This window comes from Paenibacillus sp. MMO-58, from assembly GCF_037146255.1.
Lineage (GTDB): Bacteria > Bacillota > Bacilli > Paenibacillales > Paenibacillaceae > Pristimantibacillus.
Window position 1 is genome coordinate 1 of sequence record NZ_JBBCVY010000016.1, and the last position, 114754, is coordinate 114754.

At 48.6% G+C, this 114754-nt stretch carries 119 protein-coding genes and 2 pseudogenes; 87 read left to right on the top strand and 34 right to left on the bottom strand.

All coding sequences use genetic code 11. The features are described 5' to 3' along the window. Positions 1–326 precede the first annotated feature (326 nt). From WFJ73_RS29530 to WFJ73_RS29545, 4 genes are all read left to right on the top strand, one after another. Positions 327–719 carry a hypothetical protein gene (locus tag WFJ73_RS29530; RefSeq protein WP_336776479.1) on the top strand — a complete coding sequence of 131 codons (393 nt, stop codon included), beginning with the start codon at positions 327–329 and terminating at the stop codon, positions 717–719. 72 nt (positions 720–791) lie between these two features. Beyond that, a complete protein-coding gene (locus tag WFJ73_RS29535) occupies positions 792–1445 on the top strand; it encodes a hypothetical protein (protein ID WP_336776480.1) in 654 nt (217 codons plus the stop codon). A gap of 157 nt (positions 1446–1602) precedes the next feature. After that, complete coding sequence (locus WFJ73_RS29540; protein WP_336776582.1) at positions 1603–2055, top strand: GNAT family N-acetyltransferase; 453 nt, start codon at positions 1603–1605, stop codon at positions 2053–2055. Between the two features lie 194 nt (positions 2056–2249). Then, the gene (locus WFJ73_RS29545; protein WP_336776481.1) at positions 2250–2783 is read left to right on the top strand and encodes a hypothetical protein; all 534 of its coding nucleotides are present in this window, start codon (positions 2250–2252) and stop codon (positions 2781–2783) included. Between the two features lie 388 nt (positions 2784–3171). Here WFJ73_RS29545 and WFJ73_RS29550 read toward each other — a convergent pair. After that, positions 3172–3907: pseudogene (locus tag WFJ73_RS29550) on the bottom strand (transposase); the annotation flags it as partial. A gap of 206 nt (positions 3908–4113) precedes the next feature. Here WFJ73_RS29550 and WFJ73_RS29555 point away from each other — a divergent pair. From WFJ73_RS29555 to WFJ73_RS29575, 5 genes are all read left to right on the top strand, one after another. Continuing rightward, positions 4114–4485 carry a hypothetical protein gene (locus tag WFJ73_RS29555; protein WP_336776482.1) on the top strand — a complete coding sequence of 124 codons (372 nt, stop codon included), beginning with the start codon at positions 4114–4116 and terminating at the stop codon, positions 4483–4485. A 312-nt stretch (positions 4486–4797) separates the two neighbouring features. After that, entirely contained in the window at positions 4798–5676 is an 879-nt protein-coding gene (locus WFJ73_RS29560; RefSeq protein ID WP_336776483.1) for a pentapeptide repeat-containing protein, read from the top strand. Positions 5677–6043: 367 nt separating this feature from the next. After that, positions 6044–6427, top strand: coding sequence for a VOC family protein (locus WFJ73_RS29565; RefSeq protein ID WP_336776484.1), 384 nt, complete (start codon positions 6044–6046; stop codon positions 6425–6427). 147 nt (positions 6428–6574) lie between these two features. After that, complete coding sequence (locus WFJ73_RS29570) at positions 6575–7225, top strand: hypothetical protein (protein WP_336776485.1); 651 nt, start codon at positions 6575–6577, stop codon at positions 7223–7225. A 571-nt stretch (positions 7226–7796) separates the two neighbouring features. After that, positions 7797–8807: a glycosyltransferase family 4 protein gene (locus WFJ73_RS29575; RefSeq protein WP_336776486.1), complete on the top strand. Its 1011-nt coding sequence runs from the start codon at positions 7797–7799 to the stop codon at positions 8805–8807. Positions 8808–9713: 906 nt separating this feature from the next. On the opposite strand, the gene WFJ73_RS29580 is transcribed toward WFJ73_RS29575, so the two are convergent. Beyond that, entirely contained in the window at positions 9714–10583 is an 870-nt protein-coding gene (locus tag WFJ73_RS29580) for an NAD(P)H-binding protein (protein WP_336776487.1), read from the bottom strand. A gap of 171 nt (positions 10584–10754) precedes the next feature. Here WFJ73_RS29580 and WFJ73_RS29585 point away from each other — a divergent pair, with 171 nt between their 5' ends. Then, positions 10755–11333, top strand: a complete 579-nt coding sequence (locus WFJ73_RS29585) for a TetR/AcrR family transcriptional regulator (protein ID WP_336776488.1) — start codon at positions 10755–10757, stop codon at positions 11331–11333. Here the strand turns inward: WFJ73_RS29585 and WFJ73_RS29590 are convergent. Then, the gene (locus WFJ73_RS29590; protein WP_336776489.1) at positions 11330–11527 is read right to left on the bottom strand and encodes a hypothetical protein; all 198 of its coding nucleotides are present in this window, start codon (positions 11525–11527) and stop codon (positions 11330–11332) included. The genes WFJ73_RS29585 and WFJ73_RS29590 overlap by 4 nt on opposite strands. A gap of 68 nt (positions 11528–11595) precedes the next feature. Here WFJ73_RS29590 and WFJ73_RS29595 point away from each other — a divergent pair, with 68 nt between their 5' ends. From WFJ73_RS29595 to WFJ73_RS29605, 3 genes are all read left to right on the top strand, one after another. Then, positions 11596–12372, top strand: coding sequence for a hypothetical protein (locus WFJ73_RS29595; protein WP_336776490.1), 777 nt, complete (start codon positions 11596–11598; stop codon positions 12370–12372). A 243-nt stretch (positions 12373–12615) separates the two neighbouring features. Further along, on the top strand, positions 12616–13179 hold the full coding sequence (locus WFJ73_RS29600) for a histidine phosphatase family protein (protein WP_336776491.1): 564 nt from the start codon (positions 12616–12618) through the stop codon (positions 13177–13179). 188 nt (positions 13180–13367) lie between these two features. Further along, positions 13368–14006, top strand: a complete 639-nt coding sequence (locus WFJ73_RS29605; RefSeq protein ID WP_336776492.1) for an immunity protein Imm33 domain-containing protein — start codon at positions 13368–13370, stop codon at positions 14004–14006. 195 nt (positions 14007–14201) lie between these two features. Here the strand turns inward: WFJ73_RS29605 and WFJ73_RS29610 are convergent, their stop codons facing one another. Both WFJ73_RS29610 and WFJ73_RS29615 read right to left on the bottom strand, forming a co-directional pair. Further along, the gene (locus WFJ73_RS29610) at positions 14202–14336 is read right to left on the bottom strand and encodes a hypothetical protein (protein WP_336776493.1); all 135 of its coding nucleotides are present in this window, start codon (positions 14334–14336) and stop codon (positions 14202–14204) included. A 59-nt stretch (positions 14337–14395) separates the two neighbouring features. Beyond that, positions 14396–14641 carry a hypothetical protein gene (locus WFJ73_RS29615; RefSeq protein WP_336776494.1) on the bottom strand — a complete coding sequence of 82 codons (246 nt, stop codon included), beginning with the start codon at positions 14639–14641 and terminating at the stop codon, positions 14396–14398. A gap of 418 nt (positions 14642–15059) precedes the next feature. Here WFJ73_RS29615 and WFJ73_RS29620 point away from each other — a divergent pair, with 418 nt between their 5' ends. From WFJ73_RS29620 to WFJ73_RS29635, 4 genes are all read left to right on the top strand, one after another. After that, positions 15060–15455 (top strand): VOC family protein, encoded by a 396-nt coding sequence (locus tag WFJ73_RS29620; RefSeq protein ID WP_336776495.1) that lies wholly within the window; start codon positions 15060–15062, stop codon positions 15453–15455. A gap of 150 nt (positions 15456–15605) precedes the next feature. After that, on the top strand, positions 15606–16400 hold the full coding sequence (locus tag WFJ73_RS29625; RefSeq protein ID WP_336776496.1) for a Cof-type HAD-IIB family hydrolase: 795 nt from the start codon (positions 15606–15608) through the stop codon (positions 16398–16400). A gap of 118 nt (positions 16401–16518) precedes the next feature. Next, the gene (locus tag WFJ73_RS29630) at positions 16519–16989 is read left to right on the top strand and encodes a GNAT family N-acetyltransferase (protein WP_336776497.1); all 471 of its coding nucleotides are present in this window, start codon (positions 16519–16521) and stop codon (positions 16987–16989) included. A gap of 308 nt (positions 16990–17297) precedes the next feature. After that, positions 17298–18254, top strand: a complete 957-nt coding sequence (locus tag WFJ73_RS29635; RefSeq protein ID WP_336776498.1) for an NAD-dependent epimerase/dehydratase family protein — start codon at positions 17298–17300, stop codon at positions 18252–18254. Between the two features lie 135 nt (positions 18255–18389). Here the strand turns inward: WFJ73_RS29635 and WFJ73_RS29640 are convergent, their stop codons facing one another. Next, on the bottom strand, positions 18390–19292 hold the full coding sequence (locus tag WFJ73_RS29640; protein WP_336776499.1) for a LysR family transcriptional regulator: 903 nt from the start codon (positions 19290–19292) through the stop codon (positions 18390–18392). 224 nt (positions 19293–19516) lie between these two features. Between WFJ73_RS29640 and WFJ73_RS29645 the strand changes: the two genes are divergently transcribed. Together WFJ73_RS29645 and WFJ73_RS29650 are read left to right on the top strand one after the other, a co-directional pair. Then, positions 19517–19984 carry a DinB family protein gene (locus tag WFJ73_RS29645; protein ID WP_336776500.1) on the top strand — a complete coding sequence of 156 codons (468 nt, stop codon included), beginning with the start codon at positions 19517–19519 and terminating at the stop codon, positions 19982–19984. Positions 19985–20018: 34 nt separating this feature from the next. Next, a complete protein-coding gene (locus tag WFJ73_RS29650; protein ID WP_336776501.1) occupies positions 20019–20423 on the top strand; it encodes a nuclear transport factor 2 family protein in 405 nt (134 codons plus the stop codon). A 464-nt stretch (positions 20424–20887) separates the two neighbouring features. Here the strand turns inward: WFJ73_RS29650 and WFJ73_RS29655 are convergent, their stop codons facing one another. Continuing rightward, the gene (locus tag WFJ73_RS29655; RefSeq protein ID WP_336776502.1) at positions 20888–21115 is read right to left on the bottom strand and encodes an SDR family NAD(P)-dependent oxidoreductase; all 228 of its coding nucleotides are present in this window, start codon (positions 21113–21115) and stop codon (positions 20888–20890) included. Between the two features lie 124 nt (positions 21116–21239). On the opposite strand from WFJ73_RS29655, the gene WFJ73_RS29660 reads away from it, so the two are divergent. The 13 genes from WFJ73_RS29660 to WFJ73_RS29720 all read left to right on the top strand — a co-directional run bounded on the left by WFJ73_RS29660 (position 21240) and on the right by WFJ73_RS29720 (position 34204). After that, positions 21240–21503, top strand: coding sequence for a hypothetical protein (locus tag WFJ73_RS29660; RefSeq protein WP_336776503.1), 264 nt, complete (start codon positions 21240–21242; stop codon positions 21501–21503). Positions 21504–22111: 608 nt separating this feature from the next. Continuing rightward, entirely contained in the window at positions 22112–22681 is a 570-nt protein-coding gene (locus tag WFJ73_RS29665; RefSeq protein ID WP_336776504.1) for a dihydrofolate reductase family protein, read from the top strand. A 359-nt stretch (positions 22682–23040) separates the two neighbouring features. Further along, entirely contained in the window at positions 23041–23922 is an 882-nt protein-coding gene (locus WFJ73_RS29670) for a GNAT family N-acetyltransferase (RefSeq protein ID WP_336776583.1), read from the top strand. 415 nt (positions 23923–24337) lie between these two features. Then, entirely contained in the window at positions 24338–25021 is a 684-nt protein-coding gene (gene biuH, locus WFJ73_RS29675; protein ID WP_336776505.1) for a biuret amidohydrolase, read from the top strand. 75 nt (positions 25022–25096) lie between these two features. Continuing rightward, a complete protein-coding gene (locus WFJ73_RS29680) occupies positions 25097–26122 on the top strand; it encodes an ABC transporter substrate-binding protein (protein WP_336776506.1) in 1026 nt (341 codons plus the stop codon). 45 nt (positions 26123–26167) lie between these two features. Continuing rightward, positions 26168–26950: an ABC transporter ATP-binding protein gene (locus tag WFJ73_RS29685; protein ID WP_336776507.1), complete on the top strand. Its 783-nt coding sequence runs from the start codon at positions 26168–26170 to the stop codon at positions 26948–26950. Then, complete coding sequence (locus WFJ73_RS29690; RefSeq protein WP_336776508.1) at positions 26947–27699, top strand: ABC transporter permease; 753 nt, start codon at positions 26947–26949, stop codon at positions 27697–27699. Before WFJ73_RS29685 ends, WFJ73_RS29690 begins: the two co-directional genes overlap by 4 nt. Continuing rightward, positions 27696–28772: a ring-opening amidohydrolase gene (locus WFJ73_RS29695; protein ID WP_336776509.1), complete on the top strand. Its 1077-nt coding sequence runs from the start codon at positions 27696–27698 to the stop codon at positions 28770–28772. Before WFJ73_RS29690 ends, WFJ73_RS29695 begins: the two co-directional genes overlap by 4 nt. A gap of 22 nt (positions 28773–28794) precedes the next feature. Beyond that, positions 28795–29226, top strand: coding sequence for a cupin domain-containing protein (locus WFJ73_RS29700; RefSeq protein WP_336776510.1), 432 nt, complete (start codon positions 28795–28797; stop codon positions 29224–29226). 18 nt (positions 29227–29244) lie between these two features. Next, positions 29245–30861 carry a PucR family transcriptional regulator gene (locus tag WFJ73_RS29705; protein ID WP_336776511.1) on the top strand — a complete coding sequence of 539 codons (1617 nt, stop codon included), beginning with the start codon at positions 29245–29247 and terminating at the stop codon, positions 30859–30861. Positions 30862–30877: 16 nt separating this feature from the next. Further along, positions 30878–32650 carry an allophanate hydrolase gene (atzF, locus tag WFJ73_RS29710; protein WP_336776512.1) on the top strand — a complete coding sequence of 591 codons (1773 nt, stop codon included), beginning with the start codon at positions 30878–30880 and terminating at the stop codon, positions 32648–32650. 232 nt (positions 32651–32882) lie between these two features. Beyond that, a complete protein-coding gene (locus WFJ73_RS29715; RefSeq protein ID WP_336776513.1) occupies positions 32883–33611 on the top strand; it encodes an MBL fold metallo-hydrolase in 729 nt (242 codons plus the stop codon). A gap of 17 nt (positions 33612–33628) precedes the next feature. Beyond that, a complete protein-coding gene (locus WFJ73_RS29720; protein WP_336776514.1) occupies positions 33629–34204 on the top strand; it encodes a TetR/AcrR family transcriptional regulator in 576 nt (191 codons plus the stop codon). Positions 34205–34218: 14 nt separating this feature from the next. Here the strand turns inward: WFJ73_RS29720 and WFJ73_RS29725 are convergent, their stop codons facing one another. Further along, positions 34219–35070 (bottom strand): AraC family transcriptional regulator, encoded by an 852-nt coding sequence (locus WFJ73_RS29725; RefSeq protein ID WP_336776515.1) that lies wholly within the window; start codon positions 35068–35070, stop codon positions 34219–34221. A gap of 167 nt (positions 35071–35237) precedes the next feature. Between WFJ73_RS29725 and WFJ73_RS29730 the strand changes: the two genes are divergently transcribed. From WFJ73_RS29730 to WFJ73_RS29745, 4 genes are all read left to right on the top strand, one after another. After that, positions 35238–36518, top strand: a complete 1281-nt coding sequence (locus WFJ73_RS29730; protein WP_336776584.1) for a glucuronate isomerase — start codon at positions 35238–35240, stop codon at positions 36516–36518. 155 nt (positions 36519–36673) lie between these two features. Then, positions 36674–37015 (top strand): hypothetical protein, encoded by a 342-nt coding sequence (locus WFJ73_RS29735; protein ID WP_336776516.1) that lies wholly within the window; start codon positions 36674–36676, stop codon positions 37013–37015. A 144-nt stretch (positions 37016–37159) separates the two neighbouring features. Beyond that, on the top strand, positions 37160–38392 hold the full coding sequence (locus tag WFJ73_RS29740; RefSeq protein WP_336776517.1) for an MFS transporter: 1233 nt from the start codon (positions 37160–37162) through the stop codon (positions 38390–38392). A 166-nt stretch (positions 38393–38558) separates the two neighbouring features. Then, complete coding sequence (locus tag WFJ73_RS29745; protein ID WP_336776518.1) at positions 38559–39242, top strand: hypothetical protein; 684 nt, start codon at positions 38559–38561, stop codon at positions 39240–39242. A gap of 129 nt (positions 39243–39371) precedes the next feature. On the opposite strand, the gene WFJ73_RS29750 is transcribed toward WFJ73_RS29745, so the two are convergent. After that, a complete protein-coding gene (locus tag WFJ73_RS29750; RefSeq protein WP_015846443.1) occupies positions 39372–39599 on the bottom strand; it encodes a hypothetical protein in 228 nt (75 codons plus the stop codon). Positions 39600–40019: 420 nt separating this feature from the next. On the opposite strand from WFJ73_RS29750, the gene WFJ73_RS29755 reads away from it, so the two are divergent. The 4 genes from WFJ73_RS29755 (at position 40020) to WFJ73_RS29770 (ending at position 43822) form a co-directional block, all read left to right on the top strand. Further along, positions 40020–40790, top strand: coding sequence for a sugar phosphate isomerase/epimerase family protein (locus WFJ73_RS29755; RefSeq protein ID WP_336776519.1), 771 nt, complete (start codon positions 40020–40022; stop codon positions 40788–40790). A 38-nt stretch (positions 40791–40828) separates the two neighbouring features. Then, positions 40829–41848, top strand: coding sequence for a Gfo/Idh/MocA family protein (locus WFJ73_RS29760; RefSeq protein WP_336776520.1), 1020 nt, complete (start codon positions 40829–40831; stop codon positions 41846–41848). Positions 41849–42236: 388 nt separating this feature from the next. Then, entirely contained in the window at positions 42237–43031 is a 795-nt protein-coding gene (locus WFJ73_RS29765; protein ID WP_336776521.1) for a CAP domain-containing protein, read from the top strand. Between the two features lie 134 nt (positions 43032–43165). After that, positions 43166–43822 (top strand): 3D domain-containing protein, encoded by a 657-nt coding sequence (locus WFJ73_RS29770; protein ID WP_336776522.1) that lies wholly within the window; start codon positions 43166–43168, stop codon positions 43820–43822. A 30-nt stretch (positions 43823–43852) separates the two neighbouring features. Here WFJ73_RS29770 and WFJ73_RS29775 read toward each other — a convergent pair whose 3' ends face one another. The 4 genes from WFJ73_RS29775 to WFJ73_RS29790 form a co-directional block, all read right to left on the bottom strand. Further along, entirely contained in the window at positions 43853–44656 is an 804-nt protein-coding gene (locus WFJ73_RS29775) for a polysaccharide deacetylase family protein (protein ID WP_336776523.1), read from the bottom strand. A gap of 124 nt (positions 44657–44780) precedes the next feature. Continuing rightward, the gene (locus tag WFJ73_RS29780; RefSeq protein WP_336776524.1) at positions 44781–46046 is read right to left on the bottom strand and encodes a methyl-accepting chemotaxis protein; all 1266 of its coding nucleotides are present in this window, start codon (positions 46044–46046) and stop codon (positions 44781–44783) included. A gap of 343 nt (positions 46047–46389) precedes the next feature. Beyond that, a complete protein-coding gene (locus WFJ73_RS29785; protein ID WP_336776525.1) occupies positions 46390–46803 on the bottom strand; it encodes a DUF1980 domain-containing protein in 414 nt (137 codons plus the stop codon). After that, positions 46800–47906 (bottom strand): permease, encoded by a 1107-nt coding sequence (locus tag WFJ73_RS29790; protein WP_336776526.1) that lies wholly within the window; start codon positions 47904–47906, stop codon positions 46800–46802. The genes WFJ73_RS29785 and WFJ73_RS29790 overlap by 4 nt, the downstream gene beginning before the upstream one ends. A 473-nt stretch (positions 47907–48379) precedes the next feature. On the opposite strand from WFJ73_RS29790, the gene trpS reads away from it, so the two are divergent. Continuing rightward, positions 48380–49369 carry a tryptophan--tRNA ligase gene (trpS, locus tag WFJ73_RS29795; protein WP_336776527.1) on the top strand — a complete coding sequence of 330 codons (990 nt, stop codon included), beginning with the start codon at positions 48380–48382 and terminating at the stop codon, positions 49367–49369. Positions 49370–49406: 37 nt separating this feature from the next. Here trpS and WFJ73_RS29800 read toward each other — a convergent pair whose 3' ends face one another. Next, complete coding sequence (locus WFJ73_RS29800) at positions 49407–49589, bottom strand: DUF5325 family protein (protein ID WP_336776528.1); 183 nt, start codon at positions 49587–49589, stop codon at positions 49407–49409. A gap of 130 nt (positions 49590–49719) precedes the next feature. Between WFJ73_RS29800 and WFJ73_RS29805 the strand changes: the two are divergent. Beyond that, positions 49720–49824, top strand: a pseudogene (locus tag WFJ73_RS29805) (small, acid-soluble spore protein, alpha/beta type); the annotation flags it as partial. 189 nt (positions 49825–50013) lie between these two features. Here the strand turns inward: WFJ73_RS29805 and WFJ73_RS29810 are convergent. Beyond that, positions 50014–51000, bottom strand: coding sequence for a metal-dependent hydrolase (locus tag WFJ73_RS29810; RefSeq protein ID WP_336776529.1), 987 nt, complete (start codon positions 50998–51000; stop codon positions 50014–50016). A gap of 78 nt (positions 51001–51078) precedes the next feature. Between WFJ73_RS29810 and WFJ73_RS29815 the strand changes: the two genes are divergently transcribed. After that, complete coding sequence (locus WFJ73_RS29815) at positions 51079–51411, top strand: hypothetical protein (RefSeq protein ID WP_336776530.1); 333 nt, start codon at positions 51079–51081, stop codon at positions 51409–51411. A gap of 3 nt (positions 51412–51414) precedes the next feature. Here the strand turns inward: WFJ73_RS29815 and gerQ are convergent, their stop codons facing one another. Beyond that, positions 51415–51975: a spore coat protein GerQ gene (gene gerQ, locus WFJ73_RS29820; protein WP_336776531.1), complete on the bottom strand. Its 561-nt coding sequence runs from the start codon at positions 51973–51975 to the stop codon at positions 51415–51417. A 389-nt stretch (positions 51976–52364) separates the two neighbouring features. Here gerQ and cyoE point away from each other — a divergent pair, with 389 nt between their 5' ends. The 3 genes from cyoE to WFJ73_RS29835 are packed head-to-tail and all read left to right on the top strand — an operon-like array spanning position 52365 to position 54856. After that, entirely contained in the window at positions 52365–53240 is an 876-nt protein-coding gene (gene cyoE, locus WFJ73_RS29825) for a heme o synthase (RefSeq protein ID WP_336776585.1), read from the top strand. Positions 53241–53284: 44 nt separating this feature from the next. Beyond that, on the top strand, positions 53285–53914 hold the full coding sequence (locus WFJ73_RS29830) for an SCO family protein (RefSeq protein WP_132307946.1): 630 nt from the start codon (positions 53285–53287) through the stop codon (positions 53912–53914). Between the two features lie 3 nt (positions 53915–53917). Beyond that, entirely contained in the window at positions 53918–54856 is a 939-nt protein-coding gene (locus tag WFJ73_RS29835) for an AEC family transporter (RefSeq protein WP_336776532.1), read from the top strand. Here WFJ73_RS29835 and WFJ73_RS29840 read toward each other — a convergent pair. From WFJ73_RS29840 to WFJ73_RS29850, 3 genes are all read right to left on the bottom strand, one after another. Further along, entirely contained in the window at positions 54834–55187 is a 354-nt protein-coding gene (locus WFJ73_RS29840) for a toprim domain-containing protein (RefSeq protein ID WP_201007970.1), read from the bottom strand. The genes WFJ73_RS29835 and WFJ73_RS29840 overlap by 23 nt on opposite strands. Positions 55188–55329: 142 nt before the next feature. Beyond that, positions 55330–55461 (bottom strand): YjcZ family sporulation protein, encoded by a 132-nt coding sequence (locus tag WFJ73_RS29845; protein ID WP_336776533.1) that lies wholly within the window; start codon positions 55459–55461, stop codon positions 55330–55332. A 129-nt stretch (positions 55462–55590) separates the two neighbouring features. After that, a complete protein-coding gene (locus tag WFJ73_RS29850; protein WP_336776534.1) occupies positions 55591–56751 on the bottom strand; it encodes an MFS transporter in 1161 nt (386 codons plus the stop codon). A 237-nt stretch (positions 56752–56988) separates the two neighbouring features. Here WFJ73_RS29850 and WFJ73_RS29855 point away from each other — a divergent pair, with 237 nt between their 5' ends. The 17 genes from WFJ73_RS29855 to WFJ73_RS29935 all read left to right on the top strand — a co-directional run bounded on the left by WFJ73_RS29855 (position 56989) and on the right by WFJ73_RS29935 (position 74871). Then, a complete protein-coding gene (locus tag WFJ73_RS29855; protein WP_336776535.1) occupies positions 56989–57447 on the top strand; it encodes a hypothetical protein in 459 nt (152 codons plus the stop codon). 49 nt (positions 57448–57496) lie between these two features. Beyond that, positions 57497–58657 (top strand): transglutaminase domain-containing protein, encoded by a 1161-nt coding sequence (locus WFJ73_RS29860; protein ID WP_336776536.1) that lies wholly within the window; start codon positions 57497–57499, stop codon positions 58655–58657. A 26-nt stretch (positions 58658–58683) separates the two neighbouring features. Further along, positions 58684–60747, top strand: coding sequence for a peptidoglycan D,D-transpeptidase FtsI family protein (locus tag WFJ73_RS29865; protein WP_336776537.1), 2064 nt, complete (start codon positions 58684–58686; stop codon positions 60745–60747). A gap of 200 nt (positions 60748–60947) precedes the next feature. Beyond that, positions 60948–61913, top strand: a complete 966-nt coding sequence (locus WFJ73_RS29870) for a metal ABC transporter solute-binding protein, Zn/Mn family (protein ID WP_336776538.1) — start codon at positions 60948–60950, stop codon at positions 61911–61913. A 24-nt stretch (positions 61914–61937) separates the two neighbouring features. Next, positions 61938–62750: a metal ABC transporter ATP-binding protein gene (locus tag WFJ73_RS29875; protein ID WP_336776539.1), complete on the top strand. Its 813-nt coding sequence runs from the start codon at positions 61938–61940 to the stop codon at positions 62748–62750. Positions 62751–62760: 10 nt separating this feature from the next. After that, positions 62761–63717, top strand: a complete 957-nt coding sequence (locus WFJ73_RS29880; protein ID WP_336776540.1) for a metal ABC transporter permease — start codon at positions 62761–62763, stop codon at positions 63715–63717. After that, entirely contained in the window at positions 63714–64586 is an 873-nt protein-coding gene (locus WFJ73_RS29885) for a metal ABC transporter permease (RefSeq protein WP_336776541.1), read from the top strand. The genes WFJ73_RS29880 and WFJ73_RS29885 overlap by 4 nt, the downstream gene beginning before the upstream one ends. Positions 64587–64724: 138 nt before the next feature. Next, entirely contained in the window at positions 64725–65477 is a 753-nt protein-coding gene (locus WFJ73_RS29890; RefSeq protein ID WP_336776542.1) for a Cof-type HAD-IIB family hydrolase, read from the top strand. Positions 65478–65484: 7 nt separating this feature from the next. Next, positions 65485–65970, top strand: coding sequence for a DUF456 domain-containing protein (locus WFJ73_RS29895; protein ID WP_336776543.1), 486 nt, complete (start codon positions 65485–65487; stop codon positions 65968–65970). Between the two features lie 13 nt (positions 65971–65983). Continuing rightward, a complete protein-coding gene (locus tag WFJ73_RS29900) occupies positions 65984–66709 on the top strand; it encodes a ThuA domain-containing protein (RefSeq protein ID WP_336776544.1) in 726 nt (241 codons plus the stop codon). Positions 66710–66749: 40 nt separating this feature from the next. Next, the gene (locus tag WFJ73_RS29905) at positions 66750–68396 is read left to right on the top strand and encodes a putative polysaccharide biosynthesis protein (RefSeq protein WP_336776545.1); all 1647 of its coding nucleotides are present in this window, start codon (positions 66750–66752) and stop codon (positions 68394–68396) included. Positions 68397–68503: 107 nt separating this feature from the next. Further along, positions 68504–70084 (top strand): copper amine oxidase N-terminal domain-containing protein, encoded by a 1581-nt coding sequence (locus WFJ73_RS29910; protein WP_336776546.1) that lies wholly within the window; start codon positions 68504–68506, stop codon positions 70082–70084. Between the two features lie 32 nt (positions 70085–70116). Next, positions 70117–70464, top strand: coding sequence for a thioredoxin family protein (locus WFJ73_RS29915; protein WP_336776547.1), 348 nt, complete (start codon positions 70117–70119; stop codon positions 70462–70464). A 174-nt stretch (positions 70465–70638) separates the two neighbouring features. After that, on the top strand, positions 70639–71571 hold the full coding sequence (locus WFJ73_RS29920) for a COX15/CtaA family protein (protein ID WP_248762063.1): 933 nt from the start codon (positions 70639–70641) through the stop codon (positions 71569–71571). Beyond that, positions 71568–73334: a UbiD family decarboxylase gene (locus WFJ73_RS29925; RefSeq protein ID WP_336776548.1), complete on the top strand. Its 1767-nt coding sequence runs from the start codon at positions 71568–71570 to the stop codon at positions 73332–73334. The genes WFJ73_RS29920 and WFJ73_RS29925 overlap by 4 nt, the downstream gene beginning before the upstream one ends. A 26-nt stretch (positions 73335–73360) precedes the next feature. After that, positions 73361–74068, top strand: coding sequence for a Cthe_2314 family HEPN domain-containing protein (locus WFJ73_RS29930; protein ID WP_336776549.1), 708 nt, complete (start codon positions 73361–73363; stop codon positions 74066–74068). Positions 74069–74088: 20 nt separating this feature from the next. Continuing rightward, positions 74089–74871 carry an SDR family oxidoreductase gene (locus WFJ73_RS29935; protein ID WP_442956003.1) on the top strand — a complete coding sequence of 261 codons (783 nt, stop codon included), beginning with the start codon at positions 74089–74091 and terminating at the stop codon, positions 74869–74871. Positions 74872–74925: 54 nt separating this feature from the next. Here WFJ73_RS29935 and WFJ73_RS29940 read toward each other — a convergent pair whose 3' ends face one another. Further along, a complete protein-coding gene (locus WFJ73_RS29940) occupies positions 74926–75168 on the bottom strand; it encodes a NifU family protein (RefSeq protein ID WP_015846404.1) in 243 nt (80 codons plus the stop codon). An 87-nt stretch (positions 75169–75255) separates the two neighbouring features. Here WFJ73_RS29940 and WFJ73_RS29945 point away from each other — a divergent pair, with 87 nt between their 5' ends. After that, positions 75256–75489, top strand: a complete 234-nt coding sequence (locus tag WFJ73_RS29945; RefSeq protein ID WP_336776551.1) for a YuzB family protein — start codon at positions 75256–75258, stop codon at positions 75487–75489. 29 nt (positions 75490–75518) lie between these two features. Here WFJ73_RS29945 and WFJ73_RS29950 read toward each other — a convergent pair whose 3' ends face one another. Both WFJ73_RS29950 and mqnE read right to left on the bottom strand, forming a co-directional pair. Beyond that, on the bottom strand, positions 75519–76586 hold the full coding sequence (locus WFJ73_RS29950) for an NAD(P)/FAD-dependent oxidoreductase (protein ID WP_336776552.1): 1068 nt from the start codon (positions 76584–76586) through the stop codon (positions 75519–75521). Positions 76587–76657: 71 nt separating this feature from the next. Beyond that, on the bottom strand, positions 76658–77761 hold the full coding sequence (mqnE, locus tag WFJ73_RS29955; protein WP_336776553.1) for an aminofutalosine synthase MqnE: 1104 nt from the start codon (positions 77759–77761) through the stop codon (positions 76658–76660). A 297-nt stretch (positions 77762–78058) separates the two neighbouring features. On the opposite strand from mqnE, the gene erpA reads away from it, so the two are divergent. Then, positions 78059–78415 carry an iron-sulfur cluster insertion protein ErpA gene (gene erpA / locus WFJ73_RS29960; protein ID WP_336776554.1) on the top strand — a complete coding sequence of 119 codons (357 nt, stop codon included), beginning with the start codon at positions 78059–78061 and terminating at the stop codon, positions 78413–78415. A gap of 403 nt (positions 78416–78818) precedes the next feature. On the opposite strand, the gene pstA is transcribed toward erpA, so the two are convergent. The 4 genes from pstA to WFJ73_RS29980 all read right to left on the bottom strand — a co-directional run bounded on the left by pstA (position 78819) and on the right by WFJ73_RS29980 (position 83000). Then, positions 78819–79724: a phosphate ABC transporter permease PstA gene (pstA, locus tag WFJ73_RS29965; protein WP_336776555.1), complete on the bottom strand. Its 906-nt coding sequence runs from the start codon at positions 79722–79724 to the stop codon at positions 78819–78821. Then, entirely contained in the window at positions 79724–80674 is a 951-nt protein-coding gene (pstC, locus tag WFJ73_RS29970) for a phosphate ABC transporter permease subunit PstC (RefSeq protein ID WP_015846398.1), read from the bottom strand. Before pstC ends, pstA begins: the two co-directional genes overlap by 1 nt. Before the next feature lie 87 nt (positions 80675–80761). Next, positions 80762–81628 (bottom strand): phosphate ABC transporter substrate-binding protein, encoded by an 867-nt coding sequence (locus tag WFJ73_RS29975; RefSeq protein WP_015846397.1) that lies wholly within the window; start codon positions 81626–81628, stop codon positions 80762–80764. 40 nt (positions 81629–81668) lie between these two features. Continuing rightward, positions 81669–83000, bottom strand: coding sequence for a TolB family protein (locus WFJ73_RS29980; RefSeq protein ID WP_336776556.1), 1332 nt, complete (start codon positions 82998–83000; stop codon positions 81669–81671). A 247-nt stretch (positions 83001–83247) separates the two neighbouring features. Here WFJ73_RS29980 and WFJ73_RS29985 point away from each other — a divergent pair, with 247 nt between their 5' ends. From WFJ73_RS29985 to WFJ73_RS30000, 4 genes are all read left to right on the top strand, one after another. After that, positions 83248–83970 (top strand): response regulator transcription factor, encoded by a 723-nt coding sequence (locus WFJ73_RS29985; protein WP_336776557.1) that lies wholly within the window; start codon positions 83248–83250, stop codon positions 83968–83970. Then, positions 83967–85025, top strand: coding sequence for a sensor histidine kinase (locus WFJ73_RS29990; RefSeq protein ID WP_336776558.1), 1059 nt, complete (start codon positions 83967–83969; stop codon positions 85023–85025). Before WFJ73_RS29985 ends, WFJ73_RS29990 begins: the two co-directional genes overlap by 4 nt. Positions 85026–85169: 144 nt before the next feature. Then, positions 85170–85946: an ABC transporter ATP-binding protein gene (locus WFJ73_RS29995; protein WP_336776559.1), complete on the top strand. Its 777-nt coding sequence runs from the start codon at positions 85170–85172 to the stop codon at positions 85944–85946. After that, positions 85921–87849, top strand: coding sequence for an ABC transporter permease (locus tag WFJ73_RS30000; protein WP_336776560.1), 1929 nt, complete (start codon positions 85921–85923; stop codon positions 87847–87849). The genes WFJ73_RS29995 and WFJ73_RS30000 overlap by 26 nt, the downstream gene beginning before the upstream one ends. Before the next feature lie 24 nt (positions 87850–87873). On the opposite strand, the gene WFJ73_RS30005 is transcribed toward WFJ73_RS30000, so the two are convergent. Beyond that, positions 87874–88821: a hypothetical protein gene (locus WFJ73_RS30005; protein WP_336776561.1), complete on the bottom strand. Its 948-nt coding sequence runs from the start codon at positions 88819–88821 to the stop codon at positions 87874–87876. Positions 88822–88913: 92 nt separating this feature from the next. After that, the gene (locus WFJ73_RS30010; protein ID WP_336776562.1) at positions 88914–90065 is read right to left on the bottom strand and encodes a metallophosphoesterase; all 1152 of its coding nucleotides are present in this window, start codon (positions 90063–90065) and stop codon (positions 88914–88916) included. Positions 90066–90236: 171 nt separating this feature from the next. Here WFJ73_RS30010 and WFJ73_RS30015 point away from each other — a divergent pair, with 171 nt between their 5' ends. From WFJ73_RS30015 to sda, 3 genes are all read left to right on the top strand, one after another. After that, complete coding sequence (locus WFJ73_RS30015; RefSeq protein WP_336776563.1) at positions 90237–92396, top strand: DNA topoisomerase III; 2160 nt, start codon at positions 90237–90239, stop codon at positions 92394–92396. 112 nt (positions 92397–92508) lie between these two features. After that, positions 92509–93180, top strand: coding sequence for a YheC/YheD family protein (locus tag WFJ73_RS30020; protein ID WP_336776564.1), 672 nt, complete (start codon positions 92509–92511; stop codon positions 93178–93180). Between the two features lie 329 nt (positions 93181–93509). Then, positions 93510–93653, top strand: coding sequence for a sporulation histidine kinase inhibitor Sda (gene sda / locus WFJ73_RS30025; RefSeq protein ID WP_336776565.1), 144 nt, complete (start codon positions 93510–93512; stop codon positions 93651–93653). Positions 93654–94054: 401 nt separating this feature from the next. Here sda and WFJ73_RS30030 read toward each other — a convergent pair whose 3' ends face one another. Beyond that, a complete protein-coding gene (locus tag WFJ73_RS30030) occupies positions 94055–95056 on the bottom strand; it encodes an NAD(P)/FAD-dependent oxidoreductase (protein WP_336776566.1) in 1002 nt (333 codons plus the stop codon). A gap of 354 nt (positions 95057–95410) precedes the next feature. On the opposite strand from WFJ73_RS30030, the gene WFJ73_RS30035 reads away from it, so the two are divergent. Next, the gene (locus WFJ73_RS30035) at positions 95411–96604 is read left to right on the top strand and encodes an NAD(P)/FAD-dependent oxidoreductase (RefSeq protein ID WP_336776567.1); all 1194 of its coding nucleotides are present in this window, start codon (positions 95411–95413) and stop codon (positions 96602–96604) included. Next, positions 96604–96864 (top strand): hypothetical protein, encoded by a 261-nt coding sequence (locus WFJ73_RS30040; protein WP_127493161.1) that lies wholly within the window; start codon positions 96604–96606, stop codon positions 96862–96864. The genes WFJ73_RS30035 and WFJ73_RS30040 overlap by 1 nt, the downstream gene beginning before the upstream one ends. A gap of 628 nt (positions 96865–97492) precedes the next feature. On the opposite strand, the gene hemQ is transcribed toward WFJ73_RS30040, so the two are convergent. Next, positions 97493–98239 (bottom strand): hydrogen peroxide-dependent heme synthase, encoded by a 747-nt coding sequence (gene hemQ / locus WFJ73_RS30045; RefSeq protein ID WP_336776568.1) that lies wholly within the window; start codon positions 98237–98239, stop codon positions 97493–97495. A gap of 158 nt (positions 98240–98397) precedes the next feature. Here hemQ and WFJ73_RS30050 point away from each other — a divergent pair, with 158 nt between their 5' ends. From WFJ73_RS30050 to WFJ73_RS30105, 12 genes are all read left to right on the top strand, one after another. After that, complete coding sequence (locus tag WFJ73_RS30050) at positions 98398–98685, top strand: YuiB family protein (protein WP_127493152.1); 288 nt, start codon at positions 98398–98400, stop codon at positions 98683–98685. Positions 98686–98894: 209 nt separating this feature from the next. Further along, a complete protein-coding gene (locus WFJ73_RS30055) occupies positions 98895–100415 on the top strand; it encodes a helicase DnaB (protein WP_336776569.1) in 1521 nt (506 codons plus the stop codon). 23 nt (positions 100416–100438) lie between these two features. Beyond that, a complete protein-coding gene (gene dnaI / locus WFJ73_RS30060) occupies positions 100439–101395 on the top strand; it encodes a primosomal protein DnaI (RefSeq protein ID WP_336776570.1) in 957 nt (318 codons plus the stop codon). A 359-nt stretch (positions 101396–101754) separates the two neighbouring features. Further along, positions 101755–103497 (top strand): ABC transporter substrate-binding protein, encoded by a 1743-nt coding sequence (locus tag WFJ73_RS30065; RefSeq protein ID WP_336776571.1) that lies wholly within the window; start codon positions 101755–101757, stop codon positions 103495–103497. 143 nt (positions 103498–103640) lie between these two features. Continuing rightward, on the top strand, positions 103641–104612 hold the full coding sequence (locus WFJ73_RS30070) for an ABC transporter permease (protein ID WP_336776572.1): 972 nt from the start codon (positions 103641–103643) through the stop codon (positions 104610–104612). After that, positions 104609–105580, top strand: a complete 972-nt coding sequence (locus WFJ73_RS30075) for an ABC transporter permease (RefSeq protein ID WP_442956004.1) — start codon at positions 104609–104611, stop codon at positions 105578–105580. Before WFJ73_RS30070 ends, WFJ73_RS30075 begins: the two co-directional genes overlap by 4 nt. Beyond that, positions 105547–106572 carry an ABC transporter ATP-binding protein gene (locus tag WFJ73_RS30080; protein WP_336776573.1) on the top strand — a complete coding sequence of 342 codons (1026 nt, stop codon included), beginning with the start codon at positions 105547–105549 and terminating at the stop codon, positions 106570–106572. Before WFJ73_RS30075 ends, WFJ73_RS30080 begins: the two co-directional genes overlap by 34 nt. Beyond that, a complete protein-coding gene (locus WFJ73_RS30085; protein WP_336776574.1) occupies positions 106569–107558 on the top strand; it encodes an ABC transporter ATP-binding protein in 990 nt (329 codons plus the stop codon). The genes WFJ73_RS30080 and WFJ73_RS30085 overlap by 4 nt, the downstream gene beginning before the upstream one ends. A gap of 223 nt (positions 107559–107781) precedes the next feature. After that, positions 107782–108894 carry a sulfate ABC transporter substrate-binding protein gene (locus WFJ73_RS30090; RefSeq protein ID WP_336776575.1) on the top strand — a complete coding sequence of 371 codons (1113 nt, stop codon included), beginning with the start codon at positions 107782–107784 and terminating at the stop codon, positions 108892–108894. 35 nt (positions 108895–108929) lie between these two features. Next, positions 108930–109769 carry a sulfate ABC transporter permease subunit CysT gene (gene cysT / locus WFJ73_RS30095; protein WP_248762263.1) on the top strand — a complete coding sequence of 280 codons (840 nt, stop codon included), beginning with the start codon at positions 108930–108932 and terminating at the stop codon, positions 109767–109769. Positions 109770–109785: 16 nt separating this feature from the next. Beyond that, positions 109786–110670, top strand: coding sequence for a sulfate ABC transporter permease subunit CysW (cysW, locus tag WFJ73_RS30100; protein ID WP_336776576.1), 885 nt, complete (start codon positions 109786–109788; stop codon positions 110668–110670). Between the two features lie 51 nt (positions 110671–110721). Continuing rightward, the gene (locus tag WFJ73_RS30105; protein ID WP_336776577.1) at positions 110722–110940 is read left to right on the top strand and encodes a YezD family protein; all 219 of its coding nucleotides are present in this window, start codon (positions 110722–110724) and stop codon (positions 110938–110940) included. A 59-nt stretch (positions 110941–110999) separates the two neighbouring features. On the opposite strand, the gene WFJ73_RS30110 is transcribed toward WFJ73_RS30105, so the two are convergent. After that, a complete protein-coding gene (locus tag WFJ73_RS30110; RefSeq protein ID WP_336776578.1) occupies positions 111000–111146 on the bottom strand; it encodes a YqzM family protein in 147 nt (48 codons plus the stop codon). A 357-nt stretch (positions 111147–111503) separates the two neighbouring features. Between WFJ73_RS30110 and uvrC the strand changes: the two genes are divergently transcribed. After that, on the top strand, positions 111504–113384 hold the full coding sequence (gene uvrC / locus WFJ73_RS30115) for an excinuclease ABC subunit UvrC (protein ID WP_336776579.1): 1881 nt from the start codon (positions 111504–111506) through the stop codon (positions 113382–113384). A 26-nt stretch (positions 113385–113410) separates the two neighbouring features. Here the strand turns inward: uvrC and WFJ73_RS30120 are convergent, their stop codons facing one another. From WFJ73_RS30120 to WFJ73_RS33495, 3 genes are all read right to left on the bottom strand, one after another. Beyond that, positions 113411–113917 carry a hypothetical protein gene (locus WFJ73_RS30120; protein WP_336776580.1) on the bottom strand — a complete coding sequence of 169 codons (507 nt, stop codon included), beginning with the start codon at positions 113915–113917 and terminating at the stop codon, positions 113411–113413. 103 nt (positions 113918–114020) lie between these two features. Continuing rightward, complete coding sequence (locus tag WFJ73_RS30125) at positions 114021–114509, bottom strand: hypothetical protein (protein ID WP_336776581.1); 489 nt, start codon at positions 114507–114509, stop codon at positions 114021–114023. A 174-nt stretch (positions 114510–114683) separates the two neighbouring features. Further along, a partial coding sequence (locus WFJ73_RS33495; RefSeq protein WP_442955964.1) for an IS3 family transposase occupies positions 114684–114754 on the bottom strand: 71 nt, incomplete at its 5' end.

Below are 114754 nucleotides of genomic sequence, written 5' to 3' on the forward strand. Positions count from 1 at the left end.
AGTCCCACGGGCAGAAACGTTCGATCCCCGGCTACCGCTATCTTACGACCCTACAAAAAAGAGGTCGACCAGAAAGATCTGGTGACCTCATAATACGAAAGGGCAGGATAGCAGAACTTTCCAGCTAGTGGAAGCGTAATAAAGAACACAGTTGAAAATTGTAAAAGTGGGTGAGGCTAATTAAGATTTTTGGTAGTATTGTCGTGTTGATCTCTTTAACTTTTCTAGTTTTTTCACCGAATATAAGCTATGCATGGTCGTGTGGTAACAGTATAGAACCGAAGGAATTGTATAAAACACATGATTCAGTTTTTATTGGTAGAGTAATGGAAACATCGTTTGAAAATGTAGGTCATTTAAACCCCAAAAGTAGGGTTACGTTTGAAGTTAAATCAACAATTAAAGGAAGTTCACACGACGTAGTCACTGTTGTTACTACTGTTGGGAGTGAGTTTCATGAAGGCAAAGAGTATCTTGTGTATGCTTACAAAACAACAAAGAAGAATTATTTATATAAGTATGAGGTAGGGGAATTAGCAACAGACACAGTTTGCGGCGGTACAAAAGAACTGTCGAATGCAAAAAATGATCTTCAACAAATAGATGAATTGAAAAAATCATATAAAATTATTAATTATTTCATTGTAGCCTTGACTTCTTTACTTGTAATTGTTTTATTTATCTTTATTTTAAAACGAAGCAGATGGAAAAAGGATTAAGCTAATGGGAGACGTTAGTTGAATTTTGATAACGAATAAATTAAACATTCACAAAAAGGGGAGGAAATAGAAATGTCCTCTTATATACCAGTTTATAATAAGTTATTCAAATGCTCTGACGTTTACTCAACAAGACCATTTAAGGCAGGAATTGAAGCTAAGGTAGGAATTGAAGCTGCTTTTGATTATTCATGTGCTTTGTTACGAGGGGATATTAAACCTTCTGAACCAATAGAGGCTAGACATTTGAGTGGGACTCATACACCCTCACTTGTCATCTATACTGGCTTTTCTTTATTGTTACATGATTCGATTATTGAAACGTTCATTCAACAACAAATAACTGGATGGGAATCTTTTTCGGTAACCCTTTATGGAAAAAAGGATGAACTTATTCCCAATTATTCTGGAATTTCCATTACAGGGAGATGCAATCCAGTAGATTATTACCGTAGCGAAATTGTTTTAAAGGAACACCTTGGAGTTATCCGATTTCACGAATGTTTTAAAGGCACATATTTTAAGGATGACGTTTGGGATGGGACGGATTTGTTCATGGATAATGCTGACAAAAGAGGATATACCTTGCATCAGTATGTTTCAGAACGAGTAAAGAACATTTTTGACAACAATAAAATTAAAAATTTGGAATTTACGAATCTGACAGAGACCGAGACTGATGTAATGCACATTCCAAAAGAAAGAAGACCAGAACACTTGAGATAATATCTATACAAGGGGCAAACTTACGCTAACGAGGAACAATAGTTCACAACACAATGGTTTAAATAGATCAGTAACTTTGTTCCAGACTACACCATCAAAGGAGAATACGATCAAAATGAGTGTTAACTCTGCAACAGACCTGAACGGGGGAGAAAAAATGAAAATTCAGAAGTTAAATGCCAATGAGGAACCGCCATTTGAATTACTATTACTAGCGGATCCATCCCGGAAACTCGTTGAAGAATATCTTCAAAGAGGACAGTGTTTTATCGGTTGTTTGAATGGTCAAATAATTGGAGTCTACGTTTTACTGCCAACAAGGCCCGATACAGTTGAATTAGTGAATGTAGCAGTCGATGAAAAACATCAAGGCAAGGGGATCGGAAAACTGCTTGTAAAGCATGCTGTACAAAATGCAACTGAATTAGGTTTTAAAACAATTGAAGTTGGTACCGGAAATTCTGGTATGGGGCAACTTGCTCTATATCAGAAATGCGGATATAGAATAATTGGGATAGACAGAGACTTTTTTGTTAGACATTACAATGAAGAAATATTTGAAAACGGCATACAAGTTATTGACATGATACGACTATCACAAGATTTATAACCAACCGGCCATTCACCTAATGTTGGACGATACCATAATTAAGCAGCACGGCCGCCGCCCCTTCACAATGTTCGGCTGCTGGTTGCTCAATTAGGAACCATAGATTAGTGAGAAATTCATTTTTACTAACGCCGATGATAGAAGATGTATTGGAGCTAATGGTACTAGCCATAAACTTTAATTGGAGGTCGTAGATGAAAAAGCGATATTGGCTGATTCTTGTTGTACCAGCGCTGCTGATTGTTCTGTACTTTGGCTTTCTAGATTCAGTTTATCCGGAACCGCCAAAACCGGCTGTGACGTACGCAGAGTTTCCTCTAAACGCCGTATATATAATGAACGGTCAGCGCCACGAAATTAAGGACACAATAATTGGCGAATACGACGGGATAGGCTGGAACGAAGGAATTGGAAAATTCCGCAAGTGGAAACTAAAGCTTAAAAGCAGCGGGGCAGATCGGTTGACCCTTGTCAAAACAAAAGAGGGAGACATGGAAATCGAGATATTTTTTAGCTTAGGCCACGCCGAATATCTTATGGGGGATCCTGAGAAGGATCGCAATTACAAACAGAATTATCCGAGCAGTCCCCTGATTTCAAAAAAAGAAGGCAACATGACTAGCACAAGTTTGTTCACATCTGGTGAACTGACAGAGAAGTATAATATACGTATCCTTGAGTGGGAGACGAGCCAACCAATTCAAAATCATTTTGAAGAAGAGAGCTGAGACTTGTATGAAAATCCACACAAACAAACCTTGTTTAAAACGGGTAATGTCAGGCCGAAAACCTGCCAGGGATGATTAGTTACGCTCCCTCGAAATGATTCAATTTCCTCACTCAGACTCATGAATTCGCAGGATTTCATCCTATAGTTAAATTGAAGAAAAGGATGAGGAAAGAGCCGGTGGCTAGGAGATGGGGGAATGGACATGAGGAAATAAAGGTAGATAGAAATTACCCATATTGTTCCATTATGCGTACGTCTCCACTTTGCCCTAGTGATTCTCGCTCCCATGTCTCAACGGGTCATAGCCCTTTTGCGTAACGTATCCCGATACTCCTTGCTTCTTGTTATCCTGCGAATGCTTGAGCCGGTGAGGTGCAACCAATCTCTTATGCTGCCTGTAGGAAAACTCTGGTTGAATCATAGGCTTCGTTGCTTTTTGCAAGACCGACAAGCATACGCGCCACTTTACCACATAATTTCATGATGGACTTCATTTTCTTAAGTTTCTTTTTCTTTACGTTGTAATGATGTAAAGCTTGAACCTCTGGATTCGTCATTACCATACACATCGTCATAAGATAGAGGAAATGCCTTAGTCGAGGACGACCGCGTTTGCTTAAGACCATCTTTCCTTTCCATTTCCCTGAGCTTGCTTCGGCTATATTTAATCCAGCATGTCGCAACAGGGCATTTCCGTGTGCATAACCACTGAGATCACCGGTTTCACCGAGAATACCAGCAAGACTTGTTGCACTGACACCTTGTATTTCAAGCAGTTTTTGCGCATACGGAGTACGACTGAGAATGAGCTATCATGTCTGCAATGACTAAAGCATCCTTACGATCGTTTTTAGACGGTGTATTATCTCGGTTTTCTTTGTTCTTCTTAACGAGATGTGGATTAACCAGAACAGCCTCAATGCCTTGATCGATAAGCCAGCGTGCTAGGCTGAACCAGTAATGGCCAGTAGGTTCCATCCCGACAATGACTTTATTAAGTTTGTAGGCTTTGAGTAGATCTTGGATCCAGCGGCCTAACTGCTTGAATCCTTCAAGATGGCTGCCAAACTCTAGTGGATGGCCTAAAGCTATTCCACGAAAGCTGACAGCGCGAGCGACATGACCTCCTGATGTGGATTTAAAGGGCTTTTGACCCGTTGCATAATCCCATCGTACCGAGGCGCTCGTTTTTGTTCAAACGCCAAATTATTCGTTTTACAGGAATTCTAACGGGGAACGTTAGTAAAATAGCTAAAATGATAAAGCAGCCGGTACTCGATTCGAAAGCTTTTGTATATATCTAGTTCTGGGTCATTAGGAGGTTAATGATGAAGAAGCTGCAGATTGACTTTAATGAACCTGATCCATTTCGGTTCAGAATTACTGAATATGAGATCCATTTTTTTAATAGCAACCTAGGTGAAGTAATTACGTTTTATACGGAGAATTTAGAAGTGAGAGCACTCGTAGAGTTAGACGCTGAAAAAAAGCAGTGGTTCGGAAAACATATTGAAGAAATCCGTGCCGTATCAACCGATATTGAAGAGGCTCGAGAAGATGGCTTTAATAATGGGCATCATTTTGGTATTTGGACAACGAAGGATAACATTGTTAGAAAGATGAATCAACTCAATCAATCGGAAGATCTAATCCATCTTGTTACTGGAGTGAGTGTAGAGAGAATTCGGTCTCTACGCTAAACGGGAAACTATAGTTCAATTACAAAAGCTGCAGCATATCGTAAGATCTACTGTAGCTTTTGTTGAAGTAAAGGGCAGGATAGTGCAACAAATTAAATGAGTGGTATCGTATTAAAACATTACCTGTTTAAATTTCCCTTTTCATCTCATATGGAAAAATATAGAATGTATGAGAACAATGATTTAAACGGCTTTCTCACTTTTATCCGATATTGCTGATTTAAAAAATTCGTTTTTTACACCACGTAATGATACTCGCACAAACACTGCTGTTAGCCTACGAGTCCACGTAATATTGAAGGAGGAGAAGAAATGGAGATTATCAATCAGCGGGAGAACACGCAAAAAGTTGTGGTGCGGAATTCCAGTCTAGCAGGAGCTGAGTTCGAAAATTGCCGTGCGGAAGAAGTATCGTTCCGAAATACTTCGCTTCCCAATTTCCGCGTCGAATGCGTAGATTTGAGTGAAGCGAAGTTTAAGGACGTCAATATGTCGAGGATGTTCATCACCGATGCCAACCTGTCGGACCTTGAAATTGATGGGGCTCAGCTGGGTGGAGCTTTTATTCACAATATTGGACTACCGACGAAAGGGCACCCGGCCTATCGGGAAGATCAAGGGCGCCAGCGCCCGCTGCGATTCGAGATGTGTGAGTTGGCGGGCAGCACGATAACCTCCTCTGATCTTAGTGGCATTCACATTGAAGGGTGTAACATCGAAGGACTTACAATTGACGGAGTCGACGTTTCAAAATTGCTCAAGCGCTACCAATCGGAGCGACAAACGGAAGGTAAGGCACTTCAGGAGGAGCCACCTCGGCTGACGCCGCTCTTGAAACGGTCGGGCGCGGTATTCATTCCGGTCCGCGATATCGAGAGGGCAAGAGATTGGTATTGCCGAATTATGGGAATATCTGCCGAGTCTGTTACTGTTATGAACGGTCATCTGTGTTCGCTTCCTGTTGAAGGTTCCGGAATCATTTTGGATACGATGCCGATGTGGGGCGGTGAAGAGCCGGGCGGTCCGCCGACATTCAAAACCCCAGCCTTTATGTTGCTGACGGACGATCTTGCCACCTCATACACATTTATGAAAGAGCAAGGCGCAGAGCTCGTCACCGCAATCGAGCAAGACCACTGGTTCGCCTTCCGCGATCCGGATGGCAACCTGCTGATGGTCTGCAGGGCTTAGCTCAGATATCAATATGAGCAGGGGACTCTCCGTTGTTCCGGGCGGGAATCCCCTACATGGTTTCTACAAGTAGGGGGCGATCAGTTTTAGCGGCGGGTTACATACCCAGGGGAACTAACGATCTGCCCCGGCTACTGAGAAATACACCACCGTACCAAAAGAGGTCAACCAGTAAAAATTGGCTGACCTCATAATACGACGGGGAACGATAGCTCAAAACAGCACGACGGCAGCTAATCGCATGATAAGCTGCTGTCTTCTCAGCTAACGGGCAGTTCAGTTGAAACTTCATTCAAAATTCAATCCTAAAATCAACAATAATTGGTATAATCAGGTGGTATTCCGAATTCAAGTAGGGGACGATGTAATGAGTATTGTAAAAGAGATTAACTGCATTTATATCCCTACAACCGATACAGAAGAATCAGCCAAATGGTACGTGAATAATTTGGGTTTGGAGTTAATCAGACCGGTTGATGAAAATCAGGCTCAACTTCGCATCCCTTCGGGTCAAGCCTTTTTTTTGATTAAGACTCCAACGAGAACGACCCTGAACTTTATACAAAACGAAGGAATAGAACAAAGTGTACTTACCTTGGAAGTCAATGATTTTCACGGACACTACAGTCGAATGAAAAACGGTGGAGTTAAAATTTCAGAGGTTTCAGAGAATGAGGGCTGTGGTCTTAATTTTAATGCCTATGACCCGGATGGTAATAAACTCGATATTTGGAGTGGTTGGCCCAAGTGATTAGTTCAATACAAAAGCAGCCGGCGTTGGCTGCTTTTGTATTGAAAGGGCAGAATACGTTAACAGAAATCTATTAATGGCAGGTAATTTATGAATTTATGTTGAATAAGGTTTACATGCTTTCTACCTTAAAGGAGTGTGTAGACTTTGGAAATGAGGAATGAAAAGGGAGAGGTATTAGCAATTTTGAATGTCGATTCACTTCAAGAGGAAAGCACTATTGATATCGTTATTCGCGAATTAATGCCTGGTATGGGTAAAGGGATATACCTTGCGGCTGATAAAAAAATCAGTCAGCAAACAAATTACGCACCAGTGAAGTGGTTGGATGGTCTCGACGTGTTAAAAGCAAAAGCGTCATCATGGGAACCCGTATTTCCTGCTAATGCAGAATTGATTGAGGTTCAGGTTTACTATGGTTTTGACAATTTGACACCGGAAGAAATCGATGAAATGGCTATTGAGAGTGCAAGCACCGGAAAAGACGTTGTGCGAGACCTTAAACCAAATAATACGTTCGTTGGAGTAAGTCTGTTATATCGTAAAGAAGAAATCACATTTCAATTCCGAATTTTTGGAACCACAAAGAGTCGAATTCATGTTCCTGATGAAGATAAACACACTATTGAGAACTTAACAATTCGCTCTAATGATGCAGTTTACGTTGGAGATAGTGAAGTACAGCAATTGATTTGGGCGGAAATGGGGCCGACTATGGGTAAGGCGTTGCAGTATGAGATATTGGCCGAGCGTAGCCACCGTGATTGGCTAATTTCTATTGCCGAGTCTTTAAGCTAACTGGGAACTATAGTTTAATTAATAAAGCTGCAGCCGGATCCAAGGATCTGCTGCAGCTTTTGTTGAAGTAAAGGGTAGAATAGTTCCAATATGTGGATATTTTTAGTGTACTCTAAAATAACACAAATGATAGGAGGCTAATAAAGTTGAGTAAATCACAAAGAATAATCTTATATAGTTTATTATCACTTGCAGCTATTTACATATTATTTTGCCCTACATTTTCTCTAGAACTAGCTGTGAGAAGGCATTTACTTTTTCTAATCCTCTTCATGTATTTTCAACTGTTCATAAGGGACCAATGTATGGTTATTATTCAGTTCCAGCAATTGAATCAAGTGGAACTGGCCCCTGATAATAAGCAATCTTTATGTATAAAACGGCTACATATTGCTAACGAGTAACTTTAGCATAATAAGACAGGGAAGAGTTGTTTACGTTAGTGATCCTTTTGTAAGGCCAGTTAACGTACCGCAAAATTGATGAATTTAGCCGTGCCCTGCTCTGGAGTCCATTCATATCCTGCAAAGAATGCCTATGGAAGACACTTACCTAAGGAGCTGGGGAATAATTGAGAATTGCTCTAATCTCGACGAATACGATTCCTGTCCCGCCTAAAGGTTACGGGGGCACGCAGCGCGAGGTTCATTATTTGACGGAAGAATTGGTCAAAAGGGGACACGAGGTGTTTCTGTTCGCCAAGAAAGGGTCGAGCTCGAACGCGACCCGAACGTTCGAATACGAATCAAACGATCCGAAAGAACAGCTCGACTTCATCATTAAAAACCTCCCGCCCGACGTAGACATCATACATGATCATTACGGCATCGTCGCCAAGGCGAATCCGCCGATTCCCACCATCGGCCAGTCGCATTCAAAAGGAATCAATAGTAGTGTTCAGATTCCGGTCTACGTCAGTAAATTCATCCTGCGCAAATACGGGAAACGAAGAGGCTACGCCGTGCACAACGGCATTCGCATGGACGATTACACGTTCAAGACCAAGAAGCAGAACTACATGCTCTTCCTGGGGAGACTGATAGAGAAAAAGGGCGTTCACCTGGCCATCAAGGTCGCCAAGAAAACGGGAAAGCGGCTCTTCATCGCAGGGACGCTGAACGACAAGAAATATTACAACTCCAAAATCAAGCCGCATCTGGGCAAAAATATCCGCTATGTCGGCATCGTCGGAGGTGACCGCAAACGCCGGTTGCTCGCAAACGCCAGCTTCGTCCTGTTTACCTCGACGTGGGATGAACCTTTCGGTCTAGTCCTCATCGAATCGATGGCGAGTGGCACGCCCGTGCTTGGCTTTCGGAAAGGCGGCGTCGCTGAGGTGCTTCGGGGCATGTCGCAGCTGCTATGTCGCACGACCTCAGACATGGCGGCAAAGGTCAATAACCGTAAGAAACTGCCCGCGGCCCGAAAACTACGGCGTTATGTTAGAGCACGCTACTCCGATATCATCTTAACGGACTCGGTTCTGAAGCTGTACCAAAAGGTTCTCGACAACAACTTGTACAAAATCAGGAGAAATACGTTGTGGAACCAGCGAAAGGCCAAGCTTCTAGGACTAAGATAGATTTCGTTGTTATTGATAACTCGGAAGGGCTAACTAAAAGGAGAACGATAATTGACCTATCTAGGAGCAGTTTGCCACAACGGCAGCTGTTCCTTTTTATTAAGTTAAAGGGCAGATTACGCTAATGGATTCCTTTTAGAATAAAAATGCTATACTTGTTGTTGCGTTGTATTTTTACTTGATTTATAAGGTGCTCCAAATTGGAAGGGCACCGCATTATTCAAAGAACCCATTGGAGGATTCATATATGACAGTAAACGGATGATTCCTTTATAAATCAAGGACTTCCTAATGCGTTAACAACTTTATACTTTGCTACATCAAAGAATAAATTAGATAAAGAAATCCAAAAAAGGTTATTACAAATGGGACATCATAGTTAATTAAAGGTCGAGCTACGGGGGACAGATATATATCTAAATGAAAAAACGCGGCATTCCGCCAGACGTTTCAAGTTTTTAAAGGTGTATAGAAGTGAATATTAAGATGTTGATAATATGCGTAAATCATTAAACTAACAGGTAACGTTCAATATAGTTGAATAAAGCAGCAGCAGTCTAGGACTTTATTTTCTCGGTCCGTGGCTGCTGCTGTTTCGTTTTTGAGGCTAGTCTAATACTTATTTTTCGGAATATGACGGTTTGTAAATCGAAAAATCACGCGCAGCTGCAATACATTCAGTCTACTTTATTTTCTGTATACAAGATGAGGATTTCTTTGAATATGAAGTTCGTTCCAAAGAAGTGGAATTGAAATATCTGCTCGATTAAATCATTCGATAGCATTTATTTTTTAGTAGACGTAACGAGAGCGGAGAAGAATACAAAAAACAATCAAAAAGGCAACTTCCTCTTTCTTCCACTACCCCGCAGAAAGGGAAATCGCCTCTTCAAGTTACGGATCTACTTATCGGTTGGAGCGTTCAGAGATTACGACCTTCAAAACCTCTCTCATTCCGCTTGGCACCCGGCCGAGCAGCTGCGCAAGCGCCTTGTCCGTGCGAGCAAACTCGCCGTTACGCATCGCTTTGAAAAGCCCCACAAACATATCTGCTCTTTCTTCCGGAAGTCCATGCGCAAGCAGCCCGGCGCGATACTCGTCATCGGTAATAACAATCCGGCGAATTAAGCGGCCTGTCAGCTCGGAAGCCATCGCTGCGATACCGGCCAAATCAACCGTCTCAGAACCGGTTAGAACCGGAGTCACGCCATGCAGTCCTCCTTCGCTGATAACAATAGCCGCTGCCTCCGCTAGATCCGAATGCGTCGTCCAGGCTACCGGCCCGTCCTCCGGCGCGGCCAGCACGCCGGATTCAAGCGCATCGCCTAGCATCATAAGTGCCGAACCTGCGTAAAAGCCGTTGCGAAGCGACGTGAACGCTGTACCGGAGGTTTGAAGCTCCGCTTCGGTAGCGGCATGGTCTACCATTGGCGGGAAATAAGATACAGGTGAAGAGCCCATTTGGCTGGTGTAGTGAATGCGCTGCGCGCCCGCTTTCTTCGCCGCCTTTATTGCCGTCCGATGATGTTCAAGCGCTGCATCCCCTAGACTAGCGGATGACACAATAAGAACCTGCGAAGCCCCTTCAAAGGCATGAATGAGACTATCCGAATCGTTATAGTCGCCGCGTCGCACCCGAACTCCCAGCTCCTCCAGATCCTTGACCTTGCTCGTATCCCTAACGCTTACCCCAAGCTGTTCCGCCGGAACACGCTCCAGCAGCTGATTAACGACAAGCCGGCCGAGCTGGCCGCTTGCTCCCGTAATAATTATCATGAAGACTCCTCCTTATTTGTTTCATGCGCCTCATTGTGTATACTACAATGGTAGTTATCATAATAGGTGGTCTAAACACCTCGAACAATCAGCAATAAAGCGGTTTGGTTGCTTACGCAACACAAGACCCTGTTTGTTGGTATTAGGTCTGATGGGGAGTTGTCATGCACGATGCCGGTAAACTTAAACGATCCGCGCGTCAAACGGACGCGTCAACTGATGATGCAGGCTTTTTTGGAAATACTCGAGGAGAGAAAAAATATCTATTCCATCTCCGTGCAAGATATTGCCGCACGGGCAACGGTTAACCGCGCAACCTTTTATGCGCATTTTGAAGACAAATACGCGTTCCTGGAAAGCTGGATGAGGGACAAATTTCAGAAAAAGCTCGAGAAAGAGCTGCCGAACGGCGCGTTATCCGATATGTTAAGCCTGAAAGCCCTTATTACTTCCGTCTTTGATTTTCTATCCCGCACCAGGCAGTATATGACCCCGGGAGACAGTCCGTTTGAGCCGTTATTCGAGGTTGCGATGCAAAAGGAGCTTTATCTTCTTCTGTACAACTGGTTGGAGAAAGAAAAAACAGCTGCTTCAACGCAAATCGTTGAAACAACTGCACTCGTTGTGAGCTGGGGGATATTCGGGTCTGCCCTGCAGTGGAGCCGCAGTCCTCAAAGACGCCTTATGGATGCCATGGTGCAGGACGTCCTTTTTGTGGCGGCAGCAAGCCTGGCTCCGGTTATCGGTTAGCTTTCGCTTGCTTGCGGCGCATCTGCTCGCGGTATTCCGTAGGCTTCGGTATCGGCAAGCAGCCGCCGGGCTTTATCACGGCGTACATCCTCGTGAATGAACCGGATCGCTTCGTTCAAATCCTGCGTGTTGCGATAGCTGTATTTATAATCATAATAAAATTGTTTTAGTCGAAGCAGTTGCTGTTGCAACACCTGAATATAGTCGAAAATGCCCGGATAAATTGAACCTTAAGCTGCTGTAATTAAAGGAGAAGGAGAGATTGAAAAAAGTATTAATAAGTATGTACTTCTTATTTTTTGTTTATGGACTACAAACTGGTCATGCTCATCCTCAAATGAAAACAGCGGAAAATTTGATACAGAAAGTTCAATTTTCCTCGTTATATATTAAAGAACTGGACTCAAATAATGGTCACGTAGGGGTACATATTGCTGAATTATTTGCTCCTGACACCAAGTTCTCCCAAAATCTTTTGTTGAAGATTGATGGTAATATTGTTTTGCAGGGGATCTATTGGAACAGCAGGATAATGGTCGGCGATGTAGATAATGATCACCTCCCTGAAGTTTTTTTATATGAATATTCAGTCGGAAGCTCTGGTGCTATGGAACTGTCAGTCTTCAGAATGAGGGAGAATCAGTGGATACGTATTTTCGGCGACGATTCAGAGAAAATCACTTCTGCTAATGAGATCCAACGGTTCTCCAGCACATTTTTAGGGAAGAACCAAATCGGATTTTTTGATGAAGTAACTCGTTTATCCGGCAAGCTAGACATGTCGGATTCGCATTTCACAACAGAACAATTAAAAAGTATGGTTTTCCAGACGGATCCTGTCTCAGAATACATTGTTCATTACGAAAACATTGGATGCCAAATTGATACTGTGCGTTGGGTCTTTGCGTTTTCGCACCCAAACGCGGTATTCACTGTACACGATTTATATAGGTTTGATTTTCAGGAGAAAGTCTTTAAGCTAAACGAAACCAAAATACAGAATAAAGATGTCACCATAGCAAAGATGAAATATGATTAAATTAGTATCCGGAATAACAAGGACCGGCAGCAGATCAGAGATCCGCTGCCGGTCCTTTGTTAAAGGGCAAATAAACACCTTGGTAAGGCTGCCGGCATATTCAGCAGCCTTACGAGTTTAAGGTGCTCATTCTTGTTTCCATAAATGGAATAAATGGTACCTCCCAAAATTACTAATTACATCTATGACAGCGTACACACTATACTTGATGATAATCGGTTTTTATAGTTAGGGGGCAGATAGATGGAGTTTTTATTTATTCGACACGGTCACGGAGAACACCTCACCGATTATCCTAATCGGTTGAATACTCTACACCCTAGTCTGACAGAATACGGCGAGTTTCAGGTGACACAACTGCGAGAAAAAATAAGAATTAATCCTGATGATTTGATGCTTGTAAGTCCAACCAAACGTACAATTGAAACAGCATCAATATTGCAAAATACTTTAGACTTCATTATTTCCCCTCTTGTTGGTCCAAGAATGTTCCCTCAAAATCCGGAGTCCCATTTACTAGCTTGTGATCAAGTCCTTTCTAAAACTGAAATTACAAACTTATATGGAGACGTAAAAATTCTTGATTTTGATCTGGACTGTTGGAAGGAAGGTATAAATAGGATCGACCAAGATGTTTTCGAGGGATATGCAAAACAATTATTAGATTGGATCCCAGAAAGTTATAAGAGAGTATTCATTATCTCGCATGATGGTACCATCACGAATTATCGGATAATGCTTGGAGAAAAAGGATTAACAAGGAATGATTTTCTCGGTGAGGCAGGAGTCTACCGGATGATAATATAGTCTCTTTGTCTTTAAGCTAACGAGAAACAATAGTTGAATTTTCCAGGGATCAGACTGCTGTCGCAGCTGCTCCCTGTTTTTATTAAGCGAAGGGCAGATTAGTTTAATAACAAGGGAAAGTGATAGGGTGTTAGAATTTTATTATATAATCTAGAAAGGGACATTCAGTTGATATAAGGAGAAAATGAATGATCGAATATCGTGGAGTTGAAATTTTTTTTGAAAATGGATACATCGGGACAAGAGGGTTATTTAAAATGATTGAAAAAGAATTCATTATATCCATTAAAAAAAGGTTACAGGATGAGTATGTAGAACTAATCAGATACTTAATTAATTATGTAATTGATTCTAAGCCATTAATTAAGCCTGACCAAACCATTGCATACCATTCTTGGCTGCTCAAATGTTGTGAAATTTCTGACCTTAACTATGAAATATGGGAGGTCAAAAGTAATGGTGAAGGTTTTGAAGAAGGTGCAGACTATGCAATAAAAGTAGTTCAAGAACAAAAACAAGAGTGTAAGAAATACGAAGCAACCCCCATATTTCCAATTTTTAATCAAATGATTGCGATTTCTAAAGGTGTGTATGAGGGACTAGCAGTAGATGCTGTGAGGTATCCATCACCAGATCATATGTCTGGATGGTGGCTTACAACTGATCTGTATGATGAAAACATAGAATCATTGATGAGTGTTCATTATTACCATGTAGCATTTATGAGACCAGAATTAATCAAATATCTTGCTTTACCATACGGTTATAGATTTTATAAAACAGATAACGAACAAGATATTTGGTTCGATAAAGATGCATTAAAATAACCTTTTCTCTGAGGGTAGATTAAGCTACGGAGAACGATAGCTCAATAAGACGCACAGCCGACAATCAATTCGGCTACTGCTATTTAATGAAAGTTGTGAATTAAGTCTGGGCTTTAGGTGCAATTGGTAAAGCAATCAAGAATTCATAATCTACTCCTTTGCTTGGAATTTAAATTCTACATCGAAAAAGCCATCCTATATTAGTTCATTATGGCCGGCCACAAAACCGACGAAACTACCGTCGTTCATCTTCAACGTCTGCTTCTGAACCGTAAACCAGGACGTATGGATTTGCTTCTTCAGTTGCTCCAACGCTTCGTCATCCGTCAATGGCTTCCCGCCGTCATCCGTCCATATCGTAACATTGAAACTAGAGTTTGGATTCGCATTTAGCGATCCACTCCAGTTCCAGGCTCCCGGATGGGCTCGAATCCAAACCAACTTGTGGCGGTCGGTTCGCTCGGGTTATAAAGCGGTGCCGCGATCGACCAGTTATCCTTACTGCTGCCTATACGATGCTTGCCGTCGATAAGAATATCAGCCGCTCTCATAATACGAATCGTCTTATTAAAAATAACTGCCACCAAACAAGCAATTCCGTTTTTCCATTGTTGCGGCATAATTTGCAGGTTCATTGTAATGTGTACCTCCTCTTTTTCACTCCCCAAAAAAACTGTAAAGTTAGTGAAATGTTATCATAAATATATTATAGTTTGGTATTAAATGTATATAGATGCTTCTTTATACATACGCGCCCATTGCTAACCGTGTTAGAGTAGTTAAAAGATTAATAGATTGATATACCTGCTAACGACATTGCTGATAGGTGACAAGAACATTGTAACATTCCCGACAAAAAGTCAGGGTGCGAGAACAGTTTATGAAAGCATCCCACTGAAAACAGATTATTGTCGCCTAATAGTGAGGTTGTTGGGATCTCAGTTGATCAGCAACCGAAGCTTTATTAAACTAAAGGGTAGGATATTTACAAAAAAAGCAAAATAAAAAGATATTACGAATAGGAATAATAATCCTTCAAAGGGAGGAACTCAAGTGAGTGCCGTTGTGAAAGATATTGTCTTGGGCATTCCGGTTACTAAATCAGGAAGTTTTGAAGAATATGAAAGAGCAATCGATTGGTATGTGAAAGTCCTAGGCTTCGAGCTCATTTGGAAGATGGGCATTGCCAGCCTTAAACTAGCAAACGGACAAGAAATCTTACTTTTCGGGGAAGAAGAGGACGAGAACAGCATATGGTACACAGGAAACGTTAAGCTGAATCCACATTATTCGATACAATTTACAACGGATAACATCGAGCAGCTGCAATCCGATTTGATTCGCAGCGGTGTAACTGTGGGAGATATTCATGACATTGGCGGTCCTGACAAAGTCATGATGTTCTATGACCCATATGGAAATCGTTTCTGGGCTTGTCAGGAGAAATAAAAATACTTTTCTACACACGAAAAAGCAGCACGCGATCCGTAGCTGCTTCTTTTTATTAAGTTATTAAGGGCAGGATAGTTTAATAGTGAGACTAGTGTTTCTCCTAATAATAGGTTATTATTGGAAAAATTATTGTGAGGAGAGATACAGATGTCGAACATACAGGCAATTGTATTAGACTTGGACGGAACATTGCTCGGCAGTGACAAATCCATATCACCTAGAAATTATCAGTCTGTTAAAAAATGCTATGATTCTGGAATTCATATAATTGTTGCTACAGCACGACCGCCTAGAGCGGCTAATCAATTTTTAAAGAATTTTCCTTTTGTAGACTACTTGGTTTATTACAATGGTGCTCTAACAATATGCAAGTCTAAGCAAACTCAGCGGCACATCAGTATCCCTATGCAGATTAGCCAACAGATCAACAATTTCATCGAGTTACATGCACCTCAATCGATAATTAATTACGAGTTCAATGACTCATGCTATACGTGTACGCCGACTCTTGACTCGCAACTTAGTCATTTCGGTATCCGTTCAAATGATCCTAAACCTCTGGTTGTGGATAGGGAGTTTATTAGTTCACTTTCCCCAACCAAGATATTGGTTCATGGTTACAGCACAAGGATGGATGTTATCGAGCAATTCGGTGATCATGTGAACGTAATCGCAACTGATGGAGGAGTGTTGGTTCAAATCATGCAACAATCAGCCTCAAAAGAAGAAGCCGTGCAATGGGTGCTTGATGATATCGGGGTGAAGTCAGAAAATGTGATGGTATTCGGGGATGACTATAACGATTTAGGACTATTCCATAAGTGCGGATTTCCGATCGCTATGGAAAACGCGATAATTGAACTGAAAGATTGTGCAGAACACATTACCGAATCAAATGATAACGATGGTGTTGCTGTTGCTCTTGAGAAGTTTGTGGTGTAACTTCAAGGAACTGCACTTAATGAAGCTCTGGGGTTGATAAAGGGAAGTCAGACGGATTGGTATCTTCACTTTTTATCGTTAGGCTATGTTAATCCTGAATGTTGGAGGTATATATTTAATGGAGGTTTCATTATGCAAAGCAGAATTAAAAGATGCAGTGACTATTCATGAAATGAAGGTCAAAGCATTTATGCCGTTGTTAGAAAAATATGAGGATTTTGAAACAAGCCCCGCCAATGAAAGTGTAGAAAGAATTATCACTCAAATCAATCAATCGTTTACAGATTATTTCATAATTCATCTTCTCGAGGTTGCTGTTGGTGGAATTAGAGTCGTGAAAAAAGATAATCAAATTTATAGTATTAGCCCAATTTTTATACTGCCAGAACATCAAGGAAAAGGAATTGCTCAAAAAGTCTTTACAATGGTTGAGCAGATATATGATGATGCAAAGTCATGGAAATTGGGCACCATCTTACAAGAGAAAGGAAACTGTTATTTGTATGAAAAGATAGGCTATAAAAAAATGGGTGCAACAAAAGTAATTAACGACAAAATGACAATGGTATTTTATGAAAAGCATTTATAGCTAACGGGAAACGATAGTTCAGAACAACCATACGATTCATTGAATCAGCTGCCGTATTTGTGGAAGTAAAGGGCAGTTTAGTTCCATTAAGTGGTATAATATGTTTAATAATGTTATCTCGTGAGGAGCGTCAGAAGTGAACGCGAGACCTGCATCTTTAAGTGATGTAGAGGAACTTTCTAGGTTAAATCAAGCGTTTAATGGAAGTGAAAAGAGACCTCCAGCGGCACAACTTTTAGAAATATGCTATCCGAAAAGATGAAAAATGGTATTTTATAAACTACATTTAACAGGAGAGTGAGAAGTTTATGAATATCTTTATCACAGGTGGGACGGGGTACATAGGAAGCAGCACGGTAAACGTAGCGCTTCGCCAAGGTCATCAAGTTACGGTCTTGACACGAAGCAAAGAAAAGGCAAAAGAGCTTGAAGATACAGGGGGGCGGGCTATTATTGGCGATCTGCTCACAGATGGCGATTGGCAAAGCGCCCTTTCGGAAGCGGACTATGTTATTCATTTGGCGGCCCCTCCAACCTGGGGTAAGAAAGTAACTTTGAAAGTCGCGAACGCCTATCAAAAAGGGCACTATCAAATGACCGTCCGTCTGCTCGACAACATCAATCCGAAGAAGCTAAAGAAGCTCGTATATGTGGCAGGCACCAGCTATTTCGGCGATAGCGGCGACAATGAGCCGGTCACGGAATCATACCGCTCGCAGCCGAAAGGATGGGGACCTTACATCGCTCCTTCCGTCGACGTGCTTTCTGGTTATGTGGATAAAGGCATGCCCGTCGTGATAACTTTCCCGGGACAAGTGTACGGCGCGAAGTCGTGGTTTCCGCAGTTGTTCCTGAAGCCACTCTCTCAAAACAAGCCGGTTACCGGCCTCAAGGGGCATAATCCAATATTTTCTCCTATTCATGTAGAAGACTGCGCCCGAGCTTTCTTGTTCTTGCTGGAGCAAGGCCAGACAGGGGAACGATATTTACTGGTCGACGATCAGCCGATCAGAAGTGCAGACATTACGACGCTTAGCGCCCAGGCGCTCCATAGACAGGATAAAAAACGTTACGTGCCAACTTGGTTATGCCGGATGCTGCTTGGTCCCGTGTTAACCGAATACGCCACGGCGCATACAAATTTCTCGAACAGCAAGCTTAAAGCGTCCGGCTTCACCTATTTGTACCCGACGATACAGTCAGGTATAGAGGATGTCGTAAAGGAATGGAAGGAACTCTCAACATCTAAGGGGCGGATCGAATAAAATATGAAATAGAGCAAGGCTGAATTATTCAGCTAACGGGAAACGATGTTGAATAATAGTAAAGCAGACCAAGACTGCAATGTGCAGTTTTGATCTGCTTTTGTTGTTGCCGCAGCAAAAATACGAAATACAAATCTATGAAGATTTCGCCTGATTGTTAGCGGCCTCGATATAAGCTTTCAAGGTCTTAATGAACATGCGCATGGCGTATCCAACATATCTGTCTCTGCGATAGATCAGACAAACATCCTGAGAAGGCGTGGGATTCCTCAGGTGCACGACCTTAATATCTGTATTGTGAAGGTTATCCAGCAGTAATCTCGGCAGAACACAAGCACCAACGCCACTCTGTACCATTTGTAGCAGGGAGGATAACGTTGTAGTCACGATATGCGGCTGTATTTTACCTCCTTTATCCATGCAAAAACGGTCGATCAGTTTACGGCATTGATGGTCTGGTGGGAACATAACCAGCTTTAATGAAAACAGCCTGTTTAAGGGGATGAAGTTCTCCGCGGCAAGGGGATCATTTTTACTTACCGCCAATGAGAACTCCTCGTGAAACAAGGGAATTGACGTGAGACGTTCGTCGATGACAGGACCAATGGTTACGCCGATATCGATGCTTCGATCCAGGACTTGTTCTGTTACTTTCATGGTTTCCAGAAGTGATAGCGAGAGGGTGGGATACGTCTGATGAAGGTTAAGCAGTAGGGCATTAAACATGAGGTCCGCGTCACCAGGCAAGACGCCTATGGATAACGATCCTCCTTGCATTTGCTTCAGGTCGTTTATTGCGTCGTTCGCTTGCTGCAGATGCCCGAGCGCGGCAGCACCATGTTCGTGAAGAATCGCTCCTGCTTCTGTGAGTACAATCGTTTTTCCTATGCGATCGAATAACAGAACCCCTAGTTCTTCCTCCAATCTTCTTATCTGCTGGCTTACATTTGGTGGGCTAACCCCCATTTTTTCGGCTGCTCTCGTAAAATGAAGCTCTTCACAAATCGCTATAAAATACTGCAACTGTCTTAACTCCATAATTCTTCACTGCCTTTCCGTTGCCTCGATAAATGCAAATTTCATTCATATTGTAAGTGTCATACCATCTTCTTTTTATGTCAATCAATTATCGTTAACTTATACTTAACGTTTCGGTAACGCCCACTGCATTGATGGACTGTTCTTGGTTGCCTACAATGAGGAGGTAATCTGGTTTGCTAATATGAACTAAAGGACAGAAACTAAATCGGGAGGCGTTAATTATGACACAATCCATTATTAATACCGCTAAAGTACTGCATCAGGTTGTAATTGGTCAGCTTCAGGCTGTTACAGAGGAGTTGTACGACAAGCAGCCTGAAGGCTTCAACAATACCATCCGTTGGAACGTTGGTCACATCATTTATTGGATGGATACGTATTCTACCTTAAGTTTCGGCTCCTTATCGGCTATACCGAACACGTATGAAAAGCTGTTCAACTCTGGAACAACACCTCTGGAATGGACGTTTGCTCCACCATCGAAGGAAGAACTAGTTGAGGAGCTAATGGATCAACTTTCCCGCCTATCTGAACTGACATCTGAAATGTTGGAAGAGGAGCTTGCAGCTCCTTATGTCTTCGGACCATTCCAATTCCACACCGCCGGCGAGTTGTTTAACTTCGCTCTGATTCACGAAGCCATTCATCTTGGAACGATATCGAGCCAGCTAAAGATCCTGTCGCGGTAGCCATATAATACACCATAATGAGGAGGATGCTGTCATGGTGAAATCCGTAGATTCAGTTCCAGTCCGAACTTACGAAGTATTTGACGCTTTTAGGCGGGCTTTCGAAACAGGGCATACAGCCGATTTTCTTAAGAAGGTTACGGAAGGTTTTCGTTTCTTCGTTCCGCTCCCGCTAGAGGGTTGGAGTCATGAGCAGCAAGGCAAGAAGCGTTTCGAGGAATTAATTCTATTTGAGCGCTCAGTATTGCAGGTACAGCTGACACCGCATATCTTGATTGAGAATGAGGACAACGGGATGGTAGTATTTCACGCGGAAGGTTCGTTGAATGGGCGACCATATCGAAATGAGCTTGCAGTTGTCTTTGAATTCGAGGGAGAGCGGATCCGCTCCTTCCGTGAATATGTAGGTTTACCATTAAAAAATTACGAAACCCCATAGTTTGACAGAATAATAAAAAGGCATATCTGCAGTAAAGATTCCAAAGGACTGTCACGAAAAAAAGGAGCAGTTAGCCTTACGGCAGCAGCTCCTTTTTCATTAAGCGAAAGGGCGTAGACAGGGTTAATAAATAAACTGGCTACTTGTAGAGGAGCATATCAGTTGCCGTAGATGTCGAAGTCCTTTGGTGTCCTTTAAATGGTCATACCACATCATCTGAATCAGTGGAATAAGCCAGTTCTTTCTGCGCTTCCAAAAAGCGCTAGTCTTTCCAATAGGGTTGCCCGGATTTGCTGATAGGCGTCAATGCCTGCCTCCGTATCCCGGTATTCGTCCATCTGCCCACCGAATACGGCGTTGTTTGTGATAAAATTTGTTCGGATTCCGCCAGGCTCCACCATAGTGGTCTTAATATTGAACGGAGCTACTTCCTTAGACAGCGCTTCAAAAGCTCCTTCGACCGCCTATTCCGTAGAACAATACAAACCCATGCCCGGAATTGAATAATGACCCGCCATACTCGAAATCTGTACAATGTGACCGCCACCCTGCTTGCGGAAAAAAGGCAGGACTGCACGCGCTGCACGTAGGGAGCCAAGCACATTGGTCATAAACTGGTGCTCAATTTGCCTATCGCTTGCTTCCTCCACTGCGCCATACAATCCGTAGGCTGCAATTATTGACAAACACATCGATCGTACCCAGTTCTGAAAATGCACGTTCCACGACTTCAGCCATTTGCTGAGGGTCTGTCAGATCTAAATTAGCCTGCCAAAGTTGGGAGCCTTAATCACTCTGGACGACGTAACACAAGCTATGCAAGACAAAGGTCTAAAGCTTCTTCAAGTACATCCAAAAGGCGGAACATCACCGTTTGAGGAGCTGAATGGAGCTGCGGCAGTGACTTATGCCATAGATGCATATAGCTTGGGCGATGTCACAGATGAAGTGGATGGAGATAAAGTCGATTTTTCGACTGCAGCAATTGTGAATGTGTACATCTACGTGTTTGACAACGAGCAAGCTCGAATTAAGAGGGAGGCAGCTAATCATATGATGAGCTGCCTTTTTCTCAACTAACCGGCAGATTAATTGCAATATGTAGTAAAATGAATTTTAGGTAGCATAACAGTTTTTGGGGGATCAGAGATGCCAGCGTATGAATTTGAGTTAAAACCAAAAGAACTACTCCGACTGTTATTCTATAAAAAGATCTGTCCTGATTGCAATAATAAATTGGTAAAAAATAACGAAAAGACCTTTCTCAAACGTAGTTGGTACAATTTCAACGGTACTCATTATTACGGAAACCAATATCGATTGATAGTGAAGGTGAAGATATTAAATTAAATTTCGGACTGCTCTTTGAGCGCCTAATTGTTTCACAAGGATCTCATTTTTGGTTTTGGAATCAAATTAACTCTACAAACTATTCAAGATAATATGAAAGAGTGGGCTATCCCACTTATCTTTCATGTCTACTGGCTCATAAGAGTTCAATTAAGGAAAACGATAGTTCCATTAATACAGCAGCAGCCGATCAAATAAAGTTGTCTGCAAAAAATTCAGATTCCCCTTGAACCTTACGTAACGTAATGATTTATAGTGAACGTAACAACAGGATAAAAAACAGGACAACGGCTAACAAATCTTAACAAGATAAATTCTAAATCGGAGGAGAAACGGACATGAGAAAACTCGTATTGTTCATGCATGTGTCGCTGGATGGGTATGCGTCAGATTCAAACGGAGGACTGGATTGGATACCGTACAACGAGGAATTAGAGAAATACGCCGAGGAGGTCGTAGCCGAAGTTGGCTCTCCCGTATACGGCCGTACGACGTATCGGATGATGGAGAGCTACTGGCCCAAGGTGCTGGATGATCCGAATGAGTCGAGGCACAGTATAGAGCATGCTAAATGGCTGCAGGATGTTAAGAAAATCGTCATTTCCGGCACGATGGACAAGGCGGAATGGAACAATACTATGCTGATCAAGGACAATATCGCAGAGGAAATAAAGGCGCTCAAGAAGCAGCCGGGCAAAAATCTCGTTATCTTCGGCAGCCCGGGGGCTGCGAAGACGCTGCTTGAGCTCGGCCTGATCGACGAATTCCTACTGACGATTTGTCCGGTCGTCCTAGGCAACGGAAAATCGGTATTCGACGGCGGCGTCGAGAAAATCAGGCTTAAGCTGCTGTCCAGCCGAACGCTCAAGTCGGGCATTATCGCGACCCGCTATGAGTTGGAGAAATAGTCGCGTATGGCAGCTGACACATGATGGTCAGCTGCCGTTTTCGTTAAAGTAACGAGCAGAATAGTTAAGAGTCGTTTAAAGATGAATACAGATTAGCTTGTCCGCTTGGTATGATTAAGCAGGCTAACCATGATCTAGGAGCAGTTTGCCGCCGTGCAAGCTGCTTTTTGTGTCATTGAGCTATTGGGCAACTTAATTATAAGTATTCTATACGCCCTAAAATCTGGAGTTTAATGGTAAACTCAAGGTATTATTTATAGCTTGGTTGAGGGAGTGATCTGCGTGGAATTACATAGCGGAGCAGAGGATGTAATAAATAATTAAATAATTATTCTACTTAGAAAGGACAACACTTTTTGATGATAATACATAGTTATGACTACAAAAACCATGACGAGTACCGAGCAAGCTTCAATCGACTTTCCAAACTAGTATTTGGGATTGACTTCGAAGCATGGTACCAAAAGGGAGCCTGGGGCGATCGCTATATTTGTCATTCAATTGTTGCAGATGACCAAATAATCGCGAATATTTCGGTAAGTAAAATGGATTTGGTTATTAATGGTGAAAGCAAAAGCGCACTACAAATTGGAACGGTAATGACTCATCCCGAGCATCGGGGTAAGGGATTGTCCGGACAACTGATGGAGTATGTATTGGATACCTACGAAGGCACATGCGATTTGCTTTTCTTATTTGCGAACAGCACCGTGCTCGAATTTTACCCTAAGTTTGGATTTACGGCCTTACCTGAACATCAATTTTATTTAAACATAGCTGTTCAGCCGGAAGGTGAACCAATATTAATGGAAAAACTAGATGTTATGAAGGAAGAGCATTGGGATTTAATTAAACAAATGCTTTATTCCCGTAGACCCATTTCAAACCATGTTGGCGTCACAAACAGCGAAAGTTTATTTCAATTTTATGCTTTGAACATCTTCCGCGAATGCCTATATTACTCGCGAACTGACGATGCCATTCTCGTTTTTGAGCATGAAGGCGATTTGCTGCATTTGTATGAGGTGATCAGCGACAAACAGGTGAACATGGAGACGTTGGTTTCGCGGATTACAACGAAACAAACAAGGAAAGTTCGGTTTCACTTCACACCCGATCAACTCCTCAACAAAGCTTATGTAGAACCCTATGGTGAGCAAGAAGATGTCTTGTTTATTAGAACGCTTTCTGATTTGGGAAAGCTGCCCGAGTTTTGTATACCTACGCTGGCTCATGCTTAGCGGCTTGGCAGACATGGGCCCGAATTTTCGAACGCCAATTCCATTCCCCATTGACAGCTCTTGAATATCTCATTAGTGGCCGCATAAATTGCGGCTTTTTTTGTGTTTACCGATGTAATGACGAATAAACGGCTCATGTAACACTTGATATGAATTAAGCAAGTAGTGCAGGCTGTAACGCAATATTTTAAATCTTGCGTTACAGCCTCTTTTTGTATCTTGTGTAACTAAACATAACATATATAAGTCTTTATATAAAAAATCACAACAAATAAGTTCACGTTTTTGTGAGATTCACAAAGAAAATCAGTATTTTGTGTGATATAATATGACACAAGGGAAAAATATACTTCGGATATGTGATTGATTGTTACTAATTCTCACAAGATGAGAGCAGAGGAAGGGGAAACATAACATGCAGGTTACAGCAAATCCCTATGCTTGGCCGTACGATGGCAGGATCGATCCTGCGAAAACAGCGCTCCTTATTATTGATATGCAAATCGATTTTTGCGGCAAAGGTGGTTATGTGGAACAGATGGGATACGATTTGTCGTTGACGGCCAAGCCTATTAAACCTATCAAAACGCTGCTGAACCGGGTTCGCCAAATTGAAGGAATGACGGTTATCCATACAAGAGAGGGCCACAAGCCCGACTTGTCCGACCTTCCTGCAAATAAACGTTGGCGAAGCAAGCAAATCGGCGCTGAAATAGGCTCACTTGGTCCTGCCGGACGCATACTGGTGCGAGGGGAGCCGGGCTGGGAAATCATTGAAGACCTTACCCCGATTGAAGGGGAGTTCATTATCGACAAGCCGGGCAAGGGAAGCTTTTATGCAACAGACTTGGATCTCGTGTTAAAGAACAGGGGCATTACTCACTTAATACTGACTGGCATAACGACTGACGTTTGCGTTCATACGACAATGCGGGAAGCAAATGATAGAGGTTACGAATGTTTAATCCTTGAGGATTGCACAGGCGCGACAGATCCAACCAATCATCAAGCGGCGCTTCATATGGTGACAATGCAAGGCGGGGTGTTCGGCAGCGTCAGCAGCTCAGCGGATGTACTGATGGCTCTGGAAAACTACTAACTTAGACTAACGCGAAACTTCTATTCAGCATCCAGCTATTGTTTATCCATAAATAGAGACATACCGGAGGGAAATATGATGTGGAATAAGAAATCATTGTTTATTGTTCTGGCGGCTCTGATGCTTGTTGTAACGGCTTGCGGTTCCAATGTAAAAACCAGCACCAACTCAAATACGGTCTCTTCTAACTCGGCAGCCGGAGAGACAAAGAAGTTGAAAAAAGTCGTGTTGAGGCTGAAATGGATTCATCAAGCGCAATTTGCTGGCTATTACGCAGCGGTTGAAAAAGGCTTCTATAAGGAAGCGGGATTGGATGTTGAAATCAGGCCGGGCGGAGCCGATTTTCCTTCCGTTCAGATGGTCGCTTCGGGAAGCGAGCAGTTTGGCGTAACGGGCGCAGATCAAATTCTGATGGCTCGGGAGAAAGGCGTGCCGGTTAAAGCAGTATCAGCGGTATACCGCAAAACGCCATTCGTATTGTTTAGCTTAAAAGATTCGGGCATTACGAAGATCGAAGATCTTGCCGGCCAGAAGGTAGGCGTGAAGCTTGGCGGCAATGAAGAGCTGACCTTCCGAGCGATGGTGAAAAGCGCGGGCATAAATGCGAAATCGATTGATGAAATGCCAGTGAAATACGACATGAGCCCGCTGCTCAGTGGTCAAGTCAAAGCATGGCCGGGTTACGTCATTAATGAGGTGCTTGCCGTTCAAGAGCAAGGGCATGAGGTGAATATTATCCAGCCTGGCGACTACGACATTAATTTTTATGCAGATACGTTATTTACGACGGAATCGTTGATCAAGAAGGATCCTGAAATGGTGAAAAGCTTCGTTGAGGCCTCGATGAAGGGGTGGGAATATGCGATCGCCAATCCGGAAGAAGCAGCTGGGTTTGGTCTGAAGTTCGGGGATAAGTTGGACCTGGGCCATGAGACAGCGATGATGAAAGCAAGCATTTCGCTGCTTGAGCCGGATAAACTGCCGCTTGGCAAGATGGATACCGAAGCCTGGGACGTTTTGCAAAAAAGCTTGATTGATTTGAAGTTTCTGAAGAAAGAACAAGAACTGGATAAAGTGTTTACGAATGACTATATCGAATAGGGAGTGATTGATGTGCAAGCGACGGTAAGTGAATTGAGGAATGGAGTGGCAAAGCAAGAACAAGCATCGGTTTCTTCGATGAACGAAATCGCGGTTACATTAAAGAATTGCTCTCTTACGTTCGGCGATGTTCCTGTACTGAACAATGTTTCCTTAGACATCTATAACAATGAATTTGTTTCTATCCTTGGCCCAAGCGGCTGCGGTAAGTCCACGCTGCTGCGCTTGATGCTGAGTCTCCTCCAGCCGAATGCTGGAGGGGAGGTTAAGCTCGCAAAGGATCTCTCGATCGGGATGGTATTTCAGAAGCCGGTTCTGATGCCTTGGCTTACGGCCATACAGAATATCGTACTGCCTCTGACGATCGGAGAGAAACGCTTCTCGAAGAGAGAAGCTCGGGACAAAGCGGAGGGGGCGCTTCGGCTGGTTGGCCTGCAGGATTTTACGAATCACTTTCCGCATCAATTGAGCGGTGGCATGCAGCAACGTATCGCTATCGCGCGAGCGCTTGCTGCTGACCCGGCTGTGCTCTTAATGGATGAGCCGTTTGGCGCGTTGGATGAATTCACGAGAGAGAAATTGAATTTCGAGCTGCTGCGGCTGTGGGAAAGTCCCGACACAAGCTTAAGCACAGTCGTTATGGTCACCCATTCGATTCAAGAATCGGTCATTATGTCGAACAGAATCGTTATGATGTCGCCAAGGCCAGCCGGTGTGGATGCCATTATTCCCGTTCCTCTTCCTGCGCACCGTAAAGTGGGCATGGAGGAGCTTCCGGAGTACCATCGTACCGTTAATGAATTAAGAAAGAGGGTCAAGCACTTATGATTAATAAATTAAAAGGCAGCATGTACCCTATCAGTTTTGCGCTTGGCTTTATTATTTTGTGGGAGCTGGCCGTCCGTTTGTTCCATGTCCCCGTGTATTTACTTCCCGCTCCTTCCGCCGTCATTGAGGTTATGGACGGATCGCTGTCGTCCCATATGCTCGTCACGCTAACGGAGGCGTTGGCAGGTTTTGTGCTCGCTAATATTTTGGGGATGATAACGGCCGTTATTTTCGTTCACTCCAAGTCCATTGAGAAGGGAGCTTTCCCGCTGGCCATTGCGCTTAAGACGACTCCGCTCGTCGCGTTGGCTCCGCTGTTGGTCGTTTGGATGGGCACCGGCTATTCCTCGAAGGTTGTCGCATCGATGCTGATTTGCTTTTTCCCGATTCTCGTCAATAGCGTCAAAGGTCTGAAAGCCATTGAACATGAGGCTTGGGAGCTGTTCTCCACCTATAAAGGAACAAAAGCGGAAATATTCTGGAAGCTGCGCCTTCCGACGAGCTTACCTTACGTATTCTCTGCTTTGAAAATATCCTCGTCGCTTGCAATCGTAGGAGCGATCGTCGGGGAATTTGTCGGAGCGAACAAAGGGCTAGGCTATGTCGTACTCGTATCCTCCTATCATATGGATACGCCGATTATGTTCTCGGCCATTATTGCATCGGCATTATGCGGACTGTTGCTTTTCTGGGGCATTAGCTGGTTGGAGAAGAAAGTTGTATTTTGGCAAAGGGCGGATGATCTATGATGAAATGTTCAGTTATTAAAGTACCGACTCGTTCACCGAATGATATGGCTGCGCTGCAGCGTTATATTGACGAGTCGCTTATTAACCCGAAGGAAGTTGTAGCCGTGCTGGGCAAAACGGAGGGGAACGGCTGTGTCAACGACTTTACCCGCGGGTTTGCGGTTCTGGCTTTGAAAAATTTGTTCGCTTCTTATAAGGAAGCTTCTGCTGAACCGGTCTCGTTCGTGATGTCCGGAGGAACGGAGGGGATATTAAGCCCTCATCTCTCGGTCATTACCCGGAGCGAATCCGATGCGATTAAAAGCAAGCGGGAGTTGTCTTCATTAGCGATTGGCGTAGCAAGAACGCCTGATTTCATGCCTGAGGAGCTTGGGCGTCTCGCCCAAGTGGACCAAGTTGCAGAGGCCGTTCTCCGGGCGATGGATGGGGCGGGCATCAACGATGCTGCCGACGTGCATTTTGTTCAAATTAAATGTCCGCTGCTGACGGCGGAGCAAGTGCAGGAAGCGATTCTGAGAGATGCCTCCACTGTAACCGAGGATACTTACAAATCTATGGGCTACTCCCGCGGGGCATCGGCGCTTGGCGCAGCCGTAGCGCTTGGAGAGATTGAACGGGAGCGACTGCAGGATACGGATATTTGCCACTCGTGGGAGCTTTTCAGCAATGTGGCATCTACGTCGGCAGGCAGCGAACTCGCCTATTGCGAGGTTATCGTATTCGGCAACTCTGCTTATGCGGAAGGGCCATATTTTATCGATCACGATGTGATGAAGGATGCGATTGACGCGGGAGCACTGAAGCGAATTCTGGAGAAATACCCGAATGCCGAGATGGTGCAGGTGCTTGCTAAGGCTGAGGCGGATCCAACCGGAAATATTAGAGGCAAGCGGCATACGATGCTCGATGACTCGGACATTAATCATACCCGTCATGCACGCGCAGTCGTCGGAGGTGTTCTCGCTTCTGTATGCGGCGATCCAATGATCTACGTATCCGGAGGTGCGGAGCATCAGGGTCCAGCGGGCGGCGGACCGGTAGCGGTTGTTTTTCGGCGTAACGAACATAAATAGAGGAAGATAGGAGACTGACTATATGACACTAGCAAATGAGACAGAGGTTATCGTTGGGGAACAAATGGAATGGGGGCTGATGCCTGACCATATTCATTTGTATCATAGAGAGATCGTATCGGCGGCTCAAGCGGATAGGCTGGGAATCCGTTCGAGCTCGATTCTTTGGGAGAAAATCGGTGTCGGTGGGCAAGTACTGCCTCACTATCACGATGTCGCCGAAATTATTTATATTTCCGTCGGAAAAGTAAAACTGCTCTGCAACGGAGAATGGAAAAGCTACAAGGCTGGCGATACGTTTCATGTGCCGGCCGGGGTTATTCATTCCGTAGCGAACGATGATGATCAGCCGTCCGAACAAATCAGTATTTTTCTCCCGGTTGAGGAGAACGTGCCTGCCAACTCGTTTTTCAATACAACTCTCGTGGAAGATGTTTATTCCATTAAGAAATAGAATAGCGGGGTAATGCCATTGGAGACTAACAATCAGGCAAGCTTCACCTGCGGAGACATATTGCTGATACCCGATTTCAAAGAAGCAGTCGTACTAGCCGGTGCCGGCGGTATGCATCGGAGCATTAACCGGGTCAATGTCATGGAAGTGCCTGATGTCATTGATTGGGTGAGGCCGGGTGAATTTCTCATTACGAGCGGTTTCCCGTTCCGGGATCAGCCGGGGGCAATAGCGGACATTATTCCGCAGTTGGTTGAAAAAGGCGTTGCCGCGCTTGGCATTAAGACGAAGCGGTTCATCGAGGAGATTCCGGAGCGGGCGCTTGAGCTGGCGGATCGACTCGCTTTTCCCGTCTTTGAACTTCCGGCTACGACCGTCTTCTCGGATGTTGTCCGCGATATTATGGAGCGAGTGCTGGTGACCGAAGTAAGGGAGCTGTCACTGCTGCAAAGCCGATTCCAGAAGTTATCCCAGCAGCTGTTATATGGAAATGGAATTGAAGAATTTTTGCAAACGCTCGATGGTATGCTGAATAATCCGATCGTGCTGCTCGATGATACCGATCAGCTGTTTCTATCCCCGCAAGCCGGGTTGTTGGAGCAAGCGGCGAATGTCGAGCTCTGGTCGCAGCTGCGGATAGAGACGAATCTTGGCGTCAGCTTCATATCGCTTGGCGACCGCCGTATTCGGGTATACGTCTCCGAGGTGAACGATAAGCAGCATGAGAAGTGTTTGCTTATTCTGCTGGAGTGGAATCAGGAGCATTCCATCGTCGATCAACTAACGATAGATCGTGTCGGCATTCTAGTGGGATTGGAAATGATCAACGCAAACGCCCGGAGAGAGGTTGAATTAAAATATATTGACCAGTTTCTTCAGGATTGGATTTCCGGGCGGATCGTGGCAATGGAGGATTTGAAGCTCAGGGCAGAAGCATCAGGCAGCCAGCTGGAGGATCAGCAGCAGCTCTGCGTAGCGCTTGTGCGCTGGTTGAATGGGAAACCGTCGGTTAAGCAACTGCAGCAAGTAGTCAGAAGGCTTCGTTCCAAGTCGCTTCGCGATGGGCTGCAGATCACGATAGCGGAAGGGGAATTGATATTTCTTATTCCGGTTTCCGCGCAGATCTCGAAACAGACGGCGCTTGACCGGGTTGCGGCAGACCTGAGATCGGTTATTGATTCGTCGAATGCTTTCTCGCTTTGTATCGGCAATGTCGCCAGCCGGCCTGACCTGGTGTGCGAAAGCTATGAAGAAGCCAAAAAAATTCATCACATCAGCACGATTTGCAATTATGAAGAGCCCTATGTGGATTTTAAACGGCTTGGAGCTTTTCAACTGTTATATCACCTGCCGCATTCAGAGGCAGTTATACAATATCGGGATCAGTATATCGTTCCGCTGCTCGAATACGACCGTAAACATCAATCTCAGCTGTATGAGACGATCCGCGTTTATTTCAAATATAACCGGAACATAAAAAAGACGTCCGCGAAGCTGATTACGCATTACAACACCGTTTCTTACCGGGTGGAACGGGTATGCGAGCTGCTTGGCATTAACGTCGATGACGGCGACGACATTTTACAGCTGTATTTGGCCGTTAAGCTAAACGAGATGAGGCCGGTAATGTTATGAGTTTAGGAGGCTGGTCATGAGCAAATCAGGTATTCCGGTCAAGCTGACCATCGAGCGGCTTCGAGAGTTGTACGTAAGCGGCACGCTTACGCCTGAGGCTGTTGTTAATGGAATTATGGAGCGCGTTCAGGCGGATGCAGGTATGAACATTTGGATTACGCCGCCAACTATGGATCATGTTCAGCCCTATTTGGATCGGTTGAAGGGGACGGACCCGGAAAGTCTTCCGTTATGGGGTATTCCGTTTGCCATTAAGGATAATATCGATGTGGCGAAGATCCCAACGACGGCAGCATGCCCTGCATTTTCCTATACACCTCAAGAGCATGCTACTGTCGTGCAGCGGATGATAGATGCAGGTGCGATTCCACTCGGCAAAACAAACCTGGACCAGTTTGCGACCGGACTAGTAGGCGTCCGCAGCCCGTATGGCGAGACGCATAATGCGCTGCGTCCCGAGTTGATTAGCGGCGGCTCAAGCTCAGGCTCGGCGGTCGCTGTAGCACGCGGCCATGCAGCTTTTGCCTTTGGTACGGATACAGCCGGTTCCGGCCGGGTTCCGGCTGCATTGAACAATCTGGTCGGCTTTAAGCCAAGCCTTGGAGCTTGGCCGACCAAAGGCGTTGTTCCGGCTTGCGCCAGCCTTGACTGCGTCAATGTATTTGCCCATTCCCTCGCGGATGCGTTAGAGGTTGATAAGCTTGCGCGTGGCATCCATGAATCCGATTCATGGTCCCGCAGCATCGAGCGTTCGGCATCGAAGCTCCCGCACAAAGTTTTATTGCCAAGCGTCAAGCCGCAGTTCTATGGACCCTATGCGGCAGAGTATGAAGAAGCTTGGGATGCAGCAGTAGAGAGGATTACTAAACTTGAAGTCGTTGTGGAATATGCCGATTACGACCTTTTCACCCGGGCGGCGGCGTTGTTATACGACGGGCCTTGGGTTGCAGAGAGGTGGGCGAGTCTGGAACCATTTGTAACAGCTAATCCGGGAGTAACGTTTGAGACGACGGAGCGAATTTTGCGGTCTGGTGCTTCTGGGAAGCACAGTGCAGCTTCCGTGTTTAAAGCTATGCACCAGTTGCAGCAGTATAAGCTAGAAACCAAGAAGCTGCTTAAGCAGTCGGTAATGGTGATGCCGACCTGCGGAGGCACATGGACACGCGAGCAGGTGAGTGCCGATCCGATAGGGGCAAACTCGGATATGGGACGCTATACCAATCATTGCAATTTGCTTGATTTATGCGCAGCTGCGATTCCTGCAGGCTTTGCCGCTGATGAGCTGCCATTTGGAATTACGCTGTTCGCGCTTGCCGAAGAGGAGGCGCTTATTACCGGCGCTGCTGAGCTTTTCCTTACGGGAGAATGCGTTGCAGCTATCCCGCCTATATCTATTTCCGTAACGGAGCAAGCAATGGTACCCGTTGCCGTGTGCGGACTTCATATGCGTGGATTTCCGCTGGAAAAGCAAATGCTGGAGCATGGTGCCCATTTTGTTCGCGAGGCGGCTACAGCCGCAAAATATCAATTGGTGAAATTGCCGACCGTTCCGGCTAAACCCGGCTTAATCAAGAAGGGTAACGGAGGGCATTCCATTCAGTTGGAAGTATGGGAAATGCCGAAGGCGGCATTTGGCGCATTCACAGCCCTTATTCCTGCACCGCTTGGAATCGGGAAGATCGAGCTTGAGGATGGCACCGAAATTTCAGGCTTCATTTGCGAAGGTTATGCGGAGCAAACAGCTGTAGATATTACCGCTTCTGGCGGTTGGCGTTATATTACCGTATAGAGCACCAGGGGATGGCAGTTGCTGAATGCGGCTAAGCCCATTGACTTCGTATGACGGATTGTTTTTCAATAAGCACATTGCAGCAGCCGGTCGATAATGACCGGCTGCTGATGTTCTCAGCTTTGGTTGTTGTAGTATTGTACTTTGGGCAAAAAACCTCTTGCAAAAACTAATGGTATTAGTTATTATAAAACTAACGATATTAGTTTATGAGCGAAGGTGGTTAATTAAAGTGAGAGTGACACGTCATGAACAGGTTTACCAACTTTCTTTTATGCCCAAAATGTTTCCGGTGAATTGTTATTTGGTGGAGGAAGAGAAGAGCTTGACGCTAATTGATGCCGCGATGCCGGGCAATGCCGAGGCTATTCTAAAAGCGGCAAAGCAGATCGGCAAACCCATTACGCGTATTGTTCTGACCCATGCTCATAGCGATCACATTGGAGCTTTGGATGCTATAAGGAAGCAGTTGACCGATGTTACGGTATATATTTCTGCCCGCGATTCCAGACTGCTTAACGGTGACCGCTCGCTTGACCCGAATGAGCCGGAAACGCCAATTCGGGGCGGCGTGCCTAAGCCGGGCAAAATCGCAACGCGCCCGGATGTGCTTCTGCGGGATGGAGACCGCGTAGGTTCCTTGCTGGCGATAATGACGCCGGGCCATACGCCGGGTTCGATGTCCTTTCTGGACTCGCGAAGCCATGCTTTGATTGCGGGAGATGCTTTTCAGGTGCGCGGTGGAATAGCGGTAAGCGGACAGGTGCGCTGGAAGTTTCCTTTTCCTGCGATGGCGACCTGGAATAAGATCGAATCGCTCCGCAGCGCGATGAAGCTGCTGAATCTGAAGCCATCCTTGCTGGCTGTCGGTCACGGGGATTTGATTGTTCAACCGGAAGCGATGATGGAGTTGGCCATTCAGAGTGCTTCACGCAAGCTTGATTCCGTAATTGTTCATTAAGAAAGGGAGAATAGACCATGTCACCAAGAATAGGATTGGATCTGCCAACCATCATACAAAAGGCTGCCGAGCTGGCGGACGAGAACGGACTGGAATCCGTTACCCTCGCCTCGTTGTCCCAGAAGCTTGGTATCCGTTCTCCTTCTTTATATAACCATGTGGACGGATTAAGCGGACTTAAGGAGAAGCTTGCCTTGTACGGACTCAAAAATCTGCATGACAGGCTGCTCCGCGCGGTTGCCGGAAGATCGGGCGATGATGCCGTCTTTGCCATCGGGCTTGCTTATATCGGATTCGCGAGAGAGCATCCGGGCCTGTACGAGGCTACGCTTCCGGCCCAGCAGACAGAGGACGCGGAGCTGATCAAAGTAAGCGAGGAATTGATTCAGCTCATTATTACGGTGATGGACTATGCTTATAAGATGAAGCAGGAGGATACGATCCATCTCGTCAGGGGCTTCCGCAGCTTTATGCATGGCTTCGCAACGCTGGAGAGAAGCGGAGGCTTCGGGCTGCCGGTAAATCTGGATGAGAGTATTCAGGTTGTGCTTAAGGTCTATTTGGCCGGCATTCGGGAGCAATTCCGTTCTTAAATCTTTATAACCGTTTACTCAAGAGGTCGGGCGATCCCCTTCCTATAGTCATCGGGGGATTGTCCGGTAAATTTTTTGAACGTTTGGCTGAAATGCGAGACGTATTTGAAGCCAATCTCAAAGGCCGTCTCCGTAATAGAACGGTCCGGGTTCATCGTAAATAGCATTTTAGCCTGATTGATTCGCCGCTGATACAGGTAATGGAACAAGGTGATGCCGGTTGTTTCCTTAAAGATCTTTACCAGGTAATGCTTATTAAGATGCATATAATCGGCGATATCGTCCAGTTCAAGATCCTCCCGGTAATGCTCCTCGATATAAGCGATCAGCTTTTGGACGTTCTGATGCTTGATACTGCCAGGCGGAGAAGCTTGTCCGTAACTAGGCATATGGGCGAATTCGTAAATAAGCAGCAGCAGCTCTTGAAAACAAAGGATTAACCGGTCATGAGACAATGGATCATCGCTTTGCCGGAGCTGGCATAACCGTTCCAGCAGCGGTTCGATCCTTGCCTGCTCCTCGGCTTTGAGGGAGATCAGGCGGTTTGTCTGTCTCTCGAAGGGAAGCAGCAGGGGAATCAGAAAAGGCGGCTGAAATAAGCCTGAAGCAAACGCCGGGTCAAAATGGACAACCGTCCGGCAATATTCGTAGCGGTTATCGATGGACGGATAATGAAGAGTCATCCCGTTCATCAGAATGAGGTTGCCCGGAGCCAGCTCATAGATGCTGTCGCCGATCAGAAGCTTACATTTGCCGCTGTGAAAATAATAAATTTCATATTCCAGATGGGAATGAAAGTCAGTCGGAATCTGGGATGTATTGTACATCGCTTCAATGGGAAGCGGGTATCGCTCTTGAACGCTCATGAAATTCCTCCACCGGATGAAATAGCTGTTGTTTTATTATACTGCTCGTCCTTCAAATACACCAACCACATATAAATGGGCCAGCGATGAACGATAACCGGATAGAAGCGGTTCGCCCCTGGCGGTGGTACGATGTGATTAGGACAAGTTGAGGAGGAAAATTCATGATGATCAAGGAACAACTGGCCATAGAATCCGTCAGTGCGATGAAAGAAACCGTTGGACGTCTTGCGATGACGATGCCGGTAACGGATATGCATACCCATTTGTTTTCCGCCGATTTCGGCAATTTGCTGCTGTGGGGAATCGATGAGCTGCTTATATATCATTATCTAATTTCCGAGTCGTTCCGCTGGGCGGATGACCAGGAGTCGTATGACGCCTTCTGGGCCATGTCGAAGCGGGAGCAGGCGGACTGGATCTGGAACAAGCTCTTTATCGAGCATTCGCCGATCAGCGAAGCTGCAAACGGCTTTATTACGATATTGCACCGTCTTGGTCTTGACGTTTCCTCGCGTAATCTGAATGATTACCGTGAGGCGCTTGCCAGCCGTACGACGGCTGAGCAGGTGGACGAGGTTCTCCGGATCTCGAACGTGAAGCATGTCCTTATGACCAATGATCCGTTTGATCCGGAAGAGCGTGAAGTATGGCTGAACCGCGGCGGCAATACGGATTCCCGGTTCTCCGCTGCCCTTCGGGTAGACACCCTGCTGAATGACTGGCCTAATGCTGTCGTACAGCTCCGTTCCCTTGGTTACGACGCTTCCGAGGAGTGGACGGAGAAGACGAAGGAAGAAGTATGCCGCTTTCTATCCGAATGGATTGTCCGCATGGACGCTTTGTATCTGGCGGTATCGATGCCGGGCGACTTCGTCTATCCGGCTGAAGACCACCGCACTCGCATGATTGACGAAGCGATGGTGCCGGTCTGCCAGAAGCATGGCATTCCGTTTGCCCTCATGATTGGCGTTCGCCGCCGCGTGAATCCGGAGCTTCGTCTTGCGGGCGACATGAGCATGGACTCGGACGTGTCCGCGGTTGAAGCTTTATGCCGCAATTATCCGAAGCAAAAATTCCTTATCACGATGTTGGCCCGCAGCAATCAGCATGAGCTGACCGTGCTTGCGCGGAAGTTCCGCAATCTGATGGTGTTTGGCTGCTGGTGGTTCCTTCACATCGAATCGATGGTCGAGGAGATGACGAAGTTCCGTCTTGAACTGCTGGGCACCTCCGTCATTCCGCAACACTCGGACTGCCGTGTATTTGAACAGCTGATTTACAAGTGGGAGCACTCGCGCCGCATTATCGGGCAAGTGCTGGCCTCGAAATACGAGCGTTTGTACAATAACGGCTGGAAGGTAACGGAGGATGAAATCAAGCGGGATCTTGACGATTTGTTCAACCGGAACTTCTGGCGATTCCTCGGCAAGAAGCAGCCGGAATAGTTAGGAGGAGAAGCGGGCGATGCCTGCTTCTTTTTTTGTGAATTCTAATGATTTCGCCTTGCCTGTACAACATCACTTTCCGTTAAAAAAAATCGAATCTATGCGGGGATGCGCCATATACTGTTGTAACGCAACAGGGATGGAGGCGACCCTACGTGACCGATAAACGTTTGCCGCGCAGCTCCCTTCTTTCAATAGGCGGCATGTTATTTCCAATCGTTGTGCATGGCATACATTTGCTTCTTCCGCTGCTCCTTACGGGCGGCATAAGCGCAATGGAATGGTCCAATATGCAGCATCATAGCGGCGGAATGAACGGCATGATGAACGATCCTTTCATGGACGGCATTATGATGGGAATTATGATTGTCTCTGTCCTGTTTACCGTCGGGTATCTTGTCCGGATTTGGCGTCTCCGTGATTGCAGCCGAGCGGCAGCCTGGTGTTATACCGGTGTTTCCGCCGCCTGCTTTGGTTTGTTATTAATACTGGCGTAACGGTTCTTTCGGTCCGGTGAGGGCCGTTTTTTTGGGAAGACAAGCTCCGGTAAAAAAGTTTATTGCGCTTTCAGGAAATCTCTGCTCTAATGGGTATGACTTGCAAAATAGAAACGGATAGCGGAGCGAAAGGATTGCAGCGGGATGGAAACAAAGGGCAGTGTCTATAGGCTCGGCATGCAGATGATGCCGCGCGTCTGGTTTAATGCGCGGATCGATTTCAGCGCGACTTTATTATTCAGTATTTTTAACGTAGTATTAAATCAATTTTTTATGCCGTTCGCGATCCGCGAAGGGGCTACCAACCTGCAGGTGGGGCTATTGTCCGCGGCGCCGGCAGTAGGTCTACTGTTCTCGCCGATATGGGCGGCATGGATTGAGAGGTCGGGCAATCCGAAACCGTTTGTTATTATTCCGAACCTCATTGGCAGACTGCTCATTATTTTTCCGGCCTTGTTTGCTTATCCATCCGTTTACGTTGCAACCGCTCTGGTCTTTCAGATCCTAATGGGGATACAGGCTCCGGCTTACGCTTCTCTAGTCGCGCGGATGTATCCAGCCGATGTGAGAGGCAGGCTGATGGGGTATGTGCGGGTGGCGAGCGGAGCGTTAATGATTCCTCTTGCGTATGTCGTTGGCTCCTGGGCTGACGCCTCGGGCCCGTCGGGCCCGCTTATTACGGCTTCCATATTCGGAGTAGCATCCATTATCTTATTTAAATCGCTTCGGCTTCCGAAGCAGGTTCTTCATGCGCCTTCCAGAGCAAGGGCCAAGTTCTCACTGCGCGATCAGTGGGCATTGGTGTCGGGTAACCGCAAGCTGGCTGTATTTCTTGCAGCGACCACCTTTTCCGGCTTCGGCAATATGCTGTCCAATCCGCTGTACCAGATCATTCAGGTGCAGGTGCTTGAGTTGAATAACGTGCAGATCGGTTTTGCCCGAATATCCTATTACGCAGGACTATTGCTTACTTACTTGATCGCCGGACGATTAATTGACCGGATAGATATTAAACATGTCCTGCTGTGCGGGATTAGCGCTTATGCAATCGTACCGATGTTATATGGAGTATGGGGAACCTATTCGGCTGTTATCGTAGGCAACGGGATTCAGGGCGTAGGAGAGGCCATTTGGGATATCGGCATCCTTGCCTTTGTTTCCAGACTTGCCCCGGGAAGGGAAGCGGCCGTGTTTGGCGTGCATCTTATGCTGTTTGGCGTTCGCGGCACATTAGGACCGCTGCTTGGAGCGGGCTTGTCGGACACCGTATCGTTAACGATGCTGCTTGTCATTGCTTCCATTTGCGGCTGGATCGGAACAGCGCTGTTCTTGCTTGGCAACCGAAAAACATTAAACGAAAGTTCGGCTTCAAGTTAATGGATATATAACAGGACCTGAATGAGGGTCCTTTTTTCTTTGCATTTGGAAATTCATTATAAAAAGACTTCCCTAAAGATTGCGAAGTTAATCAGGGCATGTTCATTTCTCGTTCATATTGGTCTGCTAAAATGCAAACAAAAGCCATAAAAGGGGAATACGAGAGATGAACAACTGGAAAATTGTACTAAGCGCTGTCGCAATCTCGGTTGCTTTGGCAGGCTGCGGCTCTAAGTCGGGTGAATCGGGCACTGCCGCGAATGGAACAACCGGACAAGCCCAGCAGCAAAACCAGGGGCAGCAAGGCGATTTTCAAGGTAGAGCCATGATGGGCACAATCGGAAAAATTAAATCGATTAATGGACAGACCATTACGATTTATAAATCTTCATTCCAAAGACCGGAAGGTGGCGGACAGTCTCCTCAGGGCGATGCGGCACAAGGAGATGCGCCAAACGGCAACCCTCCTTCAGGCAATCCTCCTCAAGGCGACGGCTCGGCGCCTCAAGCGGGCGACGGCCAGAATTCCGGCGGCGGACGCCAGCGTAATATGGAGAACATGTTCTCCGACGAGACTATGGACATTACGGTAACGGATGCAACCAAGATCGTGTCCGCATCCTTCGCCGACGGGAAAATGACGGAAACAGACAAGACGCTTGCTGATCTGAAGGCCGATGATATTATTACAGTACAATTGAAGGACGATACGCAGGAAGCAGAGTCCATTCGTCTAGGCGGTTTTGGCGGCGGTGGATTCGGCGGCCGGGGACGCGCCGGTCAATTCTCGAATGGCGGCGGAGCCCAGAACGGGCAGCAGGCTGATCAGCAGACAACGACAACGAAGTAAAAACGCAAAAAGAAGCCCGGCAGGGCTTCTTTTTGCTGCGTATGAAACAACAAAGCCAGCTGCATCGAATGATAACAGCCGGCTTTGGGATATGCTATTGTAATATTTCCTTTGTGGGTCTTTGTGGGTTTAATACAATGAGATCGTTAAAGTATCTTTTTCGTACAACGAGTGGAGCGTAGCTTCACTGCCGACGATTTCAACGCTGATTAGCGATCTAATACAGTTTTTCAAGGCATTTTTACCCGTTGTAACCTTGCGGTTCAGGACATCGGACAACTTTTCGATTGCTTTTTTATTCGTATCAGTTAAATAAACGGGAATTGTGCGGTTATTAAAGAGAATCATTGTTTTCATAGGGGAATGCCTCCATTCCATTGATAGACTTTGATATAACATATACGGATAAAACCTGCAGAAGGTTTCGCCCGATTTTCAATTAGCTTACTTTTTTACTACCTTGGCGATAAATCCGGACTATAGACGGGTCGCTTATGTTCGATCGAAGTTTACTAATGATCTTATTCTAAGCGACAAAGATTAAGATAATCTTAAAAAATGGTTATGATTTCTTTACAAATCAAGGAATCTGCGGCCGCGCGGATGCAAAAGAGGACTAGTTAAGCGGCTCAAACGGAAGAAATGGCAAAATCGCATAAAAAAATAGTAATAAGACAACTGTTTTTTTGTTTGCCGCAACCCGTATAATGAGAATCGTAAAGACTATGAAATAATAGACGGTTACAAGGAATTGAATGATAAAGGAGTGCTTGTCAGATGACACGTCCGGGTATCGGTTTACAAATGTATACGCTTCGTGAAGAAACAGCTCAAGATTTTGAAGGTACATTGCGCAAAGTTGCGGCAATGGGTTATGAAGGCGTCGAATTTGCCGGTTACGGAGATATTCCTGCCGAACAAATGAAAGCGCTGCTAGAAGAGCTTAATCTGGTTGCAATCGGCAATCACGTTCCTCTCGTGAATCTTGAAACAAAGATCGATGAGGAAATTGCTTATTTGACTACAATCGGTGCGAAATATGCGATCTGCCCATGGCTTCCTGTTGAAGTCCGCGATGCGGATGCCTGGAAGAAGCATCTTGTAAACTTCGCGGAATACGGTAAGCGATTCCAAGAAGCAGGCATTGTTTTCTGCTACCATAACCATGAATTCGAATTCGAAGTTGAGATCGATGGACAAGTCGTATTCGACAAGCTGTACGAAACAGTAGGCGCTGACCTGCTGCAAGTCGAGATGGATCTTGGCTGGGTACAATATGCAGGCCGCGATGTGCTTGAATATATCTCGAAATATGCCGGCAGACTGCCGCTAGTTCACTTGAAGGACTTCGTTAAAAATACGGAAAAAGCTGAAATCGATACGGTTGAACTTGGCCGCGGCGATCTGGATCTGCTGCCGCTTATCAAGCAATCGGAGCAAGCAGACGTAAAATGGCTGATCGTTGAGCAGGACCGCTGCGCGAATCCGCCGCTTCAATCCGTTGAAGAAAGCATCAACTGGCTGAAAACGAACTATTTGAACCAATAATATTCGACTTTTGACTATAGAAGAGGCAGGGGAAAATAATGAGCAAAGTAAGAGTAGCAGTAATCGGTTGCGGTTCCATCTCCAAACATCGTCATATTCCTGAATATGTAGGCAACGAGAATGTTGAACTGGTTGCATTCGTTGATCCGGTAATCGAGCGTGCGGAAGAGTACGCTGCGAAACATGGCGGCAAGGCATTTGCCGATTATGAGACTATGCTGGCTGAAATTAAGCCGGATGCGGTAAGCGTATGTACGCCTAACTACCTGCATGCTTCCATGTCTATTGCGGCAGCTAACGCTGGCGCGCATGTCCTCGTTGAGAAGCCAATGGCCGTGACGGACGAAGAAGCGGCTGCTATGATCGAGGCTGCTGCGAAAAACGGCGTGAAGCTGATGGTGGGACATAACCAACGTCTGATGCCTCCGCACGTAAAAGCAAAACAAATTCTTGAATCCGGCGTTCTTGGCCGCGTTCTGACTTTCCGTACATCGTTTGGCCATCCTGGTCCGGACGGCTGGAGCATCGACGGTGCGGGAAGCTGGTTCTTCCGCAAGCCTGAAGCTATCATGGGCGCAATGGGTGACCTTGGCGTGCACAAATCCGACCTGATCCGTTACCTGTTGAACGATGAAGTATCCGAAGTTGCCGCATTTATCGGTACAATCGACAAAGCAGGCGACGTAGACGACAACGCTAACGTTGTTGTACGTATGAAGAGCGGCGCAATCGGTTCCCTGGTTGCAAGCTGGACGTACTACAAAGGCGAAGACAACAGCACGGTTCTGTGGTGCGAAAAAGGCGTTATGAAGATCGGCACGCATCCTGAAGATCAAGTTATCGTTGAGCTTCGCGACGGTTCCGTTGAAAAGCATAAAGTCGGCGAAATCTCCACAAACACGAAACAGCTGTCCAGCGGCGTAGTTGATGCATTCATCGATTCGATCGTTAACGATACGGTACCGGCTATCCCGGGCGAAGAAGGCCGCAAATCGCTTCAAGTTATCCTGAGCGCATTTGAATCCCAAGCAACAGGCCAATTTATCAAAGTAAACTAATCGCTATATATTGAAGAAACTCCTTAAGAGACTGCCCGAACAGGCGGTTTCTTGGGGAGTTTTTTATTTGTTATCCGTCTTTTTTGGAACCGCTTTCTTAAAAGATTCTAATGTTTCGATCTCCTAGAGTTGAAATATTCTGACATCTATGCCGAATCGCCAACAGCCGCCTGAATTTGCGGTTTAAGCGAGAAATGAGCACATTCTCATAAAGGCGCTCAACCGCCTGTTTTTACAGTGAAAACGCGTAACTTACCAGTTTTTGTGCCATGAAACAAGTTCGAAACACATGTTACGATAAGTGGCGTCGGAGGGCAAGTGATTAACAAGTTAACAAGTTACAAGCCAACAACATTTATACCACATACAATTTTAGGAGGATGAAATCATGAAGATGCAAACATTACGAGTGGGTGTCACTAGCTTAGCAGCAGCAGCTTTGATCAGCATAGGTGTAACGACTCCAACTGCAGGTGCAGCACCAGCTGTGAAGACGTACTCCACGAATTGCAATAATGTTTCGATGGATACAATTAATCAAATCGCTCAGCAATACGGTATCGACCTTAGCAAAATCACTTTCGGTGGCATTACAATTAAATTGCCTACGGAAGTAACGCAGCCAAGCACGGGTACAGGCAACACAGGTAACACTACAAAGCCTACTACACCAACAACACCAGCTAAGCCAACAACACCAAGCACAGGTACTGGCAACACAGGCAACACTACAAAGCCTACTACACCAACAACACCAGCTAAGCCAACAACACCAAGCACAGGTACTGGCAACACTGGCAGCGGTACAGTATCGCAAAGCGAGTTCGCATCCCAAGTTGTAACGCTTGTTAACAAAGAGCGTGCTAATGCGGGTCTGAAAGCTTTGACATCTGACGCTCTTTTGACTAAAGTGGCTACGGCTAAAGCACAAGACATGTACCAAAACAACTACTTTGACCATAACTCTCCAACTTACGGCTCGCCGTTCGATATGATGAAATCGTTTGGCGTGACTTACAACTACGCTGGCGAGAACATCGCTGTGGGTCAAAAATCGCCAACTGAAGTTATGACCGCTTGGATGAACAGTGCCGGTCACCGCGCTAACATTCTGAACGCAAACTACACGAAAATCGGCGTAGCTTACGTGAATGGCGAGTGGGTACAAGAATTCACAGGCTAATCCTACAATACTGTTCATTGAATTAACTCAATCCGGAAGAACCAAGCGTCAGGCGGTTCCGCCTGACGCTTTTCTTTTCTTCACATAAGCAAGTCATCCGTACTTAAATTCGCAGAAACCAGGGGGACAACACAATGAAGAAAGCATCGATGATGACAACGGCGGTACTCGGCTTATCTCTTATTTTTGCCACAGGATCGGTTCATGCGGCCAGCAAAACACATACGGCGGTTGAGGGCGATACGTTCTGGAAGCTCTCGCAGAAATATAGCGTGTCGGTTGATAAACTTATGAAAGCGAATGCAAAGATTGATCCGCTCAATATTTACGCCGGTCTTAATATCGTGATCCCGACAACAACAACGGCTCCAACAGCAAAAACGACAACAACAGCTGCCAAGGCTGCGGCTGCAAAAGCAACTACGGTTACCGCGCAAAGCGTTACGGATCAAGCGGGTACGATCCATACGTTCAGCAAGCAGCTGTCTATTCAAGCAACGGCTTACAGCGGCGATGCTTCCGAGAATGGCGGCTGGGCGGGCCTCGACTACTTCGGCAATAAGCTGAAGGTCGGCACGGTTGCGGTTGATCCTAAAGTTATTCCGCTTGGCACAAAGCTTTACATTACGGGCTATAACTCCGATGGCCTTCCAACTGGCGGGATGGTAGCGACAGCATCCGATGTTGGCGGCGCGATTAAAGGCAATCGTATTGATATCTATTTGCCGGGCACGCCTGCAGAGGTAAGCAATTTCGGCATTCAAAACGTAAAAGTATATGTTCTGAAGTAATGAGGTAACCGGCAGCCAAGAGGCTGCCGGTTATTTTGTTTTGTCGGCGGATTTATTCAGCAGTTCAGGGAGCGTGACAAATTTGTATCCCTTTTTCCTAAGCTGTGTGATAAGAACGGGCAGAGCTTCGATTGTTCCGGACAGATCCTGTCCATATCCGCCTCCTGCATGCTGCAGGACAATGGAGCCCGGCTGAAGAGTCTTTTTAATATTATGCAAAACGATGCTGCTATTCGGATTGTTGCGCCAATCGACGGAGTCCACATCCCAATTGACGACGGTATATCCGCTTTTGCCCGACCATGCCACTTGATCCGGGCGCATCTCTCCGTAAGGAGGACGTATAAAACGGGGGTGATACCCGATAATGTTGCTTACGATCGCATCCGTCCGCCAGATTTGGGTATGGAATTCCCGGGAATTAAGCTGTGACAAGACGGCATGATTATAAGAATGATTTCCTATGACATGCCCCTCGCGATGGATACGCCGGACTAGGGCAGGGTGCTTGACCGCGCGGGACCCCACAACAAAAAAGGTCGCGCAAACATCATAGCTGGCTAGTACATCCAGAATTTGTGGCGTAAACCTTGGGTCAGGCGCGTCATCAAAAGTTAGGGCTATTCGCTTGGCGTTTCTTGGACCGCTCAGGATAAACGTATTGGGAAACTGCTTATGCATCCTTACCCAGGACGTATCCGCCGTCTTTTTCTTTTTTTGTTTTGCGGGTGCAGAGGCATAGGCTTGCTCTACGGAAGCAAACAGCAAGACGATGGTAAACGCTAAAGCAAGCCATCGTGTAAATCTGCCGGACAGAGTCGGCATTCCCTTCATTCGTTTATAGCCTCCGTTTCTTATGTAGTCGCCAAGCTATTTTTCCCCGTTGTAAGAGAGATCATGCGCATAATAAAAACAGCCGCATCCGGTAAGCCGGACGCGGCTGCTCGTCATAAGTGCCTCACTTCATCTTGAATACTTGAATCGTGCGTTGAAGCTGTGTAGCCATATTGAGCATTCTCTCTGTCTCTTCCACAACACCTTGCACGGAAGAAATCTGCTCATTCATGGACGCGGATACCTGCTGGGTGCCGGCTGCGGATTCCTCCGTAATTGCGGAAATGTTTTGGATGGCGTCGGAAATCTTGCGTGCGCTCTCCAGCATTTGATCGCTTTCGCTTGCGAATGCCGCAATCTGCTGCGTAATGAATTGAACGCTTTGAACGATCTCGGCAAATACCATCTCGGATTCGCGGATTCGTTCAGTCTGAATCTTAACGACCTCTTCATTTACTTTCATGTGATTGATCGTTTGTTTAATGCCTTGATCGATACTCTTCACAAGGCTGAATACTTCCTTCGTGGAGACCGTAGCTTCTTCGGCAAGCTTGCGCACCTCTTGTGCGACTACCGCAAAGCCTCGGCCGTGCTCCCCGGCACGGGCAGCCTCGATGGAGGCGTTAAGCGAGAGCAGGTTGGTCTGTTCGGCAATATCGGAAATTGCCGTAGTCATTGCCGTAATGCCCTGCGCCTTGCGGGCCAGATCGGTAATCGTCTCCGATACCTTCTCGGTAGCTTCCACGTTGCGGCGCATCCCTTCGGATTGCGCTTCCAGCGCTCCTCGTCCTTTGTCAACGAGACTCAAGGTGAATTCGGAGCGTTCGTTCATTTCTTTTGTCGCATGGGCATAATTCGCGACTTTCTTCTCGATCTCGGCAATGGATTCGCTCATGTCCGCAACATCCTCGGAAATTTCGTTAGCGCCCGTAGCCAGCTCGTTGGAAGAGGCGGCAACTTGCTCCATCGCGATCTGAATATGGTTGTTTTTATCAAAAATATTGCGGCTTGTTTCGGATACATGCCTTGTAATATTGGAGGTTTCGGTCAAAATATCACGCAGCTTGTCCACCATGCTGTTGAAGGCATGGCCTACTTCGCCTAGAGACGCATTTGCAGCCGTATCGATTCGTTGAGTGAAATCCCCTTTGGAGATCCGGAACGCCGCGTTTGACATCTCTTCAAAGGAGGAGTTTAAAGCCTTCTCGATAAAGCCGACAGTCGGGTAAGCGAGAATCGCCAGTACCACCGTTACGATAAGGCCGGCTAGGATGGAGCCCCCACTGAATAAAATTACCAGGTTCAGCGCGATTGCAACCAGGACCAAATTTAAATAGATGGAGGTCATCAGCTTACTTCTAACGGATAAGGAATAGTACCATTGGCTCATTATGTAAGCGCTCCTTTTTTTAGAATAACCATATTATAGCATCAGAGGTGAAATTGGTCTATAAATGTCGAATAAGATCGAGAAATAGATTGTCATGAATAGATGTAATTGCGCGATAATTGTAAAAAATTATAATTTACTATATTGTAAATTTATTGAAAAGATTCATCTGTTATGAATCAAATTATAATACAGCCAACTGGAATTATCGTTACCAGCAGCCGAAGCATCAAATGCTGCGGGAAAAGAACAGCGATCATACCGGCTTTGATTTTTAGGCTATAGCCATTATCCATTCCGAACAGCCGTGCAGGTTTCCTGCACGGCTGAATTTAATTACCCGCTATTTAACCTCATGGCTTCCGGAATGCAGATGGGGAATTCCGCGGCTGTTGACCTCATGTTCCTGTGCGGCCGCGGGGAGCAGGAAGCCAAGCAATAAAGGAAGAAGGAACAGTCCGTAGACAAGAAGGCTTTTTAGAGGAGACATGGAATGGTCATGATCATGATCGTGGCTATGGTCGTGATCATGATGGGAATGATCATGGCCGCATTCCTCGCAATCCGCATGGGGCTTACGCTGCATGGCGAGCATGGCTTGGTGGATGGCGGCGGCGTTTAGGATGATGGCCGACAGCTTGACATAAAGCTCCATCCGGGGGGCTACATACAGCGGCAGCTGACCTAACCGTTCGAGGTAAATGATGAGGAAGGCGAATCCCACGAGAAACCCTGCCCGTATCCAGTTATGATTCATCGCAGCACCTCCAGCAGCCATACGCTGGCCAGCACAAGGGCAAAGGTCAACAGCGTAATCGAAAGAACGATTCGCGCACGGAACGCGGACAGCATCATCATCGTATTTTTCAAATCAATCATCGGGCCGAACACAAGAAAGGCGAGCAGCGGACCGTGATCGAACATTCCTCCAAACGATGCGGCGATAAAAGCATCCGAGGTCGAGCAGATCGACAGCAGGAAGGCAAGGCCCATCATGAAAAAATAGGAGAGAATGGGCTGATCCGCAACGGCCTCAAATGCTTGACGGTCAATAAAGGACTGGATAACGGCCGTAAGCAGTGCGCCAAAGATCAAATATTTGCCCATGTCAAAAAACTCGTCCGAAGCATGACTTAGCGTTGCCGACAGTCGCCAGCTTTTTTTTACCGGGTTGGGAGGATGCTCATGATGCTCATGATGTTCATGATGCTCATGATGTTCATGATGTTCATGATGTTCATGATGTTCATGATGTTCATGGTGATGGTCGTGGTCATGATTATGCTCATGGCGATGCGCAGAGATGTTGCCGGATGATTCTTTCAGAGGGCTGCCTTTCATGAACCGGTGAAGAAGAAGGCCGATAATAACGGTAACGATAAAGGCGATGATAAGGCGGTCGTAGGCCATTTGCGGCTCCAAGCGGAAAGCGGCATAAGTGGAAGTGAATACAATCGGATTAATAATGGGACCGGCCAGCAAATACACGATTCCGATATAAGCGGGCATGCCTTTCCGGATTAAGCGCCGCACGACGGGAATCATCCCGCACTCGCATAACGGGAACACGAGACCAAGCAGCGCGCCAAAAAGAATACCGACCATGTGGTGCTTTGGCGTCAGCCTCCGGATCATCTCGTCGGTCACGAATACCTGGAGCAGGGCAGAGAAAATAACGCCAAGCAGGATGAATGGAAAAGCTTCTAATATAATGCTTAAAAATACAATTTTGAACTCTTGCGCGCCATCGGACTCGAGCAGAGCGAGGGACCAGGGTTGTCCTGCCAGTATCAGGCAAACCATCACAAGACATCCGATACCCAGCAGCGGGGTCCCAAATCGGAATAATATGTTCAGCATGAGCCAACCTCTCTTTGATTACCAGAAAATGTTTACGCTAGTAACCAGCTTATGCGGGGCTTGGCCGCTATAGGACAACTTTTGCAGGCCGGGCTTGACATGGCGGTAGAGACTTGCGCTATAATCAGGGTACGAAATGCGATGAAGGGAACAAGTAAGCACAGGGGTTAATGCGTAACAGAGAGCTGGCGGACGGTGCAAGCCAGTGCAAGCCTGATTGCTGAATGGATCCTGGAGCCGATGGCGGAACACAGACTGTTGAAGTGCTGTCAATGCTTATCCGGCCGTTCCCCGTTACGGAACAATGAAGGCTTGTTGTCTTTAGCCCGGCGCCGATGACTATCGGTTATCCACGGGAGGCAATGAGTAAATTAGGGTGGCACCACGGTCCCTCGTCCCTTGCGGCGGGGTTTTTTTTGCGTTCACATACGCGTTTGAAACTGATAAGAAGAAGAAAAGGGGACGAGCTTTTTATGAAAAAAGTACTTTCAGGCATTCAGCCGAGCGGACAGCTTACGCTTGGCAACTATATCGGAGCGATGCAAAACTTCGTGAAGCTGCAGGAAACGGAAGAATGCTTCTTTATGGTCGTGGATCTTCATGCGATTACCGTGCCGCAAGAGCCGGCTATGTTCCGTGAGCAGATCGAATCGGTTGCGGCACTGTTTATCGCAGCGGGCCTTGACCCGGCTAAATCAAACATTTTCGTACAATCCCATGTGCGCGCGCATGCCGAGCTGGGATGGATTATGACGACCCTTACGGGTATGGGCGAGCTCGAGCGCATGACGCAATTCAAAGACAAGTCGGCCGGCAAAGATTCGGTAGGAGCGGGATTGTTCGTTTATCCTTCGCTTATGGCCGCGGACATTCTTGTGTACAATGCGGACCTTGTACCTGTAGGCGATGATCAAAAGCAGCATCTGGAGCTTACCCGCGATCTGGCAAGCCGCTTTAATTCCAGATTCGGAGAATACTTCACGGTTCCGGAGCCTTATATCCCGAAGGTAGGCGCAAGAATCATGTCGCTTGACGATGCAAGCAAGAAGATGAGCAAGAGCAATCCGAATGCCGGCAGCTATATTGCCCTTCTTGACGAGCCAAGCGTCATCCGCAAAAAAATCAGCCGTGCCACAACGGACTCCGGCCGCGAAGTGAAATATGATCCGGCGAACAAACCGGAGATCAGCAATCTGATCAGCATCTACTCGCATTGCGCGAATATGACAATCGCCGAGATAGAAGCCCGTTATGAAGGCCAAGGCTACGGGCCGTTCAAGAAGGATCTGGCCGAGCAGGTCGTGAATGTTCTTGAGCCGCTGCAGCAGAAGTACAAAGCGATCCGCGAATCCGGCGAGATCCATGCGATCCTGAAGCAAGGCGCAGAACGCGCATCGGAGCTAGCGGACCGCACGCTTGCCGGCGTCAAAGAAAAAATGGGCTTCCTTGCCCCGCGCGGATAATAATAAAACAAAAATAAAAGGCTGGCGCTATTAAGCGTCAGCCTTTATTTTCGTTACGGCGCCGGATTCTTGCCTTTACAACAAACCCTCCGCCAATCATGCACAGAGTGAGGATAGCAAACAGTATGGCCAGCCAGGCGTTAAAAGATATCGAAATCGCAGTAGCGGACATAAGCAGAACAGAGACGATGGCGAAGAACAAAGACAGTGGTTTAGACAAGGTGTTAACTCTCCTTTACGGATGCTTAATAATATTTTTTTGAGCTTAGCATATTTTGCGACAACATGCTCATAATAAGCTTGCAAGCTTGCAAAACATCACAGCTCTTAACTGAAGGGAGATTATCAGCATGGCTAGCAACAGATCGAGCAATCAATTGGTGGTTCCACAAGCACAAGCCGCTCTTAACCAAATGAAAATGGAAGCAGCTTCGGAGCTTGGCGTACAAATTCCAGCGGGCTGAACAACAATTGTCCGGCGGCAGCTTCCGCTAATCGTTTATAAATACACAACGCTTCAGAGGAAGCCACGAAGCTCAAGGGTAAAACCTTGAGCTTTTTCCATGCGCGCCAGCCAGCATGATCACGAAAAAAAAGCCCCTTCTTATTGTGCGCCAGGGGCTTTCCTTCGTCAAGTCGAGTCGTTAATAAGAGTTCATTCGCAGCCGTTTCGTTAAGCGGTCATCGCTTAACCAACCGACATACGAGCCAACCGTTTCGTACTCCTTGTTCATAAGCAGTACGGCAACAAACGGGAATTGCTTGCGGTGCCGGTAACGGACATCCGACCAGCGGACCTCATATCCCCAGGGATGCTCCTTCACTTCGGCGCAAGCAAATTTGGTAAAATACAAAAAGCTGCGAATCGCGTTGTCGTTTCTGGATTTAGCTACGGCAGGATGATCGGAGCAGCGGACATTGTCCAGCCATCTGAGCTTATTGCCGCGAAGATCCCCGATAACAAAGCTGCCGTCGGAAGCTCGCTTTACAATATTCCAATGCGACAGAGAGATCGTTGGAATGGCTATATAGCCTTGTGTTCCGTCCGGTTCAGGGTCCAGGGAACGGAGCCTGCGAAGCGTGCTTCTGTGAGCCAGCGTCCGCCATGTATAATAGATGACGGTAAACAGGTACAAAACCGGAAAAACGGCAACGGGACTAGCGAGGCCAAACGCCCAAATCAATATCGCAATGACATGGGTAGCGAAGATAACCGGATCAAAGATATGGATGATATTCCATGAAATCCATTTCTCGGTAAATGGCCGCATGGCTTGGGTTCCGTAAGCATTAAACAAATCGGTGAATACGTGAAGGCAGACGGCTAACAGCACCCAGGAGCCGACATGCAGCCAAGGCAGGCTGCCTCGGTAAACGAGCTGAAGCAATCCCGTAATTAGGATCGTCCAGATGGCGATAGCCGGCAAGGAATGCGAGATACCTCGGTGATTCCGGATATAGCTGGCATTTCCTTTCAGCTTCAGAAAGGTGTCAAAATCCGGAGCCTGCGAGCCGATTATGGTTCCGACTAAGACAGCGGCAAAGATGGATGGATTGTTGGCGACAACGGGATCGATACAAGCCAGTCCGGCGAGTCCGATCCCCATGACAAGATGCGTTCCTGTGTCCACGGCTAGACCTCCTAAAAATGGTTGCAGGGGCTTTGATTCAATTAGCTGTAGTATCAACGGAGGAGCTTTACTTTATCAATGGTAAAAAGAAAGGGGTTAACGACAATCATGTATATTTGCTTTGCGGAATATAAAATCACGGCGGGCGAGAGGGATGTTTATTTAGCCTATGTCCATTCATTAATGAAGGAATCGGGTCAGAACGTCCAATTATATGAAGGAACGGATCAAATCAACTTGTTTGTGGAGATCTGGACGGCCGCAACCGAAGAGGAAGCCGAAGCCATAAAAAAAGAACGCTGCGATGAGCGTTCTTCTTGGTACCGGGTAGCCGAATGGATTCCCGGCGGTGCGGACAAAATGCATGTATGGACATTTAAGCCGGCGGGGGTTGGCTTAAATGCAGGGTAGTTCTTAGCCTTCGCGGGTCGACAGCGGTGTCGTATTCGTAATGGTTCCGCCTTGGAACGGATACTCATACGCGATTTCGCCCTCAAACGTTACATAATCCAAGTTCAAAGTGAGCAGCAGGTAACGCATGCCGGTGGAAGGATCGCTAATAATAATATGATCGCGGCCGGCTGCTTCGATAATGCCGCGGAATACTTTGGCATTCCATTCGCGGTTGTTCTCGTAAGTCATGTAGAAAGTAGCCATTTTGCCACGGTTAAGACGCAAGATGTTTTCTACGTAAGATTCTTCCACGGCCGGAAGGGCAACAATGTTCCCGCCAGATTGGGTAACTACAGAGCCGTTCGGCACCATCGGAAGCGATTGCGCACCGAGTGTTCCCGTTTGCGGCATAACTGGCATTGGCATAGGCATAGGCATTGCCATGTTAGGCATTGTTGCAGCAGGAGACACGGCAGTAGGGAAGCCGCCTCCGTAACCGCCACCTGCAAATGGGCTGACTCCACCGTAACCGCCTGTGCTAGCCGGACTTACTGCATTTTTGTAACCATAACCGTAAGACATGCTGTTGATCCTCGCTTTCAATCTTTGAAATTTGTTGATTGATCAGTACACTTGTGGACAATGTTCTTTTTTTCGGGTTATTCCTGTCGCGTGCGCTCTGATAAAAGAAACCTTCTTGCGTAGCCTCAAAGCCTCCGGGATTCTGGTGCTGATGACTGCCATATGTTCGGGCTCTTTACTTCCCTTCAGCCTATACAGAGCTGGGCACTTGACTACATACCTATAGTATTGAAGGGCGGTCAAAAGGGTTACACATTTATTGTCACAATTTGAATGGCGAATTGATGAACAATAGCTCCTAACGTTGTCATGGCATCTATTTTTCTGTATGATTAAGAACGATTCATCAATGAAAATGTATAGGCGCGCGTGCTTGCGTGCCTTGTTGCATAACTCGGGAGGCTCGCTTCGTGTTGAAAGATTTAATTGCATTAACCAAACCACGGCTGCTCCGGCTTAATGTATTTGCCGCTATTGGCGGTTTCTGGGTCGCTTCCAAATGGGATATTGACTGGCTGACATTGCTGTGGGTCGTCATTGGCTCAGCGGTTACGATAGGCTCGGCTTGCGTCATTAATAACTACTGGGATCGAGAGCTTGATCAGAAGATGGAGCGCACGAAAGAGCGCGCATTGCCTAAGGGCCGTCTCCAGCCTGGCTTTGTGCTAGGTTACGGCATCGTTCTTGGCATAATCGGCCTTGCGATTTTGTTTGTTCTGGTAAATCCGGTTACGGGCTGGCTTGGTTTTCTAGGCTGGTTTGTTTATATCTTCATCTATACAATCTGGTTGAAACGCACGTCCACCTGGAGCACGTCGATTGGCGGTATTTCCGGGGCAATGCCTCCGGTGCTTGGCTATTGCGCGGTAACGAATGAAGTGGATATGGGAGCATGGCTGTTGTTTGCCTTCTTGTTCCTGTGGCAGCCGGCGCATTTCTGGTCGCTTGCTATTCGCCGGGTAGAGGAATACCGTACAGCCGGTTTCCCGTTGCTTCCGGTGGTAAAAGGGATTAAACGGACGAAGCTTCAAATGATTCCTTATGTGGTCCTTCTGATTCCAACCTGTGTACTGCTATACACCTACGGATACACGGGCATTGTATTCCTGATCCTGTCTGTGATCGCCGGGGTTGTTTGGGCTGTTCACACGGTCCAAGGCATTAAAGCGGAAAATACCGAGAAATGGGCGAAGGTTAACTTCCTTATTTCCGTTAACTATTTGATGGTTGTCTTTATTGTAATGATGGCAAATACCGTGAAGTAATCTGTTAGCCAGGATGATTCCTTTTAGGGAGGACGAGAACCGAAATGGCATTTCTCAAAAAGCACAGCTTCAAATTCGCTGTACTGGCGCTTTGCTTGGCAATGGGCATTTATTTATTCATTACGAACTACTCTCAGAGCAGCGGTGGCAGTAAAATGCCCGTTCAAATGGCTGCTCCGTCATTTGCATTGAAAGATATTAACGGCAATGAGGTTTCGCTGGATTCCACAAACGGCAAAGCGAGGCTGGTCTACTTCTATTGGGCAAGCTGTCCCGATGTATGCCCTCCAACAACGTTTATGATCTCCGAGGCAGAGGACCAACTTCGTGAAGCAGGGCTTCTTGGCACGAAAGCTGAGCTGATTTCGATTACTTTCGATCCGGCTCATGATACGCCTGATGTCATTCGGGACTTCGCAACCCGCAACTTTGCGCAGCTGGATGAAGGGGGCTGGGACTTTCTGCGCGGCGATGACGAGGAAGCCGCGATCAAGCTGGCAAGAGATTTTGGCGTCAGCGTGAAGAAGGATGAGGCAACCAAGTCATTCATACATATGAATGTCATCACGCTTGTTGACAAGAAGGGCCAAATACGCAAATGGATTAACGGCAGCGACGAATCACTTACGCCCGAGAGCTTGGTGTCGGATTTGAAGCAGCTCGCGAAGGAATAAGCGATGGAAATACTTTGGCACATATTATGGAGCAATGTTTTGCCGCTCACATTGATGATAGCTGTTGGCTTCACAATGCAGCGGCTTTTTTCTTTGGATATCAAAACCTTGTCGAAGCTGAACTTTTATGTATTTTCTCCATCCGTCATTTTTAATTTGCTGTATACAACAGACATTTCAGCAGCACTGATCGGTCAGGTCTTATTGTTCGTGATTCTGTTTATGACTCTGCAGGCTTCATGCGTTGAGGCAGCCGTCCGGCTGCGCGGGCTGGAGGGGGGCATGCGCGGGGCGATGCGCAACAGCGTCCTGTTCTATAACAGCGCCAATTACGGGATTCCGCTTAATCAGCTTGCTTTCTCGGCGAACCCTTATACGCTGTCGATTCAGATTATCGTAATGGTCACGCAGTCTCTGCTTCCCAATACATTCGGCATCTACAGCGTCAACGCGCATAGGATGAGCTTCCGCTCTACGCTTCGTACCATACTGTCGCAGCCGATTATTTACGTTATTCCGATTGCCTTTCTGCTTCACGGCTTTCAGGTGCGGCTGCCGCAACCCGTCGAGACGCCTATTACGTATTTGTCGAATGCCTTTATCGGGACGGCTCTGGTTACGCTGGGCGTACAGCTTGGCAATATGAAGTGGGAGCTTAATCCCGTTCTGATCAAAAATGTTCTGCTTGCGAACGGATTGCGTCTGATAGGCGGTCCTGCCTTGGCCGCATTGGTCGTTTGGGTGCTTGGATTCTTTATGACCATCGACCATATGATGGCGGCGGCGCTTATCGTATCGTCATCTGTGCCAACCTCGCTGAGCAGCGTACTGCTTGCCGTCGAGTTCGACAACGAGCCGGAATTCGCCTCGCAGGCCGTATTTCTCTCAACCGTGATCAGCATTGTTACGGTGGCAGTCGTTATTTTCCTTCTTCATATTTAACGGGGTATTGGATGAATGGCTCCAGACCGGCCTTCTCCAATTGCTCGATCAGATAATCCTCCGGGGTATGCTCTACTCCCGGGTAGCCGCGGCGGGTGTAGATATGCTCGGCGTCAGGGAATAAGTCGCGGAGGATGCCGCGGATCCGCTTGCCCGAGGAATCATTGTCGGTGAAAATATAGACGTCCTTGTCTCCAATCTGCTTGCGCAGCTTCTCCAGCTGGACGGTACCCGGCGTACCAAAGGTGCAGAAGATGGGGACGGATTCATCAAGTACGCGGCGAAGCCGGCTTTTGTCGTTTTTGCCTTCTACGATAATGGCGATATCCATAGCAGTCACCAGCCTTTTATTCTGTAGCTTCTTACATGTAGTGTAGCGATATTCATAAGCCGCGGGCAAGAAAAAGATTCCTAATGGAAAAAGGGACGGAGCCACTAGAGCTCCGTCCCTTTTCATATTCATAAAGAGTTTCTTAGTATAATCCGCCGCCGCAAATGGTGCAGACGATGATAACGAGGAGGATAAACAATACGAGGATGGACCCCACATTGTTAAAGCCGCCACCGCGATGATCGCTTACAGGTGAAACATGAATTTCAGACATCTAAGTCACCCCTCTCTAGCAAGCTTCAACGTCATGTCGACCGGGCAATGTTCCTTCCGGAGCAATTGTCCTTCGTGGCCACCTGACATAGTGCATTATATGCCCTGGCGAGCGAATGGCCTTGTGCATTCACCTAGACTTGGGAAAAATGGGTGTGAGCGTAGTTTTTCTGCGATGAAAAGGCAAGAAGCAGACCCCAATCATTAGTCCAAGAAAGGCCAGATAGTATGGGGACAGATTGTCCCGCAGATGGCCCGCAAGCATCGGTCCAAGGAAGGCGCCAACCGAGTAGGCAATGGATAGAACCGAGAAGGTACGGCCATACTTGGCACCGCCGCTAAGCTCGATAAGCAGTGTTGATATGGCGGGAAGAACGATGCCCTTAGCCATCCCGACAAATAACAGAAGCAAAAAGAACGGCAGCGGGGTTTGGGCAGCGATCGTGAAATAAACAAGAGCAAGTCCAAGCGCCCCCCACAAGGTCCGGTAATAAGACGAAAGCTTATTTAGGAAAAGCATGCTGAGCGTAATCAAGGCGCCGATGCTGACGACGGAGAACAGAATACCGGTCTCCATCATACCCTCCGAGGATGTCGCCATCAGGGGCAGCTCAAACGACAGGATACCCTGCGCGCAGCTCATGGCAATAGGAAGCAGGAACACCAGCCAAGGGATGGGAGTTCCTTCGGCTAGGACAGGCTTCGTGCTGCTTGGTGCCGGTTCGATCTCCACGGCAGGCGCAGCCTTAATATCCCGAATGAAGAACAAGGCGCAGATTGCGGTAATAATGAGCACCCAGCCCAGTAAATAAAAAGCGGTCGTAAACCCGATCCTCGCAACCAGATACGCGCCCGCTGCCGGAGAGACAACCGTGGCCAGCGTATGCACCAGTCCGTTGCCGGCCATAAACTTGCCTTGTTTGGTCACGTCGCTCGAAATTCGGGCAAGCAGGGCAAGACAGGCAGGAGAGAGAAAGGCCAGCACGAATCCGCTGATCGAGCGGAGCACCAGCAGCTGCCACGGATCGGTTACTTTGGATTGGAACAGCAGGACAACGCCCGCGCCCATCAGGCTGAATACGATAAACAGTCTGCTTCCGAACCGGTCAACCCCGTACCCGGCCATAATATTGCCCGGCAGGTGAGTGATGGAGTACATGCCCATCATCAGCCCGATGAAGGAGGGTGCCGCGCCAAGGGAGATGGCGAAAGGCGTAAGGATCGGGTACTGCGCATGCAGATCAAAGAAAGCTACGAACAGAAATAGATAAAGCCAGATTGCGGTTTTCAACGGCTACTTCCTCCTTGCATATCCTCTTAACTTACTTGTACGTTAAAGATGGACAGGATATGTCTTCCGGCGCAGATATGCCGCCTTACGTTTACGGCATATTCTGGGTGGGTTATAATGTTTGATAATGGGACATTGCACGAGTTATAATAGGGCTAATGCTTACGAAGTAAGAATTACCACAGTAAGCAAAATCCCGCCTACTTGTTTGATCATTCTTTTTAGGGGGATTGTTTGTTGAAAAATTACTTTGATTTTTCCGGCTACGATTGGGATGCATGGAGCGCTTTTTTGCAGGATCATTGGCTGGTGCTTGTCATTGCGCTTGTTGTACTGCTCTTTATAATCAGAGTCGTTAAGACATTCGTGAAATGGGCATTGGTGCTCGTCATAGTCGCCGGCATTGTCGCTTACAGCGGTTATACGCTGGACGATGTGAAGTCCATTGGCACGCAGGCGATTGACAGCCTGAAGCAGGAAGCCGTATCGGCTATGGCAGGAGAAGTGGATAAAGCAACGTTTACCTCGAATTCCGACGGAACCTTCACGGTGAAGACCGAGAATCTGGAATTGACAGGTGTTCCCGGCTCCGGTGAAGTGAACGTAAAATTCCGCGGCAAATCGGTTGGTACGATGAAAATAGATTCAACCATTCAGGCGCTTATCGATCAAGCGAAGGCCAATGGTAAAGTATAGATAGAGAACAAGTACAACAACGTAATGCGGGTAGAGGCAAGGAGGGGTAATGATGATGGAATGGATTCGCGCAGGGACGGCCTGGGAACCGGTCTCGCTTATCGTTCTTCTCCTTCTGCTGGTTTCGCTGCTGCAAGGAATGAGAAGAGGCGCGTCGGGTTCAGCGAGGCGCCTTTTCTTTTTTGTATGGGACGGCATTCTGTTGATTGTGTGTCTTGTGCTTGCGGGGAAAATTGCGGGCAGTTTGTCCCCGCTCGCAGCGGACTGGCTGAGCGAGCATGTAAACGTGCCGCAGAAGGAAATGGGTGCAACCTCCCAGGCTTGGTATACGTTTATAACAAGCCTGCGCGATTTTGCCCTGCTCCGGTACGGCATCCTGTTTTTACTCTCTTATTTGCTGCTTCGGCTGGCAGCTTCCTTTCTTGCGCCGCTGCTGGAGACTTTGTTTGCCAGCAGACAGCAGCGCGGCAGACACGAGAGCATGGAGCGCCTTCCGGGTGGAGGAGCGGCAAGCCGCGCAGCCGGAGCTGTTTTTGGCACGGTTCACGGTGCCGGACGGGCATTTGTTTTCGTAGCCGCTTTGTTTATTTATGTCTCGCTGGCGCCTAACGGCCTCTGGTCCGGCTTGATTCAGCAATCTCCGTTATACATGAAGGCATCGGATGTTCTTGAACCGGTTGCCGGAGATATGCTGGCAGGACGCGGACCCGTACTGGCGGAAGCCGTGCAGGAAGAATTCCAGAATGTGCTGCAGCGCAAATACGAGATTATCGATTACAATATCCCGCCGGATATTGAGCAGGCAGCTTTGCAGATTACGAAGGACAAAAGTAGCGATGAAGACAAGGCAAGGGCTTTGTATGACTGGCTGGGCAGCCGGATCGCCTATGACTGGGACAAGGCTAATAATTATGTAGACAACGGGGTATGGAAGGAACAGAACCCGGAGGAGACGTTCGCTACCCGCAAAGGCGTATGTATCGACGTAGCCAGGCTGTACGCCGTAATGGCCCGCGCGTCGGGTCTGGACGTGAAGGTCGTTACCGGCACGGGGCTGGACGGTCGCGGAGGCTCCGGGCCTCATGCCTGGAATGAAGTGAAAATAGGCGGGGACGGCGGTTCTTGGATTCCGCTCGATGCCACATGGGCATCCTCCGGCGATTGGTTCAACCCGGCTGATTTCGACAAGACTCATATCCGGGCAGTATAAGTTAGATTGGACAAGAGGTGAACAGGTTGCATGATGATCCGCAGAAACGGGAAATAACGAATCGCCGTCATTTCTCGTTTCGTTTGAACTTTTTTTTCTTTATCGTATTTGGACTATTTAGCGTTCTTATTATTCAGCTTGCTATCTTGCAGTTCGTCGAAGGTCCGAAGCTGAGCGCGCAAGGCAGCCAGAAGAGCACCAGAAGCGTGAAAATCGCTCCGATTCGCGGCAATATTTACGACTCGTCAGGCAATGCGATTGCTTATTCGACATCAACGCAATCGCTCTATTTTACGATCTCGCCAGACTTCAAGGACGGGGATGCGGAAGCGATTGCCGCTAAGCTGGCTGCCGTATTTAAAGAAAAAGGCGATAAAACTCCTGAAAAACAAATGACGGTTGAGGATATTATCCGTCAGATGGACTTGGATTTCCGCCGGAACACGATTTCTACCCCGCGGCGGATAAAAACCGGCTTAACGGAGAAGGAAATTGCCTACTTTAGCGAGCACAAGTCGGAATTCAAAGGGATCGATATCGTCGAGGAAAGCGTGCGTAATTATACGAATGATACGGTAGCTGTGCAATTGGTCGGCTATTTAAAGAAATTCAAAGGTGTCCGCGAATCGCTTGATTTCTATAAGGATAAAGGGAAAGAAGACGATCCGCAGCTTCAATATCTGGATGACGAGGACGTTGGTTTTGACGGACTTGAATACATGTACCAGGATATTTTGCGCGGCAAAAACGGCCTGAAAACTTATCCGGTTAATAACGCGGAGCGGATCATAGGTCCCGTACAGATTACCAACCCGCAAAAGGGCGATGACCTGTACCTGACCATCAACCGCAACGTGCAATTAACGACGGAGCAGGCGATTGTCGACCAGATCAAAAAAATCAGCACGTCGACCAATAAGGCGGAGCGTGCCGAATACGCGAAGATCGGCTTTGCCGTCGCGATGGAAGTGAATACCGGCAAGGTTGTTGCGATGGCGAGCATGCCGGATTACGATCCGAATATATGGGCGGGCGGCAAGATCAGCAACGAAGATTACAAAAACTTCTCGTCTGTCCTAAACAACGGTACGATCAGAGAGGTATTCCCTCACTACGAGACCGACAAAGAGCGGAATCAGCATCCGTCGTCCCTGGTTCCTCCGGGCTCGACGATGAAGCCTTTATCCATTCTTATCGGCTTGAACGAAAAGCTGTTTACGACAACAAGCACGTATTTCGATAACGGCGCTTTCTTCTTTGGCGCCAAAGGCCATGAAGTACGGATCGGTAACGCCTCGAACCATGCTTACGGCTTGCTGGACCCGGCATCGGCGATTGCCCATTCCTCCAACCCGTTTATGGCGAAAATGGTAGGCAACAATCTGTATGAGAAATACGGCAAAAAAGGCGTCGATGTGTGGGATAACTACATGAAGCAATTTGGGCTTGGCGTTTTGACCGGCAGTGGTCTGAGAGGCGAATCCAAAGGCACGATCGACTACTATCACGAGCAGCAAACGGCCAGTTCCCAATCCGCATTGGTGCGGGCATCGTTCGGCCAGCAAGCGCGTTATACACCGCTGCAGCTCGTGCAATACGTATCCATGCTCGCGAATCACGGCAAACGGATGAAGCCGCAATTCGTCAATCAGATTAAAGACGCGAACGGCAATGTGGTTCAGACGTTTAAGCCGGAAGTGCTGAACACGGTTGATTTCCCCGATTCGTATTGGAAAGAAATCGAGGATGGCATGTCACGGGTTAACGTTCAAGGCTTTGATGGCGTTACGTACACGTATGAGAGAAAAACAGGTACGGCACAGTCCGACGTAGCCGGCCGCCGTGCGGATAACGCGGTATTTATCGCTTATGCGCCAAGAGAAAATCCGAAGCTGGCCGTAGCGGTTGTTATTCCGGACGGTGAGTTTGGCGGCTGGGGCGCAGCTCCAATCGCGCGGAAAATTTTCGACGCTTACGATTACGAGGTTGGCTTGAACGGTACGCCGGGCAAGCTGAAGGATCAAGCGAATAATACGGCAAACGCGGGTACTGACGGTACAGCGGGTACGACCGATACAACTCAACAATAAGAAGCGCTGTAAAGCTGTTTCCGGAGATTCGAAAAAAGAATCTTCGGGAGCAGCTTTTTTTTGAAACTTTGTATAGACAAATTTCGTAAGAAATGTTGCATCAGAGAAACAATTTTGAATAGTATAAACAAAGAGGCGTTAAGCTAACTAATGTTCGTCCAGGCAAAACAGGTGTAAAACTCAAGGATGGGGGAAAGGTTATGCGGTTTTCGAAAAAGCCAAACTCCGCGATTAAGCGGTTTATAATGACCCTGTTATTTTTGGCTGTAAGTGCTTTACTGGTGACGGCCTGCGGGACCGGGGAGAACGACGGACATGCGGGCAAAGGCAAGCTGAAGGTAACGGCTACAACCGGGATGATTGCCGACGTGGCCCAGGAAATAGGCGGAGAGGATGTCGTAGTTACCGGACTGATGGGCTCGGGCGTTGACCCGCACTTGTATAAGGCGTCCTACGGCGATGTGAAAAAGCTGGACCGGGCGGACATTATTTTTTATAACGGGCTGCATTTGGAAGGGAAAATGGCGGAGATGTTCGAGAAGCTGGAGAAGCGTAAGCCTACGGTTGCGATCTCTTCGCGTATACCGGAGTCAGACTTGCGGTCGTTCCCGGGAGGAGGGAGCCAATCGCATGACCCTCATATCTGGTTCAATGTGAAGATGTGGATATCGGCCGCGGAGGTGATCCAGGACTCCCTGATCGAGAAGGATCCGGTTCATGCGGAGGGCTATCAAGCAAGGGCTGCGGCCTATATCGGGCAGCTGGAGGAGCTGGACCGCTACGTTACCGAGCAGATTCAAGCGATACCGGAGGAGAGAAGAATACTCGTTACCGCCCATGACGCTTTCGGATATTTTGGCGACGAGTACGGACTTGAGGTAACGGGACTGCAGGGGATGAACACGATGTCGGAATACGGCTCGAAGGATGTCAGCTCCTTGCGCGATTTTTTGGTGGAAAACAAGATCAAAGCGGTCTTTATCGAATCCAGCGTGCCAAAGAAAGCGATTGAGTCGGTTATTCAAGGCGCGCGCTCGATGGGGCATGAGGTAACGATTGGCGGCGAGCTGTTCTCCGATGCGATGGGGGAAGCCGGTACCGTGGAAGGAACGTATATCGGGATGGTCAGACATAACGTGGATACCGTTGTTCAGGCATTGAGATAAACGATGGGAAAGGGAGTGTTGGTTATGTCGGAAGCAAAAGTGAAATCTGCAGTATCCGTAAGGGAGCAGGAGGGTGCTGCGCCTCCGTTAACGATTAGAGGGCTAAGCGCAGCCTACCAGAAAAAGCCGGTATTGCGCGGGGTCTCCTTCTCCGTAACGGAAGGGGAACTGATTGGGGTTATCGGCCCTAACGGCGCCGGCAAATCAACGATGATGAAGGCTGCGCTTGGCCTTATTCCCCGCCTAGGAGGAGAGGTGCTCGTATACGGCAAGCCTTATAAACAGCAGCGCAAGCTGGTAGGCTATGTGCCGCAGCGGGAATCCGTCGATTGGGATTTCCCGACGAATGCGCTGGATGTCGTGATGATGGGTCGCTACGGACATCTAGGGTTGTTCGGGCGACCGGGGGCGAAGGAGCGTGCGATTGCGTTGGAATGCCTGGCCAAGGTTGGCATGGCTGACTTCGCCTCCCGCCAGATCAGCCAGCTGTCCGGCGGACAGCAGCAGCGGGTATTTCTAGCCCGTGCGCTTGCTCAGGATGCCAGCCTGTACTTTATGGATGAACCGTTCGCCGGTGTGGATGCCGCTACGGAGAAGGCTATTATTACGCTGCTACAGGAACTGAAGCAGCAAGGGAAGACCGTTATTGTCGTCCATCATGACCTTGCCACGGTGGAAGAATATTTTGATTCCGTGCTGCTGCTAAACGTAGAGCTGGTTGCTTACGGCAAGACAAAAGAGGTATTTAATCCGCAATTGCTGCAACGCACGTATGGCGGCCGGCTGGCTTTCCTTGAGCGGAACAGCCTGACGAAGACGGATGCCTCGGAAAGGTGAGTGAACGGATATGAATACGTTGTGGACGCTTCTACGGGACCCGAACATGCAGTGGATTCTGCTTAGCTGCACGCTCCTTGGACTGAGCAGCGGCATTATCGGTTGTTTTTCCTATCTGCGGAAGCAAAGCCTCATGGGCGATACGCTCGCGCATGCCGCCTTGCCGGGTATCTGTATTGCCTTTATGCTGACCGGTACCAAGTCTATACTGTACTTCCTCATTGGAGCGGGTCTCGCCGGCGTGGCAGCAACTTTTGGGATCGGCTGGATTACGCGGCATTCACGCGTTAAGCACGATGCGGCGATGGGAATCGTATTATCCTCTTTCTTTGGCCTTGGCATTGTCTTGTTGACTCTCGTCCAGCATGGTGGCTACGGCAATCAGGCGGGGCTGGATAAGTTTTTATTCGGTCAGGCGGCCTCCATGGTGGGCTCGGATGTTCTTACGCTGTCGATTGTCAGTCTGCTGCTGGTTACGATCTGTTACTTTCTGTTCAAGCAGTTCAAGCTGGTATCCTTCGACCCTGGCTTTGCCAAAGGAATCGGTTATCCGGTTGCGCTGCTCGAACAGCTGCTCATGTTCCTTATGGTTGTGGCGGTAGTCGTAGGGATTCAGGCGGTTGGGGTTATCCTGGTTGCCTCCTTGATCATTACCCCTGCAGTATCAGCCAGGTATTGGACGGACCGGCTTGGCATCATGGTGGTCGTATCGGGCTTGTTCGGAGCGATAAGCGGGGCTTCTGGTGCGATCGTCAGCGCGACGGGAGACAGCCTGCCGACCGGTCCCCTTACGGTGCTGGCCGCTACTCTGCTGTTTGCGCTGTCGCTATTGTTCGGCCCCAAGCGGGGGATTCTTGTCCGGAGAATGGTGCAGCAAAGAATGAAGCGGTCGCTTGGGTACGGTTATGAGGAGCAGGCCGCGACAGCTTCCGTGGATGATCGTATGAATAAGGAGGCGTCGTTATGAGTGACTTCTGGATTCTGTTAACCGGGATGCTGGTGGCAAGCTGCAGCGGTATACTGGGTGCCTTCCTTGTTCTGCGCAAAATGGCCATGATCGGCGACGCCATCAGCCATTCCGTCATGCCGGGTATCGTGATTGCTTTCCTGCTCAGCGGCTCCCGGGATTCGCTTCTTATGATGGTAGCCGCTATGGCGTGCGGATTGTTCGCCGTCTTCCTCATTCAGCTCTTTCAGAACAAAGGGGTGCAGGCAGACGCCTCCATTGGGGTCGTGTTTACCGCCTTGTTTGCGATAGGCGTCCTCCTGGTCAGCCTATTCGCAAGACAGGTCCATCTGGACCAGGATGCTATTCTATACGGCGAAATCGCTTATGTGCACTGGAATACCTGGGTTGTAAACGGCGTGGATCTCGGGCCAAAAGCGGTGTGGCTGCTTGGCGTAACGCTGATCATCATAGTAACGGTAACCAGCTTGTTCTACAAGCAGTTCAAGCTTTGCTCCTTCGACCCCGCGCTGGCTGCCGCATGCGGCATTCCGGTAGCGCTCTTCCATTACCTCCTGATGGGCATGGTATCGATGGCAACCGTCAGCTCCTTTGAAAGCGTAGGCGCCATTCTCGTTGTCGGGATGCTGATCATCCCGGCCGCTACCGCCTATCTGCTGACCGACAGGCTGGGCCGGATGATAGTAATCAGCGTTGGCGCAGGCATTCTTAGCGTCTTTGGCGGTTATGCTGCCGCCGTGATGATTGATGCTTCGATTGCAGGCTGCATCGTATGCGCGGCAGCCGTGCTGTTCGCGCTGGCCTTTCTGTTCTCGCCTTCGCACGGTATCGTCCCAAAGAAGCTCCGCCTTCGCAAGCTTGCGGCTTAACCGCATTTTAAATCCCATCTCTCGTCTATGAGAGGCGGGATTTTTTTTGTTGGAGATCAATATCAGCCGCTTCGTTTGGAATCTCCTTAATCTGTGCTAAAATATTGCATAGTAGAAACAGGCAGGAGGATACCGAGCATGGGGAATTACAAATTAGTAGCACTCGACATGGATGGCACGCTGCTGAATGACCAGAGCGAGATCAGCGAGGAGAACGCGGAATGGATCCATCGGGCGCTGGATGCCGGCATTACCGTCAGCTTTTCCACGGGCCGGGGCTTCCGCGGAGCGCTTCCGTTTGCGGAGCAGCTGAAGCTGGAGACTCCGATGATTACGGCCAATGGCAGCGAGATTTGGCAAAAGCCGCATGTGCTGCATAAACGCACATTGATGAGCCCGGTCTATATCAAGCAGCTGCATGAACTGGCGCTGAGGCATGCGGGAACCTGGTTCTGGGCGTACTCGACAACGGGCATTTACAACCTTGAGAAGTGGATTGACCCGTCAACGACTTATGAAGACCATCATTGGCTGAAGTTTGGTTATTACACGGAGGATAATGTTGTCCGTAATCGCATTCTCGAGGAAATAACCGAATGGGACGCGCTTGAGATTACGAATTCCTCCACCGAGAACCTGGAGCTTAATCCGAAAGGGATTACGAAGGCCAGCGCGCTCCGCGAATTATGCGTCATGCTTGGCATCGAGATGTCGCAGGTGGTTGCGGCGGGAGACAGCTTGAATGATATTGCGGCGATCCGCGAGGCGGGACTTGGCGTAGCGATGGGCAATGCGCAGCAGGCGGTCAAAGACGCGGCTGACGTGGTGACGCTCACCAACAACGAGAACGGCGTCGCCGAGATCATCAAACAATATGTATTGAAAGGTTGATGCCTAAGTGGATATTTTAGGCTGGTCGCTGGTTGTCATTTTATTCGTGGTTGGCATGGCCGGGGCGGTCTGGCCGATTCTGCCGGGAGTTTTCGCGATATACGGCGCTTTCTTCGTATACGGCTTTTTCTTCTCGTTCAAGCCGTTTGGCTGGGTGTTCTGGACGGTGCAGACCTTGATCCTCATCGTTCTGGTCATAGCCGATCACGCGGTCAGCGCGTGGGGGGTTCACCGGTTCGGGGGTTCCAAGGCCTCTATCATCGGCAGTACGATTGGGCTTATACTAGGTCCATTCGTTATTCCTGCCTTTGGCCTTATTATTGGTCCATTTGCCGGCGCCGTTATCGGGGAACTCGCGGTGGGCTCCAATATCGAGAAATCGTTTAAGGTCGGCATCGGCTCATTGGTTGGGTTATTAACCAGTGTCGTTGTCAAAATCATTCTTCAGGCAGCAATGATCGTGTTATTTATTATTTGGTTAATGGCCAACTAAGGAGATGGAGCAAATGGTAAAAGTAACGGTATGGAACGAGTTTCTGCACGAGAAAGAGCATGAAGAGGTAAAAGCGGTGTATCCAAGCGGCATTCATAACGCGCTTGCCGAGGGGATCCGCTCGGAGGGCATCGAGGTTCAAACCGCAACTCTCGAGGAGCCGGAGCACGGCCTTACGGAAGAAAAGCTGAACAACACCGACGTTCTGATCTGGTGGGGACATATGGGTCATGACCGCGTAGACGATGCGATCGTGGAGCGGGTACATCAACGCGTAATGGACGGGATGGGACTTATCGTTCTTCACTCCGGCCATTTCTCGAAAATTTTCAAAAAGCTGATGGGGACGGGCTGCGATCTGAAATGGCGCGAGGCTAACGAAAAAGAACGGATCTGGACCGTTAATCCGGCCCATCCGATTGCCGCGGGCATTCCGGAATACGTGACAATCGACCATGAGGAAATGTACGGCGAGCATTTCGATATTCCGGCACCGGACGAACTGGTATTCGTGAGCTGGTTCGAAGGCGGAGAAGTATTCCGCAGCGGCTGCACCTTCTTCCGCGGGCAGGGCAAAATTTTCTACTTCCGTCCGGGTCATGAGACGCATCCGACTTACTATCATCCGCATGTGCTGCAAATTATCCGGAACGGCGTGAAGTGGGCGGCTCCTTCCCAGGCAGGCAAGCCGGTCCGCGGCAATCATCAGCCTCTGGAGCCAATCAAAGGCCAAGCTTAACCTGCAATCCGGCAAGTAATTAAAGAAAGAGAAGGACAACATGAAAAAAGATTCGCTTATAAAAGGTACGTTAATTCTGGCGGCCGCCGCGCTGATTGCCCGTTTTCTGGGGATATTTCAGCGGGTTCCGCTCGATCATATCCTGACCGAGAACGGCGGGCTTTATTTTGCGGTCGCGAACAACGTGTACTTGACGCTGCTTGTCGTCGCGACGGGCGGTCTTCCGAGCGCCATCAGCAAGATGGTATCGGAGCGTTACGCGCTTGGCCGCGAGCATGAAGCGAAACGGGTCTACCAGGCTGCGCTGCTCTTTGGAGTCATAACCGGCGTTATTCTGACGATTGCTCTTTACTTTGCGGCTCCGTATTATGCCGTGCATATCGCCAAAACGCCAGGTGCGGAGGTAGCGATCCGCGCGGTTGCGCCAACGCTGCTTATTTTCCCGATTATCGCGATGATGCGGGGTTACTTCCAAGGCCGCCAGTTCATGATGGCGGGGGGCATGTCGCAGATCGTGGAGCAAATCTTGCGCGTTATCGTAGGCGTCGCGCTTGCTTATTATGTCGTCTCGATTGACTGGGGCGAAAAATGGGGCGCCGCCGCCGCATCGTTCGGCAACGTGATTGGCGGCGTAGGCGCTTTGCTTGTCATGCTGTATTATGCGGCAAAGCTGCGCCGGGGCGACCTCGCAGACCGGCCGTCGGTGGATATCGAAGCGGTCAAGGCCGCTGCCAAGATTCCTTTCCGGTCCATTTACCGCGAGATTTTCACGATGTCGATTCCGATTGTCATTACGGCGATGACCGTGCAAATTATTTATACGTTCGACTCGTCCTTATTCGTTCGTCTAACCGAATCGTATTACGGCTATCATGACGCGCTGCTCGTATTGAGAGATCTCAGCTTCAAGGCGCAGACGGTTGCCGGCATTCCTCCGATTCTGGCCATTGCGCTCAGCACGTCGATTATTCCGGTAATCTCGTCGGCTTATTCCTTGCGCAATATGGCCGAGGTGGAGCGTCAGACCTCCCTCGTCATGCGAATCGTCTTGTTCACCGGCGTGCCGGCAGCCTTAACGCTTGCCGCGGCATCGTATTCGGTCACCGGACTTATTTTCACGGGGCCAAGAGGTTACGGCATCGTTGCTGCCCTGACGGCAGGCACGATTTTCCAGATTACGATGATGACAAGCAACTCGATTTTGTTCGGGCTTGGAAAAGCCCGTATCCCTATGATGAATACTTTCGTAGGAATCGGGCTGAAAATCCTGTGCAGCTACGCGCTTGCCCCGATTTACGGCGTATACGGCGTTATTGTGGCAACAAGCGTCTGCTTTGTCGTTATGACATGGATGAACATCGAGGCGATCCGCAGGGAAGTGAAGTTCACGGTGCTTGGCAGCCGTTGGCCTTCTTACTTGGTAACTATCGTAGTATCCGTTGCGGCAGGCTGGATAACCGAGGCGGGAATCCGCCATCTGCTTGGCAGCTTGCCGGACAAGCTGACGTATCTAATCTCCGCGGTCGCGGCAGGAGCTGTGATCGGAGTCCTATACCTGTTCCTGCTTGTGCTGCTTCGCGTCGTTACTATGGAGGATGCGAAGTCCTTCCCAGGACCGCTGCGTAAGCTGTTTGTCCTGCTCCTGAAGGCGCTTGGACGCACGCAGGCGCGGAAAGAACGACATTAATTCTTTAATTTCCATACATTTACAACCTCCCTGAACGTCAGGTACAATAGATAGAGTTATAGGTCTATTAATCTATCTATTACTGGCTGTGAAGGGAGATTTGTAAATTGAAAAGTCTGAAAAGATTCAAGAGGGGGATCATCCTGATTTTGGCGCTGGCGCTTGTCATCGTTGCAGGCTGTCAGGCGATTCAGGGCGTGGATTTCAACACCGTATTGAAAAACACGCTTAAAGTGACCTCCGCGGAAAGCAAACAGTCGGTAGAGCTGAAGCTTCTTATGAATGAAGAAGCGTATGAAGGAATGCCTGAAGAAGATATTGCTCTCTTGAAATTATTTTCGAACATGAAGCTTCAGTTGGATAGCGTGAAGGTTCAGGACGCAAGCCATTCGTCCTATGCAGGCAAACTGATTTTCGGCGATAACGTCAGCATTGGCTTCTCGATCAAGCAATCGGATACGACGGCGGTTATCGAGGTGGAAGGCGCGAAGCTTCCTATCGTGCTTGACGTCACGGGAGCAGGCATTGGCTCAATGCTGGGCACAGCCGAGCTAGACGAGACAGCTGCCGCGGGTTCGGATGACGAATCGGTAACGGCAATCGGCAAAGAGGTATTGGACAGCGCAACGTCCTTCTTTATCGATAATCTGCCTAATCCGGACAAAATCTCGGTTAATGCGGTTCAAGAGCCAATCAATGGCGTTAACACATCCCTGTTCCATGTGAAGGCAGAGATGAGCGGAACCGAAATCTGGGCTTGGATCAAGAAATACGTGGATGTTCTTGCAAGCGACCGCGAAGGCCTTGATACGTTCGTGAAGGAAATCGTAGCGATCATGAGCAGCCATCCTGAGTTCTGGGAAGAAATCGGCATGAATCCGTTCGAGCAAACCGGACTCGATATGCCAACGACCGATGACATGATTAAGGAAATGACGGACGAGCTGGAAGCCACCTTCGTTTCGCTTCAGGAGGAGCTGAAGGCGATGGAAGAAGAGGGCGGAGAGGATCTTAAGGCGATCTTCAACGACGATTCTTCGATTAAAGCGGAGCTTTACGTAGACAGCAAGATGGACATCCGCAAACAGGTGGTTGACGTTACGCTTAAGCCAAGCGATCAAGCCTTGTTCCCTCTTGACGGTCTTTCGCTGCGTATGGAGAGCGAGCTGTGGAACGTTAACGGCAAGGTAGAGGCTGACGCGCCGGTAATTCCTGCTAAAGCTATCCATTCCGATCAGCTCGATTCCATGCAGGGCTATCAGTTCCTTCGCATGTTCGACAAGCAATCGGCTGCCTACTCGCTGCTCGATAAACTGGGCATCGGCGAGCAGTCCGTTGAGCTGTCCGTGGATTCGCGCCTTTACCCGGCAATTGTAACCCCTAAATACGTAACGATTGTTCCGCTTCGTATTACTGCCGAACAGCTTGGCGCTTCGGTGAAATATGATAAAAAGACGAAGAATGTAACAGTCTATGACGAGGCGACCAATACGACGATCGTCCTGAAGGAAGGCTCAGATCGCGTAACGGTGAACGGCAAAGCGGCGACATGGTCGTTCGTAGCCAAAACCGTTGACGGCACCTTGTACGTAGCAGGACGCGATTTCGCAAACGCGCTTGGAGCGAAGGTTCATTGGGATGACAGCTGGGGCAGCGATACCTTTGTCATCGAGCGCGTAGTCCATTAATTTATTTCGCAAGAGCAGGGAGGATGACAACGATGAACAAACTGACAACGGACGCAGCCTTCCGTGAAGCCGTCCAAGGCGATGGGATTACGGTGGTCGTATTCAAAACGACATGGTGCGCGGACTGTCACTACATCGACCCGTTTATGCCGGACGTAGAGCAGCAATACAGCGGCAAAATCTCTTTCTACGAGATTGACCGGGATGAATTGCCCGATCTTTGCTCCGAGCTGAATATTCTTGGCATTCCGAGCTTTATTGCCTTCCGTAACGGCAAAGAGCTGATCCGGTACGTGAACAAGCTGCGCAAGACGCGGGAGGAAATCGAACAGTTTCTTGACCGCGCGGTGCAGGTGGCGGACGCTTTACCTGGAGGTTAATAAAGGCAATCGCGCGGCTTAAGGAGCTCCTCCTGAGCCGCGCTTTTTTATGTCCGCGCATCATTGCCACGGAACTGTCACACCCTAGGAAGTGTCACATTTTCAACATGGCTTTTGACCCCTATAATGGCTATAATGAGGTGACAACAAAACCCGAAATAAGGTGATTTTATTATGGTTACCGGCCGTTTTCGCGCGCTTGCTCTCGCATCGTGCATCGGAATGCTTTTTGTTCTTCTTGCCGGAGCATTAGTTACAAATACCGGATCCGGACGCGGATGCGGTGATGATTGGCCGCTTTGCAACGGTAAATTTATTCCTGCGTATACAATGGAAACCGCAATCGAATTTTCTCATCGTCTGATTACCGGATTTGAAGGTTTGCTCGTTGTGGCAGCCTTTATTGCCATATACCTGCTGTTCCGGAAAAACAATGCGGATTACAAAGAACCGCTTATTTATGCGAGCGGAGCTCTGCTCTTCACGGTTATTCAAGCGTTAATGGGCGCGGCAGCTGTCGTATGGTATCAGTCCGACGCCGTTATGGCTATTCATTTTGGTATTTCGTTAATTGCCTTTGCTTTTACCTTGCTGCTCGTTGTTTGGTCTTATCGCGCAAAGGACGGCAAGCCCGTGGAATTTACGGTGCCCCGCGCGATTTATCCCCGGATGCTGGCCGTAACGATTTTTTGTTATATCGTTGTTTATCTCGGTGCGTTTATCCGCCATACCGAGTCGGCAGGCGGCTGCCTTGGCTGGCCGTTATGCAACGGCGAGGTTGTGCCTGAGCTTCAAGGCGCGACGGCAGCTGTTTTTATCCATCGTTTAGGTGCACTTATTTTTGGTCTTGCTCTAGTTGGTTTATATATCCACGTCCGCAAAATCAGCGGAAAAGGCAAAGGTCTTACGAAATCGGCCGGCTGGGCTCTCGTTCTGGTTATCGCTCAAATCCTGAGCGGTGCGCTTCTGACGGAGACAATCGGCAACGATGATTGGTTCCTGTTTACGAACCTGCTTCATAATTTGATTATAACGGGCTTGTTTGGGATATTGTGTGATATGCTGATACGTTCCTGGCGGCTGCGGGAAGGACGGGAGAACGCTTGAGTTTTCAGAACCTGCGTGAATTTGTTGAAGTATTAAAAAAGGAGAATGATCTGCTCGTTATCGACGCGCAAGTAGATCCTTATCTGGAGCTGGCGGAAATTCATCGCCGCGTTATCGAAGAGGAAGGACCGGCACTGCTTTTCACCAACGTGAAGGGCAGTCCTTTTCCCGTTTTGACGAATATGTTCGGGACAAGCCGCCGGGTTGATCTTGCGTTTGGTACACGCCCGGAGGAAATCATGAAGCAGATCGTTGGTGCTGCAGACCGTATTATGCCTCCAACGCCAAAAGCGATATGGGGCGAGAAAAAGCTGATCTGGGACATGATGAAGGTAGGCATGAAGGATGTGCCAAGCGGCACGGCGCCTATTCTGCAAGTACTGAAGCGTCAGAATCCGCTTGCCGGTTTACCCCGCGTAACAAGCTGGCAGGAGGATGGCGGTCCGTTTATTACATTGCCTCTTGTCTATACGGAGAGCTTAAAATCCCGCAAAGCGCATAATCTAGGGATGTACCGCATGCAAATCTTTGACGATTCAACGACTGGCATGCACTGGCAAATACATAAAGGCGGCGGCTTCCATTATCATGAAGCCGAGCAGCGGAACGAAGCGCTTCCCGTATCCGTCTTTCTCGGCGGACCGCCGGCATTGATCGCTTCCGCGATTGCGCCGCTTCCGGAGCATTTGCCGGAGCTCTTAATGGCTTCGCTTATCCTAGGCGGCAAGCTGCCGGTTGTATCCGACCCGCACAGCAAGCACCGCATTCCGGCGGAAGCCGAGTTTGTCATCAGCGGACAAGTGCCGCCGCATCTCCGCCGTCCGGAAGGTCCGTTTGGCGATCATTTTGGTTATTACTCGCTTATCCATGATTTCCCGGTCTTTAACGTCAATCATGTCTGGCACCGCAAGGATGCGATCTATCCGGCGACGATTGTGGGCAAGCCCCGTCAGGAGGATTACTATCTGGGTGAATACTTGCAGCGCCTTCTGGCACCGGCCTTCCCGATGGTTATGCCGGGCGTGCATGAGCTCTGGGCATATGCGGAAGCCGGCGTACACGCGCTTGCCGCAGCCGTTGTCCGGGAATCGTATTCCCGCGAGGCGCTGTCGACAGCCTTCAGTATTTTGGGCCAAGGCCAGCTGACCTTGACCAAATTCCTGATGCTGACGGATCAGCCGATTGACCTGTCTAAGTTTGACGTATTGCTTGAGACCGTGCTTGAGCGGTTCCAGCCGCAGACGGATCTGTTTGTATTCGATGAGACCTCCCATGATACGCTGGATTATACGAGCGGTAAATTCAACCACGGCAGCAAAGCGGTTATGCTTGGCGTCGGCAAGCCGGTCAGAGAGCTGCCTTCCAGCTATGAAGAAGGCGTTATCGATGAGATTACGAACGCTCAGGTATATTGCCGCGGATGCCTCGTTGTATCCGGCGCATCCTATGAAGCAGAGCCGCAGCTTGCGGAGCGTCTCTTGACAAGGCTGTCGGAGCGCGGTACGGAATGGCCGCTTGTTATTCTTGCGGACGACGCAAACGTTGCGCATGGGCAAACGTCCTTCTTATGGACGGTGTTCACGCGGTTTAATCCGGCTGACGATATTTACGCGAATGCCGAAATTCGCCGCCATCATTTTGGCTATAAGCTGCCGATCGTTATCGATGCGAGAATGAAGCCGGGCTATCCGGCAGAACTGTTCGCGCGCGAGGATATTACCAAGCTGGTTGACAGCAGATGGAACGAGTACTTCAAATCCTAAGTTGCGAAGAGAGGCGGGGATGGCCGATGCTGCGTTTTCTATTTGATGAACCGGAGAGGGAGCCGCAAGGCCGCCTTGCGGAAACGTTACAGCTGATGAATCAGTTTGTCGCCATTTTGCATGAGAAGATCGAAGCGGGCAAGGACAATGATCATAAGCTCCGTACGTATGAAGTGTGGACGAAGGGGCTTATTGCCTCCTTGAACGAAATCGAGCAAAGCTGCTATGCGGCTAGACGGTTTAAGGAGAAGATCAAGTCGTCTTCCGTCAGCCAAATGTCGGAGGAGGAGGAGCTGAATTACCAGCGCTACGTTTATTTTGACAAAAACGCGTTTATCCGTATTTTTGCCTTGCTGGATAAGCTGAGCATTTTTCTTAATGACATCCTTGATCTCAAGACGGAGAAAATCAAGCCGCATTTCTCTTACTTCACCGTTCTTCGCAATATGCGGGACAAGAAGGCGCATCCGGATTTGACCTGGAAGCTGAACGACATCAAGGAGAGCCTGAAGGAGCCGATGGGACGGCTGCGGAAGCGCCGCAATACCGAGATTCATTACATGAATACGGAAATGCAGGATGATCTTGCGCAGGCGCATAAGATGTACGGAGAGGAAGTACAGTTAGAAAATATCGCGGCACAATCGGACGATCTCCAGCATGGACTGCAAATGGTGACAGGATCATTACGCCTAACCTTTGACTATGCTTGCAGACTAATACGAACCAGGTAGGCTTAAAATCGCGAGGAGGAATGCTCGTGGAGCTGATGGGCAGAACGGCGCTTGTAACCGGGAGCGCCAAAGGGCTTGGCAAACGGACTGCATTGCAGCTCGCAAGTCTTGGCTGCAGCATCGTGTTAAACTATCTGGAGAGCAGGCAGGAGGCGCTGGAGCTTCAGCGTGAGATTGAGCGGCTTGGCGTAAGAGCAACCGCCATACAAGGCGATATATCCGTTCCGGCAGGGGTAGCGCAGCTGGCAGCCGAAGCGGAAGCCTGGAATGGCGGCATCGATATTCTGGTGAACAACGCAGGCCCGTTTATACGCGAGCGGCGCTTGTTCGCCGATTATAATGAAGACGCTATCATTCAACTGTTAAATGGCAATTTGCTTGGCGTAATGCTGCTGGACCATAAGCTGCTTCCAGGCATGCGTAAGCGGGGCTGGGGGCGTATTATCCATCTTGGCTTCGGACACGCGGACGAAGCCAGGGCGTGGCCTCACAGGGCCGTATATGCGGCGGCGAAGACGGGTCTCGTCTCCTTCACCAAATCGCTTGCTGTCGAAGAGGCGCCCTCCGGCATTACCGTCAATATGATAGCACCCGGCGATATTAGAGGCCTGAACAAGGAGCGGACAATTGAAGAGGCGGCTTGCGAGAGGGAATTCGAGTCGCCGGTCGGCAGACCGGGAACCGGTGAAGATATCGCGAGGGTAATCGGTTTCCTTTGCCAATCGCGATCGGATTATTTAACCGGCAGCATTATTAACGTGACCGGCGGTTTCGATGCGATTCGTTCGAACATAATCGGATGATAAGGCACAAAAAAAGAGTCTTGCCTGCGTGTAGCGGGCAAGACTCTTTGCATTTTAGAATACCTGAACAACTTCCTGTACGCCTTCAACTTCTTCGAGCAGCGCGCGCTCGATGCCGGCTTTCAGTGTAATTGTCGAACTTGGGCAGCTTCCGCATGCACCCATCAGACGAAGTTTAACGATACCGTCCTCTACGTCTACCAGTTCTACGTCACCGCCGTCGCGTTGCAGGAACGGACGCAATTTATCCAGTACGTCCAATACTTCGTCGTACATTGTATCTTGTGCTTGACTCATTGCAATCATCTCCTTTCTCCCCTATTATAGTACAAAGTGCGAGGAATGAAAATGGATATCAACCGTTAAGGCCAGGTGATCATAAAATTGTCAAAACCGCTTATCGAGTTCTGCAACGGCAACATGCACCATGGTACGGAAACTCTTATGAAGCAGTATGAACAAGACGATCGGCTGAAGGTGGTCGAATACGGCTGTCTTGGCAACTGCGGAGAATGCTATTTGAAGCCATTCGCGTTAGTTGACGGCAGGATCATCGCTGCCGAATCCATAGAGGATCTGGAACACCGTATTCATGAAGCCATCAGCGCGAAGCCATAATTTAATTTCCGATTATCCCATATTTAAGACTAACCGAAGTGGCGTTTCGATTTCCAGAGAATACCGCTCTTGATCAAACGCGGAATTTTACCCATCATTGGCGTGCTGCCCATGAGGCCGAAGCCGCTTTTCTTCCCAAGGGAGCCCATAACGCCCTTCAGCTTGATTTTGCCAAGCTTAGGCGTTTTGTTGTTCCAAATGGCATGGATAGCTTCCGCGATTTGCTTGCCTTGCGCGCCGGCCGCTTGCCCGCTAGGGGAGAATGGCAGAGACGCGCAGTCGCCGCAAACAAACACATCGGTATAATCCGGCAGTTGATGGAGCTCATTAATGATAAGCCGTCCTTGTTTGTCCTTCGGCAGATTCATGCGCTGTACAATCTCAATCGGCTGAATGCCGGCTGTCCATACCGTTACGTCGGTCAGGATCGTTTGATTCGCATTCGCGTCATGCAAAGCGCCTTGCTCAAGGCGGCAGAGCGAAATATGGCTGAGCATTTCAACTTCATGCTCTCTGAACCAGGAAGATACAAACTTCTGCAGCGATCCAGGGAAGGCCGACATTACGCTTGGTCCGCGGTCAATGATGCGGATGTTCAGGTCGGAACGGGCTTCTCGCAGCTCTGCAGCCACTTCCACGCCGCTAAGGCCGCCTCCGATGATCGACACTTGGCCGTAAGGCTTCACGTCGTTTAGCATCTGGTAAGTTTTGCGTGCATTCGAAAGGGTTTGAATACTGTTAGAGAACTCTTCCGCCCCTTCTATGCCGTGGTAATTATCCGTACAGCCGAGTCCGATAACGAGCCATTCGTAATCGATTGGATCTTGGCCTTCCAGATAAACAAGCTTTTTGTCCAGATCGATATCTACAACTTCCCCGAACCGGGTTGTAAGACGCGGGTCCTGCGGGAATTTCACGCGAATATCCAAATCCGAAACCGTTCCGGCTGCAAGTGCGTAATATTCTGTTTTAAGGCCTTGATAAGGCATACGGTCTACGAGGATGACTTCAACATCGATTGGCAGCTGTTTCTCGATCACGTCTGCCGCGATAGCCTGGCCGCCGTAACCGCCGCCCAAAATAACAAATTTTCTCATATGATTCCCTACCCAACTCCATAATGATGAATGACTTGTTGTGTGCCTAATATGTGCGTCTGGCCGCGTGATTACTCATATACTTTAATTTCGTTATAGAACGTATCTCTCTCCACTGGGATACGTCCGGCTCCTTTAATGAGCCATAAGAGATCCTCACGCGTGATGCCTTCCGGCGTAAGCGCACCCGCCGCATGGCTGATTTTTTCTTTTACAATGGTGCCGTGAGCGTCAGATGCGCCCATCGTCAGAGCAACCTGAGTCAGTTGTGTACCAATGTTAATGAAGTAAGCTTTAATATGCTGAATGTTGTCCAGCATCAGGCGGCTGATCGCGATCGTCTTAAGATCCTCGAATGCCGAGTTGCGGCGGCGGATGCCGGCTTTCGGATTAATCGGCTGCATCGACAAAGGAATGAATACTTGGAATCCGTTCGTTTCGTCTTGAAGCTCGCGGATCTGCATCATGTGGCGAATACGGTCCTCATGCGATTCAATCGAGCCGTACAGCATGGTCGTATGCGTGCGCAGGCCAAGATTATGAGCGGTGCGGTGCACCTCTAAATATTGGCTGACGTCGGCTTTATCGACGCGCATTTTTTTGCGGTAATGATCGGATAATATTTCTGCGCCACCGCCGGTCAGCGATTTGAGGCCGACTTTCATAAGCTCTTCCAATACTTCCTTGTAGCTTAAACCGCTAATACGCGAGAAAAAGTCGATTTCCGCAGCTGTGTAGGCTTTAAGCGTTACTTCTGGGAAGCGCTCGTTTAATGCCTTCAGGGAATCGACGTAATATTGGAACGGAACATGTGGGTTATGACCGCCTACAATATGGAATTCTCGTACACCAGGGTGGAAATGCTGTTCAACGTACTCAATCATTTCTTGACCGGATAAGGTATAGGCGCCTGGTGCGCCTTCGTCTTTGCGGAAGTTACAGAATGCGCAATGCGCTTCACAGACGTTCGTAAAGTACAAGCTCATGTTTTCGATAAAATAAACCTTTTTACCGTTCTTGCGAAGGTTAACTTCATTAGCTAGTTGCCCAATCGTAAGCAGATCATCCGATTGATACAGGAATACACCGTCTTCAAGCGTAAGGCGTTCCCCGTTACGGACTTTGTCAATTATAGACTGCATTTGCTTATTTTCAGATGGAATGGCGATGTTCATCTTGGCAACCTCCTTTTTCTCAAAAGTTAGTTATGCGTAGTGCTGCGGCATGCTGCCATTTACCGTTCTAGGAAGAGTGGAATAAATTCAGGCTATGCCTTTGTGAAAAAAGTAACTTGCTCATCCGATTAAGAAAGCTTCCATTATTATAAACCCGTACGCAAAAGGCGGCAACACCTAAAGTCTTCAACTCGTTCCAATAGGAAGGCTCTCATCTCTTGAGGAAGCGGAAGAAGAGGAGTATACTGTAACTACAACGATACATTTATTCTTATTTATATAGAGGAGGGAAGAAGCATGATCACGATTAGTGAATCGGCATCTGAGAAAATCAAAGAAATGCTCGAGGAGGAAGGTACTCCCGGGTTGTTCCTGCGCATTGGGGTGAAGGAAGGCGGCTGCACAGGCTTCTCCTACGGCATGGGCTTCGACGATGAAGAGAACGAGAACGACAAGTCGATGGAAGTCGCGGACCTGAAAGTGGTCGTAGACGACGAAAGCTTGAAGTACTTATTCGGTCTTATCATCGATTGGAAAGAGTCGGCTATGGGCGGCGGCTTTACGATCGAAAATCCGAACGCAACCGCTACTTGCGGCTGTGGTTCCAGCTTCCGTACCGCTGCAGCAGCTGGTAAACCAGACAGCGACTGCTGATATTGGGCTGAGCACGCCTGTGCTCAGCTTTTTTATTTGGGATTCGCCAGTATGCAGGCTGCGCAAGTACCAATCGCCATTGTTCCCGGAATCTCTCAATTTATCGTACCAAGGTACGATTCCGGGAACAAAAGCGAGCACTCCGTTTCTCCAGAACATTCTTTTGCTCCGCCTCTGCGGCGAAGCCAAACAAAAGCATTGGCAAAAGGCCAGGCTCAGCCAGCCTTTTGCGACCAATTAGACAGGTTGCTAACACAACCTGTCTACACCAAAACCAAACCGGCGTCCCATTTAGTGGACGCCGGTTTTTTGTTTTAAAATGAAGTCGGCCGAGGAACGGAGGAAGTGAATACTCTTGAGCAACAGCGGTCGAAAGAGCGTTCACTTACGTAGTGACCTCCGCTTACCTCGTCATCTTACGAGAGTTCAGCCAAAGAGGAATACGGAACACCAGGTTGATGAGCAGAACGAAGAACACGAGTACCGCCGCCGACTTCTGGGCGATATCCTGGGCGTCCGGAACGATAGCCTCGGACTGAACATACCAGAGGTGAACGGCAAGCGTCTCGCCCGGTGAGAAGAGGCTGAAATCCCACATTTCGCCGGAGGTCGTAACGCCGGCCGTCAGAATGATAACGGCGCTTTCGCCAAAGGCGCGGCCCGCGACAAGACAGATCCCCGTAATAATTCCGTTCATGGCTGCAGGGATCAAGACGCGAACGATCGTCTGTAAATGTGTAGCCCCCAGCGCGAAGGAAGCATTTTTTAATTCCTTCGGCACGGCACGAATGGATTCTTCCGTTACGCGGGTCAGAACCGGCAGGTTCAAGAATGCCAAGCTGACAGCGCCGCCGAGAATCGTAAGGCCCAGCTGGAACATCTCAACGAACAGCGCGATACCAAACAAACCAAAGATGATCGAAGGTACGGAAGCGAGTCCCTCTACGCAAATCCGCACAAATGAGATCAGCTTGTTATCCGGCGCAAATTCGGCGAGATAGATACCCGCGGCCATCCCGAGCGGAATTGCAATCACAAGAGACAGGAACAGGATATAGAAGGAATTCAGCAGGGCAGGCCCGATACCGCCGCCTTCCTCAATCTCGCTCGGCAGGCCGAACAGAAAGTTCCAAGAGAGCTTCGGCAGGCCGTCCTTCAGAATAAGGAACAGGAGGCCGAGAATAAAGAGAACGATAGCAATGCCAACGGTCCAGACCAGAACCGTAAACAGACGGTTATTAAAGCTGTTGATTCCTCTTTTGCCGCGGAAAGGATTGGTTGTATTTACTGCGGTGTTTACATTGCTCATTATTGTTGTACTCCTCTCCGTTGCAGCCAGCGTACGCCTACGATCATCAGAAGCGAAATGGCAAGCAGCAGGAAGCCCATCAGGTACAGCGCATAGTTCCAGGTCGAGTCAAAAGGAACGTTAGCGATCTGCATAACGATGTTGCTCGTTAATACCGACGTAGGCTTAAGCAGGCTGTCCGCGATTTGCGGGGTATTGCCGATAACCATAACAACCGCCATCGTTTCGCCGATTGCGCGGGCCATGCCGAGAATAACGGCATACATAATACCGCTGCGGGCGGAAGGAATAAGCACCTTTACGACGGTTTGGAATCGTGTAGCGCCAAGCGCGTAAGAGGCATCGCTGAATTTCTTCGGTACGGCCGTAATGGAGTCATCGCTGATCCGGCTAATTGTCGGCAGGACCATAATGGTCAATACGAGAGATGCCGCAAGCAGGCCGTCACCCATGCCCGTGCCGGTAACGTTCCGGATCAACGGAATAAGAACCGTAAGGCCCAGGTAGCCGTAAACAACGGACGGAATGCCGACGAGCAGGTCCATGACAGGACGTAGCATATTTTTCAGCCATGCCGGAACAAAGGTCGACAGAAAGACCGCAATCAGGAGCGATAGCGGAACGGAAATAATCAACGTCAGCAAGGTAAGGGCAAACGTGCCGAAAATGAATAACAGTCCGCCGTATTGCTCGGTCTCCGGACTCCATTCCGTGGATAAGAAAAATTCGGAGAAGGACACGTCGCCAAAGGTCAACACGCCGGTGCGGAACATAAGCGCAAGGATAAGGAAAAGGATCAGACACACAAAACCGGCGCAGGCAATACAAACGTAACGGAACAGGCGGTTCATCACGAACAGGCGCTTCCTGCGGTCAAACGGCTTTCCGCTTCCCGTCAAAAGACTGCCGCCCAGATCGATCTGGCCCGCAGTGGATGAGGTATCTAACATATGGATTGATCGGCTCCTTCGGTAGCAAGCAGCCGCCTGTCGCTTCGCGAAAGACGGCCGCCGTTACCTATATTCGATTAACTTGGATTATTTCATTGCGGAAAGCGGGATGAACTTCAGCTTTTTCAGCGAACCGTTTTGGAACTTAGCGCTTTGCACGTATTTGATGAATTCTTTAACAACGCCTGTAGGTTGGCCTTTCGTCATGTAGTAGCCGTAGCCCCAAACTTTGTATTTACCGTTGATTACGTTGTCTACAGTTGGAGCAACGCCGTTGATGCTTACGCCAGTCATTTTGGTAGTGATGTAAGCGAAGTCGAGGTAACCGATAGCGCCTGGAGTCGACTCAACGGCTGTTTTCATGTCGCCGCTTGTTTTAACTTCTTTGTAGTTGGAGCCTTTTGTCATGAAGTCCGTACCGTTCAGCGCTTTTTGTTGGAAGTTAACGCGGGTACCGGAACCAAATGCACGGTTAACGACGATGATATCAGCATCTTTGCCGCCAACTTCTTTCCAGTTCGTTACTTTGCCGGAGAAAATGTCTTGCAGCTGTTTTGTAGTCAGGTTTGTTGCCGTAACGCTTTTGTTAACTACTGCAGCGAACGGAGTAACCGCTACTTTGTTAGCTACTTGGCCAGTGAAGGCTTCGAAGCCAGGAACAGCTTGCGTAGCGTCCCAGTCAACCGCACCGATATCAGCGATACCTTTGCGTACGGATTGAGGACCTGTGATGGAACCAGCAGCCGAAGCGGAGATTTTAACCTTCGGATTCAGCTTTTTGAATTCGTTAGCCGCTTGAAGAGTAAGCGGAAGAAGGGCGGACGAGCCGTTGATTACGATTTTGCCGGACAGCTTGCTTGCTGCTTCCGTCTTTGTAGGGGCTTGAACGGAGCCAAAGCCGATTGTTGCGATAAGAGCGGCTACAGTAGCCACTTTAAGCCATTTCAGTTTCATTTTTTATTTTCCTCCTAAAATAATTGTGCTTAATTGTTTATTAGCGAGTAATGGTTGTGAATTTGCCGTTAACCGGAACAGCCAGCTGGTCGTTGCTGATTGCGGCGATATCGCCTTTGCCCGATACGATCAGCTCGGATACGGCATCCGATACGCTGAACAGCTTGCTTGCCGTACCTGTTGCAGGATCGATGGCGCTGATGCTGTTTGCATCGCCTTTAGCCGTCAAGACGATCAATTTGCCGTCAGCTTGATTCATTTGGTACACGTCTTCAGCGCTGTACACGGTTGCTGCTTCAAGAGAAGCGGTGTTTACCGAAGCAACGCTGCCCGTATTGTCATCGCCGATGCTTACGTAGTAAACTTTGGAGCCGTCAACAGACAATTCCAGGAACGCTTTGTCGCTTGCATCCTTCGTCAATTGAACCGGCTTGTTGTCGCCTTTAGCCGAGTCGTAGAAGAAAGCTTGCGTTTCCGTACCTGTTGGGTCGATCGTAACATCGTCCTTGCTTACGTCCGTAGCGTCATTTTTAACAACAGGCTGTTTGATTTGGAAGTAAGCCACTTTAGTGCCGTCAGCGGATACCGTAAGGTTAGCTTTGTAGTCGACTTTGTCTTCCAGAATTTTCGTTACGCTGCCGTCAGCCAGGCTGAGCTTGCAGATAACGGAGTTTTTGTCGCCTTGGAAGAAGAAGATCGAGCTTCCGTCAGCGGAGAATACCATTTCGTTTTTAATCGAAGTATCCGTGCTTACTTTTGTCGACTGTTTCGTGCTCAGATCGATAACGTTAACCGTGCCGTCTTCTTCGGAATAAGCGGCTTTCGAACCGTCCGGAGACACGATCAGTTCGGAAGTATCGGACGAAGTAAGCAGCAGTTCATTTTTGCCAGTCGCAGCGTCAACCAGATAATCTTCGCGGCCGTTCTCGCCAGAAATCGATGCGATCAGCTTCGAAGCGTTTACCCATGTCACTTGATCGACATTCTCGAGGAATTTGACCGAAGTGATGTTGCCGTTCGAGTAGCCTACGCCCAGTTTGCCAAGGAAGCTTACCGGTTCAACGAATGCTGTACCGTTTACAGTCACGGCATTGCTCAGCTTAACGACATTGTGGTTCAATTGAACGGTAATTGTGCTGCCTGTAACGTTCAGGGAAGCTTCAAGAGCTTTCGCCAGGTCGCGAACGGAAGCGAGCGTTACGCCTTGCGCGTCAATCGTGCGGATTGCGACAGAGTTGCCGTTGATGGATACGGTAATGGTACCGACTTGAACCGCTTGTGCCGTTTGTACGGCCGATTGCGCCATTACTGGTGTAACAGCTGCTGCTCCAATTGCTGTTGCGAGCACGGAAATGACTACTGCTTTTTTCATTTGTAGTTCGTCACCTTTCTTATTTTCGAATAGTTGCTAGGTCCGACGGCACTACGCCGGTATGTATGAATGGCCTTGATTTTTCCCCCCGTCAAGCCGCGTCGGAACTATTTCGATTTCAAAGCTAGTCTAACAGCGGATTATTATCCCATTATTTAGAAATTGTAATGATTTTGTGAAGAAAGACCTAAGTTGATAGGAAATGTTGAAATTGCTATCCTAAATGACAATGAGGAGGAATGTCGAAATGTATCGGATATTCATCATCGAGGACGATGACAAAATAGGAGCTATTCTGAAATCAACCATGGAGAAATACGGGTTTGAAGCGAAGAGGGCTGCACAGTTCAAGGATTTGCTGGGGGAGTTTGCGTCCTATGATCCGCATCTTGTGCTGCTCGACATCAATCTTCCGTATTTCGACGGCTTTTATTGGTGCAGACAGATCCGGACAAGGTCTAACGTCCCGATTCTGTTTATCTCAGCCCGCGAAGGAGAGATGGATCAGGTGATGGCCATTGAAAATGGCGGGGACGACTATCTTTCGAAGCCAATCCATCTGGATCTGCTGCTCGCGAAGGTAAGAGGAGCTTTGCGCCGGGCTTACGGGGAATATGCCGCGGCTTCTGCAGCATCGGCAGCGGCATCCTCCGAGCTCGAATTGTACGGACTGCGCCTTAATCTTAGCCGCAACGAGCTGGAATGGCAGGGAGAGCGGACGGAGCTGACGAAGAACGAACGGCTGCTGGCCGAAGCTTTTATGAAGAAACCGGATGAAATTGTGGCAAGAGAGCAGCTGCTTGAGGCATTATGGGATGATGTTCAGTTCGTGGATGACAATACGCTAACCGTTAATGTGACCCGGCTGCGCAAGAAGCTCGAAGAAATCGGCATTATAAAAGCGATTGAGACGGTACGCGGACAAGGTTACCGGCTGAGCGCCGAAGCATTGCGGGAGGCAAAAGCATGATCCGTGCTTATCTATGGGACCGTAAAGTTCTGATCGCAACCTACCTGTTAGGCTCCTTAATGGCCTGTGCGATGATTTCTCTCGACAGGCTTCGTTATGAGAGAGCGGACGCGGGCCTTTTCTATTATTACGCCGAGCTTGCGGTTTTCCTGCTGATTATTGGACTGGCCGTTGACTATCTTCGTCAGCGCAGTTATTACAAGCAGCTTCAGGATGCGATTGAACACGGAACGGAGCTCAAGGCTTCGATGGTGGTTACTTCCGGCGTCACCAAAGAACAGATTGCCGTGCAAAAGCTATTGGCCGCGCAATACGGCGCATACTTGACCGAGCTTAGCCAGTACCGCCGGCAGCAGGAGCAGCATAATCATTTTGTCCTGCAATGGGTTCACCATATGAAGACGCCGGTGTCGGTTATTGATCTGCTTGTTCAGGAGGCGCTGCAGGAACAGGATGCTCCGCCTGCCCATTCGGAAAGACTGCAAAGCATCCGCGAGGAGACCGGCAGGATGACAAGAGGACTCGATATGATGCTGCATACGGCGAGGCTCGACAAGATCGAGTTTGATCTGCATCCCCGTTCGGTTCCGCTTCATGAAGCGGCCCGCAGCGTAATAAACGCGCACAAGCAGCTCTGCATCCGTCACGCTATATTCCCGAGAATTGACGGTGAGGCGGTTGTGGAGACCGACGAGAAATGGCTGACGTTTATTTTGAACCAGCTGATCGGTAATGCTATTAAATATTCAAAGCGCAAGCCGGGCTCGAAGAAGCTGATTGTCAGTATTGAGAAGGAACCGGATCTAAGCGCCGTCAGGCTGTCAGTTATAGATGAAGGAATCGGGATTGAGGCGCATGATCTGCCAAGGATTTTCGATCCTTTTTTCACCGGAGAGAATGGCCGTGCGGTCGAGGAGTCAACGGGTATGGGGCTTTACTTGGCCAAGCAGGTATGCGGCAATCTTGGTCTTGAGCTGCATGCCGAATCAGAGGTTGGTTCCGGCACGAAGGTTACGGTTGTGTTCCGCCCTGAAGGGATCCATTTGTTGCGTTAGGTATGCCAATGTGATCGAAACATGACAAAATCGTAAGGTTCAAAGCCTCCAATTGAAAGGTAAATCGATGGGTTGATCAGGGCGGATGGAGCTATACTGAGTCCATAATCAAAACAAATGAGCAAGTCTTGGGAGGCTATTGCGATGAGTGTATTGCGTACGAAAGGGATTGGAAAGATTTATCATTCGAAAGGGAATATGTCCTATCGGGCACTTGAGGATATCGATCTGAACATTGAAGCGGGAGAATTTGTTGGCGTTATGGGGCCTTCGGGCAGCGGGAAAACAACGCTTCTTAACCTGCTGGCCACGATTGACCGTCCGACATCCGGCGAGCTGGAGATTAACGGTGTACAGCCCGGCAAGCTGAGCGACAAGATGCTGGCGTTGTTCCGCCGCAGGGAGCTGGGCTTTGTGTTTCAGGACTTTAACCTGCTGGATACGATGACGATTAAGGAAAATATTATTTTGCCGCTTGTGCTGGAAGGCGTAGCACCGCGTGTCATTGAAGAAAAGCTGAAGCCGCTGGCGATTATGCTGAATATCGATCAAATTCTGGACAAACGGACCTATGAGGTGTCCGGCGGACAGAAGCAGCGTGCCGCTATTGCCCGGGCAATCATCCACCAGCCCGCGCTGGTGCTAGCCGACGAGCTCACCGGCAACCTCGATTCCAAAGCGGCGAAGGATGTCATGGACGCGCTGAAGGATATGAACGAGCGCCTTGGCGCAACGGTTCTGATGGTAACGCATGATCCGTTCTCGGCTAGCTATTGCAAACGCATCGTCTTTATTAAGGACGGCAAGCTGTTCAGCGAAATCCGGAGAGGAACGAACCGTCAGGCGTTCTTCCAGCAGATTCTGGATTCTTTGAGTGTACTGGGAGGTAATTTCGATGACGTTCCGTTCGCTCGCGCTTAGCAATATGAAAGGAAATTGGCGTTCCTACAGCGCCTTTTTCCTAAGCTGCGTATTTTCCGTGCTGATCTTCTATATGTATTCGTCGTTTATTTTTCATCCGGACGTAGTAAACGGGCATATTGAGCAGGCGGTCAAGGTAAGAAGAGGGATGTTGTTCTGCCTGTACATCATCGGTATCTTCTCATTCTTGTTTGTCCTGTACTCCAACTCGGCTTTTCTTAAAACGCGGAAGCAGGAGTTTGGTTTATTGTCCTTATTCGGGATGACCAAGGCGCAGCTGAGAAAGCTCGTTATCTATGAAAGCATTGCCTTGGCCATTTTGTCCATCGGCGTCGGGATCGGTCTTGGCATGTTGTTCAGCAAGCTGTTCTTTATGGCTTTATCGGTGTTCCTGAAAGTTACGGACCCGATCCCGTTCGCCGCCCCGCTGAAGGCGGTCGGAATGACCGGGCTTGGATTTTTTGTTCTGTTTGTCGCGATTGCGGTCCTTACCTCGCTTCGGATCGGCAAAGCCGAGCTGATAGAGCTCTTCAAGGCTGGACGCAAGCCAAAAGGAACGCTGCTGTTCTCGCCTTGGCTTGTTGCGCTGGCGCTTGTATCCCTTGGCGCTGGTTATACGATGGCGGTTATGTTAAATTCGTTTAACTTCTTGTATTTGTCGCTTCTTATCCTGATAACGGTGACGGTCGGAACCTATTTCCTGTTCACGCAGTTCAGCGTGCTGCTGATCCGTTTCCTGCAGAGGCGCCATTCGTTCTTTTATAACAGGACTAATATGGTTGTTCTGTCGCAGCTTGGCTATAAGCTGAAGGATAATGCTCGTATTCTGTTTATGGTCTCGATTATGAGCGCGGTTATTCTGACCGCATCCGGTACGTTTTATTTGATGCAGATCAGCGCCAAGCAGCAGATTCACCAGTTCTATCCGTATGCGGTTGCCGTGATGGAAAAAGGGCTTCAAAGCCATGAAGTGATTGATCCGGAAGAGCTGAAGACGCATCTTCGCGAAGCGGGCCATCCCGTTACCGATGAGAAAATTGTCGCCGGAGCCAGCGTAATCGATATTAAGCTGACGCGGAGCAACGGGAACAACATCGACTATAATCCGGATACGATGGTGATCTCGGAGTCGGATTACAATCGCTTAGCGGATGCGCAAGGGAAAAAGAAAATTCTTTTGAAGCCGGGGATGGTGGCAATGCCCGGATCCTTCAGCCCTCCCATTGAAAGGATTCAGGGGAAGGTAAAGGACGCGACGTTTGATTACCCCGTAGCGGCGGACCATTCCGAGGGCGTCATGAACCAGACCGATTTTAACTGGATGACTATTATTGTGGAGGATGGCGACTACAAGAAGCTTCTTGCCAATGTTCCGGATAGCGAGCAGCTTGTCTGGTACGGATATGAGGTGAAGGATTGGGAAAGTGCGGGTCCCGCTATCAAGAAATTGCAAGTAAAAGAGGGTCTTGAAGGGCAAATCAACCGCAATCGCGCGGACAACTTCGCCAACATGAAAGAAACCAGCTCGCTTACGCTGTTTATCGGCCTGTTTATCAGCTTGCTGTTCTTTATCGCATCGGGCAGCTTGATTTACTTCAAGATGTTTACGGAGCTGCAGGAGGATCAGGCGCAATTCAACGCTTTGAAACGAATCGGAATGACGAGCCAGGAGATTCGGAAAATAACGGTGACCCAGATCGGCATCATTTTCTATCTGCCCTGCTTGGTCGGTACCATTCATGCGCTGTTTGCGATGAAGGCACTGGACGGATTGATGGAATCCACCGTGTGGCTGTATTCGTTTGTGATTATCGGCATCTTTGTTGTCATGCAGACGATTTACTTCCTGCTCGCAAGCATGAGTTACTCCAAAGGATTGAATAGAGGAACGGCCAGCGCTTAAGGCGCCGGCCGTTTTTTTTATTCTTCAATTAGATTGCTGCCTCTCCAGCCAGGAAATCCGTTTCGTTCTTAATCCGTTGAGCGCTGCTTCCGCGGAGGTATACTCTGCCTGCAGCTTTTTTACTACCGTTCTGACTTCATGCGCGGCTTCGCAGGTGCGGTCTTGAGTCTCTTTGATCCGTTTCTGAACGATCCAGTCCGTAATCAGACCGTCAAACCAATAATCTCCGAACTTCAGCAGGCCGCTGATATCGACATGGATATCAAGGCTGCGCTGCAGATCCGCGAGCTCATCCCGGAAGCTCTTCAGCTCATGATTAGCCGCTGCAATGGAGGCCTTCGCATCATCGATATGCTCGTGTTTGATATGAGTGGAAATTAGTCCGCCGTTGCCCCACGTATCCCAATTGCCCCAGTTGATTGCTTTGTCGAGACTCTCGATAGCCGGTTCAAGCGAGGCAAGCACCCGTCTGCCTGCCGTAAAAGCTTCGTTCAGTTCTCGTACGGTAACCTGCTGAGCCGCAATCTCGGTTTCCATGGCCATCAGCTCAGCCGCTGTGCCTGGCGTGCTTCTTAGAAATTGCTCCTGTTCCTTGAGCAGCCGTTCATACTCCTGTTCAGCGCTGAGATTGGCGCTAATGACCATTCCGGCCTGCATAATCTCTTCCTTCAGCTTACTCTGTTCCTGCTTGGCTTCCGATAGCTTGAGAGCTGCGGCGACCGCCTGCTGACGCTCCATTTCCAACTGTTCGTCCTTGCTGCGCAGGAGCGTATGGAACAGATTCGTCAGGGTCATCCGCGTGAGCTTGTCGACGTCGGCCTGCTCTGATTCGAGATCAAGCTCCAGGCGGATGATCTGCCGCTCCAGCTCGTTTAATCGGGAACGGAATTGATTTTGTCTGCGAATGGCTTTTTCAAGTTCGTATTTGCGTTCCTTTGCTTCCGTCAAACGATCAAACAAAGAATTTGTCATAAGCAGGAATTCCCTCCTGGAATAGGGTGATCATTGCAACTCTATACGAGGGAGGGGATCATTAAGTTTCATTCCTTGGTGACGGATATAAGTTACGGCTGAAACGTTAGATCAATCTGAATAATCTCGGAACGGCTGCCAAGGCGGATCGGCGGTCCCCAGGAGCCAAAGCCGGAGGAAACAATGGCGTGCAGACTGCCCTTCAGCTTATAGCCCCAATCCAGCTCGAAGATGCGGCGGGTGATCAGATGGTTAGGAGCCATTTGCCCGCGATGGGTATGACCGGATAAGGAGAGGTCGATGCCGTTTACGGCCGCTTGCTCCAGATCGGAAGGCTGGTGATCCATCATAATGAGCGGGCGGGCTTTATCCAGGTCGGCAATCAGCTCGCTGATCGGAAGGCGGCCTTCCGGATCGCTATGCCGCGCCGCCAGGTCTTTGCGTCCAACGATATAGAAGCTGTCCTGAACAAGGATATTTTCATCCAGAAGCACTCGAATGCCGATCGCATTCATCTGGGCAATGTATTCCTGAATGTGACCGCCGATATATTCGTGATTGCCCAGCACGGCATAAATGCCAAGCGGTGCCTTCAGCTTTCTCATGGTAGCGGCCATATTGCGGCGAATAAACGGATCAATGCTGTCGTCAATGACGTCGCCGGGCAGAAGAATCAGATCCGGCTTCATTTCCTCCATGTGGCTGACAAGGCGGTCAAGATGCTTGTTGCCAACAACCGTGCCCAGATGGATATCGGAGGCAACCCCGATCCGGAGCTTCCGGATATCGCCGGCTTGCTTCGGAATGGTCAGGTCATAATTGCGGACAATCGGAGTCCAGGCGTTCCAAGCTCCCCGAATAAGGATCGAGGCCAAGAGAACGAAGGTAACCGTACCGACGGAAGCAACGGCTGTTTTGTAGGAAACGGAAGCAAGGGTCAACAGCCAGACGGCCAGATCCGCGAGGGGCAGAATGAGAAGGCCGTATTCCATAACGGCAAACCAGTAAGAACCGATATTTTTCAGAAAATAAGCAACTTGGCGGACCGGCGAAGCCGAATGCTGTCCAAACCGTCCGATAAGCCAGGCGAAGGAGAGGATGCCAACGATAACGCCATAAGGCCAGGCGTGCTCCAGGTTAAACAGCGTGGACAGGTATACCCACCCATTCCAGCCGATGTACCAGTTCACCAGGCCAAATACAAGGAGGAAGACGGTAATAACGGGAATAAATCTAGCTTTCACTTGGACATCACCTTACTTCCGTATATAGGGTTCGTTAAACTCGTGAACCTACTATATCACACCGGCAATTGCCGGGTAAAATAAGGCGGATGCAGCGGCTGGCATTGGTCTCGCCGCCTTTTTTCTAGTATACTTGTACAATGATTTTACGGCAGGGAGAGGGATTCGAAAATGAAATCGTTAGTGCTTGCGGAAAAGCCAAGCGTCGCAAAAGAAATTGCGCGCGTTCTCGGCTGCAGCAGCAAAAATAAAAGCTATATGGAAGGCCCTGATTACGTGGTCACATGGGCGCTTGGCCATTTGGTGACGCTTGCGGAGCCGGAGGATTATGATCCGAAATACAAGACTTGGAACCTGGAGGATCTTCCTCTGCTTCCGGGTAAAATGAACCTGAAGGTCATGCGCGAGACGTCGCATCAATACAAGGCGGTTGCGCAGCTGTGCAAACGTCCGGATATTGGCGAGCTTATTATCGCAACCGATGCCGGGCGGGAAGGCGAGCTTGTAGCCAGATGGATTATGGAGCTTGTTCATTGGCGCAAACCGTTCAAGCGGCTGTGGATTTCGTCCCAGACGGACAAAGCGATCAAGGATGGCTTCAAGGCGCTTAAGCCAGGCCAGCAATACAATAACTTGTACGCATCGGCCGTCTGCCGGGCGGAAGCGGACTGGCTGATCGGTCTTAATGTCACTCGTGCGCTTACGGTGAAATACAATGCCCAGCTTGCTGCCGGCCGCGTACAGACGCCAACGCTTGGCGCGCTGATCGACCGGGAGAAAGAAATTAACCAATTCCAGTCGCAGCCTTATTGGACGGTATCGGCGGATCTGGGCGCTTTCCAGGCGTTGTGGCGCCAGAATGACAATCATGACGGCAGAGTGTGGGACAGAAGCGAAGCTGAAGCGGTTGCCTCACGCCTGCAAGGGAAGAACGCCAAGGTTGACAAGCTTCGCACGACCCAGAAGTCCGAGACTCATCCGCAAGCTTTCGATTTGACGGAGCTGCAGCGGGAAGCGAATAAACGGCTTGGTTTTTCGGCGAAAATGACGTCCAATGTCCTGCAGAAGCTCTACGAGCAGCATAAGCTTGTAACTTACCCCCGAACGGACTCTCGTTATTTGTCGAGCGATATCGTGCCAACGCTTAAAGGACGCCTGGAGAGCGTGGCGGTAGGACCGTATGCGCCGCTTGCCCGCAAGCTGCTTCGGGGTCAGCTGACCGTCACGAAAAGGTTCGTGGACGACAGCAAGGTCAGCGATCATCACGCGATTATTCCGACCGATGAATACGTGAATTTATCGGCTCTTAGCAATGATGAACGCAAGCTGTACGATCTGATCGTGCGCCGTTTTATCGCGTTGTTTTACCCGCCGTATACGTATGACGAGACAAGCGTCGTGCTGACGGTTGGTCAAGACAAGCTGTACGCGAAAGGCAAAGTCCAGAAGGATATTGGCTGGAAAGAGCTGTACGGCGGCAGCGATGCGAGATTTGCCGCGGACGAGGACGACGAAGAGGAGAGCGGGCGCGGGGAGGACAAGAGCACGCCGGAACAGCTGCTGCCGGAGCTTGTCCAAGGACAAGCGGTCCCGGTGAAGCATAGCCGCTTGAAGGAGCTGCGCACGCTTCCTCCGGCGCGTTATACGGAGGCCTCCTTGCTCTCGAAGATGGAGAAGCATGGACTCGGCACGCCGGCAACCCGCGCGGATATTATCGAGAAGCTTCTTTCGACCGATACCATTGAGCGTACCCAGAACCGTCTGATTCCGACCAGTAAAGGCAAACAGCTGATCGAGCTGGTTGTTGACGAGCTGCGCAGCCCGGAGCTGACGGCGAAGTGGGAGCGGGAACTGGAGCTTATCGCGCACGGCCAAGGTGACGCCAAGCGGTTCATGGCGGGAATCCGGGAGCAGGCGGACAAATGGGTTACGGCGGTTAAGAACGAAACGAAGGAATACAAGCCGCATAACTTGACCCATTCGCGTTGCCCGGAATGCGGCAAGCTGCTGATGGAAGTGAAGGGCAAGCGCGGCAAGTCGCTGGTCTGCTCCGACCGGGAGTGCAGCTACCGCCGTCAGGCGGAGCCTGCGCTGTCCAATAAACGCTGCCCGCAATGCCATAAGAAGATGGAGATTCATAACGGCAAAGCAGGTAAATACGCGCAGTGCAGACTATGCAACGTTATTGAGATGCTAGGTGACAAGCAGGGCGGAAGGATCAATAAGCATCAGCAGAAGAAGATGATTGAGCAGTATAGCGATAATGTATCGTTGTCCAATAGTCTCGCCGATGCGCTGAAAGCCGCGATGAACAAACAGGATAACGAATAACCGGAAGAGGGAGTGCCGTGAAGAACGGTACTCCCTCTTTTTCGCTCGGACAATCATCCAAGAGGCAGCCGTTCCTCCTTCATATGCTATTAATAGAAAGGAGATTGATAGTATGGAAGAACAACTTGGCCGGCCAGTCCCCGATAAATGGGCTAAGCAGGCGGCTCTGCTCGCCGATCCGTTTATTGCCCCGCATATTCCGCCAACGAAGCTATACAATGCCGGCAACCTAAGAAGCATGCTCGCCAAGCATCAAATGGTTGTCATCAAGCCGGTTATCGGCACGGGAGGACACGGCGTTATTAAGGTATCGAAGACGAGCACGGGCTACAGCTTTACCTCTCATTCGACAACACATTCTTATGCCAGCTTTGAAACGCTCAAATCGGCTCTCGACAAGAAACGCAAAAATCGTCCTTATCTGATTCAGAAAGGAATCCGTCTTGCCAAGGTTGGCGCTCGTCCGATTGATTACCGGGTCAAATATGTAAAGACGGAAGCAGGCTGGGAATACCGTTCTATGGTAGGGAGAATTGCCAAGCCGGGGTTGTTTGTCACGAACCTGTGCCAAGGCGGCACGATGGTTACGGCGGCAGAGGGAATCCGTCGATCCTTATCCCCGTCTCTGGTGGGAGCGAAAAAGCAGAAAATGCGGGATCTGACCGTAGCGTCAACGCGAATTTTGGAGGAAAGGTTCCCGGGCGTGGGGCAGTTAGGGTTTGATTACGGCATTGACGTTAACGGAAAGATATGGATCTTTGAAGTGAATACAAGGCCGCAATAAGAAGGATAAGCCCATTAATAAACCCTTTCGGGTTTGTTTTTTTTCAAGGGGAAGCTACAAGCTTATGCACGTAATTTCAATATATTCCATTAATGGGGTAAGAAATTTCGATTAAAGTTTTTTATCGCGTTTTGGTAAAAAAAAGGCTGTGTATAAAAGTATCCACATCATCCACTGCGTTAAATCCTCATTTTTCGACTTGTATTCACATCTCATACACAGCCTGTCCACAAGGATATGTGTATAATGGGGGCCATTGTTGTAGGGAAAAGGGCATGTTACGATGGGAACAGCTCAGGAAACTTTAGGAAGAAAGGAAGTGTCCAGGTATGGATCTGCTGTCAGACGAGCTGCTGGAAGACACCTACCTTGCCGCTATTCAGTACAAGCTGGAAGACGACTTCATCCGAATGCTTCTGCTCGAGATGAAGCGAAGACAACTTAACAAGGCTGCCGCCTCAACAGCTATTTAAAGGTGTACTCCCTATTTCCATAACGGCAGCCTCAACCGTCCGTTCGCAGGACGAGCAGTATACAATATGCAAGCAGTTTCTATTATCGGCCGATTGATTCCATGAAGTCATTTCCGTCTCGAGTGGCACATAAGGTGCATAAGGACCAATCCAGTCTGTCATTCGGCCCCAATCTTCCATCGCTTGGCCACAATTGGAGCAAGCTGCATCCAGCGGCTGCATGCCATTGCATACAGGACAAAACATAAGGGTATCCTCCTTGGCTCGTGCAGATTGTCTGCACTTGAATGAAACGCCAACGTTAGGATACCCTTCTCATTTTCGTTTAACCACAATGGAATTCACAAGTTTTCGAGTTATTGAAAAATGGAATTCCATTTGGCGATAAAACCTAACTCATGCTACAGCTTCATGTTGCTGCTATGCCCCGGCGAGAGCTTAGCGTCCGGATCAATATAGACCTTCGCGTTATTAATGGCGGTAGGGGCTTCTCCGAAGCCAACGGCAATCAGCTTCAGCTTGCCCGGGTAGGTCGTAATGTCGCCCGCTGCAAAAATGCCGCTGACGCTGGTCTCCATTCTTGTATCCACGAGAATGGAGCCGCCTTGAATTTCAATACCCCATTCGGCAATCGGGCCGAGAGAGGAGACAAAGCCGTAATTGACGATTACCGCATCTACTTCGATCTCCGCTTGCTCCTTGGTTTTGACATCCGTCAGCGTTACGCGGCTGATCCGGCCGTCCCCATGGAGGGAGGTAACCTCTTTAGGCGTCTGGACGTTAACCTTGGAGTTCATCAGATTCTCTACGCTATGTTCATGCGCGCGGAACTTGTCGCGGCGGTGTACCAGCGTAACCGACTCCGCGATGGGCTCAAGCATCAGCGCCCAGTCAACGGCCGAATCGCCGCCGCCCGTGAGCAGTACCTTTTTCCCCTTGAACCGGTTCAGATCCCCGACAAAATAATGAAGGTTGCTCTTCTCGTATTGCACGGCTTCGGGCAGCTCCAGCTTGCGCGGCTCGAAAGCGCCAACGCCCGCCGTAATAATAACGGCTTTTGCATAATGTACGGCTTTATTGGTAATGACTTCAAATAGTCGTTCGCTCTGTTTGTTCACTTCAACGACTTTTTCTTCTAATAATACTTCCGGCTGAAAAAGACTGATTTGCTCAATTAACCGATCAACAAGCTCTTGGGCTGTAACTTTCGGGAACCCGGCCACGTCATATATGTACTTCTCCGGATAAAGGGCTGCTAGCTGACCGCCTAGTTGAGGCATACTCTCAATGATTTTGACGGATGCCTGGCGCATTCCGCCATAAAAGGCTGCAAACAGGCCGGCAGGTCCGCCGCCAATAATGATAATATCTGTAAGGTTATTTGGCTGCTCTACGGATGACATGGAAAGCACCTCCAATATATTGATGATCTGCTTCCTATTATATGCCTGCGGTTTGCAAGAAGGAAATATTAATTTGTATGCTGCTCTAAAGTTTTTCGTATATTTTGCTCTTGAAGTTTAAGTAAAAACTATGTAATATTTCTGATGTATTGTATGTATGGCGCCGAATTTGGACAGTCAACAGTAGATAAATAGGACTGAAACGCAGGTATTAAAGCGTACAATCGGAGCGATAAATCGGACCAAAAAATGACACAATTCGCTGGGGTAGAAATATAGATCCAGCACGGATTGTGTAATTTTTCACAAACAAAAAGACACATAAACAAGCTAAGGAATGGATGGGATCATACGATGAGCAACATACCCAAAATTGTCATCTTAGGAGCTGGCTACGGTGGTGTGCTTACTGCGCTGCGGTTGCAAAAGGAGCTAAATTATAACGAGGCTGACGTCACTTTAGTGAATAAGCACGACTATCATTATATTACAACGCATTTGCATATGCCTGCTGCGGGAACGGATAACCCGGAGAATGCGCGCGTCAGCATTTCCAAGCTGATTGACGAATTCAAGATCGACTTCGTGAAATCGACAGTCGTACAGATTCGCCCGCAGGACAAAAAGGTTATTCTTGAGGATGGAACTCTTTCGTATGATTATCTGGTCATCGGTCTTGGCGGCGAGCCGGAAACCTTCGGCATTCCTGGACTTGGCGAATATGCAATGAATATTAGAAGCATCAACTCTGTGCGCCTGATCCGCGAGCATATCGAATATCAATTCGCGCGCTTCAAGCGTGAACCGCATCGTACCGACTACCTGACCTTTATCGTAGGCGGAGCGGGCTTTACCGGCATCGAATTCATTGGCGAGCTGTCCGACCGTATCCCTGAGCTGTGCAAGCAGTTCGATGTCGATCCGGCACTCGTGAAAATTTATAATATTGAAGCTGCGCCAACCGCACTCCCGGGCTTCGATCCTGAGCTCGTGGAATACGCGATGGACGTATTGACGAAAAAAGGCGTAACGTTTCGCATCGGAACGGCGATCAAAGAGTGCACGCCGGACGGCGTGGTAGTTGGCGAAGGCGAAGAAATCAAATCGCAGACGGTTATTTGGACCGGCGGTATCCGCGGCAACCGTCTCATTGAGGATGCAGGCTTTGAAACGATGCGCGGACGCGTAAAAGTGGACGACAACCTGCGTGCACCAGGCCATGAGAATATTTACATCGTGGGCGACAACTCCCTGATGTTTAATCCTGAGGGCCGTCCTTACCCTCCAACCGCTCAAATCGCTATGCAGCAAGGCGTTGTATGCGCGCATAACCTGATTGCTTCGATCCGCAACCAGCCTTTGAAGGCCTTTGCCTTCAGCAACAAAGGAACGGTGGCATCGCTGGGTAAAGGCGAAGCGATTGGTATCGCGTTCGGCAAGAAGTACAAGGGCCGCACGGCTGCTTGGCTGAAAAAACTGATCGACCTTCGTTACCTGTTCATTATCGGCGGTATTCCGCTTGTGCTGCGCAAAGGGAAATTCCTGTAATGCGTCACTGCAGCGTTCAAGTCCGCGGATTATTGACCCGGGATGAGCTCGACCGCTACAATGCGTTGATGGAAGTCGGCTCGTTCCTCGAGTCCCAGCAGCGTTATGATTTGTCGTATACGGTGCAAAAAGAAGTGGATATTCTCATCCTGCCCGCCATCGAGCGGCTGAAGGAGAAAGGCCGCGAGCGCGACCGTGCGACTGAGCTCTATCTGGAACAAAAGCGCCTCGGCCTCCTGGACGAGGACGACGAAGATTAATAAATAGCTTTCGCTCCGGCTACAATGTCATTAAGTTAAGCAAACTTAATGACATTGCGCTTCGGCGAGAGCTTTTTTGTTTTGTATCGGACGGTTATCCGCTCCGCGAGTCCTCGGAACAAATAGCGTTATGTAGTTTCGTTAGCGGAAGACTTCACTACTGTCGAGGGACCGTTATTGGCGTAAACTATAAGCTTCATTAAGTCTATATATTTCAGTTATGACCAAGGTTGGTATTAAGCTGTTACCAAAGCAGGAATGTTGGGAGGCGGCTGAAGTGACATTTCCATTTTCGATTTCGGTTGGGGGAATCGTGCGCAAAGCGGATGAGGTCCTGTCTTCTAACTCAGGCTTGCTCCAATCATCTAGCCCAATAACTACAAAGACAAAATACCGGTCATACGACGTCTATCTATCTTAAAAAACAACGCCACCGGAATCACCCGGTGGCGTTATAGGTCAAAAAAGGTTAAGCGAGGGTAGAGCAGGCTGAATGATTCTGGAGAAGCGACGCGTTCGCCTTTGTTCTCAAAGTTTAACCTTAGGCTAATTAATTCAGATAACTTTGAGAACAACAGCGATCGGAAGAACATTCAAATGCGCAAGTCCCGCCGCTAACCTACAAAGCCTACAGCGAAAGCATCGCCTTAAACTTCTCATCCGTCAGCAGATTCCCGACAAAGAATTCGCCAAAGTCGCCGTAACGAGCGCTGACTTCGTCAAAGCGCATTTCGTATACAAGCTTCTTGAACTGAAGCGCTTCGTCGGCAAAGAGCGTAACGCCCCATTCCCAATCATCGAAACCAACGGAGCCGGTGATGATCTGTTTAACCTTGCCGGCATATTTGCGGCCGATCATGCCGTGGCTGCGCATCATGTTGCGGCGGTCTTCCATGCTCAGCATGTACCAGTTATCGTTGCCCGAACGGCGTTTGTTCATCGGGTAGAAGCAAATATGCCTTGCTTTTGGAAGAGATGGCTTCAGGCGTGCCACAACCTCCGGATTTTGCATCGGGTCGCTGCCCGGTGAATTCACGTAGTTGCTAAGCTCAACTACGCTCACATACGAATGAGCCGGCTGCGTGAACTCGGCGAACAGCGTTTTGTTAAACGCGGTTTCGATGTCGTTCAGCTCTTCCAGCGTTTCGCGCAGGTGCATAAACACGAAATCGGCTTTTTGGCCAACGATCGAATAAACGGCCGTGCTGCCTTGCTTGTTCTCGTCAACGCTGCTCCATTCCTTCAGGAAAGATTGAAGCTCGTCCAACGCCTGGCTCCGTTCTCTATCGCTTGCAAGCCGCCATGCCGCCCAATCCATCGAACGGAAATCATGCAGCGCGTACCAGCCCTCTAATGTAATGGCTACTTCACTCATGGGTAAATTCTCCTCTCGTCACGTTGCTTTTAACATTGTATCGTAAATAAATCAGCTAGAGCAAATGGCGGACTTGTGACAAATGGACAGCTCCGATTGACTTCCTTATTTCCATTATTTAAACTGAAAAGCGAGACTTTCCATAAGGAGAAGAGGACATGCTTCAATTATTTGTAGCCACCGTGCTGTTCCTGGTCATGATGTTCGGCATCGGCTTTATTCTTAACATGCTTCTCAAAACAACGTGGTTTCCTATTTATGTCTTTATAATCGTACTGCTGCCTATCGGCATATGGTCGACATGGGATCATTCCGTTTCGTTTGTCGACAATTTTACAGAGTTTACATATGTAGATGTTATCCCCGTTATCGGCGCCTTGGCCGGCGCTTATATCAGCGGATGGGCCATTCGCGCGCTGCGCCGCGGCGGCTATAAAATGTTCTAAAGCATTCAACGGCTTTCGTTATTCCGAAGGGAATCACGGGGCCGTTTTTCGTTTCCAAGAAATTTATTAGTTTCCTTGTATACCGCGCTCCGCTAGGGATAGTGGCGGCCGCTTGCCTTGTCACCTCATATTTCTAGTTTTGTATTCGTCCCCGGTCCTTCTTTTTATGTTAAAATAATAGAAAGTACGAATGAGATGGAGAGATGCAATTGCGCATCGGTAATCTACTGCAATATACAGAACATCACCGTTATTACATTTTTCGCGATTTTTCGCTAAGCAGCTTGGACTATAAAATGTTGTCGCTTATCTATCAACCGATGTTAGGCGCATTTGCTATTGCTTTATATCAGCAGCTGTATCATGGTATTGCCGAAGGTACGTCCGGTTATTCGGCCATTGAAACGCAACGCAAGCTGTTCCTGGGACTTGGACTGGACATGAACGAACGCGGCAGAAAATATTTGATCGATCAGGCATCGCGCCTTGAAGCGGTTGGGCTTCTGCAGACGTCGCGCGTAGGATTGCCGGATCAGGCGGATGTCCTGTACGAATATGAGCTGTCGCAGCCGCTCACGCCGGGGGAATTTTTCCGCAATCAGCATTTGACCATGCTACTTCGGGACAAGATTGGCAAATACGCGGTTATTTCGCTTCGCGAATCGTTTGGGGCGCAAGAGCCGGACGAGCTTGCGCAGAAGCAGCTGACCAAAGAAAATATTTCGGTGCCTTTCTATGAGCTCTTCCAACTGAACACGCAATCGGTTGATCAGGAGCTTGAACAAGCTTTAACGGAAGTAGCGCCAACCCGTCAGGCTGCGCCCCGGGCACAGCTTGAGACGGCAGGTATTCCTTACGGGGAGATTATTCTGCGTTTTCCGCGAAATTCTGCGAACCGGAGTTATGTAGAGCGGATGCGAGGCAATTCCGAGCAGCTCGCACAAGTCAATTATGTCGCTTACAAATACAATCTATCCGTAGCGGACATTTGCCGGTTATTGGATGAAGACGGCATTTTCGCCTCGAATGGCGATCTGATCGTAGACGAAATTCAACTGCGCGCGAATCAGCTGTACCGTCAAGATAAGAAGCGTGAAGGAGAACGGCAAAGAACGCTTGCCCGCGTGCAGGCAGCAGCCGTTCAACCAAATGAGGCAGAGGAAGAGCTTGTCGAGTTTGGCGTTCAGGAAGAGTATTACATGCTTGTGCCAAGCCAATTGGAAGGCAGATGCGACGTGCAGCAATATAATATGCTCATGCGGAACGAACCGCATACCCGTTTTTTGCAGCGGTTTTTCCCTGGAGCCGTACCGGATTGGATCGAAAGATCCTTTGAGCGGATTGATCTGAATTACAAGCTTCCCGCACCGGTGATCAACGTACTTATTCATTATGTGATAGGCATGAACGATGCGCAGCGCGTGACGAAGACATTCGTCGAGGCCGTTGTTTCCAACATGCTGGTCAAGCAGGTAGATACATTCGAGAAGGCTGTTCTTTACGTTAGAGAGCAAGCTGAGGTAGAGGCCGACAAGGAACGCCGGAATGCGAGAGCTGCAGCAGGCCTTCCGGGCACGAGAGGAACGTCGCGCAACAGCTCGCGCGGAGGGACGTCCCGCAAGCCGTCTATTCCGATTGTGCAGGATGAAGGAGCGGGAGATACGGCAATTTCGCCGGAGAAGCTGGAACAAATGCGAAGGCTTGCCAGAAAGCTGGACGGCAAAGGTTAAACCATAAAGCGGGGTGAATACGAATGGAATCGCTTGGTGAAATGTTAAAAGCATGGCCTGGCGGCAAGTCAATGAACGATCAAGCGGAACAAAAGCTTAGGGAGCTAATGGCGGACCCTCTTGTTGAGCGTCTGTTCGTCAAGCACCCTGAGCTGGATGAACGTGCGGTACGGATGAATATGAACCGGGTCTATCAATATGTGAATGAATACCGGAATTGTTCGAACTGCCCGGGATTAAACAATTGTCCAAATGATTTCGAGGGCCATTATACATTGCTTTCTTGCGAAACGGTAAATGATCAGGTTCAATTGATTGACCGGAAGGTATCCTGCAAGAAGTTCCTCGCGCGGCGCAGCGAAGAGCAGATCAAGAACCGGATTCGCAGCTTCTATGTGGACGAGACCGCGCTGAATAACGGTTATTCGGCCGATGAAATATTGTTCAACGATCCTAAGCGGACGGAGGCAGCCTATCAGATTCTGGCTTATATCGATAAGACCAAGGAAGAAGGGCTGCAAAAGGAAGGCTTGTACCTGGCCGGCAAGTTCGGCACGGGCAAAACTTTTCTTATGTGTTATCTGCTTCATGAGCTTGCGAAGGCGGGTTACTCTGGAGCTATCGTCTATATGCCGGAATTCGTGGAAGATTTGAAATCGATGATGCATGACCAGACCAAGCTTCGCGAGACGGTAGAGATGATGAAAGAAACCGATCTGCTTATCTTTGATGATATCGGGGCGGAGAACCTGAATCCGTGGGTCCGGGACCATGTCCTTGGATCGATTCTCAATTATCGGATGAACCGCAAACCTACTTTATATACTTCCAACTATGAGCTGGATGCTTTGGAGAGACACTTCAGCTTTACGAGCAAAGACGGCGATGAACAATATAAAGGAGAACGTCTGATGAACCGGATCAAGCCTTATGTTGAGGTTGTTATGGTCACGGGAGAGAATAAGCGGGGACGCAAATAAAAAAAGAGCCTGCACATTTGTTCACATGTGCAGGCTCTTTTTTTGAACATACTTTAACTATTTACCGCGTTAATAACTTATAGTATACTCTCCTCATGGGGAGGTGAGAGAATGTTACATACTTGGAAAAATAAAGTTCAAGATGTACATCTATGGAAGACGGAATCGGTGAGCAGAAGTTTAGAATGAGTTTGCTATTAATGCCTTACTAGTAAATTATGTAGGCGATGTAAACAGAATGCAATACTTATGTTCAAAATAATCAGAAAAATTAAAAGATTTGAACAAATGGAAAGGCAGCGATGTTTAAACAGAGAGCATATGGACGATATCACGTTCAATTTAAAGGAGGAGATAGGATGATTACTCGAAAGAAATCTATGAAGTTTTTGTTCCTATTAAGTATTCTGGCTATCCTAATCGCAGGCTGTTCCAATAAGAATACCAATAACAGCTCGAATTCCCCTTCGCCTTCGGCAACGACGGCCGATGAATCGGCTTCTCCTTCCGCAGAACCTTCAGAGGATCCTAATACGCCTAAAGTAGGCGGAACGTTAACGGTAAGCACATTCTCCGATATTGTTTCGGTAAATCCGATTTTTGTGAATGATACGGCTTCCGGAGATATGCAATATTTGTTATTCGCCCAATTGTACGATCTGGACCGTGACGGCAATCTTGTTGTACAACCATGGTCTCTCGCTGCTGAGCTTCCTCAAATTTCGGAGGACAGCAAAACCTATACCGTAAAAATGAAAAATACGGCCAAATGGAGTGACGGTCAGCCGATTACCGCAGATGATTTGGTCTTTACTATTAATACGATCATAAATCCAAAAGCGGGTGCGCCAGGCATCAGTACGTTTGACAAGGTTGGCAGCGTCGAGAAAGTCGATGACTACACCGTCAAAATTACGCTGAAGCAAGTATATGCGCCATTCCAATACTCCCTGATGCTTAATCCGGTGCCAAGCCATATCCTCAAGGACGTGAAACCTGAAGATTTGCAGGCGAATGCATTTGGTAAAGATCCTGCCAAGACAGTGACCAGCGGTCCTTGGAAATGGTCGGAGTGGAAAGCCGGCCAATACGTAAGCCTGGAAGCCGATCCGAATTATTGGGGTGAAGTGAAGCCTAATATTCAAAAGGTCGTTTACAAAATTTACGCCGATCAAAATACGGAAGTTCAAGCGCTGATTAAAGGCGATGTGGATACAACGCTGGCGATTCCAATCACGCAGCTTGAAGCGGTTGAGAAAAACGACAAAATCAATGTTATTAAGGGATCAACCTCGACCTACGAGTATATTAGTTTTAACTTTGACGCCAACAACTTCCCGGATAAGTTCATTCCGTTCTCTTCGCAGAAGAGCCGTCAAGCCATTGCTTACGCTCTGAACCGCCAAGGCATGGTTGATAACGTTCTGAAAGGTACAGGCGCTCTGATGAATGCACCGTTCCTTCCAGGCTCCTGGTCGGATCCAGGCGACAAAGCGGTTAATTACAATTACGATGCCGAGAAAGCAAAAGCTCTGCTTGCCGAAGACGGCTGGGTTGCCGGCAAAGACGGCATTCTCGCGAAAGACGGCCACCGCTTCTCCTTCGAGCTGCAATACAACGCCGGCAACAGCCGCCGTGAAGCGGTAGCTCAAATCATTCAGCAGAACCTGAAGGACGTAGGCATTGAAGTGAAACCAACGGCGATCGATTTCGCAACTTGGATCGATCAGAACATTACGCCTGGTAAATACCCTGCCATTCTGCTTGGCTGGTCGCTTAGCAATCCGGATCCGGACGGCGAAAGCATCTTCTCGTCGAAATACTTCCCGCCAGCAGGTCAAAACAGCGGTTGGTATAAGAACGAGAAGCTCGACAAGCTCTGGGTGGACGGATACTCCGTTGTGGATCAAGCAGCCCGTAAAGAAATTTACAACCAAATCGCAACCGAAATTTCGACGGACCTGCCTTACGTATTCCTGTATCAATACGGTAACCCTCAAGGTATCGGACCTAAAGTGAAATATGCGGAAGAGGATGCGCCTGTACCAACGCAGCAAACCGGATATTTCTACCATATGATCAAATGGTGGCTAGCCGAATAAGCGGCGTAATCAATCGTTTGCAGGAGAAGAGGGCTTGGCCCTCTTCTTCCTTGTAAACCAATCCGCGGCAATTCTTAGGTTTACGCATACGAAGTAAGAATTACCTCAAAAGGCGCGGTAATTCTTTTTAGGAGGATGGGCAAATGACCGAGTTTATTATTCGCCGAACGCTTCAGTCCGTCTTGGTGCTATTCCTGATTACGCTCGTGACATTCGGGCTTATCCATGCCGCTCCGGGAGGACCTTTTCAAATCATGCTGGCGCCGGGCTTATCGCCGGAAGCAATGCAAATACAGGCCCATAACATGGGTCTTGATAAACCTCTTCCCATGCAATATTTAAGTTGGTTAGGCAATTTGCTGCAGGGCGACTTGGGTTATACGTTCAAGAATCATGTGCCGATTGGCGAGATTATTTGGCCCACCGTTAAAAACACGTTTATTCTAATGAGTGTTGCTTGGCTGTTGACACTGATCATTGCTATTCCATGGGGGATCTACAACAGCACGAAGGAATACAGCCTCTCCGATCAAACGGCTTCCTTTATTTCGTATATTGGATTTGCGATGCCGACCTTCTGGTTCGGGATCATTCTTCAGCAGATCTTCTCGATAAAGCTGGACCTTCTGCCGCTGGCCGATATGTATTCGATGGATAAAGAAGGTCAATTTGGTGATTTGATGCTGCATCTTGTTTTGCCGGTGACTGTTCTTACTCTCGGTTTTCTGGCTGCTTACGTGAAATATTCGCGTTCCAGCATGATGGAAGTGCTTAACCAGGATTATATCCGTACGGCACGAGCAAAAGGGGTGCAGGAAGGGAAAGTCATTTACAAACATGCTCTCCGCAATGCGCTTATTCCGATTATTACTATTATTGCGCTTGACCTGCCGTTGCTCGTGGCCGGCGCAGCTATAACCGAAAGTGTCTTCAATTGGCCGGGAATGGGACGTTTATTCGTACAGATGGCGGTTGCGCGCGAGTACTCCGTTCTTATGGCTATTACTCTTTTGACGGCTGTTATTGTCATTTTCGGTAATTTGCTCGCAGACTTGTTGTATGCCATCGTTGATCCGCGGGTGCAGCTTGGCAAGAGAGGGGGAAGGTCGGCATGAGCGAAGCCAATATGCAAACCTCTGCGGTAATCCCGCCAGTTGAAGTAAAGGCGATTAAGCCGCTTAAGCGACCTCCCGGGCCTTGGCGTACGGCCTGGTCCAAATTCAGACGTAATCCTTACGCGATAACCGGTCTTGTTGTTCTTCTGATTTTTATCATCGGAGGAGGGGCGGCGCCTTGGCTTACGAAATACGATCCGGCAAAAATCGATATGATGTTTGTTAACGTAAAAGCGGGTACGGACGGACATTTGCTTGGCACTGACGAGCTGGGCCGGGATATTTTCGCGAGATTGCTCTATAGCGCTCGGATTTCTTTGACGGTGGGATTTTCGGTAGCTGCCGGATCCGTCATTATTGGGGCTATAATCGGATCCATCTCCGGTTTTTTCGGCGGATTTATCGATACCTGCTTTATGCGGCTTGTAGACGTGATGAACTCAATTCCGTTATTGTTCCTTAATATTCTGGTGCTTGCGATCTTTGGCACTGAATTCCGTTACATGATTATCGTTCTGATTCTAACCAGCTGGATGAGCGTGGCGCGTCTTGTACGAGGAATGTTCCTGCAGCTACGGGAGATGCAATATGTGGAAGCAGCAAGGGCCATCGGGGTATCGAATCTCGGCATTATTTTCAAACATTTGCTCCGCAACGCAAGCTTTCCGATTATCGTAAACGCAACTTTAATGGTGGGATCAGCGATTTTGAGCGAATCGGCATTATCCTATCTCGGCCTGGGCATTCAAGCGCCAAAAACAAGCTGGGGGCTGATGCTGAGCAACGCGCAGGAATTTATGCTTGTTGATCCGCTCCAGGCCGTCTACCCGGGCGTTTGCATTCTTCTTGTTGTGCTTGCCGTGAACTTTATAGGTGACGGCATTCAAGACTCTTTAAACCCACGGCAGAAAATGTCCGAGAGGAGGATCGACAGATGGCGGAAAAGCTTCTTGAAATCGAAAATTTAACGGCTGGATTTCTGACGGTAGGCGGTACGGTTAAAGCAACCGAGCATCTGTCGATTTCCATTGAGAAGGGGAAAACCGTATGTCTGGTTGGCGAGTCGGGCAGCGGCAAAAGCGTCACTTCATTGGCCGTCATGCGGCTGATTGATTATAACGGCGGCGCAATTCTGGAAGGCAGCATCAAATTCCAGGGCGAGGATCTGACGAAAAAGAGTCAGGATGAGATGATCCGTATCCGCGGCAACAAAATCGCGATGATTTTCCAGGATCCGATGTCTTCACTCAATCCGGTCTATACCGTAGGAGACCAGATCGCCGAGAGCATTATGCTTCACCGGAAAAAAGGGAAGAAGGAAGCCCGTAAAATGGCGGTCGACATGCTGCGATTGGTTGGCATCCCGGCTCCCGAAATCCGGGTCAAGCAATATCCGCATGAGTTGTCCGGCGGAATGTGCCAACGGGTTGTAATCGCGATCGCCTTAGCCTGCGATCCCAGCCTGCTTATTGCCGACGAACCTACTACGGCGCTTGATGTTACGGTACAGGCGCAGATTCTCGACCTGCTCCGCAGTCTCCAAAAAGAGCTTGGCATGTCCATTCTGCTTATTACGCATGACATGGGCGTTGCCGCCGAAATGGCAGACCGCATAGCGGTTATGTACGCCGGCATTATCGTGGAGGAGGGCAGCGCAAACGAAATATTCGCACGACCAAGCCATCCTTATACGGAGGGCCTTCTGAAATCCGTTCCCGGACTGGAAGGCTCACGCGGTGAAGAATTATATACGATCCGGGGCAACATCCCGGGATTAAGCCAGCTCCCCGAGGGCTGCCGCTTCCATCCCCGCTGTCCTTATGCGAAGGATATTTGCCGGGAGAAGGCGCCTCCGGCTATGGCCGTAACCGAGGATCATTACGCTTCCTGCTGGATGTACATGGAGGAAGGCGGAGCAGCTGCTTGGAAAAAAGAATCGAATCACGAGGTGAGCCGATGAACGCGGAATATGTGCTGGAGCTGCGCGGAGTGAAAAAATATTTTCCGATTCGTTCGGGTCTTCTGAACCGGGTAGTTGGACAGGTCAAAGCGGTAGACGACGTGACGTTGTCCATCCGCAAAGGAGAGACGTTTGGGCTTGTTGGCGAGTCGGGCTGCGGCAAATCAACGCTGGGCAGGGTTGTGCTCAATCTTCATAAGGCGACGGAAGGCGAGGTTAACTTCAATGGGACGGATGTCCAGAAGTTAGCCGGATCGGAGCTTCGCCGGCTGCGGAAACAGATGCAGATTATTTTCCAGGATCCGTTTGGATCGCTGAACCCGCGGTTTCTGGTAAAGGATATTATCGGAGAGCCGCTGCGGCTGCACGAGAGGATGACGGAGCGCGAGATCGACAGGCGTGTCGTCGAGCTTATGGAGCTGGTTGGCCTTGACGCTACGCGCCGCAACCGGTATCCGAACGAATTCTCCGGCGGTCAGCGGCAGCGGATCGGCATCGCTAGGGCGATCGCGTTAAATCCCGAGTTTATTGTCGCGGACGAAGCGGTGTCTGCTCTTGACGTATCCGTGCAGTCGCAGGTTATTAATCTTCTGATGAAGCTTCAGCGCGAGCTGGGATTAACCTTTCTTTTTATTGCCCACGGTCTTAACGTTGTGCGGCATATCTCCGACCGGGTAGGAGTTATGTATCTGGGGAAAATCGTTGAGATCGCGCCAACGGAAGAACTGTTCGCCAAACCGCTCCATCCTTATACGGCAGCTCTCTTATCGGCCATTCCAAGGCCGGACCCGACGCGGAAGCGGGAGAGAATCGTGCTGCAAGGCGATGTGCCGTCGCCGGCTAATCCGCCGTCGGGCTGCCGTTTCCACCCGCGCTGCCCAGCCGCGAAAGCCAAATGCAGCGTGGAAGAACCGCTGCTGAAGGAGCGGGAGGATGGAAGGCAAATCGCCTGCCATTTTCCGCTGGAAGCAGGTTCAATTCAATAACGCAACAAAAGCCGGGCTGCTGCCCGGCTTTTGTTGCGTCTATCGTTTATAAGTTTCGCTTATATAGTCAATAAATAATTTCCAATTTTCTATTGACAGATGATTGGGCGGACTGGTAATATTCATCCATAACCAACTAAACAGGTAGGAATAATATTATCTACCCGGACCACCGGATGCTAACCATTATTCGTCTGTCAATAAAAATAGGGGTGTGTTGACAATGAAGAGATTAGCTATTATCCGCTCTTTTGTACTTATTCTTACTTTTACGCTGGCCCTCGCAGCATGCGGCAATAACTCCAACTCCAATTCAAATTCCTCGAGCAGTGGAAACAAAGAAACTCCTGCAGCATCCAATGCGGGCACTGCATCGGATGCTCCAACCGAAAAACCCAAAGATGTTGAACTTCTGAACGTATCTTACGATCCAACCCGTGAGCTGTACGTTAAATATAACGAAGCATTCTCGAAATATTGGCTGGACAAAACAGGCCAAAAGGTTACCGTTAAGCAATCCCACGGCGGCTCCGGCGCTCAAGCGCGCGCAGTTATCGACGGTCTGGATGCCGATGTCGTAACGTTGGCGCTTGGTTACGATATCGATGCTCTTGTTGGGCCTGGTCTTATCAATCAAGACTGGCAAACCAAATTTGAGCATAACAGCGCGCCGTATACATCCACAATCGTCTTCCTTGTACGCAAGGGCAACCCAAAGGGCATTAACGACTGGGGCGATCTGATCAAGGATGGCGTTGAAGTTATTACTCCAAATCCGAAGACATCCGGCGGTGCACGCTGGAACTATCTCGCAGCTTGGGGTTACGCGCTCAAACAAAACAATAACGATGAAGCGAAAGCGCAAGAATTCGTACAACAATTGTATAAACATGTTCCTGTACTTGATTCCGGTGCACGCGGCGCTACTACAACATTCGTAGAAAAAGGCATCGGCGACGTATTGCTTGCTTGGGAGAATGAAGCTTACCTGTCCGTGAAAGAGCTTGGTCCGGATAAATTCGATATCGTATATCCTTCCCTCAGCATTAAAGCGGAGCCTCCCGTTGCTGTCGTTGACAAAGTGGTAGACAAACGCGGCACACGAGATGTGGCTACGGCTTACCTGCAATACCTGTACTCCGACGAAGGCCAAGAAATTGCGGCGCAAAACTACTACCGTCCAATCAACGAAACGATTGCAGCGAAATACAAAGACCAATTCAAAGATCTTGAACTGATTACCATCGATGACTTCGGCGGCTGGAAGACGGCCCAAGAGAAACACTTTAACGACGGCGGCATCTTCGACAAGATTTACACGCCAGGCTCGAAATAATGATGGTAACCACAGATGAACGGAGCTGACTTCACATGAAAGGTTCCAAAAGAAAGTCCAAAAACGTATTGCCGGGCTTTGGCTTGTCGATGGGCTTCACGATCGCTTACCTCAGCTTGATCGTTCTTATCCCTCTCGCCGGTGTGTTTGTGAAAACAACCGGCCTGAGCTGGAACGAATTCTGGGCGATTATTACGAATCCAAGGGTAATCGCTTCCTACCGAATCAGCTTTACGACATCGTTTTTCGCCGCGCTAACCAATCTTGTGTTCGGGCTGCTAGTAGCCTGGGTGCTTGTCAGATACCGCTTCCCGGGTAAAAAGATTATCGATAGCCTCGTCGATTTGCCGTTCGCTCTTCCGACGGCGGTAGCAGGAATTGCGTTGACCGCAATTTATGCCCCAAATGGCTGGGTAGGCTCGATTCTCGCGCCGCTGGGGCTAAAGGTTGCTTATACGCAGCTTGGTATTACGATTGCGCTCATTTTTATCGGGATTCCATTTGTTGTCCGCACGGTACAGCCAGTACTGCAGGACTTCGAAAAAGAAACCGAAGAAGCGGCGGTTATGCTTGGCGCATACCGGCTGCGCACGTTCTGGAAGGTTATCCTGCCGGAGCTGATGCCGGCGCTATTAACCGGGTTCGCGCTGGCCTTCGCACGGGGAATCGGGGAATATGGCTCCGTCGTGTTTATCTCGGGCAACATGCCGATGAGAACGGAAATCGCTCCTCTCCTCATTATGTCGAAGTTGGAACAATTCGATTATAAGGGCGCAACGGCGATTGCGCTGGTTATGCTTATTGTCTCCTTCCTGCTTCTGCTGCTTATCAACTTTATGCAATGGCGGATTAACCGCCGTACGATAGCGGACTAAGGGGGAGGAATTAACAATGGCTGGAGCAGTTACCGCGCATTTGTCTCAAGAAGCGTCCAAAAGACCGAAGCATATTACCGAATCGGCTGGCGTAAAATGGACTTTAATCAGTATCGCCATGTTATTTCTAGGGCTGGCCGTAGCGATGCCACTTATCTCGGTATTTATCGAAGCCTTTAAAAAGGGCTTTGATGTGTACAAAGCGGCAATCACCGACTCGGATGCTTTATCCGCATTGCGATTAACTTTATTGGTTGCTCTGATTGCCGTACCGCTAAACGCTGTGTTTGGGATAGCGGCTGCATGGGCGATCAGCAAGTTCCGCTTCAAAGGCAAGAACCTTCTTATTACGTTAATCGATCTACCGTTTGCGGTATCACCTGTCATTTCAGGAATGATTTATATTTTACTGTTTGGCGCGCAAGGCTTTCTTGGTCCTTGGCTTGACGAGCATGATATTAAGATCGTTTTTGCTCTTCCGGGCATTGTACTGGCTACCATCTTTGTTACCGTTCCGTTTGTAGCCCGCGAGCTAATTCCGCTCATGCAGGCGCAAGGCGTACAGGAAGAAGAAGCGGCTGCCAGTCTTGGGGCAAAAGGCTGGCAGATCTTCTGGCGCATTACGCTTCCGAATATCAAGTGGGGCTTGCTGTATGGCATTATTCTCTCGAATGCCCGAGCGATGGGGGAGTTTGGTGCCGTATCCGTCGTATCCGGCCATATTCGGGGGGAGACAAATACGCTGCCGCTGCATATTGAAATCCTGTATAACGAATACCAGTTCTCGGCTTCCTTTGCCGTAGCTTCCCTGCTTGTTATGCTGGCCGTTCTGACTTTGCTGGTGAAGGCTTTGTTCGAATGGAAAACGAATCAAAACGCATCACGCGAAAAAGATGAGTAATTTTTTTAAACTTAATACCGAGTAAATCGGTTGATTATGGAGGGGTTAATAATGGCAAAACCGTTGGAAGTAGATCAAGTGTGGTTGGACCGTATTCTTGAGCAAGTTAATGGGCTGCAGTATGGTTCTGTCAATATTACCGTACATGATGGACGTATTGTTCAAATCGACCGTACCGAACGTACACGTTACGATCAGCCTTCCCATAAGCAGGCACAGCCGGAGCATAAGGCAGCTAACGGCGATAACCTTCGTGCCGTTGCTCAATGATAATAAAGCGAAAAAAGCTCCGTACCGGATATCCGGTACGGAGCTTTTCTTGTTTGTGGTTACGAAATGATGAATTTAATGATGACAGCTGCAGCGAAAACAACGGTCATAAAGCCGAGCATTCCGCCAAAGCCTGTCATAACGTCCATCAAGTCGTGGCGCGGTTCTTCGTTCACATGTTCGCGCGGATCACGTACATTTTCCATTAGTGGATTACGCCTCCCTTGAAGACCATTCAAGCTTATAATAGTATACCCAACTTTACGAATAATTGTAAAGCAATTCATTGACAATTATAAAGCGAAACATGCGTTCGATATGCTAATATAAAGGAATAGATAAACAGCGCTAAGCCAATGTTTTCGAAGTAAGAATTACCACAATAGCAAGGTTCGGCCATTAGTATGGTAATTATGAGTTTACGCTTACGAAGTAAGAATTACCACAATTGCCGAGTCTCGGCCATTCGTATGGTAATTCTGAGATTACGCTTACGAAGTAAGAATTACCACAATTGCCGAGTCTCGGCCATTAGTATGGTAATTCTTTTTAGGAGGGACAAAATGGATCAGCAACAACAAAATACAGCCGCCAGCAGAGCAGAAGCCGAAGAGCTAATCCGCAACAAACTAGCGCTGCTTCCAGACCAGCCCGGCTGTTATTTAATGAAGAACGGGGAAGGCACCATAATATACGTAGGTAAGGCGAAGGTGTTGAAAAACCGCGTCCGCTCCTACTTCAACGGCAGCCACAACGGCAAAACGCAGCGGCTCGTATCCGAAATCCGCGACTTTGACTATATTATTACCTCGAGCAATATGGAAGCACTCATTCTCGAATGCAATCTGATCAAGCAATATCATCCAAGATACAACGTTCTTCTAAAGGACGACAAAACGTTTCCGTATATTAAGATTACGAACGAAAAACATCCTCGTCTTGAGGTTACCCGGCGTGTCGTCAAGGATAAAGGTAAATATTTCGGACCATATCCGAATGCATTCGCGGCTCAACAGACCAAGAAGCTGCTGGACCGGCTTTATCCGCTGCGCAAATGCGGAACGCTGCCTGATAAAGTATGCTTGTATTATCATATTGGCCAATGTATAGCCCCTTGCGAGTATGATGTGGAGCAGGGCCAATACGATGCGATGATTCAGGAAATTACCAAGTTCCTTAACGGCGGTCATGATGCCGTAAAAGCCGAAATTCAGCGTAAAATGGAGGCTGCCGCCGAAGAGCTTAATTTCGAGCGTGCCAAGGAATACCGCGATCAGATCATCAGTATTGATGCGGTTATCGAGAAGCAGAAAATTACGATGAATGATGCCCTCGACCGCGACATCTTTGGTTACGCGGTAGAGAAGGGCTGGATGTGCGTGCAGATTCTGTACATGCGCCAGGGGAAAATGATTGAACGCCGCGGCACAACATTCCCTTATTATGGGGAAGAGTACGATGACTTTATGACTTTCGTTACCCAATATTACAGCGATAATCCGGCATTGCCGAAGCAGATTTTGCTGCCGCTTCCTGCCGAAGAGGAAGAAGGGACGGCGGAATCGTCCACGGCCGCAGATGAATTTGCTACTATGCTGCATAATTGGCTGAAAGTGAAGGTGCTGATGCCGCAGCGCGGACGGAAGAGCGAAGCCGTATCCATGGCCATTGATAATGCCAAGATTGCGTTGGCCGATAAATTCCGCCTAATCGAGCGGGATGAAGAGAGAAGCGTCCGCGCTTCGGAAGGACTAGCCGAATGGCTTGGACTGCCCGATGTAAGGCGTATCGAGGCATTTGATAACTCGAATATCCAAGGTACAAACCCGGTCTCGGCGATGGTCGTCTTTACGGATGGCAAGCCGGACAGGAAGGAGTACCGCAAGTATAAGGTGAAGACCGTTGTTGGCGCGGATGATTACGAAACGATGCGCGAGGTTGTGCGGCGCCGTTACGAAAGAATGCTGAAGGAGCAGCAGACTCCTCCGGATTTAATCGTAGTCGACGGTGGCAAGGGACAAATCTCCGCAGCTCTTGATATTTTGCAAAATGAGCTGGGGCTTTATATTCCGGTATGCGGACTTGTGAAGGATGCAAAGCATAAAACGGCCCAATTGATGACCGGCGATCCGCCGGAAGTCGTGCCGCTGCCGCGCGACAGCCAGGAATTTTATCTTCTGCAGCGGATTCAGGATGAAGTCCACCGGTTTGCAATCTCTTTCCACCGCGAACAGCGCGGCAAATCCATGATCGCTTCCCAGCTGGATGCGATTCCTGGAATCGGCGAGAAGCGCCGCAAGCTGCTGCTTAAGCATTTTGGCTCGATTAAGAAAATCAGGGAAGCTTCCATCGAGGACTTCAAGCCTCTGTCTATTGGCGAGAAGCTGGCTTCGCAAATTTTAGCTGCCTTAAATGAAGAGGTAAAAGAAAAAGAAACGGAATGATATCCTCATTCCGTTTCTTTTTTATTTTATTTACCTTTACCTTTGCCTTTGCTTTTATCTTTACCCTTGCCTTCATCCTTGCCTTTTTTGCCTGATTTGTTGCCTGCTTCAGATTCGGCAGCAGCGCCAGCGCTGCGGCCTTTGCCGCCGGGACCACGTCCGCCGAGCTGGTTGCCGCCAGGAACTTGATTGCCGGCCGTACGGTTGCCGCCGCCAGGAACTTGATTGCCGGCCGTACGGTTGCCGCCGCCAGGAACTTGATTGCCGGCCGTACGGTTGCCGCCGCCAGGAACTTGATTGCCGGCCGTGCGGTTGCCGCCACCAGGAACTTGGTTGCCGGTAGAGAGGTTGCCGCCGCCAGGAACTTGGTTGCCGGCCGTGCGGTTGCCGCCGCCAGGAACTTGGTTGCCGGCCGTGCGGTTGCCGCCAGGGCCTTGGTTACCGCCTGTGCGGCCGCCAATGCTCTTGTTGGCTGCATCGGGGGTTTGTTTTTGTTGCTTGTCATTATTGTTGTTTTTGTTTTTGTTAGGCAAATCTATCACTCCTCTTAAACGTAGTACTAGATTATATGACGAATGATAGAATTGCTCTTGTACGAGAGTGGATAAAAAAGCGAAATGGTCCCTTGTCCAATTCTTACAGTGCAATGCTTGTAATTTTGTTTAGCGGTACATAGACGATGTAGGTCGTTTTGTAACTGGCAGCCGAGAATGCAGCGTTCCCGTTCTGAAAGCCTGCCCATTTCGCTCTATCCAGATCTTTGCCGTTATCCAGCGTTATGCGATGAATAACTTGTCCGAGCGACAGCTTGCTAAGGATGCCGTAAGCATATTCAGCATTGCTTTTTCCGCCGTATTTTTCTTCTTTGTGGTAAGGAATTGCTGAATTGTCGCTGTAGCCGGACGATTTGTGCTCGCTTTTGCAGCCATTTGATTTGTGCGAATAACAGTACGATTTTTTGCTGGAGGATTTGTGTTCATGGCAGTCGTTTTTCTTGCCGCCTGAATTGTTCTTTTTCCCGGACGATTTGTGATGACCGCTTGACTTTTTGCCCGACGACTGTTTCTCATAGCTTTTGTTGCATGAGCTCTGTTTGCGGTCATAGCCGCTGATTCTTGCAATCAATCCAATCACACTCCATATGTTGGTTTAATAGATTATATTAAGGGCGACAGGATTCCTCTTGGACAAAATGGCCGTTTCTATTAAATGGGCTGTTTGAGATGCCGTATAAACGAAAAAAAGGAAGGTATTCCTGCTAAACTGGACCCTACGTCAAGGACACTTTGAAAAAAAGGGTTAAGCCGCCGACAAAAGATGATTCCTGTATTGAACAGGGGTCATCTTTTTTAATCCCCATTGATATCTGT

What these genes read in the sequence shown, in the direction of transcription:
- WFJ73_RS29530 (WP_336776479.1), top strand. Translation starts at nt 327, where the DNA reads ATGGAAACATCGTTTGAAAATGTAGGTCATTTAAACCCCAAAAGTAGG.
- WFJ73_RS29535 (WP_336776480.1), top strand. Translation starts at nt 792, where the DNA reads ATGTCCTCTTATATACCAGTTTATAATAAGTTATTCAAATGCTCTGAC.
- WFJ73_RS29540 (WP_336776582.1), top strand. Translation starts at nt 1,603, where the DNA reads ATGAAAATTCAGAAGTTAAATGCCAATGAGGAACCGCCATTTGAATTA.
- WFJ73_RS29545 (WP_336776481.1), top strand. Translation starts at nt 2,250, where the DNA reads ATGAAAAAGCGATATTGGCTGATTCTTGTTGTACCAGCGCTGCTGATT.
- WFJ73_RS29555 (WP_336776482.1), top strand. Translation starts at nt 4,114, where the DNA reads ATGAAGAAGCTGCAGATTGACTTTAATGAACCTGATCCATTTCGGTTC.
- WFJ73_RS29560 (WP_336776483.1), top strand. Translation starts at nt 4,798, where the DNA reads ATGGAGATTATCAATCAGCGGGAGAACACGCAAAAAGTTGTGGTGCGG.
- WFJ73_RS29565 (WP_336776484.1), top strand. Translation starts at nt 6,044, where the DNA reads ATGAGTATTGTAAAAGAGATTAACTGCATTTATATCCCTACAACCGAT.
- WFJ73_RS29580 (WP_336776487.1), bottom strand. Translation starts at nt 10,583, where the DNA reads ATGATAATTATTACGGGAGCAAGCGGCCAGCTCGGCCGGCTTGTCGTT.
- WFJ73_RS29585 (WP_336776488.1), top strand. Translation starts at nt 10,755, where the DNA reads ATGCCGGTAAACTTAAACGATCCGCGCGTCAAACGGACGCGTCAACTG.
- WFJ73_RS29600 (WP_336776491.1), top strand. Translation starts at nt 12,616, where the DNA reads ATGGAGTTTTTATTTATTCGACACGGTCACGGAGAACACCTCACCGAT.
- WFJ73_RS29605 (WP_336776492.1), top strand. Translation starts at nt 13,368, where the DNA reads ATGATCGAATATCGTGGAGTTGAAATTTTTTTTGAAAATGGATACATC.
- WFJ73_RS29615 (WP_336776494.1), bottom strand. Translation starts at nt 14,641, where the DNA reads ATGAACCTGCAAATTATGCCGCAACAATGGAAAAACGGAATTGCTTGT.
- WFJ73_RS29625 (WP_336776496.1), top strand. Translation starts at nt 15,606, where the DNA reads ATGTCGAACATACAGGCAATTGTATTAGACTTGGACGGAACATTGCTC.
- WFJ73_RS29630 (WP_336776497.1), top strand. Translation starts at nt 16,519, where the DNA reads ATGGAGGTTTCATTATGCAAAGCAGAATTAAAAGATGCAGTGACTATT.
- WFJ73_RS29635 (WP_336776498.1), top strand. Translation starts at nt 17,298, where the DNA reads ATGAATATCTTTATCACAGGTGGGACGGGGTACATAGGAAGCAGCACG.
- WFJ73_RS29640 (WP_336776499.1), bottom strand. Translation starts at nt 19,292, where the DNA reads ATGGAGTTAAGACAGTTGCAGTATTTTATAGCGATTTGTGAAGAGCTT.
- WFJ73_RS29645 (WP_336776500.1), top strand. Translation starts at nt 19,517, where the DNA reads ATGACACAATCCATTATTAATACCGCTAAAGTACTGCATCAGGTTGTA.
- WFJ73_RS29650 (WP_336776501.1), top strand. Translation starts at nt 20,019, where the DNA reads ATGGTGAAATCCGTAGATTCAGTTCCAGTCCGAACTTACGAAGTATTT.
- WFJ73_RS29655 (WP_336776502.1), bottom strand. Translation starts at nt 21,115, where the DNA reads ATGTGTTTGTCAATAATTGCAGCCTACGGATTGTATGGCGCAGTGGAG.
- WFJ73_RS29660 (WP_336776503.1), top strand. Translation starts at nt 21,240, where the DNA reads ATGCAAGACAAAGGTCTAAAGCTTCTTCAAGTACATCCAAAAGGCGGA.
- WFJ73_RS29665 (WP_336776504.1), top strand. Translation starts at nt 22,112, where the DNA reads ATGAGAAAACTCGTATTGTTCATGCATGTGTCGCTGGATGGGTATGCG.
- WFJ73_RS29670 (WP_336776583.1), top strand. Translation starts at nt 23,041, where the DNA reads ATGATAATACATAGTTATGACTACAAAAACCATGACGAGTACCGAGCA.
- biuH (WP_336776505.1), top strand. Translation starts at nt 24,338, where the DNA reads ATGCAGGTTACAGCAAATCCCTATGCTTGGCCGTACGATGGCAGGATC.
- WFJ73_RS29680 (WP_336776506.1), top strand. Translation starts at nt 25,097, where the DNA reads ATGATGTGGAATAAGAAATCATTGTTTATTGTTCTGGCGGCTCTGATG.
- WFJ73_RS29690 (WP_336776508.1), top strand. Translation starts at nt 26,947, where the DNA reads ATGATTAATAAATTAAAAGGCAGCATGTACCCTATCAGTTTTGCGCTT.
- WFJ73_RS29695 (WP_336776509.1), top strand. Translation starts at nt 27,696, where the DNA reads ATGATGAAATGTTCAGTTATTAAAGTACCGACTCGTTCACCGAATGAT.
- WFJ73_RS29700 (WP_336776510.1), top strand. Translation starts at nt 28,795, where the DNA reads ATGACACTAGCAAATGAGACAGAGGTTATCGTTGGGGAACAAATGGAA.
- atzF (WP_336776512.1), top strand. Translation starts at nt 30,878, where the DNA reads ATGAGCAAATCAGGTATTCCGGTCAAGCTGACCATCGAGCGGCTTCGA.
- WFJ73_RS29720 (WP_336776514.1), top strand. Translation starts at nt 33,629, where the DNA reads ATGTCACCAAGAATAGGATTGGATCTGCCAACCATCATACAAAAGGCT.
- WFJ73_RS29725 (WP_336776515.1), bottom strand. Translation starts at nt 35,070, where the DNA reads ATGAGCGTTCAAGAGCGATACCCGCTTCCCATTGAAGCGATGTACAAT.
- WFJ73_RS29730 (WP_336776584.1), top strand. Translation starts at nt 35,238, where the DNA reads ATGATCAAGGAACAACTGGCCATAGAATCCGTCAGTGCGATGAAAGAA.
- WFJ73_RS29740 (WP_336776517.1), top strand. Translation starts at nt 37,160, where the DNA reads ATGGAAACAAAGGGCAGTGTCTATAGGCTCGGCATGCAGATGATGCCG.
- WFJ73_RS29745 (WP_336776518.1), top strand. Translation starts at nt 38,559, where the DNA reads ATGAACAACTGGAAAATTGTACTAAGCGCTGTCGCAATCTCGGTTGCT.
- WFJ73_RS29750 (WP_015846443.1), bottom strand. Translation starts at nt 39,599, where the DNA reads ATGAAAACAATGATTCTCTTTAATAACCGCACAATTCCCGTTTATTTA.
- WFJ73_RS29755 (WP_336776519.1), top strand. Translation starts at nt 40,020, where the DNA reads ATGACACGTCCGGGTATCGGTTTACAAATGTATACGCTTCGTGAAGAA.
- WFJ73_RS29760 (WP_336776520.1), top strand. Translation starts at nt 40,829, where the DNA reads ATGAGCAAAGTAAGAGTAGCAGTAATCGGTTGCGGTTCCATCTCCAAA.
- WFJ73_RS29765 (WP_336776521.1), top strand. Translation starts at nt 42,237, where the DNA reads ATGAAGATGCAAACATTACGAGTGGGTGTCACTAGCTTAGCAGCAGCA.
- WFJ73_RS29770 (WP_336776522.1), top strand. Translation starts at nt 43,166, where the DNA reads ATGAAGAAAGCATCGATGATGACAACGGCGGTACTCGGCTTATCTCTT.
- WFJ73_RS29775 (WP_336776523.1), bottom strand. Translation starts at nt 44,656, where the DNA reads ATGAAGGGAATGCCGACTCTGTCCGGCAGATTTACACGATGGCTTGCT.
- WFJ73_RS29780 (WP_336776524.1), bottom strand. Translation starts at nt 46,046, where the DNA reads ATGAGCCAATGGTACTATTCCTTATCCGTTAGAAGTAAGCTGATGACC.
- WFJ73_RS29785 (WP_336776525.1), bottom strand. Translation starts at nt 46,803, where the DNA reads ATGAATCATAACTGGATACGGGCAGGGTTTCTCGTGGGATTCGCCTTC.
- WFJ73_RS29790 (WP_336776526.1), bottom strand. Translation starts at nt 47,906, where the DNA reads ATGCTGAACATATTATTCCGATTTGGGACCCCGCTGCTGGGTATCGGA.
- trpS (WP_336776527.1), top strand. Translation starts at nt 48,380, where the DNA reads ATGAAAAAAGTACTTTCAGGCATTCAGCCGAGCGGACAGCTTACGCTT.
- WFJ73_RS29815 (WP_336776530.1), top strand. Translation starts at nt 51,079, where the DNA reads ATGGTAAAAAGAAAGGGGTTAACGACAATCATGTATATTTGCTTTGCG.
- gerQ (WP_336776531.1), bottom strand. Translation starts at nt 51,975, where the DNA reads ATGTCTTACGGTTATGGTTACAAAAATGCAGTAAGTCCGGCTAGCACA.
- WFJ73_RS29830 (WP_132307946.1), top strand. Translation starts at nt 53,285, where the DNA reads ATGGCATTTCTCAAAAAGCACAGCTTCAAATTCGCTGTACTGGCGCTT.
- WFJ73_RS29835 (WP_336776532.1), top strand. Translation starts at nt 53,918, where the DNA reads ATGGAAATACTTTGGCACATATTATGGAGCAATGTTTTGCCGCTCACA.
- WFJ73_RS29840 (WP_201007970.1), bottom strand. Translation starts at nt 55,187, where the DNA reads ATGGATATCGCCATTATCGTAGAAGGCAAAAACGACAAAAGCCGGCTT.
- WFJ73_RS29845 (WP_336776533.1), bottom strand. Translation starts at nt 55,461, where the DNA reads ATGTCTGAAATTCATGTTTCACCTGTAAGCGATCATCGCGGTGGCGGC.
- WFJ73_RS29860 (WP_336776536.1), top strand. Translation starts at nt 57,497, where the DNA reads ATGATGATGGAATGGATTCGCGCAGGGACGGCCTGGGAACCGGTCTCG.
- WFJ73_RS29870 (WP_336776538.1), top strand. Translation starts at nt 60,948, where the DNA reads ATGCGGTTTTCGAAAAAGCCAAACTCCGCGATTAAGCGGTTTATAATG.
- WFJ73_RS29875 (WP_336776539.1), top strand. Translation starts at nt 61,938, where the DNA reads ATGTCGGAAGCAAAAGTGAAATCTGCAGTATCCGTAAGGGAGCAGGAG.
- WFJ73_RS29880 (WP_336776540.1), top strand. Translation starts at nt 62,761, where the DNA reads ATGAATACGTTGTGGACGCTTCTACGGGACCCGAACATGCAGTGGATT.
- WFJ73_RS29885 (WP_336776541.1), top strand. Translation starts at nt 63,714, where the DNA reads ATGAGTGACTTCTGGATTCTGTTAACCGGGATGCTGGTGGCAAGCTGC.
- WFJ73_RS29890 (WP_336776542.1), top strand. Translation starts at nt 64,725, where the DNA reads ATGGGGAATTACAAATTAGTAGCACTCGACATGGATGGCACGCTGCTG.
- WFJ73_RS29900 (WP_336776544.1), top strand. Translation starts at nt 65,984, where the DNA reads ATGGTAAAAGTAACGGTATGGAACGAGTTTCTGCACGAGAAAGAGCAT.
- WFJ73_RS29905 (WP_336776545.1), top strand. Translation starts at nt 66,750, where the DNA reads ATGAAAAAAGATTCGCTTATAAAAGGTACGTTAATTCTGGCGGCCGCC.
- WFJ73_RS29915 (WP_336776547.1), top strand. Translation starts at nt 70,117, where the DNA reads ATGAACAAACTGACAACGGACGCAGCCTTCCGTGAAGCCGTCCAAGGC.
- WFJ73_RS29920 (WP_248762063.1), top strand. Translation starts at nt 70,639, where the DNA reads ATGGTTACCGGCCGTTTTCGCGCGCTTGCTCTCGCATCGTGCATCGGA.
- WFJ73_RS29930 (WP_336776549.1), top strand. Translation starts at nt 73,361, where the DNA reads ATGCTGCGTTTTCTATTTGATGAACCGGAGAGGGAGCCGCAAGGCCGC.
- WFJ73_RS29935 (WP_442956003.1), top strand. Translation starts at nt 74,089, where the DNA reads ATGCTCGTGGAGCTGATGGGCAGAACGGCGCTTGTAACCGGGAGCGCC.
- WFJ73_RS29940 (WP_015846404.1), bottom strand. Translation starts at nt 75,168, where the DNA reads ATGAGTCAAGCACAAGATACAATGTACGACGAAGTATTGGACGTACTG.
- WFJ73_RS29950 (WP_336776552.1), bottom strand. Translation starts at nt 76,586, where the DNA reads ATGAGAAAATTTGTTATTTTGGGCGGCGGTTACGGCGGCCAGGCTATC.
- mqnE (WP_336776553.1), bottom strand. Translation starts at nt 77,761, where the DNA reads ATGAACATCGCCATTCCATCTGAAAATAAGCAAATGCAGTCTATAATT.
- erpA (WP_336776554.1), top strand. Translation starts at nt 78,059, where the DNA reads ATGATCACGATTAGTGAATCGGCATCTGAGAAAATCAAAGAAATGCTC.
- pstA (WP_336776555.1), bottom strand. Translation starts at nt 79,724, where the DNA reads ATGAGCAATGTAAACACCGCAGTAAATACAACCAATCCTTTCCGCGGC.
- pstC (WP_015846398.1), bottom strand. Translation starts at nt 80,674, where the DNA reads ATGTTAGATACCTCATCCACTGCGGGCCAGATCGATCTGGGCGGCAGT.
- WFJ73_RS29975 (WP_015846397.1), bottom strand. Translation starts at nt 81,628, where the DNA reads ATGAAACTGAAATGGCTTAAAGTGGCTACTGTAGCCGCTCTTATCGCA.
- WFJ73_RS29980 (WP_336776556.1), bottom strand. Translation starts at nt 83,000, where the DNA reads ATGAAAAAAGCAGTAGTCATTTCCGTGCTCGCAACAGCAATTGGAGCA.
- WFJ73_RS29985 (WP_336776557.1), top strand. Translation starts at nt 83,248, where the DNA reads ATGTATCGGATATTCATCATCGAGGACGATGACAAAATAGGAGCTATT.
- WFJ73_RS29990 (WP_336776558.1), top strand. Translation starts at nt 83,967, where the DNA reads ATGATCCGTGCTTATCTATGGGACCGTAAAGTTCTGATCGCAACCTAC.
- WFJ73_RS29995 (WP_336776559.1), top strand. Translation starts at nt 85,170, where the DNA reads ATGAGTGTATTGCGTACGAAAGGGATTGGAAAGATTTATCATTCGAAA.
- WFJ73_RS30000 (WP_336776560.1), top strand. Translation starts at nt 85,921, where the DNA reads ATGACGTTCCGTTCGCTCGCGCTTAGCAATATGAAAGGAAATTGGCGT.
- WFJ73_RS30005 (WP_336776561.1), bottom strand. Translation starts at nt 88,821, where the DNA reads ATGACAAATTCTTTGTTTGATCGTTTGACGGAAGCAAAGGAACGCAAA.
- WFJ73_RS30015 (WP_336776563.1), top strand. Translation starts at nt 90,237, where the DNA reads ATGAAATCGTTAGTGCTTGCGGAAAAGCCAAGCGTCGCAAAAGAAATT.
- WFJ73_RS30020 (WP_336776564.1), top strand. Translation starts at nt 92,509, where the DNA reads ATGGAAGAACAACTTGGCCGGCCAGTCCCCGATAAATGGGCTAAGCAG.
- sda (WP_336776565.1), top strand. Translation starts at nt 93,510, where the DNA reads ATGGATCTGCTGTCAGACGAGCTGCTGGAAGACACCTACCTTGCCGCT.
- WFJ73_RS30030 (WP_336776566.1), bottom strand. Translation starts at nt 95,056, where the DNA reads ATGTCATCCGTAGAGCAGCCAAATAACCTTACAGATATTATCATTATT.
- WFJ73_RS30035 (WP_336776567.1), top strand. Translation starts at nt 95,411, where the DNA reads ATGAGCAACATACCCAAAATTGTCATCTTAGGAGCTGGCTACGGTGGT.
- WFJ73_RS30040 (WP_127493161.1), top strand. Translation starts at nt 96,604, where the DNA reads ATGCGTCACTGCAGCGTTCAAGTCCGCGGATTATTGACCCGGGATGAG.
- hemQ (WP_336776568.1), bottom strand. Translation starts at nt 98,239, where the DNA reads ATGAGTGAAGTAGCCATTACATTAGAGGGCTGGTACGCGCTGCATGAT.
- WFJ73_RS30050 (WP_127493152.1), top strand. Translation starts at nt 98,398, where the DNA reads ATGCTTCAATTATTTGTAGCCACCGTGCTGTTCCTGGTCATGATGTTC.
- dnaI (WP_336776570.1), top strand. Translation starts at nt 100,439, where the DNA reads ATGGAATCGCTTGGTGAAATGTTAAAAGCATGGCCTGGCGGCAAGTCA.
- WFJ73_RS30065 (WP_336776571.1), top strand. Translation starts at nt 101,755, where the DNA reads ATGATTACTCGAAAGAAATCTATGAAGTTTTTGTTCCTATTAAGTATT.
- WFJ73_RS30070 (WP_336776572.1), top strand. Translation starts at nt 103,641, where the DNA reads ATGACCGAGTTTATTATTCGCCGAACGCTTCAGTCCGTCTTGGTGCTA.
- WFJ73_RS30075 (WP_442956004.1), top strand. Translation starts at nt 104,609, where the DNA reads ATGAGCGAAGCCAATATGCAAACCTCTGCGGTAATCCCGCCAGTTGAA.
- WFJ73_RS30080 (WP_336776573.1), top strand. Translation starts at nt 105,547, where the DNA reads ATGGCGGAAAAGCTTCTTGAAATCGAAAATTTAACGGCTGGATTTCTG.
- WFJ73_RS30085 (WP_336776574.1), top strand. Translation starts at nt 106,569, where the DNA reads ATGAACGCGGAATATGTGCTGGAGCTGCGCGGAGTGAAAAAATATTTT.
- WFJ73_RS30090 (WP_336776575.1), top strand. Translation starts at nt 107,782, where the DNA reads ATGAAGAGATTAGCTATTATCCGCTCTTTTGTACTTATTCTTACTTTT.
- cysT (WP_248762263.1), top strand. Translation starts at nt 108,930, where the DNA reads ATGAAAGGTTCCAAAAGAAAGTCCAAAAACGTATTGCCGGGCTTTGGC.
- cysW (WP_336776576.1), top strand. Translation starts at nt 109,786, where the DNA reads ATGGCTGGAGCAGTTACCGCGCATTTGTCTCAAGAAGCGTCCAAAAGA.
- WFJ73_RS30105 (WP_336776577.1), top strand. Translation starts at nt 110,722, where the DNA reads ATGGCAAAACCGTTGGAAGTAGATCAAGTGTGGTTGGACCGTATTCTT.
- WFJ73_RS30110 (WP_336776578.1), bottom strand. Translation starts at nt 111,146, where the DNA reads ATGGAAAATGTACGTGATCCGCGCGAACATGTGAACGAAGAACCGCGC.
- uvrC (WP_336776579.1), top strand. Translation starts at nt 111,504, where the DNA reads ATGGATCAGCAACAACAAAATACAGCCGCCAGCAGAGCAGAAGCCGAA.